Origin of the sequence: Eubacterium sp. LMAG:50 (genome assembly GCF_008680265.1) — a bacterium.
In the GTDB taxonomy this organism is placed as follows: Bacteria; Bacillota; Clostridia; order Lachnospirales; family Lachnospiraceae; genus Eubacterium_U; species Eubacterium_U album.
Genome location: NZ_NALP01000007.1, coordinates 490,001 through 605,343, shown reverse-complemented (window position 1 = coordinate 605,343; position 115,343 = coordinate 490,001). Strand labels below are relative to the sequence as shown.

Annotated in this window: 97 protein-coding genes, 6 tRNA genes, 1 rRNA gene, 3 pseudogenes, 1 riboswitch and 1 other annotated feature (2 of these 109 running past the window's edge); of the genes and pseudogenes, 2 read left to right on the top strand and 105 right to left on the bottom strand. The window is 32.8% G+C overall.

What is annotated here, in order from left to right; genetic code table 11:
* From CCC31_RS07960 to manA, 72 genes and pseudogenes are all read right to left on the bottom strand, one after another.
* Window positions 1-944, bottom strand: the 5' portion of a protein-coding gene (locus tag CCC31_RS07960) for a GH-E family nuclease (protein ID WP_290850782.1). It extends 292 nt beyond the left edge of the window; only the first 944 of its 1,236 coding nucleotides appear in the window; its start codon is at window positions 942-944; its stop codon lies beyond the left edge, outside the window.
* Window positions 945-1,315: 371 nt separating this feature from the next.
* Window positions 1,316-1,663, bottom strand: a complete 348-nt coding sequence (locus CCC31_RS07955) for a hypothetical protein (RefSeq protein ID WP_290850780.1) — start codon at window positions 1,661-1,663, stop codon at window positions 1,316-1,318.
* 20 nt (window positions 1,664-1,683) lie between these two features.
* Complete coding sequence (locus CCC31_RS07950; protein ID WP_290850778.1) at window positions 1,684-3,513, bottom strand: RHS repeat-associated core domain-containing protein; 1,830 nt, start codon at window positions 3,511-3,513, stop codon at window positions 1,684-1,686.
* Between the two features lie 90 nt (window positions 3,514-3,603).
* A pseudogene (locus CCC31_RS12705) lies at window positions 3,604-3,702 on the bottom strand (hypothetical protein); the annotation flags it as partial.
* A gap of 359 nt (window positions 3,703-4,061) precedes the next feature.
* Window positions 4,062-4,187, bottom strand: a pseudogene (locus tag CCC31_RS12700) (IS200/IS605 family transposase); the annotation flags it as partial.
* Window positions 4,169-4,381, bottom strand: a complete 213-nt coding sequence (locus CCC31_RS07940; RefSeq protein ID WP_290850776.1) for a hypothetical protein — start codon at window positions 4,379-4,381, stop codon at window positions 4,169-4,171. The pseudogene CCC31_RS12700 and the gene CCC31_RS07940, both read right to left, overlap by 19 nt.
* Window positions 4,363-4,596 (bottom strand): hypothetical protein, encoded by a 234-nt coding sequence (locus CCC31_RS07935; protein WP_290850774.1) that lies wholly within the window; start codon window positions 4,594-4,596, stop codon window positions 4,363-4,365. Before CCC31_RS07935 ends, CCC31_RS07940 begins: the two co-directional genes overlap by 19 nt.
* Before the next feature lie 541 nt (window positions 4,597-5,137).
* Window positions 5,138-5,395 (bottom strand): hypothetical protein, encoded by a 258-nt coding sequence (locus CCC31_RS07930; protein ID WP_290850772.1) that lies wholly within the window; start codon window positions 5,393-5,395, stop codon window positions 5,138-5,140.
* Complete coding sequence (locus CCC31_RS07925; protein WP_290850769.1) at window positions 5,386-5,703, bottom strand: hypothetical protein; 318 nt, start codon at window positions 5,701-5,703, stop codon at window positions 5,386-5,388. The genes CCC31_RS07930 and CCC31_RS07925 overlap by 10 nt, the downstream gene beginning before the upstream one ends.
* A gap of 140 nt (window positions 5,704-5,843) precedes the next feature.
* A complete protein-coding gene (locus tag CCC31_RS07920; protein WP_290850767.1) occupies window positions 5,844-6,293 on the bottom strand; it encodes a hypothetical protein in 450 nt (149 codons plus the stop codon).
* Window positions 6,294-6,305: 12 nt separating this feature from the next.
* A complete protein-coding gene (locus tag CCC31_RS07915) occupies window positions 6,306-7,214 on the bottom strand; it encodes a hypothetical protein (protein ID WP_290850765.1) in 909 nt (302 codons plus the stop codon).
* A gap of 144 nt (window positions 7,215-7,358) precedes the next feature.
* Complete coding sequence (locus CCC31_RS07910) at window positions 7,359-7,580, bottom strand: hypothetical protein (protein ID WP_022089438.1); 222 nt, start codon at window positions 7,578-7,580, stop codon at window positions 7,359-7,361.
* 11 nt (window positions 7,581-7,591) lie between these two features.
* Complete coding sequence (locus tag CCC31_RS07905; protein ID WP_290851725.1) at window positions 7,592-8,722, bottom strand: RHS repeat-associated core domain-containing protein; 1,131 nt, start codon at window positions 8,720-8,722, stop codon at window positions 7,592-7,594.
* A 379-nt stretch (window positions 8,723-9,101) separates the two neighbouring features.
* On the bottom strand, window positions 9,102-9,446 hold the full coding sequence (locus CCC31_RS07900; protein WP_290850762.1) for a hypothetical protein: 345 nt from the start codon (window positions 9,444-9,446) through the stop codon (window positions 9,102-9,104).
* Window positions 9,436-10,602 carry an RHS repeat-associated core domain-containing protein gene (locus CCC31_RS07895; RefSeq protein WP_290851723.1) on the bottom strand — a complete coding sequence of 389 codons (1,167 nt, stop codon included), beginning with the start codon at window positions 10,600-10,602 and terminating at the stop codon, window positions 9,436-9,438. The genes CCC31_RS07900 and CCC31_RS07895 overlap by 11 nt, the downstream gene beginning before the upstream one ends.
* A 141-nt stretch (window positions 10,603-10,743) precedes the next feature.
* On the bottom strand, window positions 10,744-10,944 hold the full coding sequence (locus CCC31_RS07890) for a hypothetical protein (RefSeq protein WP_118565963.1): 201 nt from the start codon (window positions 10,942-10,944) through the stop codon (window positions 10,744-10,746).
* Between the two features lies 1 nt (window position 10,945).
* The gene (locus CCC31_RS07885; RefSeq protein WP_290850759.1) at window positions 10,946-11,719 is read right to left on the bottom strand and encodes a hypothetical protein; all 774 of its coding nucleotides are present in this window, start codon (window positions 11,717-11,719) and stop codon (window positions 10,946-10,948) included.
* Between the two features lie 450 nt (window positions 11,720-12,169).
* Window positions 12,170-12,736 carry a DUF1629 domain-containing protein gene (locus tag CCC31_RS07880; RefSeq protein ID WP_117910814.1) on the bottom strand — a complete coding sequence of 189 codons (567 nt, stop codon included), beginning with the start codon at window positions 12,734-12,736 and terminating at the stop codon, window positions 12,170-12,172.
* Between the two features lie 14 nt (window positions 12,737-12,750).
* Window positions 12,751-13,623 carry an AHH domain-containing protein gene (locus tag CCC31_RS07875; protein WP_290850757.1) on the bottom strand — a complete coding sequence of 291 codons (873 nt, stop codon included), beginning with the start codon at window positions 13,621-13,623 and terminating at the stop codon, window positions 12,751-12,753.
* A gap of 147 nt (window positions 13,624-13,770) precedes the next feature.
* On the bottom strand, window positions 13,771-14,058 hold the full coding sequence (locus CCC31_RS07870) for a hypothetical protein (RefSeq protein ID WP_290850755.1): 288 nt from the start codon (window positions 14,056-14,058) through the stop codon (window positions 13,771-13,773).
* 174 nt (window positions 14,059-14,232) lie between these two features.
* Window positions 14,233-14,631 carry a hypothetical protein gene (locus CCC31_RS07865; protein WP_290850754.1) on the bottom strand — a complete coding sequence of 133 codons (399 nt, stop codon included), beginning with the start codon at window positions 14,629-14,631 and terminating at the stop codon, window positions 14,233-14,235.
* 14 nt (window positions 14,632-14,645) lie between these two features.
* Window positions 14,646-15,257 carry a hypothetical protein gene (locus CCC31_RS07860; RefSeq protein ID WP_290850753.1) on the bottom strand — a complete coding sequence of 204 codons (612 nt, stop codon included), beginning with the start codon at window positions 15,255-15,257 and terminating at the stop codon, window positions 14,646-14,648.
* A gap of 315 nt (window positions 15,258-15,572) precedes the next feature.
* On the bottom strand, window positions 15,573-16,277 hold the full coding sequence (locus tag CCC31_RS07855; protein WP_117910808.1) for a hypothetical protein: 705 nt from the start codon (window positions 16,275-16,277) through the stop codon (window positions 15,573-15,575).
* On the bottom strand, window positions 16,265-17,626 hold the full coding sequence (locus CCC31_RS07850; protein WP_290850752.1) for an RHS repeat-associated core domain-containing protein: 1,362 nt from the start codon (window positions 17,624-17,626) through the stop codon (window positions 16,265-16,267). Before CCC31_RS07850 ends, CCC31_RS07855 begins: the two co-directional genes overlap by 13 nt.
* Before the next feature lie 367 nt (window positions 17,627-17,993).
* The gene (locus tag CCC31_RS07845; protein ID WP_022089443.1) at window positions 17,994-18,449 is read right to left on the bottom strand and encodes a hypothetical protein; all 456 of its coding nucleotides are present in this window, start codon (window positions 18,447-18,449) and stop codon (window positions 17,994-17,996) included.
* A gap of 15 nt (window positions 18,450-18,464) precedes the next feature.
* On the bottom strand, window positions 18,465-18,671 hold the full coding sequence (locus CCC31_RS07840) for an HNH/endonuclease VII fold putative polymorphic toxin (protein ID WP_022089442.1): 207 nt from the start codon (window positions 18,669-18,671) through the stop codon (window positions 18,465-18,467).
* 492 nt (window positions 18,672-19,163) lie between these two features.
* Window positions 19,164-19,424 carry a hypothetical protein gene (locus tag CCC31_RS07835; RefSeq protein WP_178514749.1) on the bottom strand — a complete coding sequence of 87 codons (261 nt, stop codon included), beginning with the start codon at window positions 19,422-19,424 and terminating at the stop codon, window positions 19,164-19,166.
* A gap of 457 nt (window positions 19,425-19,881) precedes the next feature.
* Window positions 19,882-20,169, bottom strand: a complete 288-nt coding sequence (locus tag CCC31_RS07830; RefSeq protein ID WP_022089440.1) for a hypothetical protein — start codon at window positions 20,167-20,169, stop codon at window positions 19,882-19,884.
* A gap of 12 nt (window positions 20,170-20,181) precedes the next feature.
* Entirely contained in the window at window positions 20,182-21,465 is a 1,284-nt protein-coding gene (locus tag CCC31_RS07825; RefSeq protein WP_290850751.1) for an RHS repeat-associated core domain-containing protein, read from the bottom strand.
* Between the two features lie 97 nt (window positions 21,466-21,562).
* Window positions 21,563-22,129, bottom strand: coding sequence for a DUF1629 domain-containing protein (locus CCC31_RS07820; RefSeq protein WP_290850750.1), 567 nt, complete (start codon window positions 22,127-22,129; stop codon window positions 21,563-21,565).
* Window positions 22,130-22,140: 11 nt separating this feature from the next.
* Window positions 22,141-22,314 carry an AHH domain-containing protein gene (locus tag CCC31_RS12695; RefSeq protein ID WP_363348525.1) on the bottom strand — a complete coding sequence of 58 codons (174 nt, stop codon included), beginning with the start codon at window positions 22,312-22,314 and terminating at the stop codon, window positions 22,141-22,143.
* Window positions 22,315-22,449: 135 nt separating this feature from the next.
* Window positions 22,450-22,794, bottom strand: a complete 345-nt coding sequence (locus CCC31_RS07815; RefSeq protein ID WP_290850749.1) for a hypothetical protein — start codon at window positions 22,792-22,794, stop codon at window positions 22,450-22,452.
* A 2-nt stretch (window positions 22,795-22,796) separates the two neighbouring features.
* Window positions 22,797-23,042 carry a hypothetical protein gene (locus CCC31_RS07810; protein ID WP_290850747.1) on the bottom strand — a complete coding sequence of 82 codons (246 nt, stop codon included), beginning with the start codon at window positions 23,040-23,042 and terminating at the stop codon, window positions 22,797-22,799.
* 148 nt (window positions 23,043-23,190) lie between these two features.
* Complete coding sequence (locus tag CCC31_RS07805; RefSeq protein WP_290850745.1) at window positions 23,191-23,508, bottom strand: hypothetical protein; 318 nt, start codon at window positions 23,506-23,508, stop codon at window positions 23,191-23,193.
* A 15-nt stretch (window positions 23,509-23,523) separates the two neighbouring features.
* Complete coding sequence (locus tag CCC31_RS07800) at window positions 23,524-24,906, bottom strand: RHS repeat-associated core domain-containing protein (protein ID WP_290850743.1); 1,383 nt, start codon at window positions 24,904-24,906, stop codon at window positions 23,524-23,526.
* A gap of 257 nt (window positions 24,907-25,163) precedes the next feature.
* Window positions 25,164-25,562, bottom strand: a complete 399-nt coding sequence (locus tag CCC31_RS07795; RefSeq protein WP_117910818.1) for a hypothetical protein — start codon at window positions 25,560-25,562, stop codon at window positions 25,164-25,166.
* Window positions 25,563-25,573: 11 nt separating this feature from the next.
* Window positions 25,574-34,477, bottom strand: coding sequence for a PKD domain-containing protein (locus CCC31_RS07790; RefSeq protein ID WP_290850740.1), 8,904 nt, complete (start codon window positions 34,475-34,477; stop codon window positions 25,574-25,576).
* Between the two features lie 238 nt (window positions 34,478-34,715).
* A complete protein-coding gene (locus CCC31_RS07785; RefSeq protein ID WP_290850738.1) occupies window positions 34,716-35,525 on the bottom strand; it encodes an LPXTG cell wall anchor domain-containing protein in 810 nt (269 codons plus the stop codon).
* Window positions 35,482-36,345 carry a class C sortase gene (locus tag CCC31_RS07780; protein WP_290850736.1) on the bottom strand — a complete coding sequence of 288 codons (864 nt, stop codon included), beginning with the start codon at window positions 36,343-36,345 and terminating at the stop codon, window positions 35,482-35,484. Before CCC31_RS07780 ends, CCC31_RS07785 begins: the two co-directional genes overlap by 44 nt.
* 246 nt (window positions 36,346-36,591) lie before the next feature.
* Window positions 36,592-38,148, bottom strand: a complete 1,557-nt coding sequence (locus tag CCC31_RS07775; RefSeq protein ID WP_290850734.1) for a SpaA isopeptide-forming pilin-related protein — start codon at window positions 38,146-38,148, stop codon at window positions 36,592-36,594.
* A 127-nt stretch (window positions 38,149-38,275) separates the two neighbouring features.
* The gene (locus CCC31_RS07770; RefSeq protein WP_290850732.1) at window positions 38,276-39,982 is read right to left on the bottom strand and encodes a Cna B-type domain-containing protein; all 1,707 of its coding nucleotides are present in this window, start codon (window positions 39,980-39,982) and stop codon (window positions 38,276-38,278) included.
* Between the two features lie 215 nt (window positions 39,983-40,197).
* Window positions 40,198-40,836 (bottom strand): sortase, encoded by a 639-nt coding sequence (locus tag CCC31_RS07765; RefSeq protein ID WP_290850730.1) that lies wholly within the window; start codon window positions 40,834-40,836, stop codon window positions 40,198-40,200.
* A gap of 37 nt (window positions 40,837-40,873) precedes the next feature.
* Entirely contained in the window at window positions 40,874-41,611 is a 738-nt protein-coding gene (locus tag CCC31_RS07760; protein WP_290850728.1) for an N-acetylmuramoyl-L-alanine amidase, read from the bottom strand.
* Window positions 41,612-41,726: 115 nt separating this feature from the next.
* Entirely contained in the window at window positions 41,727-44,378 is a 2,652-nt protein-coding gene (locus tag CCC31_RS07755) for a TetM/TetW/TetO/TetS family tetracycline resistance ribosomal protection protein (RefSeq protein ID WP_290850726.1), read from the bottom strand.
* Between the two features lie 77 nt (window positions 44,379-44,455).
* The gene (gene rsmA, locus CCC31_RS07750) at window positions 44,456-45,319 is read right to left on the bottom strand and encodes a 16S rRNA (adenine(1518)-N(6)/adenine(1519)-N(6))-dimethyltransferase RsmA (RefSeq protein WP_290850724.1); all 864 of its coding nucleotides are present in this window, start codon (window positions 45,317-45,319) and stop codon (window positions 44,456-44,458) included.
* 16 nt (window positions 45,320-45,335) lie between these two features.
* Window positions 45,336-46,124, bottom strand: a complete 789-nt coding sequence (locus CCC31_RS07745) for a TatD family hydrolase (protein ID WP_290850722.1) — start codon at window positions 46,122-46,124, stop codon at window positions 45,336-45,338.
* Between the two features lie 447 nt (window positions 46,125-46,571).
* Window positions 46,572-46,991: a hypothetical protein gene (locus CCC31_RS07740; RefSeq protein WP_260979094.1), complete on the bottom strand. Its 420-nt coding sequence runs from the start codon at window positions 46,989-46,991 to the stop codon at window positions 46,572-46,574.
* Window positions 46,992-47,117: 126 nt separating this feature from the next.
* Complete coding sequence (gene metG, locus CCC31_RS07735) at window positions 47,118-49,070, bottom strand: methionine--tRNA ligase (protein WP_260979095.1); 1,953 nt, start codon at window positions 49,068-49,070, stop codon at window positions 47,118-47,120.
* Window positions 49,071-49,208: 138 nt separating this feature from the next.
* Window positions 49,209-49,484 (bottom strand) — a binding site (T-box leader).
* A gap of 64 nt (window positions 49,485-49,548) precedes the next feature.
* Window positions 49,549-49,947 carry a hypothetical protein gene (locus CCC31_RS07730; RefSeq protein ID WP_022089422.1) on the bottom strand — a complete coding sequence of 133 codons (399 nt, stop codon included), beginning with the start codon at window positions 49,945-49,947 and terminating at the stop codon, window positions 49,549-49,551.
* A 147-nt stretch (window positions 49,948-50,094) separates the two neighbouring features.
* Entirely contained in the window at window positions 50,095-50,991 is an 897-nt protein-coding gene (locus CCC31_RS07725; RefSeq protein WP_022089421.1) for a hypothetical protein, read from the bottom strand.
* Between the two features lie 221 nt (window positions 50,992-51,212).
* Entirely contained in the window at window positions 51,213-57,398 is a 6,186-nt protein-coding gene (locus CCC31_RS07720; protein WP_022089420.1) for an RHS repeat-associated core domain-containing protein, read from the bottom strand.
* 198 nt (window positions 57,399-57,596) lie between these two features.
* A complete protein-coding gene (locus tag CCC31_RS07715) occupies window positions 57,597-58,031 on the bottom strand; it encodes a hypothetical protein (RefSeq protein ID WP_117910736.1) in 435 nt (144 codons plus the stop codon).
* 22 nt (window positions 58,032-58,053) lie between these two features.
* Window positions 58,054-58,818 (bottom strand): DUF4367 domain-containing protein, encoded by a 765-nt coding sequence (locus CCC31_RS07710; RefSeq protein ID WP_117910735.1) that lies wholly within the window; start codon window positions 58,816-58,818, stop codon window positions 58,054-58,056.
* A complete protein-coding gene (locus CCC31_RS07705; RefSeq protein ID WP_158562719.1) occupies window positions 58,818-59,372 on the bottom strand; it encodes a sigma-70 family RNA polymerase sigma factor in 555 nt (184 codons plus the stop codon). The genes CCC31_RS07710 and CCC31_RS07705 overlap by 1 nt, the downstream gene beginning before the upstream one ends.
* A gap of 130 nt (window positions 59,373-59,502) precedes the next feature.
* Window positions 59,503-60,477 (bottom strand): hypothetical protein, encoded by a 975-nt coding sequence (locus CCC31_RS07700; protein WP_290850713.1) that lies wholly within the window; start codon window positions 60,475-60,477, stop codon window positions 59,503-59,505.
* A 102-nt stretch (window positions 60,478-60,579) separates the two neighbouring features.
* The gene (locus CCC31_RS07695) at window positions 60,580-61,986 is read right to left on the bottom strand and encodes a leucine-rich repeat domain-containing protein (RefSeq protein ID WP_290850711.1); all 1,407 of its coding nucleotides are present in this window, start codon (window positions 61,984-61,986) and stop codon (window positions 60,580-60,582) included.
* 44 nt (window positions 61,987-62,030) lie between these two features.
* The gene (locus CCC31_RS07690; RefSeq protein WP_290850709.1) at window positions 62,031-63,419 is read right to left on the bottom strand and encodes a leucine-rich repeat domain-containing protein; all 1,389 of its coding nucleotides are present in this window, start codon (window positions 63,417-63,419) and stop codon (window positions 62,031-62,033) included.
* 685 nt (window positions 63,420-64,104) lie between these two features.
* On the bottom strand, window positions 64,105-64,872 hold the full coding sequence (locus tag CCC31_RS07685; protein ID WP_117910793.1) for a hypothetical protein: 768 nt from the start codon (window positions 64,870-64,872) through the stop codon (window positions 64,105-64,107).
* A gap of 36 nt (window positions 64,873-64,908) precedes the next feature.
* Window positions 64,909-65,559 carry a matrixin family metalloprotease gene (locus CCC31_RS07680; RefSeq protein WP_118565957.1) on the bottom strand — a complete coding sequence of 217 codons (651 nt, stop codon included), beginning with the start codon at window positions 65,557-65,559 and terminating at the stop codon, window positions 64,909-64,911.
* A 2-nt stretch (window positions 65,560-65,561) separates the two neighbouring features.
* On the bottom strand, window positions 65,562-66,545 hold the full coding sequence (locus CCC31_RS07675; RefSeq protein ID WP_290850705.1) for a hypothetical protein: 984 nt from the start codon (window positions 66,543-66,545) through the stop codon (window positions 65,562-65,564).
* 872 nt (window positions 66,546-67,417) lie between these two features.
* Entirely contained in the window at window positions 67,418-68,095 is a 678-nt protein-coding gene (locus CCC31_RS07670; protein WP_022089167.1) for a transaldolase family protein, read from the bottom strand.
* Window positions 68,096-68,174: 79 nt separating this feature from the next.
* A complete protein-coding gene (locus CCC31_RS07665) occupies window positions 68,175-69,086 on the bottom strand; it encodes a glycyl-radical enzyme activating protein (RefSeq protein WP_117910705.1) in 912 nt (303 codons plus the stop codon).
* 149 nt (window positions 69,087-69,235) lie between these two features.
* On the bottom strand, window positions 69,236-71,590 hold the full coding sequence (locus CCC31_RS07660; RefSeq protein WP_290850700.1) for a formate C-acetyltransferase/glycerol dehydratase family glycyl radical enzyme: 2,355 nt from the start codon (window positions 71,588-71,590) through the stop codon (window positions 69,236-69,238).
* A 385-nt stretch (window positions 71,591-71,975) separates the two neighbouring features.
* On the bottom strand, window positions 71,976-72,740 hold the full coding sequence (locus CCC31_RS07655) for a DeoR/GlpR family DNA-binding transcription regulator (protein ID WP_117910703.1): 765 nt from the start codon (window positions 72,738-72,740) through the stop codon (window positions 71,976-71,978).
* A 58-nt stretch (window positions 72,741-72,798) separates the two neighbouring features.
* A complete protein-coding gene (locus CCC31_RS07650; RefSeq protein ID WP_290850698.1) occupies window positions 72,799-73,635 on the bottom strand; it encodes a Cof-type HAD-IIB family hydrolase in 837 nt (278 codons plus the stop codon).
* A 272-nt stretch (window positions 73,636-73,907) separates the two neighbouring features.
* Window positions 73,908-75,602, bottom strand: coding sequence for a phosphoenolpyruvate--protein phosphotransferase (ptsP, locus tag CCC31_RS07645; protein ID WP_290850696.1), 1,695 nt, complete (start codon window positions 75,600-75,602; stop codon window positions 73,908-73,910).
* A 22-nt stretch (window positions 75,603-75,624) separates the two neighbouring features.
* On the bottom strand, window positions 75,625-75,888 hold the full coding sequence (locus tag CCC31_RS07640) for an HPr family phosphocarrier protein (protein WP_117910700.1): 264 nt from the start codon (window positions 75,886-75,888) through the stop codon (window positions 75,625-75,627).
* Window positions 75,889-76,163: 275 nt separating this feature from the next.
* A complete protein-coding gene (locus CCC31_RS07635) occupies window positions 76,164-76,472 on the bottom strand; it encodes a PTS fructose-like transporter subunit IIB (RefSeq protein WP_117910699.1) in 309 nt (102 codons plus the stop codon).
* A gap of 90 nt (window positions 76,473-76,562) precedes the next feature.
* Window positions 76,563-77,642, bottom strand: a complete 1,080-nt coding sequence (locus CCC31_RS07630) for a fructose-specific PTS transporter subunit EIIC (protein WP_117910698.1) — start codon at window positions 77,640-77,642, stop codon at window positions 76,563-76,565.
* 29 nt (window positions 77,643-77,671) lie between these two features.
* Entirely contained in the window at window positions 77,672-78,115 is a 444-nt protein-coding gene (locus tag CCC31_RS07625) for a PTS sugar transporter subunit IIA (protein WP_243003082.1), read from the bottom strand.
* 214 nt (window positions 78,116-78,329) lie between these two features.
* On the bottom strand, window positions 78,330-80,288 hold the full coding sequence (locus tag CCC31_RS07620; protein WP_117910697.1) for a BglG family transcription antiterminator: 1,959 nt from the start codon (window positions 80,286-80,288) through the stop codon (window positions 78,330-78,332).
* Window positions 80,289-80,313: 25 nt separating this feature from the next.
* Window positions 80,314-81,240 carry a mannose-6-phosphate isomerase, class I gene (gene manA, locus CCC31_RS07615; RefSeq protein WP_290850689.1) on the bottom strand — a complete coding sequence of 309 codons (927 nt, stop codon included), beginning with the start codon at window positions 81,238-81,240 and terminating at the stop codon, window positions 80,314-80,316.
* 199 nt (window positions 81,241-81,439) lie between these two features.
* On the opposite strand from manA, the gene CCC31_RS07610 reads away from it, so the two are divergent.
* Window positions 81,440-83,242, top strand: coding sequence for a DUF885 domain-containing protein (locus tag CCC31_RS07610; RefSeq protein WP_290850687.1), 1,803 nt, complete (start codon window positions 81,440-81,442; stop codon window positions 83,240-83,242).
* A 307-nt stretch (window positions 83,243-83,549) separates the two neighbouring features.
* Here the strand turns inward: CCC31_RS07610 and pfkB are convergent, their stop codons facing one another.
* The 25 genes from pfkB to CCC31_RS07485 all read right to left on the bottom strand — a co-directional run bounded on the left by pfkB (window position 83,550) and on the right by CCC31_RS07485 (window position 112,436).
* Complete coding sequence (gene pfkB, locus CCC31_RS07605) at window positions 83,550-84,458, bottom strand: 1-phosphofructokinase (protein ID WP_290850685.1); 909 nt, start codon at window positions 84,456-84,458, stop codon at window positions 83,550-83,552.
* 147 nt (window positions 84,459-84,605) lie between these two features.
* On the bottom strand, window positions 84,606-85,127 hold the full coding sequence (locus CCC31_RS07600; protein ID WP_022089153.1) for a nucleoside recognition domain-containing protein: 522 nt from the start codon (window positions 85,125-85,127) through the stop codon (window positions 84,606-84,608).
* A 117-nt stretch (window positions 85,128-85,244) separates the two neighbouring features.
* Window positions 85,245-86,510, bottom strand: coding sequence for a cation:proton antiporter (locus tag CCC31_RS07595; protein ID WP_117910694.1), 1,266 nt, complete (start codon window positions 86,508-86,510; stop codon window positions 85,245-85,247).
* Window positions 86,511-86,689: 179 nt separating this feature from the next.
* Window positions 86,690-87,331 carry an ECF transporter S component gene (locus CCC31_RS07590; protein WP_022089151.1) on the bottom strand — a complete coding sequence of 214 codons (642 nt, stop codon included), beginning with the start codon at window positions 87,329-87,331 and terminating at the stop codon, window positions 86,690-86,692.
* Window positions 87,298-88,923 (bottom strand): ABC transporter ATP-binding protein, encoded by a 1,626-nt coding sequence (locus CCC31_RS07585; RefSeq protein WP_290850681.1) that lies wholly within the window; start codon window positions 88,921-88,923, stop codon window positions 87,298-87,300. The genes CCC31_RS07590 and CCC31_RS07585 overlap by 34 nt, the downstream gene beginning before the upstream one ends.
* Window positions 88,896-89,792, bottom strand: coding sequence for an energy-coupling factor transporter transmembrane component T (locus tag CCC31_RS07580; protein WP_290850679.1), 897 nt, complete (start codon window positions 89,790-89,792; stop codon window positions 88,896-88,898). Before CCC31_RS07580 ends, CCC31_RS07585 begins: the two co-directional genes overlap by 28 nt.
* Window positions 89,789-90,292 carry a DUF4430 domain-containing protein gene (locus tag CCC31_RS07575; protein WP_290850678.1) on the bottom strand — a complete coding sequence of 168 codons (504 nt, stop codon included), beginning with the start codon at window positions 90,290-90,292 and terminating at the stop codon, window positions 89,789-89,791. Before CCC31_RS07575 ends, CCC31_RS07580 begins: the two co-directional genes overlap by 4 nt.
* Window positions 90,279-91,787 carry a prenyltransferase/squalene oxidase repeat-containing protein gene (locus CCC31_RS07570; protein ID WP_290850676.1) on the bottom strand — a complete coding sequence of 503 codons (1,509 nt, stop codon included), beginning with the start codon at window positions 91,785-91,787 and terminating at the stop codon, window positions 90,279-90,281. Before CCC31_RS07570 ends, CCC31_RS07575 begins: the two co-directional genes overlap by 14 nt.
* A gap of 30 nt (window positions 91,788-91,817) precedes the next feature.
* Window positions 91,818-93,014, bottom strand: coding sequence for a hypothetical protein (locus tag CCC31_RS07565; protein ID WP_290850674.1), 1,197 nt, complete (start codon window positions 93,012-93,014; stop codon window positions 91,818-91,820).
* 71 nt (window positions 93,015-93,085) lie between these two features.
* Entirely contained in the window at window positions 93,086-93,730 is a 645-nt protein-coding gene (locus CCC31_RS07560; protein ID WP_290850672.1) for a nucleoside recognition domain-containing protein, read from the bottom strand.
* Between the two features lie 69 nt (window positions 93,731-93,799).
* On the bottom strand, window positions 93,800-94,261 hold the full coding sequence (ribE, locus tag CCC31_RS07555) for a 6,7-dimethyl-8-ribityllumazine synthase (RefSeq protein WP_290850670.1): 462 nt from the start codon (window positions 94,259-94,261) through the stop codon (window positions 93,800-93,802).
* Between the two features lie 288 nt (window positions 94,262-94,549).
* Window positions 94,550-95,752 (bottom strand): bifunctional 3,4-dihydroxy-2-butanone-4-phosphate synthase/GTP cyclohydrolase II, encoded by a 1,203-nt coding sequence (locus tag CCC31_RS07550; RefSeq protein WP_022089143.1) that lies wholly within the window; start codon window positions 95,750-95,752, stop codon window positions 94,550-94,552.
* An 18-nt stretch (window positions 95,753-95,770) separates the two neighbouring features.
* Entirely contained in the window at window positions 95,771-96,421 is a 651-nt protein-coding gene (gene ribE / locus CCC31_RS07545; RefSeq protein WP_290850667.1) for a riboflavin synthase, read from the bottom strand.
* A 72-nt stretch (window positions 96,422-96,493) separates the two neighbouring features.
* On the bottom strand, window positions 96,494-97,594 hold the full coding sequence (gene ribD, locus CCC31_RS07540) for a bifunctional diaminohydroxyphosphoribosylaminopyrimidine deaminase/5-amino-6-(5-phosphoribosylamino)uracil reductase RibD (RefSeq protein ID WP_363348007.1): 1,101 nt from the start codon (window positions 97,592-97,594) through the stop codon (window positions 96,494-96,496).
* Window positions 97,595-97,782: 188 nt separating this feature from the next.
* Window positions 97,783-97,939: riboswitch (FMN riboswitch) on the bottom strand.
* A 211-nt stretch (window positions 97,940-98,150) separates the two neighbouring features.
* Entirely contained in the window at window positions 98,151-99,848 is a 1,698-nt protein-coding gene (locus tag CCC31_RS07535) for a DUF4886 domain-containing protein (RefSeq protein ID WP_290850665.1), read from the bottom strand.
* A 120-nt stretch (window positions 99,849-99,968) separates the two neighbouring features.
* The gene (locus tag CCC31_RS07530; RefSeq protein WP_290850663.1) at window positions 99,969-101,390 is read right to left on the bottom strand and encodes an SLC13 family permease; all 1,422 of its coding nucleotides are present in this window, start codon (window positions 101,388-101,390) and stop codon (window positions 99,969-99,971) included.
* Between the two features lie 55 nt (window positions 101,391-101,445).
* Window positions 101,446-102,930, bottom strand: coding sequence for a class I adenylate-forming enzyme family protein (locus CCC31_RS07525; RefSeq protein ID WP_290850661.1), 1,485 nt, complete (start codon window positions 102,928-102,930; stop codon window positions 101,446-101,448).
* 137 nt (window positions 102,931-103,067) lie between these two features.
* A complete protein-coding gene (locus tag CCC31_RS07520; protein ID WP_022089137.1) occupies window positions 103,068-104,681 on the bottom strand; it encodes an MBOAT family O-acyltransferase in 1,614 nt (537 codons plus the stop codon).
* 5 nt (window positions 104,682-104,686) lie between these two features.
* Window positions 104,687-106,249 (bottom strand): hypothetical protein, encoded by a 1,563-nt coding sequence (locus CCC31_RS07515; RefSeq protein WP_022089136.1) that lies wholly within the window; start codon window positions 106,247-106,249, stop codon window positions 104,687-104,689.
* A gap of 441 nt (window positions 106,250-106,690) precedes the next feature.
* The gene (rsmI, locus tag CCC31_RS07510) at window positions 106,691-107,548 is read right to left on the bottom strand and encodes a 16S rRNA (cytidine(1402)-2'-O)-methyltransferase (protein ID WP_022089135.1); all 858 of its coding nucleotides are present in this window, start codon (window positions 107,546-107,548) and stop codon (window positions 106,691-106,693) included.
* Between the two features lie 44 nt (window positions 107,549-107,592).
* On the bottom strand, window positions 107,593-108,339 hold the full coding sequence (locus tag CCC31_RS07505; protein ID WP_022089134.1) for a tRNA1(Val) (adenine(37)-N6)-methyltransferase: 747 nt from the start codon (window positions 108,337-108,339) through the stop codon (window positions 107,593-107,595).
* Window positions 108,332-109,228: a stage 0 sporulation family protein gene (locus CCC31_RS07500; RefSeq protein ID WP_290850657.1), complete on the bottom strand. Its 897-nt coding sequence runs from the start codon at window positions 109,226-109,228 to the stop codon at window positions 108,332-108,334. The genes CCC31_RS07505 and CCC31_RS07500 overlap by 8 nt, the downstream gene beginning before the upstream one ends.
* Window positions 109,225-110,238: a DNA polymerase III subunit gene (locus tag CCC31_RS07495; protein ID WP_290850655.1), complete on the bottom strand. Its 1,014-nt coding sequence runs from the start codon at window positions 110,236-110,238 to the stop codon at window positions 109,225-109,227. The genes CCC31_RS07500 and CCC31_RS07495 overlap by 4 nt, the downstream gene beginning before the upstream one ends.
* A gap of 43 nt (window positions 110,239-110,281) precedes the next feature.
* On the bottom strand, window positions 110,282-110,872 hold the full coding sequence (locus tag CCC31_RS07490) for a hypothetical protein (protein WP_022089131.1): 591 nt from the start codon (window positions 110,870-110,872) through the stop codon (window positions 110,282-110,284).
* Window positions 110,873-111,011: 139 nt separating this feature from the next.
* A complete protein-coding gene (locus tag CCC31_RS07485) occupies window positions 111,012-112,436 on the bottom strand; it encodes an aminotransferase class V-fold PLP-dependent enzyme (protein WP_290850653.1) in 1,425 nt (474 codons plus the stop codon).
* A 362-nt stretch (window positions 112,437-112,798) separates the two neighbouring features.
* Between CCC31_RS07485 and CCC31_RS12690 the strand changes: the two genes are divergently transcribed.
* The gene (locus tag CCC31_RS12690; protein ID WP_363348522.1) at window positions 112,799-112,897 is read left to right on the top strand and encodes a hypothetical protein; all 99 of its coding nucleotides are present in this window, start codon (window positions 112,799-112,801) and stop codon (window positions 112,895-112,897) included.
* Window positions 112,898-113,002: 105 nt separating this feature from the next.
* Here the strand turns inward: CCC31_RS12690 and CCC31_RS12685 are convergent.
* The 8 genes and pseudogenes from CCC31_RS12685 to CCC31_RS07445 form a co-directional block, all read right to left on the bottom strand.
* A pseudogene (locus CCC31_RS12685) lies at window positions 113,003-113,389 on the bottom strand (restriction endonuclease); the annotation flags it as partial.
* A 293-nt stretch (window positions 113,390-113,682) separates the two neighbouring features.
* Window positions 113,683-113,755, bottom strand: a tRNA-Phe gene (locus CCC31_RS07475).
* Window positions 113,756-113,763: 8 nt separating this feature from the next.
* A tRNA-Met gene (locus tag CCC31_RS07470) sits at window positions 113,764-113,837 on the bottom strand.
* Window positions 113,838-113,856: 19 nt separating this feature from the next.
* Window positions 113,857-113,938 (bottom strand) — tRNA-Tyr (locus tag CCC31_RS07465).
* A 45-nt stretch (window positions 113,939-113,983) separates the two neighbouring features.
* Window positions 113,984-114,056, bottom strand: a tRNA-Thr gene (locus tag CCC31_RS07460).
* A 166-nt stretch (window positions 114,057-114,222) separates the two neighbouring features.
* Window positions 114,223-114,295, bottom strand: a tRNA-Val gene (locus CCC31_RS07455).
* A 76-nt stretch (window positions 114,296-114,371) separates the two neighbouring features.
* A tRNA-Asp gene (locus tag CCC31_RS07450) sits at window positions 114,372-114,445 on the bottom strand.
* Window positions 114,446-114,526: 81 nt separating this feature from the next.
* Window positions 114,527-115,343: ribosomal RNA gene (locus CCC31_RS07445) — 23S ribosomal RNA — on the bottom strand; it runs 2,071 nt beyond the window's last position.

Below are 115,343 nucleotides of genomic sequence, written 5' to 3'. Positions count from 1 at the left end.
TTTGTATATGGTTTACTTCCACTACCACCCTCATACGACACGCTTCCTGCTTCATCTGCCATAAACCCTGCAAGTTTTCCACTCTTTGCTGCGTTTCGTATTCCGGCTACTCCTACTCCGGCTCCTCCAAACATGTAGCCGTTTACTGCTCCATTTATGACCGTGTCCTTTAATTCTGACCTGCTAAAACTTTCGTTTCTAAGTGATGCAACGGTGTAAAATGCTCCGTCTGTTACAGCCGATATTCCTGCTGACGCTATTACTGCTTCCGCTATTGCGGCTGCTCCTACTCCGCTTACTCCCGCTACAACTATTCCTGTTGTTCCAACGGCTGCCTTTGCCCATGTAGGCATGTTATCTATTTCGCAGCATACCCTTGTGTAAAATCCAAGTCCGCCTGCCACTCCGCTCTTTACAACGTTGAAGGCTGTTCTTCCTGCATTTCCAAGTGTGCTTATATATGAACATCCGTCAGGATCTATGTAATACAGCGGATTGTCTCCGCAATAAATGTAACCGTTCTGGGTTAGGGTTTCATATACATTTCCTGCTTTAGGGTCCTTCTGTATAAATTCCCTGTCTGTGGAATTGTACATTCTTGCTCCCGCATTCCAGTAGCCTGTTGTTTCATCATAAACATATCCGGTATAACTTTTTGAAATGTTTATTCCGTTAAGTTTACTGCTTACCGTTTCTGTTTCCGGCTTTCCCCATGCATCATACTCTGTTTTTGCTGCAACCTCTGCATTTTCATCCAGTGCCCATCTTGTGCTTCCGAGTCTGTCCGTATAGAGACTGTAAGCCTGTGCTTTCGCATTTTCACTGTTTTTTGTTACATCCGCATATGCTCTTTCCCTGTTTCCTGCATATGTATACCTTACAATTGTACCATCTGATTCCTTTTCTTCAAGCAGTACCGGATATTTTTCCGTGTAGTCCCACACATACTCTTTTTCTGCTTTCTTATTTCTGCTTTTAATTGTTTCTTTTATTCCTCCTTTACGGATGGAGCTTATTCCCTAGAAAACTTGCATCAGAATCAAGATTTATAATTCAATGATCTCTTGAACCATCTGAGCACTTTTTCCATGTGAGATGTCAAAAAGGCTCACTTTAGACACGATATTCAAAGAGAGTAGACACATATGAGCAATCCAGAAAAGAATTTGAAGATTTTCACTGGGTAATAAAAATCGCATTGTCTTCACAGCAACAAGTGACATGAAAACAATGCGTTCTAGATCTTTGAAAAAACAATATTCTATTTTAGTATTTATTAACCTTAAATGGAGACATAATTAAAACGATATTTCATTTAATATCTTTGCTCTGAAAATTTTTCAATCCAACCATCCGATGTGTACAATTCACCAGATAACCCATCACTTATATCCGCAATGTTCTCTCCGCCAACAATAATCTGAAATTCATCATGTTCTTCAAATAGGCATAACATATTATGAATACTCAAATCAACAATTTGAGGAATAATATCACTAATTAAAGACTTTTGCTCATCATTCAATTTAGTCACTCTCTCAAATAATAACTGAGACTCTTTGCTTTTCATCAAACCTTGCGTTTTTCTATCAAATATATCAATAGTTCTATCCCTCACTTCCTTAATAAAAATCTCACCAAATTCTTCTAAATAATTGTCCATTCTTACATTCCTCCTAATATTTATTTTGAATACCAAGGTATTCTTGTAGGTGCTGTTACACCTTGTTCACTCAAATTTTTTAATGATGCATTAATTAAATCATCTATCATAGCATCACTAGCTCCACCAGTTTTTAAGGCTTCTCTTGCAATTCGTGTATGTTCTTCTAAAGTATTTAATCTTCCACTCTCATATAACTCTTTAAATAGTTCTCTCTGTTTTGAAGTCATAATATTGTGGTCTAACCCATTTTCTTTCATAAAATCCTGACTTATTGAAAAACCTTTTTTAGGGTCATAATTTATATCACCTTTAAAACCAGCTTTAGCATGAACATGATGACCACCTACATCTCCATACTCTCCTGTACCTGAGTATTTACCACTTTTCTTCCAACTTCCGCCATCAAATTTAACCGAACCAGCTTCATCTGCCATAACCCCTGCAAGTTTTCCACTCTTTGCAGCATTTCGTATTCCTGCCACTCCAAGCCCTGCTCCTGCAAACATGTAGCCGTTTGCTGCTCCGTTTATGACCGTGTCCTTTAATTCTGATTTGCTGAAACTTCCGTTGTTTAATGCATATATGCTGTAAAATGCTCCGTCTGTTGCTGCGGATATTCCTGCTGACGCTATTACTGCTTCCGCTATTGCGGCTGCTCCCACTCCACTTGCTCCTGCAATTATTATTCCTGTTGTTCCAACCGCTGCCTTTGCCCATGTCGGCATGTTATCTATTTCACAACATATCCTTGCATATAATCCAAGTCCGCTTACGGCTCCGCTCTTTACAACATTGAAAGCTGTTCTTCCTGCATTTCCAAGTGTACTTATGTATGAACATCCGTCAGGATCTATGTAATACAGCGGATTGTCTCCACAATATGTGTAACCGTTCTGGGTTAGGGTTTCATATACATTTCCTGCTTTAGGGTCCTTCTGTATAAATTCCCTGTCTGCACAATTGTACATTCTTGCTCCGGCATTCCAGTAGCCGGTTGTTTCATCATAAACATATCCGGTATAACTTTTTGAAATGTTTATTCCGTTAAGTTTACTGCTTACCGTTTCTGTTTCCGGCTTTCCCCATGCATCATACTCTGTTTTCGCTGCAACCTCTGCATTTTCATCCAGTGCCCATCTTGTGCTTCCGAGTCTGTCCGTGTACAGACTGTAAATCTGTGTTTTGGCATTGTCGCCTTTTGCCGCTACATCTGCATGTATCCTCTCCCTGTTTCCTGCATATGTGTACCTTATAATTGTACCATCTGATTCCTTTTCTTCAAGCAGTACCGGATATTTTTCTGTGTAGTCCCACACATACTCTTTTTCCTTTTTCTTCTTTTTGATTAGTCCTGTTGTAATTGTTTCTCTTGTTCTGTTTCCAAGGCCGTCATATGTGTATGCCGTCTTTTCCGAAATTCCTTTTTTTATTTCACTTACGGTTCCATCCATAAGCGAACTAATCTCATAAGTTTTTATTTCTTTTTCAGGATTTACCGTTCTTTTCGCCGTTCCGTTTTCGCTGTATTTGTTTGAACGTTTTACGCTAAATACTGAGCTTCCCTTTTTTGTAATCTGCTGATTTAAATTATTGTAAGTGTATGTTGTGGACTTCTTTCCTATTGTCTCCTTTAGAAGATTCCCCACATCATCATATGTGTATGTAACTGTCTTGTCTCCTTTTTCCGACACAAGTCTGTTAAGGCTGTCATATTCATATGTTGTGGTCTTCTTTTTGCCGTTTATTATTCCACTTTCATAATGTTTTGTTACATTTCCGTTTAAGTCATATTCATATGATTCTATTAGCTTCGAAGTTTCGTTTTCTTTTCTGCTTACCGTAAGCACGTTACCGTATATGTCATATGTGCTTTCCTGTGTAACTTTTCCTTCTGTCTTTGTTATTCTGTTGTTGTCACTGTCATATGTATACTCCGTCTTTTTGTCACCATCTGTAACTTCCGTTACATTTTTATTTTCATCATATGCGTAGCTTACATTTTTGCCGTCAGTATACGTAATCCCTGTCTTGTTTCCGTCATTGTCATAACAAGTTCTACTTCTTCTTCAATCCTTAAAGTTGCCTTGCTTACTCAAATGCACTCCTCCTTTACGGATAGAGCATATCCCCCAGAAAACTTGCATCCGAATCAAGATTTCTAATTCAATGATTTCTTGAACCATCTGAGCACTTTTTCCATGTGAGATGTCAAAAATGCTCACTTTAGGCACGATATTCAAAGAGAGTAGACACATATGAGCAATCCAGAAAAGAATTTGAAGATTTTCACTGGGCAATCAAAATAAGGGTCTGTTACCGACACTAAGTCTAAAGACTCGTCTAAATGGTTCACCAGTCGCAACATCATTTTTCTAGAAAGCCCCTTGGGCTTTTCTTACTTCTTTTTCTTTACCGGCTCACCCGTGAACGGGTCAATGTACTCTTTCAGTGTCATTTAATCATATTCTAAATCTTCTCTTAACTGATTCTGAATATATTCCTCTATTTTCTTTGTATTCTTTTTGTATCAGTTCCCGCTCCATGCTCTCCAACACTTCCAGCATTTCCTCCATCCGCTCGTCTTGCTTTGAGCTTCTTAAATCGTTCATCTACATCCCTCGCTTTCTCTAGTCGGTTCTGCAGTTCAACAATTCCTCGTTCTGTCTCTGCAATAACCGATTTTCGTTGTTCAACTTCTACGCTAATTCTTTCCATTGCTGATTTTCGTCTTTCAGCATCTGCTTTTCCTCTTTCAATATCTGAATTTCTCCGTCCTTCTTCTCCAATAATTCCAATATTTCCTCTATACTTGGCAAGATGTGAAGCTGCTCTTGTAACTCGTTGTTTAATGCCTGCAATCTTTGATTCTGCTCCTGAAACAAATTGAGTTGTCCGTCCCTCTGCTCCATCTCCTGGTACATCTCTGCCATAAGTTCTGACTGATTATCAATATTAAATTTTTCTTTTAAAAGTCCTACTTCTCTTTCTTAAATCCTAAATGTTATCTGCTTCTGACTCAAACGAACTGCTCCTTATACGAATGGAGCGTCTTCAATAGAAAAACTCTATCAGCCTCAAGATTTCTAACTCGGCGTTTTCTTGAACCAACTGAGCACTTTTCCATATGAGATGACAAAAAGACAGACTTTAGGCACGATATTCGAAGAGAGTAGACACATATGAGCAATCTGGAAAATAATTTAAAATTTGTCATAGAAAAAAACGCATTATCTCCACAGCACCAGGTGCTATGAAAACAATGCGTTCTGCATCTTTAAAAACAATATTCAGTTTTGATTTCGGATGTTCTTAAATACATCCAAAGGGGAAATTTCACCATATAATGATTTCTGAATTAGTCTTCATGGAAAAATCTCCTTTGGCGAAAGCTATTTCGATTAATTTAAAGACCGTGGTTTATTTTTTTGGTAGTTAGTGTCCCTGCGTAGAGACATAAACAAGAAAATAAGATTATAATTTTTTATACAATTCTTCCAGTTCCAACAACTCCATACCTAACTGGTCTGAATAATCCCATGAATCCACTATAATCCGAGGATAACTTAAAATAACATTTTTTTGCATATTGCTCTTTTGAAGTTCTGTCAATATAGTTTGCAACTGAACCATATTTTTCTTACTTTGTCCCATTTTAACTTTTTCAATTTCCAACTTTATTTTTTGTTGCAATTCGCTATTTCTTTTATTAAAATTCTCTTCTATTGACATCTTATTAACTCCTCCAAATTACTAATATACCATTGATTAGCACCACCAATGTATTGACTGCCAAAATTCTTCTGAGCCGCAGCATTCCCTGTAATCATAATCGTTCCACTTTTAACTTGGAACTGTTGAATTCCCGTCATACTATTCCATTCATATGGCAAAGCCAAATTCTGTCGATTTGTTAAAGGTGAAAATGTCTCGAATAAATATCTTCCATCTGCATTTGCATTTCCACCATAAAATCTCAAACCATATGTACTATCTCCAGCAGTTTGAAGTTTTATTGTTTCTACATCAAAAGACTCCAATATCTGCTTTATATATGCTCTTGGAACTCCTTGACTCTGTAGCTATTCCGATGCTTGCTGTACTCCGTCGTAATAGTATGATGTTTTTCTACCACCCTCATACGACAAGCTTCCGGCTATATCCTTATATAGATGCATAATTAATCAAAATATTTCTCAAATGTTCCCTTTTCATCAGCAGTCAACTTTTCTTTTGCATAACGAGATGAACTTCGGTACTTCTCTAACCACTTTTTATCTCCTTCTAAAACATTCTCCCATTTACTAGCTAATCCTTTTGCTACTATCATCAGACAATTTTTGATATATATCTCTGCCCCTTCTCCACTCAATAAACCTTCTCTATCTTGACTATCATATGCTTGTGCAAAAAAACTTCCACAGGGATATTTCCCAATATCCGAATTCTTTTTATACAAATAATATATTTCTATATCAAATCTGTCTATTGCAATCATAATTGCAAATCCATCTCCAATCATAGCTGTTTTTAACGGAGATATTTTTACACACACTAAATTATATTCATTGCATATTTTGTTCATGTACATTGGTATATTATCATTAATATTCGTCCATAAATTATCCACGTTTTTTCCTCCCTACTTAACCATTGTTTTAGTAACAGTATCAAAATAATATCCACACTTCTTCAAATACGTATACTCTCTACCAAAACCAGTAAGCTCTGTTTTTCCTGTAAACATATTTACACGGGTCAAATTATCCCACGTAGGTTCTGTAGCTATTTTAAATATATCAGTTCTTGCAATCGCATTATCTAGCCATGGTTTATTATATTCATTCCAAAATTGACTAGGCGAAACATACAATTCATCTGGTGTATTTAACAGATTAAATCCACCATCTCGCGGTCCAAAGTTCAACGATTTGACATTCCCCAATTCATCAAGAATTGCACCTGTATCACTTTTATATGTTCCCAACACTGTAGTAGTCTTATTTGGCGTTGTTTCTAACACTAATCCATTTGAAGTAACATAATTTAATTTAGTCTTTCTACCACCCTCATACGACACGCTTCCGGCTTCATCTGCCATAAACCCTGCAAGTTTTCCACTCTTTGCTGCGTTTCGTATTCCTGCCACTCCAAGCCCTGCTCCTGCAAACATGTAGCCGTTTGCTGCTCCGTTTATGACCGTGTCCTTTAATTCTGATTTGCTGAAACTTCCGTTGTTTAATGCATATATGCTGTAAAATGCTCCGTCTGTTGCCGCTGATATTCCTGCTGACGCTATTACTGCTTCCGCTATTGCGGCTGCTCCCACTCCACTTGCTCCTGCAATTATTATTCCTGTTGTTCCAACCGCTGCCTTTGCCCATGTCGGCATGTTATCTATTTCGCAGCATATTCTTGTGTAAAGTCCAAGTCCGCCTGCCACTCCGCTCTTTACAACATTGAAAGCTGTTCTTCCTGCATTTCCAAGTGTGCTTATGTATGAACATCCGTCTGGGTCTATGTAATAAAGTGGATTGTTTTGTTTAAACAATTCATAATATTCAGTTTTTGCTTCAAACTTCTTTTAGTGAATACACAATAACTGATTTTTACATTAACACATCAGTGTTAAGATGCTCCAAGTCGGCAAGAATGCCCCTTGCCGACTTGCTCTTCACTTCATTTTCTAATGCTATCACTCAAGAAATTTTTTATAAAACTCTTCTTCCACATATGTTTCTGCAAAGCATTGAACTACATCATACGAATAGTTTCCTCCTTTTGCATATGTAATATTCATAACATCTTCTGTAATCTTATCAAGGACATCATCGCTAACGCAAATATTTCTTTGTGATAACTCTTTTCTTACGATTTCTGTGCACATTTTATAATCATTAGCATTTGAAAAAAGCATAGTAACCTCCTTTATCGTGACAAGTCCTTAAGACTATTAAGCTTTATTTTTTGATATGTGAGTGCCTGTGTTGCACCTCCATGACCATACTTAGGAAAATCCTTAGTAATTGGTTCTAACCAACTTGCTTGTCCCCACTTTCCATTTGGCACTCTAATATCATCAATAATTTGCAATGTATCAAACGAACCACGAATAGATGCATTGTGTGGCACTTGAAGTCTGCCTGGAGTAGGTACATCAAATTTATCAAAAGTGATATATGTTCCACTAGGGTTGGCTGGTATTTCCATTGTATTTTTTAGCGAATCCATGTAACTTGCCTCCGCTGGCATATATCTATATCCAGTAGCAGGTACAATCTCTCCGTTAGGTTTAACATAAAAATCAGTCTTGACAGATGTTTTACCACCCTCATACGACACGCTTCCTGCTTCATCTGCCATAAACCCTGCAAGTTTTCCACTCTTTGCAGCATTTTGTATTCCTGCCACTCCAAGCCCTGCTCCTGCAAACATGTAGCCGTTTGTTGCTCCATTTATGACCATGTCCTTTAATTCTGACCTACTAAAACTTCCGTTTCTAAGTGATGCAACGGTGTAAAATGCTCCGTCTGTTGCCGCTGATATTCCTGCTGATGCAATTACTGTCTCTGCTATCGCGGCTGCTCCCACTCCACTTGCTCCTGCAATTATTATTCCTGTTGTTCCAATGGCTGCCTTTGCCCATGTAGGCATGTTATCTATTTCGCAGCATACCCTTGTGTAAAATCCAAGTCCACCTGCCACTCCGCTCTTTACAACATTGAAAGCTGTTCTTCCTGCATTTCCAAGTGTGCTTATGTATGAACATCCGTCAGGATCTATGTAATACAGTGGATTGTCCCCACAATAAATGTAACCGTTCTGGGTTAGGGTTTCATATACATTTCCTGCTTTAGGGTCCTTCTGTATAAATTCCCTGTCTGTGGAATTGTACATTCTTGCTCCCGCATTCCAGTAGCCTGTTGTTTCATCATAAACATATCCGGTATAACTTTTTGAAATGTTTATTCCGTTAAGTTTACTGCTTACCGTTTCTGTTTCCGGCTTTCCCCATGTATCATACTCTGTTTTCGCTGCAACCTCTGCATTTTCATCCAGTGCCCATCTTGTGCTTCCGAGTCTGTCCGTGTACAGGCTGTAAACTAAACAACTGAATGTTTACCAGAAGTTTTCAATTTTACTTTAGTTAAATCATATAGTTTATCATCAACTTAGTTCACTTTTCGTATACGCATAAAGCGCACCTCTTTAGCAACAAAAATTTATTTTAAAAGAAGTGCGTTAATGTCAGAATTTTGGAACTAAATATTCAGTTTTAAATTTAGATGTCCTCATATGCATCCTGATATCAAATTTTGCCCTAAAGACTAAAAAATAATCTGCATAGATTACATCACATCCCAAAAGAGCCATTCAGATTAATTTAAATGCCAGATATTTTGGTGATATACGTCATTGTATATTGACATAATTCAAGTTATAACCAACCGTTTGCTTTTAAATACTTGTCGGGAATACGCAATTCTAACTCTTTTTGTAATTCTGCAAATAAAATATTGAAATCCGCCTCATCCCACCATTTTTGCGAATTTTCCAATTCTATTATTCTATTACCAAAACAAATATTATAACCCATTCTTCCCATATCATAATTAAATATCACAGGGAAATAATCATACGCATTAAATTCAATCGAAAAAGATTTGTGACTTTCATCATCAAACAAATTATTAACAACAAAATCTTTTACTTTATTATGAAAATAATCACACATCTCATCGATTATATAGTCTGACATCTCATCTACATTTTTACTTTGCATACCAATAATCTCCTATCTTTTTTAGTTTAGTATAATTATGCTTTGACTGCAAATACAACCATTCATCACCAAGCGCTGTTCCTTTCCATTCCAACGGATTTTGCGAAAATCTGATAGATTTTCCTTGCCTAACAGCATCATCTAACGCTCTTGTGTTAAATAAATTAAACATTTCCTTATCTGATAATCCATATGATTTGGTTATATTATTCCACTGAGCCCCTAAACTAAAATATGTATCACCAGTTAATTCTGCTCTCGCAACATATGATCCTGATTCAATCGTTCCATCAAAATATTTACCTAATGTCATACTATCTGCATTGGGATTATGTATAGAAATTTTATGTATCTTTTCATAATTCCAAGCTCTATATCTCACACCATCGGATTCTGACATTTCGCCAAATGCAGAATATTTACCACCCTCATATGACACACTTCCAGCTTCATCTGCCATAAACCCTGCTAGTTTTCCACTCTTTGCAGCATTTCGTATTCCTGCCACTCCAAGCCCTGCTCCTGCAAACATGTAGCCGTTTGTTGCTCCGTTTATGACCGTGTCCTTTAATTCTGATTTGCTGAAACTTCCATTGTTTAATGCATATATGCTGTAGAATGCTCCGTCTGTTGCCGCTGATATTCCTGCTGACGCTATTACCGCTTGTGCTATTGCGGCTGCTCCCACTCCACTTGCTCCTGCAATTATTATTCCTGTTGTTCCAACGGCTGCCTTTGCCCATGTAGGCATGTTATCTATTTCACAGCATACCCTTGCATATAATCCAAGTCCGCTTACGGCTCCGCTCTTTACAACGTTGAAAGCTGTTCTTCCTGCATTTCCAAGTGTGCTTATGTATGAACATCCGTCAGGATCTATGTAATACAGCGGATTGTCTCCACAGTATGTGTAACCGTTCTGGGTCATCGGCTCAGTAATGCTTCCTGCTTTAGGGTCCTTCTGTATAAATTCCCTGTCTGTGGAATTGTACATTCTTGCTCCCGCATTCCAGTAGCCTGTTGTTTCATCATAAACATATCCGGTATAACTTTTTGAAATGTTTATTCCGTTAAGTTTACTGCTTACCGTTTCTGTTTCCGGCTTTCCCCATGCATCATACTCTGTTTTCGCTACAACCTCTGCATTTTCATCCAGTGCCCATCTTGTGCAAAGTTAAACCAATATTTATTAATTTAACATCATAAAATCCTTAATTGCTTTGTAACAGCCACAATTATTAAAATTAATCGATGGATAAAATAGTATAATATTGAACCTCCGAAAGTATAATTCCAATTAAAGATAATAAAAAGCTATATCCTTAATTAGCTCAAGATCTTGTTCGTCATAATCTATTTTCTTTTCTTTACTTAATTCTGATAAAATATATTTTACGCTATCTGAATCATTTTTAATCAATTCTATCAAATCGTTTCTTTCGTCTAAATATTTATTAACTAAGTATATTATGTTATTAATTAGTATTTTTTTTTCCATATTAATCTTCTATTATGTCAACACTTTTAAAACGAATTGTGCCTTTATATATAAATTGCTGACAACCTCCTTTTCCATATTCAGGATAACACCTTGTAAACGGTTCTAATCCTGGACCTTTATCACCATATGTTTTAGGTACATACATTTCATCAATAACCTGCAAAGTATCAAATTCTCCTCTTAATTTGCAATTGCTCCATTCCGATGATATTTGAAATGCATTTTGCGCAGCACTAGCTGAATTGAATTTTTTAAATCCAAAATATGAACCTGGCGCACTCATAGATTTCATAGTTTGCTCTGCATATTTACTGTCCATATATCTATATCCAGTAGCCGGTACAATCTCTCCGTTGGGTTTAACATAAAAATCTGTCTTGCCAGTTGTTCTACCGCCCTCATACGACACGCTTCCGGTTTCATCTGCCATAAACCCTGCAAGTTTTCCGCTCTTTGCGGCATTTCGTATTCCTGCCACTCCAAGCCCTGCTCCTGCAAACATGTAGCCGTTTACTGCTCCATTTATGACCGTGTCCTTTAATTCTGACCTGCTAAAACTTCCGTTTCTAAGTGATGCAACGGTGTAAAATGCTCCGTCTGTTGCCGCTGATATTCCTGCTGACGCTATTACTGCTTCCGCTATTGCGGCTGCTCCTACTCCGCTTACTCCCGCTACAACTATTCCCGTTGTTCCTACGGCCGCCTTTGCCCATGTCGGCATGTTATCTATTTCACAACATATCCTTATGTAAAATCCAAGTCCGCCTGCCACTCCGCTCTTTACAACGTTGAAAGCTGTTCTTCCTGCATTTCCAAGCGTGCTTATGTATGAACATCCGTCAGAATCTATGTAATGCAGCGGATTGTCCCCGCAATAAATGTAACCGTTCTGGGTTAGAGTTTCATATACACAAATTTAAGCAATCATTATAGATGACATATTTCTGGTAAATCTTCTGATGGTTTGGCTATAGTATCAGGCTCGTAAGTAGTAGTGACTAGTTAAAGCATCTTTTGTCTATGTAAAATGACAAAAAGGCAGATTTCGGGCACGATATTCACAAGACGTAGACCAATATCATCAGTTTTGAAAAGATTTTGAAAATTGTCATAGAAACGCATTGTCTCCACAGCGCAAGTGCTATGAAAACAATACGTTCCTATTTTTGATAAAGATATTTAATTGTGACTTCGTTTTTTTATATATGTAGACATAATCAAACTAATAAACTTCAACTTCAATAAATGCAAATCCTGTCAAAGAATTATTTTCAATAATATCCCTAATACGCTCTGAAATAAAAATCGGTATTGTATCATCTTTTAATCTAAATATATCGTGCCCCAACACCATTTCTTCTTTCAAAGCATATTTTTCTACTGAAATAATTTTTTCATTATCAAGTTCAAATAAATCATACTGAGAGTGTTCTAAGTCTAAAGCATCCACCACATCTAATAGATTTGCAATTCTATATTCCGTATTCTCCTCATTATTCTTAGTATCAATCAATTTTGTTGAAAGATACTGTATCGCATTTCCATCTACAATCTGCTCGATTAATTCTCTAAATTTTTTTGATACAACCAGCCACCTATACACATTGGCTATGTAATCTGATAGAACATCCCCCTCTTCTGAGTTATATTTAAATCTAACCTCCGACCAATCATTAATATAATTTCCACAGGATACAGAATATTCATCAATATCCCCTATAACTCCTACATTACAATTCACATAATCATCATCATTTTCATAATCATAACTTAATTTATAATACTTCATTAATAACACTCTCCTTACTGATTATTCCAATAATACTTATATAACATGTCTGGATTACTAATTATTTTTTGCTTCATTTGGTCATATAACTTCAAAAATTTAGTTTTATCACCCTTTGCTATTTTATTAAATTTTTGCATATTATCAAGAACATAATCATGATAAGCGTACGGGTGACGACCTTGATGAGGCATCAATTCTTTATTCCAATCTCCATCTAAGTCTAATCCATATTTTTGAGTTATATTTTTAAACTGACTTGTATATTTCTTACTCTTATTTGTTGCGAAATGATGTATTTGATTAGGTTTTCTACCACCCTCATACGACACGCTTCCGGCTTCATCTGCCATAAACCCTGCTAGTTTTCCACTCTTTGCAGCATTTCGTATTCCTGCCACTCCAAGCCCTGCTCCTGCAAACATGTAGCCGTTTGCTGCTCCGTTTATGACCGTGTCCTTTAATTCTGATTTGCTGAAACTTCCGTTGTTTAATGCATATATGCTGTAAAATGCTCCGTCTGTTACAGCCGATATTCCTGCTGACGCTATTACTGCTTCCGCTATTGCGGCTGCTCCTACTCCGCTTACTCCCGCTACAACTATTCCCGTTGTTCCTACGGCCGCCTTTGCCCATGTCGGCATGTTATCTATTTCACAACATATCCTTGTGTAAAATCCAAGTCCGCCTGCCACTCCACTCTTTACAACGTTGAAAGCTGTTCTTCCTGCATTTCCAAGTGTACTTATGTATGAACATCCGTCAGGATCTATGTAATACAGCGGATTGTCTCCACAATAAATGTAACCGTTCTGGGTTAGGGTTTCATATACATTTCCTACTTTAGGGTCCTTCTGTATAAATTCCCTGTCTGTGGAATTGTACATTCTTGCTCCCACATTCTAGTAGCCTGTCATAAATCATCAGAATACTTTTTCCTTTTAGGTACCCCATAAAATTTGAAACTCTTCATAGTAGCCTTTCACCAAAATAAAGAACATCTTCCTTTGGATGTCTTTAATATAGAGATATCATTAAAATGATTGATACTCCTTGCAATAATAATTGTCTGCATCTTTTACTAACTTCAAAAAAATATCATCAGCACAGAGTTCATCATAATCCGAAATACCTCTAATGAGTCCCATCAAAGCACCATTTGAATTTCTTATTGTTCTATTTTGAATAGCAATAATTAATTTATTTATATATTCCTTATATTGTTTCAAATATTCCATTGTAGCATTACTTTCTAAACACATAGTATCAATATATTCATTTATAGCTGTCAGCTTTCCTTCTAATATATCATATTTATTCATATTCCCTTCTTTCTACGGCAATGGTCTTGTATTTAAAACCCAGCCATCATCGAACTGCTCGAATAGTATCTGTAGTCCCCCACCAGGTCTTGATTCTATTCATAACTTATGGGGATTACTGAATGCCGCTTGTAACATAGGTGTTTGGAATCGTCAAGAAAAAAGTCCCAATTGTTAAATCTTTGAAATTTCTATTGTTGGTTTCCATTCGGTTGCAATATCAATATTATAATTATGAGTAATCACTATATAATGTTTTAAATTTAAAGCCTCTCCATAACCATCAGAAATCTTATTTATTTGTTTTGAAAATTCACCATCTTGTACTTCATAAATTATATTCTGAAAATCATTATCCTTATATTTCCGTATTTCATTTTCAGAATAAAGGTTACTTTGCACAATTCCTTCATCTAGCATACGTACTGCTTGAACCATACCGAAATTAATCATTACGCATGTTTGACTACTTGACAGTTTTATAGTTAGTCCTTGTTTCTCACCATTTATTAGTTGCACTTGGTAAACTGCTTTTGGAATTGTACCAACAAATACTTCTTTCCATTTTTCCATATCTTTTATCTCTCCTAATATCGAATTTTGTACACTTTCCTATTGGACACCCTTATTTCAAGAGTCGCTCCTCCTGTTGTACTCCCTGAACGAGCAACAACAGTTGTTCCATCACTCAACTTACCGACTTTTCCTAATCCATATTTTGTTTGAATCTCTTTCACGTCGATAGGATTGAGGGCATCAAAATCCCTAATTGTCTTTTCAAAATCACCTGTTGACTCAAAGTTCCTAGCAACGCCTTTTCCGTTAGTAGTTTCTGGCAAGCCGTTAATTATATCATCAATAGTCTTTCTACCACCCTCATACGACACGCTTCCTGCTTCATCTGCCATAAACCCTGCTAGTTTTCCACTCTTTGCTGCGTTTCGTATTCCGGCTACTCCTACTCCGGCTCCTCCAAACATGTAGCCGTTTGCTGCTCCGTTTATGACCGTGTCCTTTAATTCTGATTTGCTGAAACTTCCGTTGTTTAATGCATATATGCTGTAAAATGCTCCGTCTGTTGCCGCTGATATTCCTGCTGACGCTATTACTGCTTCCGCTATTGCGGCTGCTCCTACTCCGCTTACTCCCGCTACAACTATTCCCGTTGTTCCTACGGCCGCCTTTGCCCATGTCGGCATGTTATCTATTTCACAGTATACCCTTGCATATAATCCAAGTCCACTTACGGCTCCGCTCTTTACAACGTTGAAGGCTGTTCTTCCTGCATTTCCAAGTGTGCTTATGTATGAACATCCGTCAGGATCTATGTAATACAGCGGATTGTCTCCGCAATAAATGTAACCGTTCTGGGTTAGGGTTTCATATACATTTCCTGCACCTATTACCTAAAATATAATCATTAATATATGTACATATGTAAGTTCATAAACAATAAACTATCGCTGAACCATTTTATTATTTCTTATGCCTATTATCATACAAATTCATTATACTCATAAGAAATACTTTTTAAAATATTCAGATTCCGAAATACAATGTTCAAATCTTGGACAATTAATCTTTACTATTTCATCTGCAAGACCTTTAACGTTTTTTTCTCTAGCTGTTGGCAAAATAATCAATCCATTTTCTCCAGTTATCTTCTTAAAAAATCTAAATACTGAAGAATTAATCATACAATCATAAAAATATAATGAATCCATCCAGGGAAAGCAATAAATTTGTTTTCCCTGAGCATATCCTATTGCAATAGACGCTCTCCATCTCTCCCAAACATCCATATTTGATAAACAATATTTTATTCTATGACGTGACAAATGAAATTCTTCAAGAATTGTGTCAATATTTTCATACCGTTTATTTTTTTTAATAGCTAACTCTAATGCTTTTTGAACACTTAATTCTCTTTCAAATAATCCACCTGTTCTGACACCTTTTCCAACATGCCATGCCAAATCATAAATGGAATCAATTTTTATTCCATCAATAAAAATTGTTGTCTTATCATCAAATAATTTATTTGTAATAATTTGTGATAACACTTCTCCTCCAGCACCTTGTTCGCATATGATTCCATATATCTTGCCAAATTTAAAATAATATTCTCCTTTCGATATGTAATCATGTACATTTTCACCATATACATTTATATAATCCAACATATAATCTTCATTAATTGATACCTTTATTTCTTCCAAAATTGCCACCACTCTTTCTTATATCCAACCCTCTTAACATTATATACAGATATTGGAACTTTCTGTCCATCTGTCGTTTGAACAACAATATTTGCAATAGATTTTCCTTTATTCCCTGCATCTAATTCAAATGACGCATTTGTTTCAAACTGTAATACAGTATTATACCCCTTTCCAATACCTGCAATGTTCGCTTGTTTTTTTGTTGGTTGCTCTGTCCATGCAAACACCCTGTTATCCCATACATTTCCTTTTTTCCCAAGTTGTCCAGATTCAATTATACTTTTTGCTGCTTCTTCATTTGTAACATGATAAAATCTTCTAGTAGAACTTTTACCACCCTCATATGACACACTTCCAGCTTCATCTGCCATAACCCCTGCAAGTTTTCCACTCTTTGCAGCATTTCGTATTCCTGCCACTCCAAGCCCTGCTCCTGCAAACATGTAGCCGTTTGTTGCTCCGTTTATGACCGTGTCCTTTAATTCTGACCTGCTGAAACTTCCGTTGTTTAATGCATATATGCTGTAGAATGCTCCGTCTGTTGCCGCTGATATTCCTGCTGACGCTATTACTGCTTCCGCTATTGCGGCTGCTCCCACTCCACTTGCTCCTGCAATTATTATTCCTGTTGTTCCAATGGCCGCCTTTGCCCATGTCGGCATGTTATCTATTTCGCAGCATACCCTTGTGTAAAATCCAAGTCCGCCTGCCACTCCGCTCTTTACAACGTTGAAAGCTGTTCTTCCTGCATTTCCAAGCGTGCTTATGTATGAACATCCGTCAGAATCTATGTAATGCAGCGGATTGTCTCCACAATAAATGTAACCGTTCTGGGTTAGGGTTTCATATACATTTCCTGCTTTAGGGTCCTTCTGTATGAATGTCCTGTCTGTGGAATTGTACATTCTTGCTCCGGCATTCCAGTAGCCTGTTGTTTCATCATAAACATATCCGGTGTAACTTTTTGAAATGTTTATTCCGTTAAGTTTACTGCTTACCGTTTCTGTTTCCGGCTTTCCCCATGCATCATACTCTGTTTTCGCTGCAACCTCTGCATTTTCATCCAGTGCCCATCTTGTGCTTCCCTGTCTGTCCGTGTAGAGACTGTAAACCTGTGCTTTCGCATTTTCACTGTTTTTTGTTACATCCGCATATGCTCTTTCCCTGTTTCCTGCATATGTGTACCTTACAATTGTACCATCTGATTCCTTTTCTTCAAGCAGTACTGGATACTTTTCTGTGTAGTCCCACACATACTCTTTTTCCTTTTTCTTCTTTTTGATTAGTCCTGTTGTAATTGTTTCTTTTGTTCTGTTTCCAAGGCCGTCATATTCATACGCTGACATTTAATGCAAAATCGCATCATCTCCACAGCACCAAGTGCTATGAAAACAATGCATTCTAATTGTAAAGAAAAATATCTAATAATTACTTCATATATTTATTATTATACGAAGTAATTATTAAATGTAGCCTTTCATAATATTTCAAATTCCTGTTTTAATGTAACTCAGACAAATGCTCATAATAAGCATATAAATCCTAATCCCTACAACCTTACTAGAAAAATTCAATCATTCATTAATATTTTAGTATTTTCTAGTCTTGACTTTATCTTTGTGAGAGGATGTGTCAGTTCAATTACATCTCTTTTAGCATAACTCTTCTTTCACTTCAGTATCTCCAAAAAATAAGTAAAAGAATAAACTACTATTACCAACAGTAAACTCTACTATCATACTCTCCTCTCCATAAACACACACCATTTTCTAAACCACATGAACAAATGAATATGCTACATCCACCATTTAAGAGTTCCGATTTACTTATTATATATTCTATATTATTAGAAATAATATCTCCTTGTAATTTTATTGCTCCAAACTTTGTTGAGTTTTCCACAAAAAAAACATATTTCATTGATTTACATATTACTTTACTTGTATAATTCAAGAAATCTTCTATTTCATATGTTTTTTTACAAACAATATACTTTTTCTGAGTATCCAAATCATCTAACTTAGCAATTATTTTTTCTTGTAATTGTAAAGTAGTATGAATATCATAAAAATCATCAATAGCTATTTCTATTCCATTATTTCTCCATTCTTTACAGATTTGTAGTATTCCATTTCTTCTTTTGGCTTCAACCAATCTTGTTTTATCCATTTATATCTCCATTTCCTATTTAAACCCATTAAAATCCTCTGGGAAATGTCCTGGGTATTGATTATATCTACCTTTACTGAACGGATTTCCTTTTGTAGCATCTGCACCATGAAAATGATTTCCACGTCCCATCTTATCAAAAGGATGTTCTATAATATATTTCTTTTCTCCACTTACATCAAATTCATACACAATTCTGTTTTCTGATGTTCCATCAAACACAAACTTGTGAGTTTTATATTCTGCTGACTTTGGAATACCTGTTGCTTCCTTCGCCTCTCTAAATACTTGTCTTCTAGCAGAACTTTTACCCCTCTTGACATAAAGTCTTTACACTTATAACAATCCAAGTCGATGCCCCTACCTCGAAAAATGAATACACATTCCAAAGTCAACTGTGAAGTTTTCACAGCAGGAGCAGAAATTCCGTGACCAGTATGACAATCTTGATTTATCTGATGGGCATAGAAAAGTGATAAAGCATTAGATAAAACGCCTCTTCCTTACTGGCACTTCTTTTTACTCACTGCAACTCTAATTCTTTTTTTAAGTGTTCCAATTCAGAAACACTCATATCACATACACATATTTCAATAATATCATCTGTTTCTGACAATCCAAAATACACTTTATCCATTTTTATATACTTGGAACTTTTTTGTCTGATAATATTATTCTGGTACCATTAGAATACAAAATAGTTTTAAAAATAGGTCATTCAATATCATCACTATGAAAATTTATCTTTCCATTTTCAAAATTTCCCACCACTAGCTTATTCGTAGTTTCTGAATACTCCTTGCAAAGCAATAGCGTTATTCTTTTTAATAACTTACTCTTTATACCCACTGTAAATTCCAATGAAGAAGTTTTATCTTTTGAATATGAAATATATTCAACCGCTTCCTCTTCCTTATTAAATATAATCTTCAAAGCAATATATTCTTCCAATTCCATCTCTAATATATCTTTCATATTCTTCTACATCCTAATGCCATCCATTAAACTGTGCATGTTTTATTACTGGCAACTGCCCTGCTTGTCTTAGCCGAGCAAATATAACTTCCTGATTACCTTGAGTAATCTTTTCTCCATTAACCTCTATCTCAAATGATTTTGGAATATTTCAGATTAGTACGATCAAAATGATTTATAACAGTAATATGATATTTATACAAGATTGTGTAGATAGTGAAATTTACAAAAGGCTAATAGAAAATCTACCAGCCTTTTGCTTGTGATATGGCTTATTTTTTCTAACATATTTATTACAGTAACTAATTAAAATATGCTTCTAATACATTTTCTAGTTCAAGCAATTTATATTTATATTTTTTCATCTCTTTATCCTTAATTAACCGTTTAACAAAAAGCATTAATTCACCAAAATAAAGAACATCTTCCTTTGGATGTCTTTAATGTAGAGAGATCATTAAAATGATTGACACTCCTTGCAATAATAATTGTCTGCGTCTTTTACTAACTTCAAAAAAACATCATCAGCACAGAGTTCATCATAATCCGAAATACCTCTAATGAGTCCCATCAAAGCACCATTTGAATTTCTTATTGTTCTATTTTGAATAGCAATAATTAATTTATTTATATATTCCTTATATTGTTTCAAATATTCTATTGTAACATTACTTTCTAAACACATAGTATCAATATATTCATTTATAGCTTTCAACTTTCCTTCTAATATATCATATTTATTCATATTCCCTTCTTTCTATGGCAATGGTCTTGTCTCTAAAACCCAACCATCATCAAACTGCTCGAATAGTATCTGTAGTCCCCCACCAGGTCTTGATTCTATTGCTCCAACTTGTTCCCTTGCAGTTCCAATTGCGTATTTAATCTTTGTTCCTGCTGATATTTTAGCAATAGATACATTATCTCTTGCTCCCCAATTGCTCAACAACGCCATTTGATTCATATAATCATCTACTGTACTAATTCCATTTGCCTCATCAAAAGTAGTCCAATATTTCAAACTTCTTCCATTACCTACTTCATCATTCGAGTGAAATTGAACTAAATATAAATCTTTATCGATAACATTTTTTATGTTATATCCAGCATTAAAGTTAGCTAATTCACTATCAAATTGTTTAGAGTAATCCCATACTTTACCTGATGTTCTACCACCCTCATACGACACGCTTCCTGCTTCATCTGCCATAAACCCTGCAAGTTTTCCACTCTTTGCTGCGTTTCGTATTCCGGCTACTCCTACTCCGGCTCCTCCAAACATGTAGCCGTTTACTGCTCCATTTATGACCGTGTCCTTTAATTCTGACCTGCTAAAACTTTCGTTTCTAAGTGATGCAACGGTGTAAAATGCTCCGTCTGTTACAGCCGATATTCCTGCTGACGCTATTACTGCTTCCGCTATTGCGGCTGCTCCTACTCCGCTTACTCCCGCTACAACTATTCCTGTTGTTCCAACGGCTGCCTTTGCCCATGTAGGCATGTTATCTATTTCGCAGCATACCCTTGTGTAAAATCCAAGTCCGCCTGCCACTCCGCTCTTTACAACGTTGAAGGCTGTTCTTCCTGCATTTCCAAGTGTGCTTATATATGAACATCCGTCAGGATCTATGTAATACAGCGGATTGTCTCCGCAATAAATGTAACCGTTCTGGGTTAGGGTTTCATATACATTTCCTGCTTTAGGGTCCTTCTGTATAAATTCCCTGTCTGTGGAATTGTACATTCTTGCTCCCGCATTCCAGTAGCCTGTTGTTTCATCATAAACATATCCGGTATAACTTTTTGAAATGTTTATTCCGTTAAGTTTACTGCTTACCGTTTCTGTTTCCGGCTTTCCCCATGCATCATACTCTGTTTTTGCTGCAACCTCTGCATTTTCATCCAGTGCCCATCTTGTGCTTCCGAGTCTGTCCGTATAGAGACTGTAAGCCTGTGCTTTCTCATTTTCACTGTTTTTTGTTACATCCGCATATGCTCTTTCCCTGTTTCCTGCATATGTATACCTTACAATTAACATCATAGCTTATTAATTGCTTTATAACACTAATGATTGTTAATTAATAGACGGATAGGAGTTGTAGGTTGTTGGATGTCCGAAAGTATAGCCATAATAAGTACTATACTACACTAATCTTTGTTAACGAAATACCCGTAATATTTACCTTTTGAATTAAATCTTTAAACTTTTCAGATACAAATATTGGTATTTCTTGCCTATTTGACAGCTTAAAGACATCTGCGCTATCCGTTTTATCAGCATATATACCATATTTACTTACTGTATATATTGTTCCTATTCCCTCAATTTCTGTTTCAAAATACTCTGATTTATCCAAGCATAACGCATCTACAACTTTAATAATATTGGCAATATAATATTGTTTAAAATCCTCTCCATTATTTGTTTCCTTTATGCCAACTTTCAAAAATTGTATATCCGTATTGACTGACTCTAATAATGTCTTCAACCTGTTTGATACCAAGAACCATCCTTTATCATTGGCAAGATAATCAGTCCAAACATCTCCTTCTTCTTTTGTATAGAAAAACTCAAATCTATCATCCCAGTTTTCAAAAACTTTCCCAGTATTTAATGCATTTTGCTGAATTCCATAATCATTTTGAAAATGGCATATTATATCATTTTCTCTTTCCATATCCATAGATAATTTGTAATATTTCATCCATATTCTCCTTACTTCCAGTAATCCTTATACAACATGTCAGGATTTGATTTTACGTTATTCTTTAAATTCTCAAATAACTTAAGGAATATATCTTTGTCTCCTTGTGCAATGTTGTGAAATTGTTTCATACTATCAAGAACATATTCATGATAAGCATTTGGATGACGGCCCTGATGTGGCAGAAAATCTTTATTCTATGCATCATCTCCACAGCATCATGTTCTATGAAAACAATGTGTTATAAAGCTTAATCTATTCAATATTCAGTTTTCATTTAATGCTTACCTTTATAATACGTAGCCATCTAGCAATTACGATTAATTATTATTTTCTTCTACGAATTCAAGGAAAGTATCTTGTAATTCATCTTCCGTACTGATACCATTAATTCTAACTTCAAATTCAAAATCTCCACCATACAATGTACTAGACCCATCTAAAACACCTAAAACACTCGAAATTGTATCAATCATTGTTTGCTTCACGATATTCATAAACACATCTTTTTGTATATCATCAAATGAATGATACAACTCCAATGCATTCTTCCAATAGTCTACTGTCTTCTCTGATACTTTTGTATTCTCATACAAATCCTTATAAATGTCTTTTCCATCTTCGACTAATGTCTTATAAATACTCTTTACAAAACTTTCATTCATCACTATTTCCTCATTTCTGAATACATTTTCATATTCATATCTATTAATTCTCTATACGTAGAATTAGGTATATCTGGATACACTCTTTTCAATTCAAACAAATCTCTTGCCAGTAATTGTCTTGCATTATCTATCCCTTTCGTGCTTCTAGACACAATTCCATTTGGTCCAGATATTGTATTACCAACCTTAGGAACATTAATTGCAGGTGCTATTTTAGGGGCATAATTATCCACAAGATTTTTCATTACTGCCTTTTGTCTGTGGTTTGGTTAATAACTGCTATTCAACTGAATGGTGCACAATAGCTTTTCCTTCTAATTCCGGATATCCATTAAAATTATCACAGAAAAAATATTCAGTTATGATTTTTGATGTTCTTATACGAAGTCATTATTAAATATAGTCTTTCATAATGTTCCAAACCCTTTTTACTTTATCATTATATTTCTCATTTAACTGATTTCTTAATTGAACATCTACATCATAAATAATGAAATCGCTTAATCCGCCTCTCGAAGCAAACAGTTTACTATAACTTTCTATTAAATATTTCATTTTTTCACCATTGCTCTCATCCGAGTCAATACAATTAACTTGTCCCATAAGAATTCTTAATATCCCGTTATATTGTCCATATCCATATTTTTCTACCATTTTCCCAATTTCTATATACGCCTCTCGTAACTGTAAAAGCTCTTCATTTCTTATCATTCTTCTATCTCCAATCTATTGTAACGGTGTTTTCCCTACAACTTCGAAAGTCCATGGTGCATATATATATGTTTGCATAATATTATATCCTCCCACGTGTACTCCACCTTGCGGTCCGACTGGTCCTGTATAAATAATAGTACCCTTTGGTACTTTAATTGCATATACATTATCTATATAAGAGCTTGCCTCATACACACCAGTTTTTGAGTCTATCCAATGAGTCTTTACCGCTGTGTCAATTTTTACATTAGCAACAGAAGCAGGTGGCTCACTTGTAAACCATCTTCCGTACGGATTTTGAGCATTACCCGCTCGATACATTATTCTATCTTCCTGCAATACTTCCATATTGTATCTGCCTCCATAAAAATTCTTTGCAGGCTGATTAGGCATTTTTGCTAACGGTCCTGGATTTTCAATCATATTATATTGATAATTAGCTATATCATCTGACCCATATATAACAGTCTTTCTACCACCCTCATACGACACGCTTCCGGCTTCATCTGCCATAAACCCTGCTAGTTTTCCACTCTTTGCAGCATTTCGTATTCCTGCCACTCCAAGCCCTGCTCCTCCAAACATGTAGCCGTTTACTGCTCCATTTATGACCGTGTCCTTTAATTCTGACCTGCTAAAACTTCCGTTTCTAAGTGATGCAACGGTGTAAAATGCTCCGTCTGTTACAGCCGATATTCCTGCTGATGCAATTACTGCTTCCGCTATTGCGGCTGCTCCTACTCCGCTTACTCCCGCTACAACTATTCCCGTTGTTCCTACGGCCGCCTTTGCCCATGTCGGCATGTTATCTATTTCACAACATATCCTTGTGTAAAATCCAAGTCCGCCTGCCACTCCGCTCTTTACAACATCAAATGCTGTTCTTCCTGCATTTCCAAGTGTGCTTATGTATGAACATCCGTCAGGATCTATGTAATAAAGTGGATTGTCTCCACAGTATGTGTAACCGTTCTGGGTCATCGGCTCAGTAATGCTTCCTGCTTTAGGGTCCTTCTGTATAAATTCCCTGTCTGTGGAATTGTACATTCTTGCTCCCGCATTCCAGTAGCCTGTTGTTTCATCATAAACATATCCGGTGTAACTTTTTGAAATGTTTATTCCTTTAAGTTTACTGCTTACCGTTTCTGTTTCCGGCTTTCCCCATGCATCATACTCTGTTTTTGCTGCAACCTCTGCATTTTCATCCAGTGCCCATCTTGTGCTTCCGAGTCTGTCCGTGTAGAGACTGTAAACCTGTGCTTTCTCATTTTCACTGTTTTTTGTTACATCCGCATATGCTCTTTCCCTGTTTCCTGCATATGTATACCTTACAATTGTACCATCTGATTCCTTTTCTTCAAGCAGTACGGGATACTTTTCTGTGTAGTCCCACACATACTCTTTTTCTTACTGACTTCGGTGCCTGAAACCGATTTGTATTATGTTTTCGTTTCTTTATTTCACCCGTAGTTTTTATCCAGATAGGTATCTTTCGAAATATTCTATCTTGATTTTGCAATGTCCTTTCGTATACCCAACTCGGCAAAATTTCGCTAACATGTGGAGAAACCCCGCCATGTGATTCTGTCTCAATTTCAATATTGTATTTTTACTTAAAACTTTTTTATCTACTAGTTTCAATACTTCACATACTACAATAAATCAGCGTGAATTATATGATTTACTTCAATCAAATCCTTTCTTGTGAATTTAAATATAATTTCTTTTGAGCTTAATAAATTACTAATTTTTTTCTCAGGTATATAATATTTGTCTTTTCCCACTAATACTTCAACCATCTTCTTTGTTCCAACAATAATACACGAATTGACAATTTTACATAGTACCGCATTTTCTTGCATATCCGACACAACAGTACCAAATAATTTTATTTTACATTCGTATTCATTACCTTCTCTCATAAAATCAAAGTTTTCATCACTTACAAGTGATGAATCATCAAAACATATATCTACCGTCCCTGTCTCTAAGTTTTTAATTTGAATATTTTTTGTCATTTCATCTCTATCAATAGATACTACTCTATACATAAACTCCTCCTTTAATCAATTGGATAGAACGATACTACAAAACCATTTGTTCCATAAGCAACTCTATAACTATTTCCATTCCATATATAGTCAGCAAATCGTCCTTTTACGTTACTTCCTGATTTTATAGGATTTGTAGATAATACATTCTCTAACAATTTTGGAATATCACTTACACCTTGAGATGCAAAGTCATCCGCATGCCTTTCCAAAATATGTGTTAACCCTGCTTTGCTATTACCATTTTCTAACCACATTAATTTTCCTTCTGAATTTTTCATAACTCTTACTACATTATCGGGATTATACTTAACACCACTATTTTCCAATTCATTTAGTAAACGTGACTTTTTACCGCCCTCATACGCCACGCTTCCGGTTTCATCTGCCATAAACCCTGCTAGTTTTCCACTCTTTGCAGCATTTCGTATTCCTGCCACTCCAAGCCCTGCTCCTGCAAACATGTAGCCGTTTGCTGCTCCGTTTATGACCGTGTCCTTTAATTCTGATTTGCTGAAACTTCCATTGTTTAATGCATATATGCTGTAGAATGCTCCGTCTGTTGCCGCTGATATTCCTGCTGATGCAATTACTGTCTCTGCTATCGCAGCCGCTCCCACTCCACTTGCTCCTGCAATTATTATTCCTGTTGTTCCAACGGCTGCCTTTGCCCATGTAGGCATGTTATCTATTTCACAACATATCCTTGTGTAAAATCCAAGTCCGCCTGCCACTCCGCTCTTTACAACGTTGAAAGCTGTTCTTCCTGCATTTCCAAGTGTGCTTATGTATGAGCATCCGTCAGGATCTATGTAATACAGCGGATTGTCTCCGCAATAAATGTAACCGTTCTGGGTTAGGGTTTCATATACATTTCCTGCTTTAGGGTCCTTCTGTATAAATTCCCTGTCTGTGGAATTGTACATTCTTGCTCCCGCATTCCAGTAGCCTGTTGTTTCATCATAAACATATCCGGTATAACTTTTTGAAATGTTTATTCCGTTAAGTTTACTGCTTACCGTTTCTGTTTCCGGCTTTCCCCATGCATCATACTCTGTTTTTGCTGCAACCTCTGCATTTTCATCCAGTGCCCATCTTGTGCTTCCGAGTCTGTCCGTATAGAGACTGTAAGCCTGTGCTTTCGCATTTTCACTGTTTTTTGTTACATCCGCATATGCTCTTTCCCTGTTTCCTGCATATGTATACCTTACAATTGTACCATCTGATTCCTTTTCTTCAAGCAGTACCGGATATTTTTCCGTGTAGTCCCACACATACTCTTTTTCCTTTTTCTTCTTTTTGATTAGTCCTGTTGTAATTGTTTCTCTTGTTCTGTTTCCAAGGCCGTCATATGTGTATGCCGTCTTTTCCGAAATTCCTTTTTTTATTTCACTTACGGTTCCATCCATAAGCGAACTAATCTCATAAGTTTTTATTTCTTTTTCAGGATTTACCGTTCTTTTCGCCGTTCCGTTTTCGCTGTATTTGTTTGAACGTTTTATGCTAAATACTGAGCTTTTCTTTTTTGTAATCTGCTGATTTAAATTATTGTAAGTGTATGTTGTGGACTTCTTTCCATTTGTTTCCTTAATAATGTTTCCAACATCATCATATGTGTATGTTACTGTCTTGTCTCCTTTTTCCGACACAAGTCTGTTAAGGCTGTCATATTCATATGTTGTGGTCTTCTTTTTGCCGTTTATTATTCCGCTTTCATAATGTTTTATTACATTTCCGTTTAAATCATATTCATATGATTCTATTAATTTAGAATCTTCATCTTCTTTTTGACTTACCGCAAGCACATTTCCGTATATGTCATATGTGCTTTCCTGTGTCTCTTTTCCTTCTGTTTTTGTTATTCTGTTATTATCACTGTCATATGTGTATGTGGTCTTTTTGTCACCATCTGCAACTTCTGTCACATTTTTGTTTCCATCATATGTGTAGCTTACCTTTTTGCCGTCCGTATACGTAATCCCTGTCTTGTTTCCGTCATTGTCATAACTGTACTTTACTGTTTTCCCATTTTCATAAACTGTTTCTGTTATTCTGTCAAGTTCATCCCTTACATATGATATTGTTCCACTAGCCGTTGACATTGCTGTCTGATAGTCGTTTTTATTATATTCATATGTTGTGGTCTTTCCGTCTACTGTTTTTTTAGTACAGTTATTAACGGCATCATAACTGTATGATGTTACGACTTTTCCACTGTTATTTTTTACCGTTACAAGGTTTCCATTTAAGTCATATTCATAACTTTCCTTTTTGCCCAAGGCATCTGTTTTACATATAAGGTTATTATTTCCATCATATGAATATGTTGTTACTTCATCCGCCTTGCTATTTCCCTTTTTTCTGTGAAGCGTCTTTTTTGTAAGATTTCCAACTCCATCATATTCATACTCCGTACTTATTCCATTTGCATCAACAGTTTTTGTCATTCTGTCATCTTTATCATAAATATACGTCATAGTATTGCCTTTTTTATCTGTATATGATGTTTTATTTCCGTGTACATCATATTCAAATTTTTCCATACTATTATCAGAATATGTTATTGATGTAAGTCTTCCTTCTTTGTCATATGTATACTTTTCACTGCTTCCTGTCTTTATTTTTTCTGTGCAGTTTCCTTCTTTGTCATACTTATATGTTGTGACATTTCCATTTCCATCTGTCTCTGTTTGCAGATTTCCACTTTCGTCATATGAGTACTGTGTTATGACATTATTTGCCGAAACTTTCTTTGTCATACGATTCATCGAATCATATTCCATTGTAACAGTATTATTTCGACCATCTGTTATTTTTACAATGTTTCCATTGCCATCATATTCATATGCTTGTTTTACACCCTGAGGATTTTTATATTCTGTTACGTTACCATTTGCATCATAACTCCATACAGACACATTTCCATTTGCATCTGTTTTCTTTACAGGATTGTTATTTTCATCATATTCATATAATGTAATATTTCCTTTGGCATCTTTCTCGCTTATTACATTTCCATTTGCGTCATAACTGTATTCTGTTATTTCTCCTTCAGAATTTGTAATCTTAATCAGACGATTATTTAGGTCGTATGTATAATTTGTAATCTTATTATTTTCATCTGTTTTTTCTATGATGTTTCCAACACCGTCATATCTATATGATGTAATGTATCCTTCACCTGATATTGTTTCCACAATTCTTCCAAGCTTATCATATACATATTTCTTTGTTCCTATTGCATCTGTTTCTTCTGACAAAAGATTATTTTCATTATATTTCTTTGTTATGACTAAATCCTGTTTTTCGTTAACTTCAATCTGATTTCCATTTTCGTCATATTTATAAGTTGTTATGTTTCCTTCTTTATCAACATATTTACTTATTTTATTTTCTGCGTTGTATTCATACTGTTCAACGTTACCTTTTTCGTCTGTTATTTGTATAACATTGCTATTTTTGTCATACTTATAACTTATGGCTGTTCCATCAGGGTTTAGAATTTGTGTTATGTTCCCGATAGCGTCGTATGTATATTGTGTCTTTTCTTTCTGAGCATCTGTTATTAAAATAACCTGTCCATATCTATCGTATTCATATTCTGTCTTTCTGTTTTCAGGCTCTGTAATCCTTATTAAGTTGCCATCTTTATCATAATTATATGTTGTATTACCATATAATGTTTTCTTTTCAATAAGTCTGTTTTCCTTGTCATAAACATATTCTGTCGTATTTCCATTTTTATCTGTTTCTTTAATAAGGTTTAAGTTACCGTCATATTCATATCTGACACTATTTCCCAATGGGTCCGTCTGCTTTGTAACCATTCCAAGAGCATTATAAGTGTATGTTGTTTTTCCTCCATTTTCGTCTGTCTCTTCAATTACCTGTCCCTTAGAATCATACTTATATTGTTTGTTTTTCTTATATGGGTCTTTGGTTTCTACCAGATTTCCTTTGAAATCATATTTATAATTCCATGAATTTCCGGATGCATCTGTTTTTGATATTACATTTCCATATTTATCATATGTATATGTCGTCTCATATCCCAAACCGTCAGTTATCTTCGTAAGATTTCCTGCTATATCATAAGTATATTTACTCTTTACGCCTAAAGCATTTGTTTTTTCTGTCTTCTTTCCCTGCTTATTATAGGTATTTAATGTTTTGTTTCCATTTTTGTCTGTCTGTGAAATAGTATATCCATTTTTATCTACTTCATATGTTGTTTCATTACCTAATGCATCTGTTTCTTTTAAAAGCTTTCCTGCTAAAGAATAAGTAAACTTTGTTTTCTCTCCATTTCCGTTAGTTTCCTCAGTTTTTCTTCCAAGTTTGTCATACTTATACTTTATTGTATTTTTGCTTCCATCACTTACTGCTGCCCTTTGAAATGAGTCTGTGTATGAATAGCTTATTACATTTCCCTGTCCACTTTTTTCTCTTATTACATTTCCAAATGAATCGTATGTATAAGTTACACTATTCCCTAATCCATCAGTTTCCTTTATAAGATTTCCTCTGGTATTATATTCATAATTTGTTACTGAATCTATTGCATTTCTGTAAGTTATGACTTTACCTTTGGAATTATACTTATATGATTCTGATGTATTATCAGGATATACAATATTAGTAACATTTCCATAAATATCATATGAATATGTTGTTGTTCCATAACTATCTGTTTTTTCAACTAATTGTCCAAAAGCATTATATTCATATGTTGTTGTATCCTGTTCTACATCTTCTATTATGTAAAAATCCTCATTATACTTTATTGTGTGAACATTTCCACTCTCACTTTTACAACTGTTTTCTCTTTTTTCATCGTCATATGTAAATGTATATTCTCCGGAATCAGCAACCTTTTGTTTTATAACTCTTCCTATGCTGTCATATTCATTTTTTACATATTCGTTTCCTTCATAATCAGTCATTAATGTTAAGTTGTTATTCTCATTGTATTCATATGCGCAACTGTCACCATCTGCATTCGTTACCTTCACAAGATTTCCTGATTTGTATTCGTATTTAACTTCTATTCCATTTATAGATGCATTAACAATATAATTTCCTTCCCAACTGTATTTTAAAATTCCCGCATTACTTTTTATCTGAGTCAATTTATTGTTATCATAACTGAAATTAGTAACCCATCCATCTTCTTCGGTAATTTTTATTAATTTTCCTTCTTTGTCAAACTGATATTCTTTTCCTTTTTCTTTATAAAAATATATATCTTCATTTTTTATAAGTTCCTTCTGATTATCTGTCTGGCATGTATACTCACCTGTTCCATCATCCTTAAATACAATTTGTCCGCCTGTAGGTATATAAATAATTACGCAGTTATCTTCATATACTGCCCTGTAATCATATTCGTTACTCCAGCCATTTCCAAAACCTGTATTTGTATTAAAATTTCCTGAGTTATAATATCTTTTTACCGGAATGCTATACTTTGCAACACTCTCTAAATCAGTGTATGTGTAATTAAACTCTCCTGTAAGCAAATCTACAGGATCTCCATCATTTGCATTAACACCATTTGTTTTATCAACATATCCTTTTAATTGAATTGGATTTAGTTTCACATGCACTTCATATGGTATTGATGCATTACTTCCCGGCAAAGTTTTCATAATCATGCTTATAAGTTCGTAATATGCTTCATCTCCATTTTTGTCCTTAAACTGTATCTGAGTTGTATATTTTATTGTAATTTTTTCACCCGGTGCTAACTCATCTACCTTCTTATAGGTATTTTTTGCACAATCGACAAACACTCTCCCATCATTTGAATACTGCTTTTCGCTGTCAAAATATAACTGCATTCCGTTAATTGTTTTGTTAGATGTATTTGTATATGTATATGTTATTGTGTACAAATCTCCTGTATATGTATATTTATTTACATACACATCAAGCTTTAATGAGCTTCCTGCTATTACCCACAAACTTTCCCTACAGGCATAATCATATCTAAATTGATATGGTTCTACTTCTCCTTTATCATCTTTCATTTCACCTTCAACTGTTACACTTATTTTGTATTCTCCGTCTTTGTCCCCTCGTACATACCAGTTTACAGCTTTGTTTTCTCCACTTTCAATTTTTCCAATCTCTTTCTTTTCGCTATTATCTTCACCTGCAGCCATTGCTGCTAATGAAAGTCCTTCCGGTAAATTAATTTTTGCATTGCAATTATCTACATATTCACATTTAGAATTATTAACAACCAGTACCTGAACGTCAAACATATCCTTCAACCACTTAGTCGTTCCATCTACAACTAAATAATATACTGTACCATTTCCGTCTGCCTTTATTGGTTCTATATAAAAATTGTCTTCTCTTGATGAAGCAGCTTCACCTCCACCTTTATTTTCATTTTTAACAATATCTCCTTTTTCATTTACATAGAAATTAACAGGAAAAGTCATTTTGTTAAATACCAATTTAGTTGAATATTTAAATATTTTTTTGTTTTCATCACTGTCTGTATCAATTCCTGCTTCTACTATTTCACTATACGACATTTCTTTATAGCTTACATCTGCCTGTATTGTGTCTTTAGAACTTAAATACAGATTTATTTTCTTTGATGTTTCACCCATATTAAGGCTTGTCGCCCTGCTATAATATCCGTTTGCATAAGCAACAATTGAATAACTCTCATTTCCTTTTAAATAGTAATTATACTTTCCATTATTAGCTGTTTTTCCTGAACTGATTATTTCGTTTTTACTATTTACAATATAAACCTCAGCATTACCTATAGGTGCTTCTGTATTTGTATCCGTAACAGTTAATCCTAACTGATACATTCCCTCTGCCGTTCCATCCGCTGTTATTTTTAATTTTTTTGTATTAGTCTGTCCTTTTGTATCGGTTACTGTCAACAATACTATGTAATCACCTGACTGAAGATATTCATGCTTTACTGTTTTCCCCGTTTTTTGTGTTCCATCTCCAAAATCCCATGAATATTTTACAATTCCCCTATCATCCATAGACTTTTCCGCACTAAATGTATACTTTTGTGCTATATGAATCTTTTTATGTTCAAATGTAATTACTGCGGTAGGTGCTTCATCTTTATAATTAACAGAAAATTCTATCTGCTCTACGTTTTCTTCTCCCACTTCAAAATTTACTGTTTTTGAGTTATCCTGCTCATATTTGTCTGGAACTGTTTTCTGTTTTAATTTATATTTTCCTGCAACAAGATTGTCTATAACGATTTTTCCGTTTTCGTCACTTGCTTCTGTAGTTCCTAAATATTTATTACTATCATCATCTTTATATAGGGCAAGTTCCATTCCCTGTATGTTTTCTCCCTTTTCGTCTTTACATACTACTTCGTTTTTATATACTTTTGTTGCTATTCCTATTTCATTATTTATAGCTACCAACTTAGAATCAGCAACTAAGTTACTTGTGTTTTCCAGTTTTATTCCCTCATCGGAAACAAGCTTATATGCCAGACTTTCGCCCAATACATTTGTAAATTCAGCTACTTTTCTAAATTCATTTTCATTTTTTTCATCTGTTGTTATGTTTAACGCACTTTGTTTATTCATGTGATAAAGTAATTCTTTATCAATAGTTATATATTTATCCTTAATTAAATGTATATTTCCATTTATCTGAACATTTTCCTTTAATTCCAATGTACCATTTTGTAAAATGGCATTTCCCATATTTATTTTACCATTTTTATCATTTGCAACATTTCCACTAATTTCGACATCATCCATAACAACATTTCCATCATTATAGATTGCCCCACCTCTATTGGATGTATTATTTTTTATTTCACATTGCTCAATATTTACGTTAGAATTTCCCTGTACATAAATTCCTCCGCCTCTGTTTGCCTTATTGTTTTCTATTATATTTTTATTTGTTTCTATTTTTCCAAATTCAGTATTATATGTTCCGGGCTTTAAGAAACTGACATTGTTTCCGGCAATATATACATTTCCATTATTTACCGAGTTATTATTTACATTTAATCCGGCTACTGTTGTTCTTCCTCCCGTAATTGTAACCGCTCCGCTGACACTTTTGTTTACGTTTTTTACTTCCGTGTTATAAATTGCGCCTTCATTTGAATTATTCAAATAAATTGCATTTCCATTCCAATTTGCATAATTTCCGTCAAACAGACAGTCTTTCATTAATATGTTTCCACCACCTACAAGACCACAGGCAACTCCTCCTCCATACCATTTACATCCATTGTTTATGAAAGTTGTTCCTTCTATGTATGCCGTTCCTGATGCATACAGTCCTCCTCCATAATAACTTCCCCAGTTGTTTCTTACTACTCCGCCTTTTACATGTGATGATCCCTCAATGCTTATAGCACCTCCATATCCTCCCCATGTTATGTTGCTGTTTTCTGAAATTTCGGATGCATTATCCATGTTTAGCTTTGCCGAATTAAGAATTATTGTCGAGCTGTTTGAACTAAAATTTTTAATTGTTGCATTATTGAGGTTTATTTCCCCTCTTACATAAAAAGGTGTTTTACCATATTCAGCTTTTATATCTGTTCCGTCAATATCTATATTTTTTAAGTTTAACACTCCACCTTTTTTTATATCTATAAATCTAGATGTTTCCTTAACATTTATTGTTACATGTTCCTGTCCTTCAATTGTTAATTTTTGATTTTCATTTATCTGTATAAATTCATTTGCTTCAATGTCCTGTAATATAGTTACTACACCGTCACCATCATTTGTACTTAAAGCCTCATTTACAGCTTCTTTTAAAGTATCAAAATACTTATCATTGCACCTGATTACTCTTGTATCTGCGAATGCCTCTTTACTTATTCCTCCCGCAACAATTGTCATTACCAGCATTATTGCAATTAATTTTTGTGTTATTTTTTTCATGTCCTTCTCCTTTTGTTTGATTTTAAATGTAGAATGAATAAAATTTATCATATCGGTTAATCGAATAAAAAAAGCACCACTTTGTAAAAAGTGATGCTAAACCATACATTATTATTCAAATTTCCCCTAATACATTCAGTTTTTCTCACCCATTACATTTTGTTTTGAAACGATTTTATCTTATTTGTCGCAAAATGTAAAGTGAAAGTTTTCGACCTTTTTCGACCGTGCACAAATTTCACCTATTCCTTTTAATAACCACCACACCTCCTGCAATCATTACCAACCCAACTGTTGCCAATATGACTGCTATAGCTCTGTCCTGACCTGTTTGTGGAAGTTTGTTGTCATATTTAGCTGTTGTTGTTTGATTATTTTCTTTGCTTTGCTTTTCAGATGTATTTCCTTTGTTTTTTCTTTTACGCTCATCTTTTTTACTTTCCTGTTCTTTGCTTTCTATGTTTTTTGATATGCTTTTAGGTTCCACATCTATGCTTTTTTGTAATTCATTATTGTCATTTATATATGAAATTACAATTATCTGTGGAACAAATTCATACATTTTATCCTGTTCCACACAATTATCAATAAGCATTAAATACATACCCTCTTTTGCTTTTTCATATTTCATTTTTCCCTGTTCATTTGTTGTTCCTACATAATCTGCCGATATTCCATCTAAACTAATATAACCTGAAATCGTATTTGCAATTTTGCTCAGGTCGGAATTATTTTTTATGTCATTTACTTCAATCGGATATTTTGCAAATGTCCCTGAAAGAATATATTTATCATTTTCATTTTTTTCTGCAATTTTATAAATTCTAACTTCTCTATCTACAAATATGACATTTTCGTTTTTAAGAGCAATGTTTATTTCATACTGATTGTTTTCAGTCTGAGCTGCTTTTATTTTATTATTTGATATAATTCCAACCTGTATAACAGCTATAAATATCATTAATGCCATTACAATTTTCTTATATGCTTTAGATTTTAAATTTTTATACGCACAAATTATTGTGTTTTTTATTGCTTTCTCTCTCATATTCATACACCCTCTTTCCTTTATTTACGCACACTGCAAATGTTATTACAAATAATGTCATTATAATCAACACCAAAGCCAGTGCTATTATTACTACTTTCCACGGATTTACTTTTTGTTCATTGTCTGATTTTTCTGCTTTATCTTCGTCTATTCGTATCCCTTTTACCAATAGTCTGTGTGTATTAACAGCATATGGCGTACATGTAACCAGAGTCACATAATCTTTATCTTTTTCAATACTTAATTTTGAAATGTCTTCAGGTTTTACTACTGAAATTTCTTCCACCTGATAAAATAATTTTTTATTTAATACTGTAATTTGAAATTTGTCACCAATTTCCATTTTATCCAAATCAGTAAATAATTTTGCATTTGGCAACCCTCTGTGAGCTACAAGTACGGCGTGTGTACTTTCTCCTCCTACAGGTAAAGATGAACTTTCCAAATGCCCTACATATTTACTTAGCACTTCATCTGTAGTCCCATGCTTTATTGGAATTTTCACCTTAATCTTTGGTATGGAAATATAACCCATGCTTCCTGAATCGTCTACATTTAAAATGTCGGCATATTTATTTTCTTCTTGGTTTTTATATTCCACATTATCTTTTGTCAGATTTTCATTATATAAATTAGCCTCATTTAATATACTTTCTGACTTTTTATTCTCCATTTTTTTCATTAGCTCATCATATTGTTCAGTCGCTTTTGTTGCGTCCATTTGGTTTACATAACTACTAACTACCGGATATAGTAACACGGAGAAACCCATCAAAAAAATTATAACCAATATTATTGTTGTCGTTTTTCTTTTCATAACTATCTCCCTATTGCCATTTTCAGTTTATTTTGAAGTCAAAAGTTAAAGGCTTTAATCTTTATATGCAAGATTAGCTTTATAGTTAAACTTATAGAGGATTCGAACCGATACAAACTTATAATCTTTATATGAAAGATTACCTTTAACCTTTGCCCCAATATTTGTCTTATGTTTATTTTTAATATTCTATAGTTCAAAATTTTTCATATGAAATTTAAAAAATATATTTTGGGAAACAGTTTATCATCTTTCTTTAACTGTTTTTCTTCTAATTACATAAACACCTGTCGCAGCGCCTAACATAATTATTAATCCGCCTGCTACAAATAATGCTGTTCCCATTCCACCTGCAGTTGGAAGTGTTGCTCCTTTTTTATTTTCAACTGTAACCTTTTTGTATCCGTTTTCTTTTTCTATATCTGTTGTAATTTCTGTTTTGTCGGCTGTGATTGTGTATATTCCACTGGCTGCATTTACAACAATTTCAATTGGCTCTAATAATTTTTTGTAACCTGACGGAGCCATAGTTTCTACCAAATAATATTTTCCGGCTTTTAATCCTTCAAATGAAGCAATTCCATTTTCATTAGTTACAACCTCTTTGATTGCATCACCTTTGCATTCCTTATTATCGTATAACTTAAACTTTGCATTCTTAAGTTTTACAGCATTGTTATCTTTATCTATTTTTTCAATGGCTACGCCAAATGTATAAACAATTTCTTTGTCATCGTCATTTCCAAATCCCGGAGTGTTTTGTGTTGGTCTGTCAGTATTTTCAGAATTATATGTTGTTCCATCAAATGGTGAGTTTTTGTAAACGTAATTTACAATATTTTCATTTCCAACTGCTGTTCCGACTTTAGCTTTTTCATTTAATGTTGCCTTGTATTCTACCGTCACGGTTGTATATGTTTTAATTTTTCCGTAATTAAAATCTACATAAAATTTCTGTCCTTCATGTTTTACTGTGTACTCATTTCCATTTATTAAACCTTTTGAATTTTCTCCATTTTCACCTTTAACTACAATAGAATTTATATCTATTGTTAGTCCCTCTGAAAGTTCATCTCCTATATATAATGTAGTATCTGTTGCACCTTTCGGATAAACAGGAACTGCTGCACTTAATTTATATGTGATAACATCCCCTACACTTGCTGTCTGTCTGTTTCCATCAGTCGCAGTGCCATTTATAATATTTTTTTCTACAGTAGGCTTACTTACCTTCATTTTTACCGAATACTGTTCATATATTTTATATTCATCATTTTCAACAAATGGCTCAACCTCTGCTGTAACAGCCTGATAAATGTATGCCCCGTTTGTGTTTCCACTTCCAACAATAATGTACTGTCCCATTGCTACAGCTTCAAATTCAGCTTTTTCTTCGTTTGAAATGTTTGTAGATACATATTCAGGGTTAACACTATTTGTTCTTACATAAGAAGCAAATTTTCCTAACACTTCTTTTAATTTTGTTTCGTTTAGTTTAACGTAATCATCTACTGTCATTGTCTTGTACTCTGTCTTTGCAGCCTTAAACTGTTCAAATGTCGCCGTAAAATTTCGGTTTATTGTATTTGTATCTTTGTCATAAATGGTTTCAACTACTTTATATGCATTTAACACATCATTTTCATTTCCTGTTAAAACATTTATCTTTACTGTTTCTCCTCCATTTACAACATTAGCTTTTGTACCGTCTGTCTTTGTTGTTGTGGCAAATACAGCTACATTTAATGCAACCATAATAGAAAATGCCATTACAACTGCTAAAAGTTTTAATACTTTTTTCATTTAATGCTCCTTTTTTATTTATTTGTAATCACATTTGTTTTTATAAATTCAAATGTGGTACATGCTTTTTGCTTTAGAAAGTTTTCATATATTCTATTCTTACTTTCCATCATTCTATTAGAAAATTTTATTTTATTTTCTGCAAACAACCAACTAAAACACTTACGGCACACAACATAATTATTAGGCCGATTTTTACAAACGGTTCACTTCCTGCGCCTCCGGCATCCGGCAATTCATATATTTTTGTGTTTGTTATTGTATAAGTTGTGCTTGCATTTTTTGTTGCAGTAGCCTGATTTGTTTTTGATGTAAATTCTGAAGCAAATCCCGCAACACTAATTTCTTTTACACTATAGGTAAACTGATTTCCTATTGTATCTCTTGTAAGCAGCCCTTCTACGGATTCTTTCCATCCGTTTTCTTTTTTAACTGTAACTGTGTTAAAATATTCTGTTTTTTCTTCTGTGGAATCTTTATATTTGATTGTTCGATAGATTTCTACTTCTATGGAATCCGGAATCTGCTCCGTTCCTTTCCATTTTTTATATATATTTAAATCTATTAAGGGTCTGTCAATTTTACTTCCAAGAGGTGTCGTGCTAAATGATGCCCACACCTGATTTGTTCTTGGAACTCCTCCGTTATCCGGATACCTCATAAAATTTCCCAATGTAAAACTGAAAGCGTTAGACGTTGACTGTGGCATAATTGTAACTGAATTTTGAAGCCAGTTATCAGGCACTCCAAATGTGCTGTCATAAATATCTCCGCTCCACGGATTTGTTCCGCCGTTATAACCATACTGTGTTCCAAATCTGTTTCCGCTGTCTTTATACATTCCTACAATATTACTGCTCCATGGAATGGTATTTGAAAATTTTCCTGAATAAACATATGCTTTTACATTCTGCGGATTTTGTGGCACTACATATTCCGGTCCATAGTATGCTGCCGGATTTTCCCCTTCCTGAACATCCGCCGGGTTAAGAGAATTTATTGTGTAATAATCAGCAACCGGACTGTCAACTGTTCCTATGTCATTTAGAACAATTTTTTCTCCAAATGTTCCATCTGTGTTTAAATAATAAAATTCCAAATCAACATGAAATTCTTTCACATTTTGCCATACCCAGCCACTATACAGAGATTTGCTTATTTGAATTGTCGGATAATATGAATATGGTCCATAATTATTTTTACCCCAATTCCATCCTTCTCCTACATTTCCTGTAGTTGTTGCATTTTTTGACGTTCTGTTTTTAAATGGTGTAACTTTTATATTTGCATAAGCTCCTACCGGCTTTCCATCGTATGTTCCAACTTCAAAATATTTGACTTTAAAATTCATTGTAGTTGTTTCTACATCCAAATCTTTATTTTTCCACCCGGCGTTCGTATCTGTCTTATAATTGTTTGCATTAGGATTAGAACCTTTACATTGAATCGCTATCCCATTGTATTTATTACTAAATGAAGCGTATATTCCTTTTATCGCTCCATTCCATGTCCCATTCCATACATCGCCTTTCATACTTTCGCGACTTACATCCTGATAAGCTCTGACTCCTTCTCCTGCCTCAACAATTTTTGCATTTCCATCTATATCTTTGACCTGAAGTCGATTGTACGGAAATACTTTGTCAGTTGATACTATCGTAGCGTCCGGCACAGGAATATCATTTGCCGCAAAATTTACTATAGACTCGGTTTTCTGACTGTTATTCACATCTGCATTTAGCATAACTGCTTCGCCTGCAAATGTCGTAGCACATATTAAACACATGCTTACTACTGCTATTATTTTTTTACTTTTTTGGATTATTTTTTTCATGATCATATCTCTCCCACTTTTATATTTGGCAATTGTATTTTCAATTAGATTTTGTCTTGTTTTTCTCTGCTTGTTATCATATGAAGCATTATTGCCAAATATTCCAAATTTAATTCCATAAAGTGGGATTTTTGCGAATGGGGATTATGAGATGGAATGCCTAGCACGGAACAATCCGTAGGCATCAAAGTCGTGGGGCTTTTGAATCCGACATCTTATTTTATAATATTTACATCTTTACATCTCACAACAACTCTTGCCTGTCCATTAAATGTACATGTAAACAAGGTCAAATCATATTCTGTACTTATTACTTTTTCGACCTGTGTGGGCAATAAATTTTCCACACTTTCTACTTTATAGGAAAACGTGGAGTCGTTTGCGGATTTATATATAATTTCATCGCCTTTTCGCAAATATTTTATTTTTCCAAAATGCGTTGAATAATTGTGTGCAGCTAAAACAAATCCTGCGTTGCCCACACTTCCACTATATACGCACGGAGTTTTCTTTAACTGTTCATATGACCATTTTTCATTTATTGGGAGTTTGATTTTTAGAGACGGAATAATTAATATTCCTACATATTTTTCACCTGAAAATTCTATGAATTTATCAGATTCAGAGTAACTATCTGTCAGATTAGATTTATTATCGCAATATCCAGATTTATTATTTTTGTTTTCCATATAGTTGATTATTTTTTCAGAAGATATACCTGCATTTCGATTTTCTATAGTATTTTTAATTGTCAGGGTGCCTGCTGTTCCAAGCAAAATGCACCCTATGACAATTGTAATTTTTGCTATAAATGTTTTTGGCTTTTTTAAATTTTTTCCTTTTTTTAATTTCATTTTATTTTTGCCTGCAACTTTTTTAACATTTTTCAATTTATTTCTTCAAATATTCTTCGATTCCTTTACATATCAGACCTGCCATTCTTTTTTGATAATCGTCTGACGACAAATTATTTGCATCGTCCCAATTGCTTAAGAATCCACATTCCACGATTATTGTAGGGCATTTTGTATGTAACAGCATATAATAACTTGTGTTTTCCTTAATTTCTTTTTTATTGTTTATATTTATATTATCGTTTAATATTGTCTGCATTATTTTCGCCAGTTCCGTACCACCTGCAGAATTTCGATAATAAAATACCTGCGCTCCTTTTACATTTTCCGAAGTAAAACTATTTTGATGAACGCTTACAACTATTGTTTTTTCATTTTTCAAATACTCTTTATTTATTATTTCACAGCGTTTTTCCATATCGGCCCTTTTTTTATTTCCATCCGATTCCTGATAAAGTCCGGTATCACTTTCCCTTGTAAGCACAACCTTTGCTCCTGTGTTTTTTAAAATTTCTTCTATGTACAGGCTTATGGATAGGTTAATATTTTTTTCAAGTGCATCATTTATACCTATTTTCCCGGGGTCAATTCCTCCATGCCCCGGGTCAATAACTATTGTGTAACCACTAAATGGTTTATGCTCTTGTTTCTTAGTTTCTTTATTATCGCTTTCCACGATTTTTTCCATATTACAGGCAATCATAGTAATCGACATCAGCAAAAGAAATGCCATAACCGCTTCAATTTTTATATTTCTTTTTAGTATTTCGTACATATTTGTAAAACTCGTTTTCATCCAATTAATTATATTCGTCATTTACTCTTTTCCGAATTATTCAATTCGATATTTGACTTTATACAAATATATGCAGTTAGCGATTAAAATATGATTATTTATTAATCAATTCATCCAAATAATTCTTTTCTATCTTCTGAGATGATTTGTATTGTCTTAAGCCTGCTTCATGCACAGCCATAACATCCTGAAGTAATTCATTTGATGACATACGAACTGCTCCCCTGCTCAACACAATCATTTGCTCAAGTCTGTCTGATGTTGCAACCGTAACCTGATATTTTTTCCCGATTTCATTAGTTACTTTTTCAATATATGTGTCTGCCGTTTCCGCTTCTTTTGTATAGACAACATTTATATTGTTGTATTTTGAAACCTCTCCTATATTTCCCTTAACTTTGTATGCATCAAATACAAGTATTAACTCGCATTGCTTGTATCCCTGATAATTACTCATAATATCCATAAGTTTAAGTCTTGCCCCATCCAGATTGACCTGTGCAAGTTCATTTAATTCATTCCATGCAAATATTACATTGTAACCATCCACAAGCAAATATTTTTTCTCATTTTTCTTATTTTTGTTTTCCTTATAAACATATTCCTTCTGTGTTCTCTTTCCACTTCCCTGATTATCCGTATAACCAAATCCTGATTCATTTGCCAAACGTCTTTTAACCGGACCAAACTGTTTTTCAAATATCGCCTGCAATTCCTTGTCTTCTGCATAACTTGCACCCATTTGCCACTTTTTGCCTTGTTCAGGCTGATGCACCGGCACAATTTTCTCTGGTTCTTCATAATCATTATCCTTTAAGTTATCAGTTGTTACATGCGCATAATCCTTTACTTTATGCCATTCAACATTAAATCCTGCACCATGAGCACAAAATACTGAACCTGTTGGATTTTCCACATCTCGCTCACTGTCGTAATTAATATCCATAATGACTTCCGACGCATTGTGACAAGGCATATAACCCGCCAATTTGCAATATAGTCTTCCTCGTCCTCTTGTGTAAGTATTTACCGTTGTAATGTAACCACTCATAGTTGATACAGGTGCATACCCTGTAATTTCCGTAACCTCGCCATTAGTCTTCGGTGTTTCAAATTCCCCTTTCATCTGGCTTATATCATTCATCGCCCTACCCACATTTTCCGTAGGTACTTCCAATGTAAATTCATAATATGGCTCAAGCAAAATACTTTCTGCCTGTTTCAATCCATTTCGTACCGCCCTATAAGTTGCCTGTCTGAAATCTCCACCTTCAGTATGTTTTGCATGTGCTCTGCCACCAATAAGTGTTATTTTCATATCGGTAATGTGCGAGCCTGTAAGCACACCCACATGCTGCTTTTCGTACAAATGAGTAAGTATTAATCTTTGCCAGTTTTTGTCCAAATCATCTTCCTTGCATGCAGTTTCAAATACCATTCCACTTCCCGGTTCTCCCGGCTCAAGAAGCAAATGTACTTCCGCATAATGTCTAAGCGGTTCAAAATGTCCTATTCCTTCCACCTTATTTTTGATGGTTTCCTTATACACAATGCTACCCTGTCCAAATGTCACATCTATATCAAATCTTTCCTTTATAAGACTCTGTAAAATTTCAATCTGAACATCTCCCATAAGTCTTGCATGAATTTCTTTCAAATTTTCATTCCACACAATATCAAGCTGCGGGTCTTCCTCTTCTAACTGCTTTAATTTGTTAAATGTATTATGAGCATCGCATCCTTCAGGCAAAATAATCTGGTAAGTCAAAACAGGTTCTAATACAGGAATACTCTCACCTTCCTGATCTCCGATTCCCTGTCCCGGTCTTGTATTTTCGAGTCCTGTTACAGCACACACTTCGCCTGCTTTTACGCTGTCTTTTGTCTCAAATTTGTTTCCTGAATAAATTCTAATCTGATTAACCTTTTCATCATTGATTACATCTTTAACTTTAAGTACTCCGCCTGTAACCTTCATATGTGTAAGTCTGTTTCCCTGACTGTCTCTTGATATTTTATATACCCTTGCTCCAAATTCATCCGGATAACTTTTATTCTGAGTAAGATTAGCCATTGCATTTAATAAAAGTTCAATGCCATCAAGCTTTAAAGCTGAACCAAAAAAGCATGGAAATACCTTTCTTTCTGCAATAAGATTAGTTATTTCCTCATTTGATATTTCACCTGTATCCATATAATTTTCAAGGGCATTTTCATCACATGTTGCAACATTTTCAAGAAAATTATCATCTGACTTCTCATAATCAGAAAAATCTACGCAATTTGTATCTAGTCTTGATTTCAAATTCTCCATTATATGATTTTTATCACTACCAGCTAAATCCATTTTATTAACAAATATAAATGTAGGGATGTTGTATCTTTTTAAAAGTTTCCACAAAGTTTCTGTATGCCCCTGAACTCCATCACTTCCGCTGACAACTAAGATTCCATAATCAAGAACCTGTAGTGTTCTTTCCATTTCCGCAGAAAAATCCACATGCCCCGGAGTATCAAGCAAAGTCATGTTTATTTCTTCATTTTCATTTTTCCACTTTAACTGTGCCTGCTTTGAGAATATTGTAATTCCACGCTCACGCTCAAGGGAATATGTATCCAAAAATGCATCTTTATGGTCAACTCTTCCTAATTTCCTTATGTTTCCTGTTGTATATAACAAAGCCTCTGATAATGTAGTTTTTCCTGCATCTACATGTGCCAAAATTCCTAATATCAATTGTTTCATACGCCTGTTCTCCTCTATATATCAAAATAAGTCAAGAACTCTGTTCTTCACATCATTCCTGACTTGATTTTTCATTATTATTTACTGTTTAGTATATCTGTTAATTTTGCAAATTCTTCCAGCGTAAACGCTTCACCTCTTACGCTTTCTGATTTGCCCATTGAAACAAGTGCCTCTGTAACCTGTTCTCTTGTAAAATTTAATTCCGGTGAGTTTTTCAATCCGTTAGCCAATGTTTTACGTCTCTGATTAAATGAAGCACGTATAATCTTAAACATTAGTTTCTCATTGCTTACTTTTACCTGAGTATCTTTGTGTCTTGTAAGTTTTATAACTGCAGAATCTACATTTGGCTTTGGCATAAAACATGATGCCGGAACCTTTAATACTATATCTGCTGTTGCATAATACTGAACGGCTAATGATAAAGCTCCATAGTCCTTTGAACCGGGACCTGTTTTCATTCTATCCGCGACTTCCTTTTGAACCATAATTGTAATGCTGTCAATTGGCACTCCACTTTCAAACAATCCCATTATGATAGGAGTTGTTATATAATAAGGCAAATTTGCAACAACCTTAATTGGATTTCCGTCATTTCTTTCTTCTGCTAATTTCTTAATATCCACTTTTAAGACGTCTTCATTAATCACTTCAACGTTATCATATTCGCTTAAAGTATCCTGAAGTATCGGAATAAGTGACTTATCAATTTCCACTGCAACTACTTCTCTTGCATTTTCGCACAAATACTGTGTCATTGTTCCTATTCCCGGACCAATTTCTAATACAAAATCTTCTTTTGTAATATTTGCAGCACTTACAATATTTTCTAATATATTAGAATCAATTAAAAAATTTTGTCCGAATCTCTTTTGAAATGCAAATCCATATTTATTTATTACTTCTAATGTTGCTTTCGGGCTTCCTAAATATGCCATTATTTTTCCTCATTTTCTATATTAATCTGTCTACATCATCTAATCCGATGCCATATATTTTCTTTGCATTATTGCTTGTAATCTCTACAACTTCGTCAGGAGTTATTCCCTTTATTTCAGAAATTGCACTAACAATATACGGAATATTCAATGATGAATTTCTCTTTCCTCTGTTCGGTTCAGGTGATAAATATGGGCAGTCTGTTTCTAATACTAAATTTTCCATTGGGGCATATTCAACTACTTCACGTAATTTTCTCGCATTCTTAAATGTTATTACGCCTCCGATTCCTAAATAGAATCCCATATCAATGTATTCACGTGCCATTTCTTTTTCATATGAAAAGCAATGAACGATTCCTCCGATTTCTTCTGCCTTTGAAGCCTTCATAACATCTAAAGTATCTTTAGCTGCCTCTCTGCTATGAACAATTATTGGAAGTTCTGCTTCTCTTGCAAGTTCCATCTGCTTTTCAAACCAGACAATCTGTTCATCTCTGTTATCATTCCAATGATAATCAAGTCCTATTTCTCCCACTGCAACAATCTTAGGCTTATAAATTGCGTGTTTCAACCAGTCAAAATCCTCATCTGTAAGACTTGCAACTTCGTCAGGATGAACTCCAAGCGCCCCATATACATTAGGGAATCTTCTTGTAAGACCAACTGTTGTTTTGCATGATGCAATGCTTGCTCCCACATTTACAATATATTCAATTCCTCTGTTTTGCATAGAATCTAAGAGCTTCTCTCTATCTTTATCAAATGCTTCGTCATCATAATGTGCGTGTGTATCAATTATCATGATTCTTCCTCCACTCGTTGATTATCTTCAATTTATAATCTTAATTTTGCAATCATCTTTTGCAGTGTCACTCTAAAAAATCTGTAGGCATCAAAGTCAGGTGCTTTTGACCCCAACATCATATTATAAAATCCATTTTTTCCCGTAACATATCCTCACTCATTATACTCGAATAAAGAGTTGCTTGCAACACTTCGAATGCGTTTCAATGCACGAAAAAACAAGACCTTTGACATATTTTTACCAAATTTCAAACCAAACTGTCCGTTGATTTTTTTAATTTAATAATTTCCGTCAAAGGTCCCTTTTAATTTACTTTATTATTCATCATCGCCAGGTCTTTGTGTCCACCAGCAGGCTACTCCTGCTGCAACACATACAACAGCTAAAATAATAGCTACTATATTCATTGCCATAACACACACCTCCTATTACAAAAGATTTTATCTATGTAATAGTCAGTACTCTCTTTTTGCCATCCTGGTTGTGTATATAAACTATATTGTAATTCTTCCGTTTATTAAAAGTATATAAACCTGAAACACTCTTTACACTAACTCCTCCCGGAAATAAATTGTGTGAAAATATTGCTCCATAAATAAACGGTTGCTGATGTCTGTTTCTTGATTTTGCTTCTTTTGAAGTTCCATCTACAGTTCTTTTAATCTGTATTTGTGCATTTTTTTCAGAACACAGACATTCACTTTTAACTCTTTTTGCTTCCTGCTTAATACTTTCTGTATGAGCATAATCATTCTGATTTGCAAATACTGTGACAGCATAAGAAGAATAGCCTGAGCTAAAAATAATTGACAATAAAATGGCAATTGCAAATATTCTGTTTTTAATCCATTTATTTACTGTCATAACCTGCTCCCTTAAATACATCTTAAATAAACTTTCCAACAAATATTATTTTGTCGTTAAATACAATCTGACAAACAACTTGAATAATTTTCTTTAACTCAACCAGTAAACTTATTCTATTATATTTTAACAGATTTCACTTCCTGCAGGCATATCTTTGTCTAATGTCATTACTGAAAGGTTTCCATCATCATCTGCTGCTGCAAGAATCATTCCCTGTGATTCTACGCCACAAAGTTTACAAGGTTTTAAGTTTGTGATAACTGCAACTTTCTTTCCAACCATTTCTTCCGGTTTGTAATATTTTGCAATACCTGATACAATCTGTCGTACTTCATTTCCAATACGAATCTGTGAAACTAAAAGTTTCTTTGCCTTTGGAACCGGCTCGCATTTTAATACTTCACCAACACGAATCTGTACTTTATCAAAATCATCAATTGTGATTTCTTCTTTTGGTTCAACTTCCGGATATTTTTCTTCCGGTGCTGCTTCTGCTTTCTGTTTTGCCTGAATTTCTTCTACCTTTGGCATTACATCTTTAATGTCTAATCTTGCAAATAAGATTTCCGGTTTTTCTGTAACCTTATTTCCTGATGGATATTTTCCAAATTCAGTCATATCATCAAATGCTCTTGCCTGTGTGTTTAACTGTTCAAGAATCTTCTTTGATGTTTCAGGCATGAATGGCTCTAAAAGACTTGCTCCTATTGTAATACTTTCAATTAAATTGTAAAGAACTGTTTCAAGTCTTGCCTTCTTTTCTTCATCCTTTGCTAATGCCCAAGGCATTGTTTCATCAATGTATTTATTGCATCTCTTAAACATTGTGAAGATTTCAGTAATTGCATCCGCAACCCTTAAATCGTCCATTTTATTAGATGCCTTAACCTGAGTTTCAAGAACAACTTTCTTTAAGTCTTCATCAACTTCTTCTGCAACACCTGCGTTATTTACAACACCGCCAAAGTATTTATTTGACATTGAAATTGTTCTGTTTACAAGATTTCCAAGTGTGTTTGCAAGGTCAGAATTCATTCTTTCAACCATTAATTCCCAAGTAATTGTTCCATCGTTTTCAAATGGCATTTCATGAAGAACGAAGTATCTTACTGCATCTACTCCAAATAAGCTTGCAAGGTCATCAGCATAAATGATGTTTCCTTTTGACTTGCTCATTTTTTCTCCACCCTGAAGTAACCATGGATGTCCAAATATCTGCTTTGGAAGTGGAACGTCTAATGCCATTAACATAATTGGCCAGTAAATTGTATGGAATCTTAAGATATCTTTTCCAATCAAATGAAGGTCTGCCGGCCAATACTTCTTATATAATTCACCGTGATTTCCATCTACATCGTATCCAAGTCCTGTAATATAGTTTGATAACGCATCAATCCATACATAAATAACATGCTTTGGATCAAAGTCTACAGGAACACCCCATTTAAATGATGTTCTTGATACGCATAAATCCTGAAGACCCGGAAGAAGGAAATTGTTCATCATTTCATTCTTTCTTGATTCCGGCTGAATAAATTCAGGATGTGTATTGATGTGTTCAATCAATCTGTCTGCATATTTGCTCATTCTAAAGAAATATGCTTCCTCTTTTGCAGGTGTACATTCTCTTCCACAGTCAGGACATTTGCCATCTACTAACTGTGATGTTGTAAAGAATGATTCACATGGTGTACAATACATTCCTTCGTATTCACCTTTGTAAATATCACCCTGATCATATAATTTTTTGAAAATCTTCTGAACCTGTTTTTCGTGGTCTTCATCTGTTGTTCTGATAAATTTATCATAAGATGTTCCTACCAAATCCCAAATTCGTCTGATTTCTCCTGATACTTCATCTACAAATTCCTTTGGTGTTACACCTTTTTCTGCTGCCTTTAATTCAACTTTCTGTCCATGTTCATCTGTTCCTGTCTGGAATCTTACATCATAACCCTGCTGTCTTTTGTAACGTACAATACTGTCTGCAAGGATTGCTTCGTATGTGTTTCCAATATGTGGCTTACCTGATGTGTAAGCAATGGCTGTTGTCAAATAATATGGTTTCTTTTCCATTTCAAATAAACTCCTTTTTTATTTATTCTAAAAACTCCCGAATATAGTTTCATAGGAATTGACAAAATCAACGAAAGTACAATTACGTTGCCTGTCGCCCGTAGTGGTACTAAATTAAAATAAGCACTCTCTTCTTTATGCAAAGACGAGAGTGCTTTAACTTCGTGGTACCACTTTACTTTATTCAGATATTAGTATCATTAATTACTGTATTCAAATACTATTCTTAATCCACTAACAAAACTATATCCAAATCTCATTTCACTTTAACGGGTGTGTCCGTCACAGGTTTACTTTATGCTCGCCCATGCCGCTCCAAGTCCATCTTCCATAGTTCAACCTGTTGTCTGCTTTCACCTAATCAGACTCTCTGTAAACTGTATTCCCATGTACTCTTCTCTTCATTGCGTTTAATTATGCTAATTACTATGAGTGTATTATTTTTATGATTATTTGTCAATATTGAAAGCTGAATTGTCTATATTTCCAACCACTCTTTCAACCTCTGCCTCGTCAATCCCTTTGCATCACCCATTACAATCAAAGAAATGTTTTGATTTCTGAATATAACATTTGATACTTCTCTCAAACGATAATAATCTATTTTTTTATTTTCCTTAATTTTTTCTTTGATTGTTAATAATTCTTTTTTCTTTATGAAATCATATCCCATCTGAAAGTTTAATTCATTGGAGTCTTCTAGCCAAAACCATAGGTTGTCCGTGAAAAAAGTCATATTCATATCTATATCCCTTTGCGATATATTTTCTCTTAGATTTTTTATAATCCACATAATTTTTTGCAAACCTGCTTGTAAGTTCTTTTTTTCGATAGAAAAAAAGATTGATAAAACTGCTGCATCATTATAAATTTCCACATACGAATATATATCTTTTCTCCCTTACTAAACTAAGTTATATAAAACAGTATATATGTTTATTTTGGTAAATTCTGTTTTTTCATGCATCAATATTTCTTCTCATCATATATGTCTAGAAATATACAATTATATTTTTATTCTGTATTAGTTAGTCAGCTCATTTAAACTTTTAAATAAGTATTTTTCTTTATTGCCTTCACTCATTATTATATTTGTTCCTAATGTATTGTTAATTACAGATGTAGAAACATAATATTTATATTTACTTCCGTCCTTTGTCGTTACAATAATATTAATATCTACACTTTTATCTTCTCTTTCAAAATACTTGTACTCAATATTTGTAGTCTTTTTTCCATATCTTTTTTTAATTTGTTTTTTTATTAAATTTTTTACATCATCAGCTTTAGAAATTTTGCTAAATTTTTCTTCCGATAATGTCTTAACATCATAGTCCTGACACATTTCTTTCTTGCCATTCCATTTAATATGATACTTTTGCTGAGACAAACTCATCCATTCATTAAATTCCGGCTGTAGCACAGAATATGAATAATCATATGCATATAATTCTTCGTTTTCTAAAAATAAATTTATCTTATTTTGTTTAAAAACCTTTACTGCCTTATTTTCTTTTACTTTATATATTTCTGTATACATGCTGTCATTCTGCCTTAATTGTGCAACATTAAAAATAATATAGTTTTTATTTTTTATAAACAACTCAATTGTTGTATCTTCTGTTGCAACAAATTCATCCGACAATTTTTGACTATTTTTCCCACCTAAAAACCATAATTCAAATTTATTTTCTTTATCCTCCTCTTTATTAACTAAAATAAAAGCTTCTTTTTCGCCGTCGTTATCATAATCCTCAACAATCATTTTATATATATCTTTATCAGTCATTTTCTTAATCTCATCTTTATAATAATCTGTTGACGTTTTTATTTTTTCTTTTTTAGTTGTGATATTTTCTGATGTGTCGCAACCAACTAAGACTATTATCGATATAGTCATTATAGTTAATATTTTCTTCATATTAGTCTCCGTTTCTTTCTATAAACATGTTAATTATGTATGCATTATGCATTTTCAATTGTAATCACAACCACCGGCATAGCCGGTGGTTTATTTGTTTATTAAAGCCTCGTTTTTTCTTTACAAAAACCTCGCCTTTATAAACATGGCCTTGCCCTATACAATTAAAATTCTCAATAACTAATTATTTTTTTATGTTAAAATTAGCATATTTATAACTATCATCTCCATACTCCCCTGTTTTTTATATAATTAATCATATTCATTATAGTATTTGTGTACGATTCCGGTGATGATGAAACACAATATGTCCCTGCAAATTTTCCAATATATCCCACTGCATCTTTCTTATTTTTTTTCAAATATTTTCTTGCTTTTTTATAGCCTCTTTGTTTTCCATTATTTAATTGCCATGCATATGCTTCTATCGAATCTTTAATAGAGTCATACTTTTTGCCAACAAACCCAAATAAATTATTATTATTTACTGCCAAATTGCTAGTTCCATATCCACTTTCCCAAGCACTTTGTGCAACCAATACTTGTCTTGCAACTTTTATCTTAAATAATTTGTATTTGTCTTTAAATTTATTTTTATTTGAAATTCTATATAAAGCTTTAACAAACTTAGTCTTTTCTTTATCTGTTTTAGTAGTCTTTACTTCTAATACAACTCCATATATCTTTTCTTTTTTATGTCCACTCGGATCTACATAACTAATAGGATTTCCTCCACAATATGCGTACAAATTCCATGTTTCATAGTCATCTGCCTCTCCTCTGTAACTGTCTTGCGTAATAAATGTAGCTGTATCAGGGTTATAATATCTTGAATTAAAATAATAAAGTCCTGTTAATTCATCATATACTCCTGATGTGTAGCATATTTCATTATAGAAATTTAAATTTCCGACCTTTGTTGTTTTTCCATAATCTCCATATTTGTAACTTGCTATCGCTTGTCCGCTTTCATCTATTATATTGGATACACTTGTACGTATATCTTTGTTATAAAAATATGAATGCTCACCCTCATTTTCATAACGTATTGTCGCAATAATATTATTCTGAGGTCCTATAATATTATGACTTGTAACATTTCCACTTTCATCTGTTGTATATAATACAACTTCTCCCTGATAAAAATAGTTAGTTACTGCACCATTATCATTTTTAGAAATTCTTTTTCCGTCATAATTATATGTATTTTCCTGTGTATACTTTATTTTTCCACTTGTATTTCCATTTCTGCATGTAACCTTTGTTAACTGATTGTTTGCATCATATTCTTTCTGTACAATCTCTGTTATTGTTGATGTTGCATCTTTTGTCTGTTCTAATATTTGATTTCCATTTGCATCATATGTATATACTGTATATGAATCTCTAACATTATTTTTTATAACTTCACTCTGTACTAATTGATTTAATCCATTGTAAGTATTATTAGTTATTATTCCATTTTCATCAACCTTAGTACAATTTCCACCTTTATCATATGTATATGTTGTATTAATTTCCGTTTGTCTTAAATTATCTGTTTTCTTAGATGCAATCATTCGATTCAAATTATCATATGTATATGTTCTGGTTTCATTAACTTTTTCATTTTCATCTGTAGGATAATCGTTAATAATATTCTCTGTGGTTATATTGCTGTTCTTATCATATCCATATGTATATTGCTCTAATATTTTGTTTAAATTTATACTATCGACATACGTCATCGTTGTTACTCTGTCAAATATGTCATATTCGTATGATTTTTGAACATATCCGTCAGATAGGTTTAAAAAGTCTCTATAATCTTTGATAATTTTTATTTTACTATCATTATAGTATTCGTAGTTTCTGATATCCTGTAATCTTTCTTCTCCATTTTCACTAATTATTCCCTTTATTTTTACTAGCCATTTATAATTGTTATATTCAAATTTTATACCTTTAAGCTTGTCTTTCACAATATTCGGGTATCTTATTTCTATTAGCTTGTCTTCTATGTCATATTTGTAAACAAGTTTGTTGGCATTGACTTCCTCTTCCGTAGGCTGGCTTTTTCCATTAATTTCTGAGTACCCTACCATTCTTCCTAAACCGTCGTACTCATATTTTGTATATCGGTAAGTCTTTGGAGTGTTATTTGTTACATTATAATCCTGCACTACTGTTAGTTTATCATCTTCATTGTATTCATAATGCGACAATTTAGTCCATACATTTTTTGAATTATATTCATATTTCAACAACAGTAAATTTTTCTTGTCATATGTGTATTTTATATAACTTCCATCTGAAAATGTTTCCTTTATTTTATTTCCACTATTATCATAATCATATGATGTTTTTATACTGTTTGTTGTATTTTTGTCTTCTACAGATAACAACTGACCTGCACCATTATATATTGATTCTGAAATATTTCCCAATGCGTTTGTTGTAGTATCTTTTGTTGTAATAATATTTCCTAATGCATCTTTATTTTGTATATCATATGCATAAAAAGTCTCATTTGCCGGTTCTGTTCCATCTGACAATTTTACTTTTATGAGTTTCCCTTCCTCATTATATTCATATATTGTTTTATTTCCTTTACCATCTGTTTCCTCTATTAAATTTCCATTTTCATTATACTTATTTGTTTTAACAATTGATTGCGTTGCATCTACTGTAAATGCACCATTTCTGTAAATTGGATTTTCAATAGTATTAGTTAACCTTCCATATTTGTCATATACAGTAACTGTTAACTTAGGTGCTATAGGATTCGTACCACTAACTCCTCTTGTATACGTTGTAAATACATTTCCCTGCCTATCATATGTATAATCTTTACATATGCCATTGCTTTCCTCTCGTACTTTTTGTCCATAGGCATCCGTATATACACTTGAAACAACTTCATTATTTGTATTCTTTTCTGTTACAACATACACTGTTGGAATTCTTTTATTTGTTCCATTTCCCACAATAATATAGAAGTTATCCATGTACCCATAAGTTGTCGTAGTTGTACGTTGTTCATTTCCATAAATTATCGTTTTTGAAGTAACGCGTCCCATTTTATCATATGTATATTTCATTTTTCTGCCGGACTTATCTGTTTCTTCAATAATTCTCCCATTTGCATCATAAACTGTAGTTGTTGTTTCTGTTCCTTTTCCCGGAATTGTTGCAATTGTGTTATTATTTCGTCCAAACTCATCATAGCCATAAGAAGTTACTACATTTTTTTCATCTGTTGTCGTCTTTATTCTTCCTAACGCATCATATGTATTTTGTTCAGTCAACTTCATAGTTCCGGATACAGTATTTGCAGTTGTCACGTTACCATCTCTATTATATGTTGCTGTATCTTGTGAATTTTCCAATCCCTTTGATATATCTGCACTACTTACATTATTGAAATTAGCATTTTTATCAATTAAAACTTCAACATTTTCTATTTCATTGCCATCACTATCATAAGCATATGTTGTTACGGTTTTTTCAATATAATCTGTTTCCTTAACAAGATTTCCTTCACTGTCATACTCAAATGCAATTTCATCAATAACTTTTCCTGTTGCCGTTGTTGTCTTTATTTTAGTTTCATAATTAGGATTTTGTATATCTCCATATGTATATTCAGTTACATTTCCTTCTTCGTCTGTTTCTTTTATTATGTTTCCTTCCTCATTATATTCCTTTTTTTCTTCTAACTGTTTATCCCCATTTTTCCCTGTTGGTGTAATTGTTTTCACTATGTTATCAATTAATTCATGATATTGAACTTCTTCTGTTGTATTTGTTAACAAACTTCCATTATATGCATATGTAGTTACATTCCCTACATCATTCGTACACTTTAGTACTTTTCCACTTTCATCAAACTCATACTGCTCATAATGTAATATCATATTATTCGCATTCTTGGTATATACCCTTGTTTTTAATGGTTCATAATTCGTATACACATCAATTCTCGAATTGTCCGGATAAATTGCACTACTCACACTTTTTCCGTCATATTCTAATTGATAGATATTTCCAACCGCGTCAAATAACTTGCTCATTTGTCCATTTGCATTGTACTCGTAATTATATGTTATTTCATTTCCCTCATTTCCTTTATGAACAACTCTTGTAAGTCTCTTGTTCGTATAAGTATAGTTAAATGATGAACCATCCTCTAAAATTGTTTTACTAATATAATATTGTCCATCAGAATATGAATATTCAAAATCTATGCTCCGTCCCTTATCAGAATAAACAGATTGTATTAATCCTACCGTTGAATGATATTTTATATATATATAAGTTCCATTTGACTCTTCTATTAATATTAATTTACCGTCTTCATCAAAATATCTTTTTGTCTTATTTTTATCTGTAAGGACATATTTTGCAACGAAACTTATTGTACTTGATGGTTTTGTGTCTGTAGCTGAAATAGTTCTTGTTATCACTTTGTTATCTTCTTCTAACAATATATCAGGATTTTCATCACAAATATAAGATGTTTCACTTTTATTTTTCATATCATATATTGCTCCTGAACCATCAACATATGTTGTGGATCTTAAATCCTTTTTTATATGTGCATCATATTCACAAGTCCATCCTATGCCAAAGTTTGATTGTTCCGTATTTCGCGAATTATATGTTCTGCTTATTTCTAATCCCAATTGTGGTGTAGGTAATGAAAAATCATTCTGCTTATACATAAAATTTCCTTGAGACAATTCAATTTTTCCACTTCCATTTGGTGTGTCAAATTTTTCATAAGCATAATTATCTTTTTCACCAATATGTGGATTTTCATATGTTATTGCAAGTCTCATATAGTTTAAATTTTGTAAAGATGATGTATAAAAATTAGCTCCGGTTCCCTCTTCTACACATCTTAATGCCAATCCGTTATTACCTATACTTCTATCTGCAACTGCCTGAGCCCAATCCTTTAAATCAACATTATGTACTGTATTTGAAATCCCGGTACATTTAAACTGCGACCACACTCTATCTTCTACGGGTGGGTGATTATTCCAAGTAATAGTATTTGGATTCCATGTACTATTTGGATTTCTTACTTCAACATTTCCTGAAACAAATGTACCACTTCCACTCTTTCCAATTGTATATATGTTATCTTTTTCTGTTATTCTCAAATAAGCACTTTTCACATCCGAGCCATAAAACATAGATGATGAACCTGCCATTCCAGTATTGTAATCAATTCCACTTGTATCTATATAACACATATCTTCAGCATATATATGTTGTCCGTATTTTGCTTTGTTATATATTTGAATTACACTTGTATGTTTTAAATTAAAACTTTTTGAATATTCAAAGTTTGTTACACTTGCACTTTGAAGGCTATCATTAAACCAACTTACTGTTGGATCTATTGTTATAGGATATTTAATATCCTTTGAATTTAAATATTCGTTTTCAACTACAACTTTTAAAATATACTCATCTTTTTTAAGACTTTCCATTTCATAATGAATTGAATCATATACTAATTCATTATTCGCATCCTTTATATTTGGTTGACTTATATATGCAATTAATTTTCCTGACTTTTTATCAAAAAATCTAATTTCTTTTTGTTCCTCATACTCTTCTGCTTTCATATCCTTAAGCTGTAATTTAAATTCAAATACATTTGTTTCAGGAATTTCTGATAATATTATTTCTTCCTTAATCCCACTATTTAATGATGTATATTTATACGATATCTGCTTTCCGGCATTATATACCAAGCTAGTATTCTTTACACTCTCTTTATTTAGTTTTAATGGCAACACAGTACTGTCTATACTTTCTAACACAGTCTTCTTTTGCAAATTAATTTGCTCAATATTTATAGGTGAAAATAATATTCTATGTTTGCCTTTCATCAAAGCTACAGGATTTTCTTCCTCTAATTTATTAGGAAAATAGTGCTTTGCATCTCCTGCGATATTTACATATTCATAATCTGCTTTAATATCTTTTTCTTGAATTTCTTTTTTTATTACCTCTTTTTCACTGTCCGTAACCTTTTTTAATTCAGGATTATATTTTACATACTTTCCATTTTCTTTATAACGAATATCCTCACTATATATTTCTAACCTTCTATCACCATTACTTAATAAATATGTTGTTGAATTTGCTGTATTTAATTCTTTTAATTCCTTTACTACTTGTGGATTTTTATTTTTTTCTTTACTTTCCTTTGTAGATTTTAATTGATTATTAACTCTGTTATCTTGTTCTTTTGCTTCTTCTTTTTGACTTGCTGTAACGTTAATTTCATTTTGCACAATTTTATCTTGATTAGCATTTGCTACACACGATACATAATTGATGTTTAATCCTGAAATTAAAATCGCATTTGCCACAACAACTGCACATACCTTTTTAATTAGCTTTCTCATCTTTGACCTCCTTAAAACATTATCACATTTACCTAAAAAAATCCTTAAGCATTAACCTTTCCGGTAAGTGAGATTCTATATGACACACCTGGTTATGCTTAAGGATTATGTTTTAATGTTATTCACAATACAATCTTTAGTATTTAATTTTCAACTTATTAATGTAACGTTACAGTATATTTGCCACACCTATATGTATTAATGCCAAACTTCACTGCTATACTTTGCTCCTGCTTCTACTAATTTAGAACCTGAATAAATTTTAACAACGACCTGTACTCTGTAATAATATCCCGAATCAACACTTACTGTTTTTGATAGTGTTTTCTTTCCTGTTCCTGAATAAGTCTGTGTCCATGTTTTATATGGTGTATATGCCTTATCACTCTTTGTACATCTTTGTAATGTCATTGTTATTTCGCAGGTTTTGTTGGCTGTCATTTTACATATACCCTCACATGCAGCCTTGTTTCCACTAATTGCTAATGTTGAAGTAATCTGGCTCATATTGGTATATCTTGGTGTTACACCCTCTATATCCGCATTTTGTAATTCCTGTGCTGCTACATTTGTATATGACATCATTACTACAACTCCCAAAAACATACATAAAAATTTTCTAAATCTCTTCATTAAAATTTCCTCCTCTAAAATTTTAGTTCTTTTTCACACTCTCCGCTACCTTAACCAATTCTTCTTTGGTCACTCCGATTCCTTCTACTTCTATAAAATAATCATTCTCTTTCCATAACAACTTATTTGTATTTCCAATTTCCTCATACTCTTTTTCAACATACATAGCTCTTTTTCCGTTGATATCCAAATATTCAACTTTTGCATTTTCCGTATCTATTGAATATGTTGTACTATCAATGTCCTGTTCAAATGTAATGCTATTGTCATTTACATCTGCATATTCTATGCATCTTGATAATGTGCTACACGATGACGTTAATGTACTAAATCCTTCCGGCAAATATGTTACATTGTATTCTTCTGTCCATTCAATATCAAACCTGCCCTCGCTTACCCTTGAACTATTTTCTTTATTAACATCATTAGACTGAATCTGTGTAGCTACTTTAGACTCCTTAACAAGAAATCCCAAAGTTGCGCTTCTCATGGCCGGTACTGATACAACAGATATATTAAACACAATCATAACTACCGCAACAGCCACCGATGCCTTGTAAAACAGGGGAATTCCGTTCTTTTTTTCTTTACTTTTGTTGAATTGCACTTTTTGATTATCAGTAAACAAATCATCCATAAACTTTGTATAATTTTCAGGTAGCGGCTCCCCACTCTGTTTATTTAATTGATTTGCTTCCTCAATGATTTTTTTTCCTTCGTATTCAACATATGTTGATGATGCTTTTTTTAATAATTGCTCAAGCCCTCTTTCATTTCTTATCTTCATTACTCTATCTCCATCTCTTTTTTAATAATATTGAAAAGACGCTTCTTCGCTCTTCCCACATATACATGAACCTGTTCCTGCTTTATGTGAAACATCTCACTTATTTCCTTTTCGCTCATATTCCACAAGTACTTATACACAATCAACTCTGCATCCTTTTGCGACAATTTATCCATATAATTTTTCAAATTGTCCTGCAATTCTTTTCTAGCACAAATTATTTCCGGATATTTGCTTTCATCGTCATCAGGTATCTTTTCAATTTCATTATCTTCAAATCCAAAGTTTACATGTGTATTTTCGCGTTTTCGCTTTCTTGTATAATCAATTGAAATATTCCTGATTATACTAATCAAATAAAACGCAACCTGAGGTTCCTCTAGTTTTCGTATCTTTTCATAATTATTAAACACTTTTATAAATGCTTCGCTTACCATATCATCGGCTATGTGATAATCTCCCACTATCTCATGGGCCCTAGCCCTCATAATACGGTAATACTTTTCATACCAACCGGTTATCTCCCTTTTCTTTTTTTCATTGTTAATCTTCAATTGCGCAATTCCTTTTTCACTAGTAAAATTTCTCCCCTATATTATAAACGATATTAGAGCATAAAACCGAACACATTTTAATGAAAAATTTTATAAATTTCACTAAAATATGTTCGGTTCTCATTTTTCTTTATTTATTACATCTAATCAACTTAGACCATTCTCCAAAGTTCTTTTTCCCATCAATTATCTTATAAGCCCTAACTTTTAAGTAATAGGTTTTATTGGCATTCACTTTTCTTATGACACCTTTATTTTTCTTTACATTAACTGTTTTCTTACTTTTCGTTAATTTTTTATTTTCTCCAACTTTTATCACATAGCCATCCGCATTTTTAACTTTTTTCCATGTAATCTTTAATTTTTTATTTTTTAACGTAGCTTTAACATTTCTAGTTTTATTAATCTTTACACTTATAGGTTTAGTCAATTTTATCATTACAGATGAATCTGAAAATTCTGCTGTAAAATAACTTTCTCCCTTTGGTAAAGTCTTAACATATTCTTCTTTTAATGTTATCTTCATAACATCCGATATAGTTGATACTGTATAATTAGATTCATCAACTTTTATTCCTTTGTATGTCAATTGATTAAATAAATCTGCATAAAATGTGTGTGAAAATGTATTTGATTCCAATAATGCTTCGGCATTTCCACTTCCGTTCCATTTTGAAAAAGAAAAGCTTGCATCCTTAAAGTCAATTTTATGTGTCACAACATAAAGTCTAATAGGAATAATCGCCTTAGCAAATACAGCTTTAAATGAGTACATTCCATCCTGCAAACTTTTTAGATAACTTTCATTTAAACTAATAACAACATTTCCATTCTGTTCTGCTACAGAAAAATGACTATTTGAAACTGTATTCTTATTACATTCCAAATATTCAAATTCATTATATTTAGCAACATCCGAACCTTTTGTCAAATAATCGTTGCCTATTGTTACAGTTGCATTTCCATTTCCGTTCCATGTTCCAAACATTAAATATCCATCTTGATATGTAACCTTTGTAGTATTTCCATATACATTAAGACACATCATTGTCAAAACAGATACCATTAATAATATTAAAGCCTTACCTCTTACCTTCTTTGACATAATTATTGTCTCCTCTCTCTATTATTATTTCACATTATTTAGTTACTCAAAAATATCATATAAATCTTTTATAGTTTTACTTATTCCTGGTTATGCTATATTTTATTTTATCATCATATTAATTTCATTAACCATTTCTCCAAGCCCATTGTTGTTTTGTTCTTTTGTTAGTTCTTTAATATAATTCTGTGGATTAATTGTTTTTCCATTGTATGATACTTCACATATTTTGAAATTTCTCAAATCCATACCAAGCATATATTTCTCATAATCCAATTCTTCTTTATCGCTATAGTAGTTTTTCTTTTCCAACTTATCATAAAATTCATCATGTACAAATTCGATGTTTTTTACTGTTGATGAAAGTTCTATCTTTTGCAACTCACTACAATTAATATTCCACACTTTTGTTCCCACTTCATACATTCCATAAAGAAATGCTGATGACTCTACTGTTTCACATCCCTGCTCAACTTTAACTTCTTTTCGTCTTGATGGAATTCTTATAAGCTTCTTTCCATCTTTTGAATAAATTACACCATTTATTGATTTGTAATTAGGGTCATTTTCCATTACTTCGAAATTGTTTGTCGGAATTGAAGTTATTACATCTATATTTAATGGAGTATTAAATTTTACTGTTTCGATTTTTCTATTATGCTCAATTCTTGTTAACTCTCTATTCGTATAATATTTTGCAACATCACTTCCTAAGCATTCAAAGTTTCCCGGCATAGTAACTTCAGTAAGATTTACACATCCCCTTACTATATTTGCCGCAATCTTTTCTACACTTGCCGGAATTACTATTTTTTCTATTCCGGTTGCTGCAAATGCATATTTCCCTATTTCTTTAACCGTACCTGGAATATTTATTTCTTTTAAATTTTCGCTTCCACTGAATGCCGCTTGTGGAATCTGTTCAATTCCTTCTTCAATATTTACTTTGCTTAAACTATCAATTTCTGAAAAATTAGGAATTTTTCCCTGTCCCTTTATATTCATTACTCCATTTTTTAATGTAATCTTTCCGCCTTTAATTGGCATATTTATGTATTTTGTTTTTGTAAAATTAATTGCATCTTCTTCTAACTCTACAACTGATTTAAATTTAACATTTTTAACTTCAGATTCATTAAATGCATGGCATCCGATTTTATTTAATGTCTTTGGAAATTCTATTTTTTTGATTCCTTTAACAAATCTAAATGCATCATCACAGACAGATTTTACACCTTCTTTGATAATTACTTTCTTTATCTTTCCACTATATTTTCCTGCATCAAATGTCATACTTTCCGGCATTTTTCCCTTACCATATATAGCGAGAACACCTTTTTTAAGTTTCCATTTAACTTTATTCTTTTTATTATTTTGCTTAATATTTTTTGTAGCAGTAGCTCGTTTTGCAGCATATACATTTGTTGGTGCATTATAGATACTTAAACATGATAGCATCATAGCTGCCACTAACATTATTGCGATAAATTTCGATATTCTTTTGCTCATAGAATTACCTCCCACAAGATTGTAATTTCATAATTAACAACTTTTTACTGATTTGACTTAATAGTGTTGTTTAATTCATCAGTCAAATCAAGCACACCATTATTTCTTGTTTTACCAAAAATCTGTTTAATAAACGTTTGTGGTTTTACCGTTCTTCCTTTATAAGTTATTTCCTGCAAATTAAAATCTCTCATACTTAAAGTTTCTATTGTTTCCAGATAATCTCCCATTTTGTTACACTGCTTTTTTTCTGTCCTATCATAATAATTATCTGTTTCAAGACAAATCTGTTTAACTGAATTTGCAAGTTCTATTTTTGTCAAATTACTACATCTTAAAAACCACTCATCGCCATCGCTTTCATACAATCCATAAAGAAACGCTGATGATGCTACATATTCACATCCATCTTCAACTTTTAGTTCTGTTCTCTTTGATGGCACTCTTACTAAATTTCTTCCGTCTTTTGAATATATTACTCCATTTATCACTTTATAATTCGGGTCATTTTTTACTACAACGAAATTATTTGTGTCAATACCTGATATAACATCTAAATTCAATGGTGTATTAAATTTTACAACATCCACATTTGTATCTCTCTTATCAATTACATTTCTCATTGGAGTTGATTCTTCACCATCCCTGGCTATAAACTCAAATTCACCCGGCATTGTTACTTTTGTTAATTTACTGCATTCGCTAAATATATTTGGTCCGATTCTTTTTACACCAGATGGTATATTAATTTCCTTCAATCCTGTTTTTGAAAATGCATTTGCATTTATTTCTTCAACTGTATTTGAAATCTTTAATTTTTTCAAATTAGCACTTCCGGAAAATGCCCACATTGGCAAGGTTGTTATTCCTTTTCCGATATTTATTTCTTTTACATATGCATTTCCCACTCTAACAGGTATTTTCCCTTTACCGGTTATGTTCATCACACCATTTTTTAATAATATTTTTCCACCTTTAATAGGTATGTTTATGTATTTTGCATGATAAAGTTCTAATCCGTTTTCTTTGATTTTAACTTTTGACTTTAATTCAACCTTTTTTAGTTTATTATACTCAAATGCATTTTCCCCTATTTCTTTTAATGACTTTGGAAATTGCACTTCTTTTATGCTTTTTATAAAATAAAATGCATTATCACAAACAGACTCTACTCCCTCTTTAATAATAACCTTCTTTATTTTTCCTTTATATTTTTCATACTCAAAGGTCATATTATTTGGCATTTTTCCCTTCCCATATATTGTAAGTACACCTTTTTTAAGTTTCCACTTAACATTCTGCTTCGTATTTTTTGTAGCAGTAGCATGTTTCGCTGCGTATACGTTTGTTGTTATTCCACACTCGCTCCAACAGGATAACACCATAACTGCCACCAACATGATTGTAATAAATTTATATATTCTTTTACTCATAGAACTACCTCCTGCTAATGCATTTATTTTAATGTTCTTACTTTAACAAACGTATTTGTCGTATATAATATTGCATTTTTTAACTATTATTAATTCCAATTATTATAAGTATTTATTCTACTTCTGATTATTATTTATACTATTACATCACCTCCAGCTACTCTTTCTGTAAAATCCAACAATACACATTTAATATCCATCAAATTTACTTCTTATTATTTGTCATAATCACATCGTCTATGCAGCATATATGCTACACCAATTTACTGTTAATTTTTTTGTTATCTTATTTATAGTTGGAATTAATAAAATTATTTAGTTACTTAAAAATATCATATAAATCTTTTATAGTTTTATTAGGATTTTTGTTAAGAATTGTGTTAGATATGTCTAATCCCCCATATAAAACTAGCCTCTACGTGTCTTTATTGAATATATACTAGTTATATACTCATTGTATAAGTTTAAAATCTATGCGTCAATACGTTTTTATTTTGTCACAATTTGTTTTTTACTATTAACCAACACTAATCTGTCTTTACTTTTATTTAACAATTATATTTATTTTTTATTCAAATCAAAATTAATCCCTTATATTATAAATGATATTAGAACATAAAACCGAACACATTTTAATGAAAAATTTTATAAATTTCACTAAAATATGTTCGGTTTGCATTTTTCTTTATTTATTCATGGTTATGCAATACTTTTCTAATTCCGCACTACTTAAACTTACATTATTTTTAATCACATTTTGAGTTGAATATTTAGCTATTTTTTCATCTTCCGGAAAATTTCTTATATAATCTTTTCCTTCTGATTTAAAAATACATTCATAATCATTTACCGGATCATATGCATTTTCAACCAAATTGCTGTCCATTAAAAATAATATATACTTGTCACCAACATTAGGATATTCTGAATCTGTTGTTTTCTTTTCTATTAATGTATTTTTTCTTTCTTCTACACTTAATTCTTTAAACTTTTCATCTCCTACATTTTCAACTAACTGTTCTACTGTCATATAACCTCCATACAACAAAACCGTTATTTTATCATTCGTATTTACACTTCCTTTAAACTTTTCATTGACTTTTAGTTCCATAACAGTATATGGCTCTCCATATAATACTGTAAAAAACGTATTTTCAACTTCTCCTTCAACGATATACTCAGAATTATTATATAATCCTTCTATCTCTTTACATGATTTTGCAAATGACATTGATGATTTAACAGAAGCCGCCTCTTCCTTCTGTTTTTCCGTAAATTTCATTTTTTTTATGTTTACAGTTTTATCAACTACATTTGTTTTATTATCATTTGTAACCTCAGTTACTTCTTTTTTAGTATTTCGATATGTCAACTCATTTGTATTATTTTGACATCCACTTAGCATCAAAACTATTGATATTATTAAACACGTATAAATTAATTTACTATTCATTTTTCCACCTTCCTCGTCTTTTATTTGCGAAACATTCTACTTATATATATGATTTATATTATTGCAGTCAACTTTTGCCGGCTTATTTCTTTCAATCGCTGTATTTCCATTATCTGACAATATATATCTATCATCATAATTATACATAATAGAACTATTTTGTTTATTTGGCTGGTGGCTCAATCCCATTGCATGACCTATTTCATGCCCAACTAATCCTGTCTTTTTTCGTTGTCCATAGTCTTTGGTTTTATCAGTATCTATATATATAATGTTCCATGTCCAATCTTGTATTGACTGATCATCAACTAACGTACTATATGAATAATAATCTGTCTTTCCAGTTGTATCTCCACCTAAAGTAGTTGTATGTAATTCTATTGTTGCATCACTTTTATTTGAAGATTCTCTAAAAGAAATCGATGTTGTAACACCTGGATCTGATGATGTATTTATCCAATACGAAAATGCATTTCTAATTCTACTAGAGTAATTACTTGAAAAATTCGAATTAATCCAATAATACCTCTTATTATTTCCATAATTTCCTACACCACTTAATATTTTTTTATCATTGAATGTCTTTTTCCCATGTGTACATGATTCTGTGACTGCCATTATTGGAGCCGTTGTACATAAGGATGTAATTCCAACCACTAACATAATAACTATATTTCTTTTTTTCATAGTTAATCCTCCATTTTATTACATCTAATCAACTTAGACCATTCTCCAAAGTTCTTTTTCCCATCAATTATCTTATAAGCCCTAACTTTTAAGTAATAAGTTTTATTGGCATTCACTTTTCTTATGACACCTTTATTTTTCTTTACATTAACTGTTTTCTTACTTTTCGTTAATTTTTTATTTTCTCCAACTTTTATCACATAGCCATCTGCATTTTTAACTTTTTTCCATGTAATATTTAATTTTTTATTTTTTAACGTAGCTTTAACATTTCTAGTTTTATTAATCTTTACACTTATAGGTTTAGTCAATTTTATCATTACAGATGAATCTGAAAATTCTGCTGTAAAATAACTTTCTCCCTCTGGTAAAGTCTTAACATATTCTTCTTTTAATGTTATCTTCATAACATCCGATATAGTTGATACTGTATAATTAGATTCATCAACTTTTATTCCTTTGTATGTCAATTGATTAAATAAATCTGCATAAAATGTGTGTGAAAATGTATTTGATTCCAATAATGCTTCGGCATTTCCACTTCCGTTCCATTTTGAAAAAGAAAAGCTTGCATCCTTAAAGTCAATTTTATGTGTCACAACATAAAGTCTAATAGGAATAATCGCCTTAGCAAATACAGCTTTAAATGAGTACATTCCATCCTGCAGACTTTTTAGATAACTTTCATTTAAACTAATAACAACATTTCCTTTCTGTTCTGCTACAGAAAATTGACTATTTGAAACTGTATTCTTATTACATTCCAAATATTCAAATTCATTATATTTAGCAACATCCGAACCTTTTGTCAAATAATCGTTACCTATTGTGACAGATGCATTTCCATTTCCGTTCCATGTCCCAAACATTAAATATCCATCTTGATATGTAACCTTTGTAGTATTTCCATATACATTAAGACACATCATTGTCAAAACAGATACCATTAATAATATTAAAGCCTTACCTCTTACCTTCTTTGACATAATTATTGTCTCCTCTCTCTATTATTATTTCACATTATTAATTCCAATTATTATAAGTATTTATTCTACTTCTGATTATTATTTATACTATTACATCACCTCCAGCTACTCTTTCTGTAAAATCCAACAATACACATTTAATATCCATCAAATTTACTTCTTATTATTTGTCATCGTCTATTTAGCATATATACTACACCAATTTACTGTTAATTTTTTCTGTTATCTTATTTATAGTTGGAATTAATAAAATTATTTAGTTACTTAAAAATATCATATAAATCTTTTATAGTTTTATTAGGATTTTTGTTAAGAATTGTGTTAGATATGTCTAATCCCCCATATAAAACTAGCCGCAAAGTATCTTTATTGTATATACACTAGTTATATAATCATTATATTGTTTTATAAAGTATGTGTCAACATCTTTTCTATTTTATTACGCATCAATTTATTTTACCATTATTAACCAACACCAATCTATCATTACTTTGAAAAAACAATTATATTTATTTGTTTTTTCACTAGTAAAATTTCTCCCCTATATTATAAACGATATTAGAACACAAAACCGAACACATTTTAATGAAAATTTTTATAATATTTAGAGCTTTTTTTCTTGTAATTTCTATATTACGGATTATAATTCATATTTCTAAAATATCCGTATTCGCATAATTCTAAATAACTAAATATAATATACCCATTCGCATAACTATAAATAGCCTAATATAACATACTGCCATTTATTCTAAAAAAGCCTAATATAGCATCCCCATCCGCATGATTTTAATAAATCCAAATAAAAAAGCGGAGGCACATATGCTTTCGCATATATGCCTCCTAATAGTGATGTATATTATTATGAAATTCTAGCAATCCATCATTGTTTTTCCTTCGCCAACTAATCCGGCAAAGTCATCTACGAATGCGTCAATTGCTGATGTAATTGCTGCATTCTTAATTAATCCTTCAATAACTGCTGTTCCAACTGTTGCAGCACCGATTCCGTATTTTGTAAGTTCAAGAACCTGCTGTGAATTCTTAAAGCTTGCTGCTAATACTTCTGTGTTTAAACCATTGTTTTCAAAAATATCATGGATATCCATAGCTGTCTTAATTCCATCATATCCCATGTTATCAATTCTGTTTACATAAGGTGCAGCGTATTTTGCTCCTGCCTTTGCAGCTAAAAATCCCTGCATTGGTGTGTAAATTGCTGTTGCTGTAATATTTACACCCTGAGCGCTTAATATCTTCATTGCCTTAAGTCCCTGTGGAGTTGTAGGAATCTTAACAAATGTATTTTCTCCAAGTCTTTCTCTTATTACAGCTGCTTCCTTAACCATGCCTTCAGCATCCTTAGAAACAACCTGAACATGAAGTTCACCGTCTTTTCCAACGATTTCTCTAAGTTCAGTTAATACTTCGTATGGATTTCTTCCACTCTTAGCTAAAATTGATGGGTTTGTTGTTACACCATCACATGGATATAAATCCCAAATCTCTCTTACTTTTTCAATGTCTGCATCGTCAATAATAAATTTCATCTTAATTTCCTCCTAGAATATTGGATTGTATAATTTAGGGTATTTGCTTTCGCAAATATCATAGTTGCCTTAGTTTTATTTAAATCTCCAGAATCAGATTTTTGATTCCATTATCAGTCGCTATCTTTCCAAATGCTCTCATTTCGCTGTCTTTATACATTGGTGGATTATCTTCATAGCAAAACTTCATGTCTACCATGTCATATTTTGCTTCCGCTAATGGATTATAATTCAGCAATTCATAATGCACATCCGGATAAATACCACTAATAAACTTTGCAATTTGGGCAATATTTTCTTCATTAGTGGTAATTCCCGGAATTAATGGAGTTCTGATAACTACTTCATCTCTTAAATCAGAGGTAAGCAGAATTTCAAGATTTTTCTTAATTAATTCATTGCTTACTCCTGTATATTTTTTATGTTGTTCTTCGTCAATAATTTTGCAATCTGCAAATACATGGTCTAAATACTTTATTGCTTCTCTTACAACTTCCGACTTTACATTTAACGCTGTCTCAATTGATGTTGCAATTTTCTTTTCCTTTAACCCTTTAAGTATTCCTATTGCAAATTCATGTTGGAATAATGGTTCTCCGCCTGACAGCGTAACTCCACCTCCGTATTTGAAAAAAGGTTCATCTTTACTTGCTTCCTCAATTACCTCTTCAACTGTCATCTCTCTCGAGTCCATTGTTAATGCAACTGCCGGGCATGCATCTATGATTTCTTCCCAATTTTCATCTTTAGAAATATCCAATTTAATATTTCCGTCATGTTCGTATACACCACCATTCTTTGCTGTGTGTACACATGTGTTGCAATGAATACATTTATTAGGGAAATACAAAGGTCTCTGCTTTATTGAAATTCCCTCAGGATTCTGACACCATACGCATTTTAAAGTACATCCTTTTAAAAATATGGTTGTTCGAATTCCTTTTCCATCGTGTGTCGAGAATCTTTTAAAATCAAATACATATCCTTTCATAGATTCCACCTTTTTTCATTTGTCCTAAGAATACATGATGAATTTTTAGGATATCAAATTATATTCTAACAGGCGGTCTAACCTGTCTGCTTTACGTTTTCCTGATATTTATATTTTACCTTTTTATTGTTTATTTTTAAACATCTATTTTAAATATCATTGTAACTTGTTCTTGCAATTATTTCATTCTGAAGTTCGTCAGCCAATTCTACAAAATATGCTGTATAACCTGCTACACGAACTGTTAATCCTCTGTATGCTTCAGGATTTTTCTGAGCTGCCTGTAAATCTTCTTTTCTAACTACATTAAACTGAATATGTGGTATTTCCAAATCAACAAATGTACGAAGCATTTTTGCAAATTTGTCTATTCCATTCTCTGTCTTAAAGAATTCAGGAAGGAATTTCATATTTAATAATCCACCATTTGTTGTCCAGCTCTTATCTAATCTTGAAACTGATTTCAATACTGCTGTAGGTCCGTTTGTATCACGTCCGTATACAGGTGACATTCCTCCATCTGCTAAAGGTGTTCCTGCATATCTTCCATCAGGTGATGCACCTACATTTTCTCCCATTGGTACATGAGCTGAAACTGTATACATACCTGTGTGATATAAACCACCACGGTAGTTTTTGTAATTTTTTAATCTTTCTCTAAAGTATCCTGCCCATTTAGCACCTAATTCATCTACCCACTCAACATCATTTCCGTATTTAGGAACTTTGTTGAGTAACATTGTTCTTAAAATTTCATCTTCTTCAAAGTTAGTTTCAAGTGCTTTAAGTAATCTTTCTTTTGATACTTTCTTTTCATCAAATACTAACTGTTTTACTGCTGCCAAACTGTCAGCTAAGTTAGCAACCTGAATCATCTGAATTCCTGAAAGGTTGTAATGCGCACCACCTCTTGTTACATCCATTCCTTTATCCATACAGTCATTAATTACTGCTGAAAGGAAAGGTGTTGGAAGTAAATCCATATGAGCTTTTTCAACCTGTTCGCATGCAAGAATCATCTTGTCCATATAGTAATCAACATGTGCCTTGAATGCATTTTCTAAATCTTCAAATGTTTCATATTCTGTAAGTTTTCCTCTATCAGGTGCAATCTGTTTTCCTGTAAGTAAATCAACACCACCTGTTAATGTTACTTCAAGAACTTTATTTAAGTTAAACATTGCTGCATCTGACCATCCAAGGTTATCTCCCTGTGTTGTAAGTTCAACACAACCTACGATTGCGTAATTTCTTGCATCTTTAGGTTCAACCTTCAAATCTTCAATCATTGCCGGAACAACTGCTTTATCATTAAAGAACTGTGGCATACCACTTCCAAGTGATACAACTTTGATTGCTGCCTTCAATAATTTATCACTAGTCTTTTCACACAATCTTACTGAAAGATTTGGCTGTGGAAGACCAATGTGTTCCTGCGCTTTTAAGTAAATATATGAAAGTTCATTTTCAAATGGTTCTCCATTCTCATCCTGTCCACCAACTGCAATATTAAATCCAATCGGGAAACCTGCGAAGAACTTAGCACTATTTGAATTTCTCATATATACTATTTCATTAAATTTTAACCATAAGCATTCTGTTATTTCTAATGCATCCTGTTCTGTCATAACACCGTCGTCGATATCTTTCTTAAAATATGGATACATAAATGTGTCCATTCTTCCCGGTGAAAATGATGATGCATTTGATTCCATCTGAAGAATTACAAATAAGAACCAGATTGCCTGATTTGCTTCATGGAAATTTTGTGCCGGTCTTTCTGCAATATTCTTACAGTTTTCTGCAACCTTTTTCATGTTGTCAACATATTCAGGATATTCGTTTGCTTTCTCAAGGCATAAATCATGATATCTCATTATGAAATTAATAACACCTTCCATAACTGTGCTTACGCTCTTGTAAAATAATTTCTTCTCTTCATCCGTTTCTTTATTGTAATGATCATCAGCTTCTGCCTTTAATCCTGCCGGTCCTTTTTCAAGCCATCCTTTGCAGTCAGGATTGATGTGACCCTGTGCATGGTCTTTCTGATTTATCTTTACAATCTTAGCAATTTCATCTATTTCTTTTCCATATCTTGCTCTTAAAACATCTTCGAGTGATTTTCCCTGCCAGTATGGATATATAACGTCTCTAAAATATGAGATGTCTTCTTCATGTACATTAAATTTGTCCTGTGGACGTGTAGGTAATGTTTCAAATTCCTTGTTTACCCATGTACTTCCGCTTTCCGGGAAAACTACTCCGTAACGAACTCCTGCTGTTCTGTTACCTACAATCATTTCTTCAGGTTCAACACTAATATTGATTTTCTCTAAACAATTCTTTAAAGAATAAGCTCTCTGCATGATTCTTGGTTCATCCTCATGCTGCTTATATGTGTCAGTAATTATCTTAGCCTGCTCAATTGACGCATATCTCTTTTCAGAAAGCATCTTATCTTTTAAAACTGAAATTCTTTCTTTCATAACCAACTCGCTCATAATTACTCCTTTCAAATATATGTTTTTCATTTATTATTTTTTCCCAGTTATTATTGTTTGTTATATTCTGTATTTCTTCCAGGATTATTCGTTATTCACTGTAATTTTATTCTATAATAACCCTTCTCGTATGTCAATGTATTTATTATTGTTTGTTATTACTTTTTATTGTTTGTTATTGTTTTTTAATCCCTAATTTGCACTATCGATGATGAAATTTCTTCTGTACAAACTGCGATTTTATTATGAAACGTTTTTACATATTTTTTAATATAAAAAAACAGATAAAATCCATTATGATACTAAATTTTAACTAAAACATATTTTTATTAATACGTCTAAAAATTTTTATCAATTATAGATTTTATCTGTTTCAATTTTTTGTTTATGCAAACCACTGTATTCCATATCTCTCTATATTTTCTTTTATTTCTTTTTCAGGTTTGCTGTCTAAAATGAATCCTTCAAATTCACCAACTGTTGAATATCTGTAATTTCCATCTATGGAAAATTTTCTGTTCTCAAGCATCACATAACTTTTGTTACTTGCTTCCATGATTGCTTTTTTTGTCATTGCATCATCAACAGCATATGTATAAACACAATCTTTTTCCAAATCTACTCCTGCTGAACCCATAAACGCTTTATCAAATCTGAATTCTTTAATTTGATTATTTGTCAGTGTTCCAACAAAACCATCTCTACCTCTGCTTAATGTTCCTCCCAAAAATACAAGTTTAGTATCAACCGGAGATGTGAATGTAAGCATTACATCAATCATATTTGTAACTATTGTTATCTTAAGATTTGCCTGAACTATTAACTTAACTAATTCAATATTGGCTGTAGATATATCAAGAAATATTACATCTCCTTCTTCAATCAAACTTAATGCTTTTTCGGCAATTCTATTTTTTTCTTTTGTAAATTTTCCAATACGTTGCGAAACATACAAATCATGAATGTTGGTTCTTACCTTAACAGCACCACCATAAGTCTTTTTGAGAAGTCCTTTTCGCTCTAATATTGTCAAATCTTTTCTTATACTATCTTGTGTTACATCAAACTTTTTACTTAAGTCTTTTACTAACACTGAGCCTTCTCTATTTAAAATTTCAACAATCTTTTCATGTCTTTCGGATGCTAACATATGTACCTCCTGTCATATGACCCTAAATCATTTTCCTTTTATTATACAATATTGTTGATTATTTTACATTTTTTGTCAAGTTTTCAAAAATTATCTCTCCAACTCCACCCGCATTATTGTCCGATTTTGTTATATGCTTTGCAGCTGATTTTGCTTTTTCATTTCCGTTTACAAGTGCATATGACTCTCCTGCCCACTTAAGCATTGTCACATCATTTCCTGAATCTCCAAATGCCATTACTTCCTCTGCTTTTATTCCTAATTTGTCAGAAAGCCATGCAAGTCCGTTTCCTTTATCGGCACCCGTCCCTGTTATTTCGATGTTTCCTACAAATCCTGCAGTATATACAAGATTAGGTATTTTACTTAAGGCATCCATTATTTCCTGAACTACCTTTGTATCAACATAATCTACATTAAACTTTTCAATTGGAACATTATCAACTACTTCCTGTAAATCTTTTGTTAATTTCATTCTTTTTCTATATTCAACCAAAAATACTTCCGGTAATCCTTCAGTATTGAGGAAATTGTCATATGAATATTTATTAACATAAGCTTCCTGTCCTGCATAAATTTGAAATACTGCATTGTGATCAACTAATATTTTTAATATTTTCTTTCCCGCTTCTTTGCTAATATAATTTCCTTTAATAACTTCGTTTGTTGTACCATCAACTACAATTGCACCATTTGATAACACCATATAGTCAACGCATCCAACATCATCTATTTCTTTTTGTGAAATTGATTGTGTTCTACCTGTCGACATAACAACTTTTATTTCCTGTTCATGTGCCATTTTCATAGCTTCGATATTTTTTTCATTAATCGTTAAATGATCATCTCCTACAAAAGTTCCATCAACATCAAATGCAATTAATTTAATACTCATTTCTTTCTCCTCTTGATTGATTTGTCCATTTTAATTAGAGACATACACTCGTCTCCAAATCCTGTATGCATCTTTTCCGACACATACAACCACATAATACTATATAAACTTATTATTTTCTACAATTAAATTTATGGTTATAACCGGCATTTAATTGTATACACTACCAATTTATCTTTTATTCTCTGTTATAAAAAACTCTCGAATGAATAATCAAACGAGAGTTTTTATAATTAATTCCGGCTATTTATTCATAGCCTTTTATTAAAATTTTACTTTAATAATTCTAATACTTCTTCTTCTGTTACACATTTCATTACTTTTTCAGCTAATGCTTTACATTCATCTATGTTGCAATCTGAGATTGTCTTTCTTGTTTTTAATACGCTTGTAGCACTTACACTGAATTCATCTAAGCCAAATGCTAACAACAATGGTATAAGTTTCGGATCAGCTGCTGCTTCACCACACATTCCAACCATAATTCCTTCTGCTTTACCACATTCAATAATTCTCTTGATTGCACGAAGAACTGCCGGATTATATGTTGAGTAAAGGTATGCAACTTTCGCATTTCCTCTATCAACAGCCATTGTATAACCTGTCAAATCATTAGTTCCAATACTAAAGAAATCTGCTTCCTTAGCAAGTGCATCTGCCATCATACATGCTGCAGGTGTTTCCATCATTACACCGACTTTAACATCTTTATTGTAAGCAATTCCATCTTTATCTAACTGACGCTTAATATCTTCAAGAATCACCTTAACTGCACGAAGTTCATCTACTCCTGTTACAAGTGGAACCATTATCTTGATATCTCCAAATGCACTTGCTCTAAGAAGTGCTCTCAACTGTACTTCGTAGATATCTCTTCTCTTTAAGCAGAAACGAATTGCTCTAAATCCTAAGAATGGATTTTCTTCTGTTTCTAATCCTAAGTAAGGGATTGCCTTATCTCCACCTATATCAAGCGTTCTAATAATTACAGGTTTTCCTTTCATTGTCTCAGCAACTTTCTTGTATGCTTCAAACTGTTCTTCTTCTGTTGGAACACTATCTCTATCCATAAATAAAAATTCTGTTCTGAAAAGACCAATTCCTTCGCCGTCGCATTCAACAACTTTATCTGCATCTTCAGGCTTACCAATATTTGAAACTAATTCAACCTTAACGCCGTCTTTTGTTTGAGATGGTTTACCCTTGTATGCTTTTAACAATTCTTTTTCTGCTGCATAATCAGCAAATTTCTTTTCAAATTCTTTAACTGTTGCTTCATCAGGATTAACAATTGCTTCTCCCTTGCTTCCATCAAGAACTACTGTATCTCCATTTTTAACAATTCCACAAATTCCTTCAATACTTAATACCGCAGGTATTTCCATTGCTCTTGCAAGAATTGCTGAGTGAGATGTTCTTCCACCTACTTCTGTTAAAATTCCTGCAATGTTAGCCGGATTAATTCCTGCTGTCATAGATGGTGTTAAATCTCTTGCAACTAATACAGTATTTTCAGGTACCTGTGAAATATCAACTTCTTCAATACCCATCAAAATCTTAAGCATACGTGACTTAATATCCATTAAATCTGTTGCTCTCTGCTGAATTAATTCATCAGGAACTGCTGCAAACATTTCTGCTGTCTGGTCAAGTACCTGTTCTAATGCCATTTCTGCTGAAATCTTCTCGCTTATCATCAATGCTGAAATCTGTTCTTCAATCATTGGATCCTGAAGCATAATAATATGACCTCTTAAAATATCAGCATCCTGTTCTCCAACAGTCTTTGCCATCTTGTCTGCCATTTCATTTGTTATTGAAACAAATTTTTCAATAGCATCCTGTAATCTTTTTAATTCTGCATCTGTATCTGTAACGCTTTTCTTTTCAACTGTTAAATCATGTTCTTCAATTAACACTACTTTTCCGATTCCGATTCCTTCAGAACCTGCAATACCTTTATACATAAGCATTCCTCACAATCTAATCTTATTCACCAAAGTTCTGTGATTCTAATTCTTCAATCTTAGCCATAGCTGCTGCTTCGTCTTCTCCATCACATTCAAATGTAACTTCTGAACCACATTTAATACATGCTGAAATAATGTTAATTAAGCTCTTAGCATTAATTCTCTTATCTCCAAATACGATTGTTACGTCACATACAAATTTGCCCATTTCCTTTGCTACAACTCCTGCCGGTCTCATGTGTAATCCTTCTGCGTTTTCAATTTTAACTGTTCTACTTACCATTTCTTTTTCCTCCTTAATTTCTAAATAAATCTTAATATATACATCAATACAATCTTTTGTATTATTTCCAAATCCACATTGTTCTATTTAAATTTTATATTTTTCTTTCACAAATACTAATACTACTACTATTTTCAGTTTAAAACGGGCAGGCATTTTGCATGTCTGCCCATTTTGATTCTACGCTTACTGTGTACCCTTCAAATCTTCAATCCCCTATGGTAATAATTTATAAGGTTTTATTTTGACTAAATAATCCGTTCTTTTTCGGGAATTTATTTAAGCATTGATATCATTTTTTCTACAATTGCGTCTGCCTGCTTAATAGCCGGGCCAACACCGATTTTAACTTTTTTAAGATTGTCAAAACGTTCTACGTTCTTAATTGGCATATCTGTTGTAAGAATAACTGCGTCTGCTGTTGCAATATCAGCTGCTGTTATTTCATTTTCAATACCAATTGAGCCCTGTGTTTCAACTTTACATTCAACACCTGCTTTTTCACAAGCCTGCTGAATAGCTTCTGCTGCCATATAAGTATGTGCAACCCCTGAAGGGCATGCTGTAACTGCTAAAAATTTCATATCACTCACTCACTTTCTTAGATTTTATTTTATAGAAGCCACAACCAATTATCTTTGTGGCTTCTTATCATTCACTAATTAATTATTATATTATTCGAATGAAATATCGATATCTTCGACAACTTCTTCTTTTTCTACATAATCTTTCTTGAATATTGCACAAAGTGCTACATAAATCGCTACACCAATTACTGTACATAAAAAATATGTTGCTATTGATGTTACTGGAAGAACTACAAGTCCGCCCCAAGCTGCATTGTCATATACTCCAAGAGCACCTGCGATTGCACCTGCGATTGCACATGAAACCATATTAATAGGAATCATTCTAACCGGGTCAGCTGTTGTGTAAGAAATAGCACCTTCTGTAATACCACAACATCCCATTGCGATTGCACCAATACCTGCATCTCTTTCTGCCTGTGAGAATTTCTTCTTTAATACTAATGATGCAACACCTGCTCCAATTGGAGGAATACAAATTGCAAGACCGATAGGTCCCATAAATGAACAATTATCTCCAGCTGCTACTGTTGTACCTACTAAAGCTGCACCTGTTGAATAAGCAACCTTATTAAGTGGTCCACCAAGGTCAAATGCAATCATTGCACCTGTAATTGCACCTACTAAGATAGCTGCACTACCTGTCATATCTCCTAACCATCCTTCTAAGAACTTAAGAAGTGCTGCACAAGGGTTTCCTACTAATACTACAATAACAAATCCTGTAATCAATGTTGCAAGTAATGGAACAATAAAGATTGCCTTTAATGACTGGATTGATTTTGGAAGTGGAATTTTCTTTAAGTAATGTGCTGCAATACCTGCAACTAAACCTGTAATAATACCACCGATAAATCCTGCTCCAACATTTACTGCTAACTGTCCACCAATAATACCAGGTGCAATACCAGGTCTATCTGCAATAGATGCTGCAATATAAGCTGAAAGTACAGGAACCATAAGTCCTAAACCAACACCACCAACGTTGCTTAAGAAACCAGCTAAACCTGCTGATGAAACTGAAGCACTTGTCTGTACTGAATTCATAGATAACATTGCTGCAATAGCAAATAAAATACCACCGGAAACTACAACCGGAATCATGTGTGAAACACCATTCATAAGATGCTGTCTCGTGTTTTTCAAAATATCAACTAAATCTTTCATAATATTGTCCTTTCTTATTATGTTTTCTCTTAAACTGCACCGATTAATTCAATTACTTCATCTGCAGTTTTTGCACTAAATAATTTTTCTCTGAAATCGTCATGCATTACTTTTCTAAATAAGCCTGCAAGAATTTCAAGATGTCTGTCTCCCTGTCCCGGAGACGGAACACCAATCTGGAACACTAACTCAACTTCTTCTGAGTCGTCCCATTTCATTGGATGACTAAGTCTTACAAATGCCAATGAAGGTTCTTTTACATGTACTGATTTAGAATGAGGTGTTGCAACAGAAAATCCAACTGCTGTACTTGAACCTGCTTCTCTTTTCATTACGTCTGCAACATATCCTTCCTTGTCAATAAGTCTTCCGTCCTTGTCCATTGCATCAGCGATTAAATTAATTACTTCGTCTCTGTCTTTCGCGTCTACGTCGAACATTACAATCTCTTTGCTCATTAAGTCTTTAGCCAACTTCTTGTACCTCCTTAAATAAAATTATTACCTTTCTTACAACATTAATTTTACTAATTTCGTTTCTTGTTTTCAACGCCCCACAAAACAGAAAATTGCACTATTCCTAGTGCAATTTTTCTGTATCTCTTATGTGAAACGTTTTTCTTGTAGCCCTTTATTTATAGGCATTACAACAATTTTACTTTTTGTGATTCTCTAGTCATTTTTTGCCCTAACTCCAGTGCAAATCTGACATAATGCTCTTCTCAATTTCCATTTCATTATTGCTTTTTCTGATTCTCTGAATTTTACTTTCAGAGTTCAAAAATCTTGACAGATCTGCAAAGAACATTTTTGTTGTATTAATATTGTCGAAATTAAGTGCCAAAAGGAAAATAATATCTACATTATCTTCTCCCCAGTCAATCTCATAATTAACCTTAATAATATATACTATTGGTTTTAATACATTTTTAGATTTTCCATGCGGGATTGCTGTTTTGTTTCCAATGGCAGTAGAACTGATTTCTTCTCTCTGCATTACATCTGAATAAAAGTCCTCAGTAACATATCCATCTTCTACCAACTTGTCGCTTGCAGCTTTCAAAATTTCTGCCTTTGTCATTTTTTTACTTACAACACTTATATATTTTCTATCTATTACTGAATATAATTCATAATTGTCTGCAATTGAATTTGTCATATATTCAAAGCAGGCATCCTTGATTTTCTTTATATCATTATTACTTACAAGAGGTGATATATTTACAACCTTATCTTCATATTCAAATCCCGGAAGCATTGACAAAACAATGTCAAATTCGTATTCATCAATTTCTGCTATCTTTTCTGATGATAAAATCGAAACAATCTTTACTTCTTCTATTTTATCTTCTATTTTACCGGCAACAATGCTTGCAGCTGCCACGCCACTTGTTCCTATTAAGATAGCCTTTACATTTTTTTGATTTCTATGCATTGCTCCACCAAAATACAAAGCTAAGAATGACATTTCATGCTCCGTTGGTGATGCGTGACAATATTTTTCATAAAATTTAGATAATGTAAATGTTGTTGCAAATATTCCTGAATACATTTCTTTTACATCATATAAAAATGGATTTGCTATCTCTATTCCATATTTTGTTCTAATGAATGAAGCTGGAAGAAATGCCTTCAGGCTATTAACAAGCAAATCATTTTCCATAAAATCAATATTTAAAATTTCAGACATATATTCAAGCATTTCATCGCATACTTTATCGCTTAAATCATAAAAACCTTCATTATGAAACTGCTCAAATTCTACTTCTGCTCTTTGCATTGCTGCAGAAGCAAATATAATATCCACATAATGCTTTTCAACATCATTTAATTCGATTTTGCCTATTTTCTCTAATTCTTCAACAGCTTTATTTGTGATTTCTTCATTAATATATTCTTCACATTCAGCTATATTTTCCTTTAGCAGATGTCCCATTCTTACTCTTAAAAGCTGAATGCATAAATATTTCACACACGCTTTAAATGAGTAATCCGTATAAACAATATTATATTCTTTTTCTATTGCCTCTACAGTTTGTATCGCTCTTTCAAAATTGTCTCGTCCAAAATTATTTACACAAATACTTTCATCAAGTACTGACAACCTGTAATCAATTGGTTTTGTAATTTTATGATTTCCAATAGGAAATACGCAATATTTTTTTAATGCTTTTCTTATTGAAAATTCATCTCCCGTAACAAATACACCATGCCCTGCTACTCTGTTTACAGTTATGTTATGTTTCTGTAAACGTTCCGCAACACAGTCAATATCATCACTTATAACTTTTTTGCTTACGTTTAGCTCATCTGAAAAAAGTGCTAATGTATAAGTATCCCATCCGCTTAAAAGAATAAACATTATATAGCTCATTCTCTGATTCTTCGACAAGACTGTTCTCTTGTCCTTTTTCATATCTTCAATCTGAGCTATCTGTTCGTCTGTGAAATTTGCAACAAATCCTATTCCCGGTTTTCGTTCAAGTTTCATTCCATTTTCATCACAAAAATCTGAAACTTCTTTTATATAAGTTTTTACACTTCTCTCAGACACACCTAGACCTAATGCTAAAACTTTTGATGTTACCGGCTTTGCATTGTTTTCAACTAGTTTTTCAACTATTTGCATTCCTCTTTCTGATAACATAATTACCCTCTCCTACATGGCAACATTACAAATATGAAGCCATTACTGTTAAGTCTCCTGATATTTTGCATTCGCCTATTCCTGAAGGAATAATAAAATGGTCACCTTTTGTAATTTTGCTTCCGTTTATTTCACCTTCACCGTTAATAACGCTGACATTCATAAACGGTTTGTCCATCGTAAATTTATATTTACCTGCAACATCCCACTTTTCAAGAGTATAGAAATCACATTTAACAAGAGTTGTCTTTGTCAAATCTCCTTCATTTTCAACTGTAATTTTCCCATCATAATCATGATGTGGTGCCTCAATACAGTCAATACTCTGCTGTACGTGTAATTCTCTAGGCTTTCCATTACTTAATCTGTCATAATCGTAAACTCTGTAAGTAATATCACTGCTTTGCTGTGTTTCAATTAAAAGTGTTCCACCTTTAATAGCATGAAGACAACCTGGATTAATCTGGAAGAAATCCCCTTTCTTAATAGGTATTGTTCTAATTAATTCATTCCATCTGCCCTCGTGAATCATGTCTGCAAGTTCTTTTTTGTCTTTTGCATGATGTCCGATAACGATATTTGCATCTTCTTTACAGTCTAAAATATACCAGCACTCTGTTTTTCCAAGTGAGCCATTTTCATGAACCGCTGCATATTCATCATTTGGATGAACCTGAATGCTTAAATCGTCTTCTGCACCTATTATTTTTACTAATAATGGAAATATGTTATCCTGAATGTTTCCAAATAATTCTCTGTGATTTTCATAAACCCATGATAAAGTTTTGCCTTCAAACTCACCATTTGCAATAGTACAATCACCTGACTTGTGTGCGCTAATTCCCCAACACTCACCCGTCTTATCTGTCGCCTGTTCGTAACCAAATTCTTTTAATAATTTGCCACCCCATATAGCTTCTTTGAATACTGGATTTAAAAATAATATTTCCATATTATGCTCCTTTCAATTTCCTATTTATGTATACATACACTAATTAAGTGTTTATTTTATTAAGCCAGACATATAATTTTAACTAAATTTATTAAAATAATTTGTCCCACTATTGAACTATTTTATCATATTTATATTTTTTATCATACCTATTAAATAAAAAATATATTCTATAATAATAGCCATATAAGGATTTTCTATGATTTTAAAATTTTTTTCAGGTAAAAAACAACTCATAAAAGTTATTTTGCCAATTATCTTTTTTTTATTTTTATTTTTAAAAACAGTATATTTTAAATCTCCTAACGTATTAAGTAATCCTTCTGTTCAAACCGAATTTGATAATTACACAGCCTCTCTTGTTACCTCATCACTATCCAATGACACTCTAAGTATGCATTTTTATATTGCCAACGCAAATGATTTTTTTCAAACTGATTTTCCTCAGTCATTGGGAAATTTTTCTTTAAAAGATATGAAGGAAAGCCAGACTGATTGCATTAAACAGATTAACACATTAAAAAAATTTGATTATAAATCTCTTTCTAAGTCCCGGCAAATTACATATGACATCTTACTTTCTCATTTTCAAACCGAGTTAGATTTTGGTGATTTATGCGAATATTATGATTGTCTTAGTCCTACAACCGGAATTCAGGCTCAACTTCCTATTTTATTATCTGAATACGAATTTTATTCCGAAAAAGACATAAAAAACTATTTTTTGCTATTAAAAACTGTTCCCGATTTTTTTGATAGCATTATAAATTTTGAATCTGAAAAAATTGATAATAAAACATTTATGTCTAAATCAAATTGTGAGTCAATTATTGCTCAATGTCTTTCCTTAATTAACGACAGTTCCCAAAAAAATAATTTATTAATAGAAACATTTAATTCCAGATTAAAAAAATGCAAATTCCTGTCAGACAAAACAGTTACTGCTTACTTAAATTTAAACGAAGATTATGTAAATAATTATGTTTTATCTTCCTATAAAAAACTTGCTGACAAATTATCCCTTTTTAATTCTTCTTATTATATAAACAAAGACTTAGAATACTATACTCTTGCAGATTCTAAACAAGGTAAAGCTTATTATGAATATCTTGTTTCCTCTAAAACCGGAAGTACCAAAACGGTTTCTGAATTAAAAGCACGTATTCAAAGTCAGATTGCCGCCGATATGACTCAGGTTTCTTCTTTATTTACTTCTAATCCTGAACTTGAATCACAATTTTATAATTCAACTTCAACTACTATTACAGAACCTACAGATATACTTAAGGATTTAAAAGAGAAAATAAATAATCCTGACAGTTCATTTTATGAAATCTGCAAATTAGATTCCATTAAATATGATTTAAAATATGTTGAACCTTCTCTTCAGGACTATTTAAGTCCGGCATTTTATCTTTCTCCACCGATTGATATGCCTGACAAAAACACTATTTATGTCAACAAAAGTGACAAATTTAAGAATCAGGATTTATATACAACTTTAGCCCATGAAGGATTTCCCGGACATTTGTACCAAAACCATGTTTTTTCCACAACAAATCCTTCTGCCATACGTTATCTCTTAAACTTTGGTGGATATACAGAGGGTTGGGCAACCTATGCAGAATTTCTTTCTTACAGCTATGAAGTTTCTAATCCTTCTCTTGCAAAAGCCTTAAGCTGTAGTGCTTCATTTTCTCTCGGACTGTATTCACTTGTAGATATAGGTGTTAATTATGAGGGCTGGACCCCTGAAGACACCAAAGTATTTTTAAAACACTATGGCTTTTCCCAGCTAGAAATACAGAATGAAATTTATAACTCTGTTACTGAATCCCCGGCAAATTATCTGCAGTATTATGTTGGTTATTTGGAAATAACAGAACTCAAAAATTTGTACCTGCAAAACCATTCCCAAAAAAATGCTTTGCGCGACTTCCATAGCTTTCTTCTGAAGTTTGGTCCTGCACCATTTGATGTAATTAAAAAATGGATGTTATAAAATAATTGTTGATGCTACCAGCGACAAAATAACAATTCATATATTCTTAATTGTAGTGTATATTTTCATTTGCTTTAGTTTTTATTGATAAGAAATAAATATACGCCAAAAAATTCCGGCAGATTTTATGTTGCAAACGATAGGCAGATTTTTGAAATTTTGCGAGCATAGCTTAAATTAAAAAGTTATGTATGAGCCAAAAAGCGAGTTTAACTTTTTAATTTATAATAAGCGGCGTAGCAAAATAAAAAAATCAACGTGTTTGCGGCATAAAATCTGCCGGACTGTTTTGTAGGTTTATTTTAATTTAAAGTTGGAATGTCTTTCCTAATTTTTCTACTTCTTGTTTTGTTGCAAGATTATCAGAAAATGCACTTGCGCTTCCTGTTAACAATCCCTTTCTAAGAGCCTCTTTGTATTCGCCACTTTCTAAATAGCCTGCGATAAATCCCGCTACCATTGAATCACCGGCTCCTACAGAATTCTTAACTTTTCCCTTTGGGCATTCACTCTTGTAAACCTGTCCATCTTCTGAAACTAATACTGCACCTTCGCCTGCCATTGAAATTAAAACATTTCTTGCTCCGGCTTCCTGCATTTTCTTTGCATAAGGCACAACTTCATCTCTTGTATTTAATGTAACTCCATATATTTCACCTAATTCATGATTGTTTGGCTTAATAAGAAATGGTTTGTATTTTAAAACATTAACAAGTAAATCTTTTGTTGCATCAACAACTATCTTAATATCTTTTCCCTGTAAGTGTTCCATAATATCACTGTACATTGTTTCAGGCATTACTGATGGTATACTTCCTGCTAAAACTAAAATATCCCCATCCTGAATTTTGTCTAATTTCTCATATAACGCATCAATATCGTCCTGTTTTATTCCAGGGCCCATACCATTTATTTCACTTTCTTTCTGAGCTCTGATTTTAACATTTATTCTTGTTATACCTTCATTAACTTTTATGAAGTCAGCATTTACACCATTTGCTGTAAGCATTCCCTGAACACTGTCGCCTGTAAATCCTGCCAAAAATCCTAAAGCTGTATTTTCAAATCCAAGATTACTAAGTACCATTGAAACATTAATTCCTTTTCCACCAGGGAACATTAACTCCTCAGATGTTCTGTTTACAAATCCCTCTTTGAAATCTTCTACTGTTACTATGTAATCAATAGAAGGATTAAATGTAACCGTATAAATCATAGATGCACCTCCGAATTTATTACTATATTTCATATACACAGACTATTCGTCCTACCACTATTTATTACATTATAATTTTATATTTTTTTCATTTCAACTTGTCTCTAATATTAATTTTGCACTAAGTTTAGTTAAATTATTTATCAGCTACATTAATTTAGCTACCATTACACTTGCAATTGTTCCGGCAAGAGTGGCAAATAATGCTCCCGGAAGAGTCCATCTTGTCTTTGTTACCTTTGCAGTCATAAAATAAACCGACATCGTGTAAAAAACCGTTTCTGTACTACTCAATATGATTGAAGCTACATTTGCAATATATGAATCTACTCCATATTTTTTATAAACATCAAGAAGCATTCCTGTTGCTGCCGAAGACGAAAATATTTTTACTATATTTAACGGCACTAACTCTCCCGGAAATCCAATATATTTTGTTACTTTTCCAATCTGTTTGCCACAAAAGTCCATTGCTCCTGACTCTCTAAGCATTCCTACCGCCACCATTAACCCTATTAAAGTCGGCATAACTTTTATTACTGTCGCAAATCCATCTTTTGCCCCATCTACAAAATCAATGTACACTTTCGTTTTTTTCTTTAATCCATATAAAACTATTATTAATATTAAAATGGGAATTATGTAATTAGACAATGTTGCAATATTCACTTAGCACCTGCCATTTTATTTTTATAAATAATATGAATTTTACATAAAAAAAATGCCATAGCCTAACCATTTGATTAAGCTATGACATTTCATGTATTAAAATCCATTATGTCAATTTTAATTATCCTGTTTTTCACCTGTTCTGTATTCATCAATCTTCTTGTAATTATCTGCAAGTGATACTTCTCCTTCAATAGGGATAATTTCCTTATTGAATACAGGTTTTAATAAAATAGGTGTAATGATTGTTGTAATAACAACGACTATAATAATTGGTCCCATAATATTGTTACTCATAAGACCTACTGCTGCACCTTTGCTGGCTACGATTAAGGCAACTTCACCTCTTGAAATCATACCAACACCAATTCTAAGTGCCTGATAATTCTTGTATCCGCAAACCTTTGCGCCAAGTCCACAACCGATAATCTTTGTTAACAATGCAACTATTGTTATTACTGCTGCAAATGCAATGATTGCAGGTCCCATCTTTGGAAGTTCAACCTTAAGACCGATACTTGCAAAGAAAATTGGGCTTAAAAGCAAATATGATAATACATCAAATTTTGATGCGATGAACTGATCTTTCTGAGTCATTGATATAATTAAGCCTGCGAAGAATGCACCTGTAATATCTGCAACTCCAAAGAAATGTTCTGCACAAAATGCCATTACAAGGCAGATAACGAATGCAATAATTGCATGTCTGTGCATTCCTTTACCACTAATTTCACACCATTTCTTAAATGCATAATAAACAATAACTCCGACAACTCCGCAAAATACGAAGAATAATACTATCTTAAATAAAACAACTGCAATATTTACTGATGTGTCAGCTAAGCTTGTTACAATTGTAAGAGCTATGATACCTAAAATATCATCGATAATGGCAGCTCCAAGAATTGCATTTCCTGATTTAGTTTTTAATTTACCTAATTCTTTTAAAGTTTCAACTGTAATACTTACAGAAGTTGCTGTTAAAATTACACCAATAAATACTGACTGTAAAAATACTGAACTTGTAACATCTGATGTATCAATATATCCATTATTAATGAATAAATATGCAACACCACCACCAACAACTAAAGGAACTATAACACCTAAAAGTGCTATTACAAATGAAGCTTTTCCACTTCGTTTAAGTTCTTCAATGTCAGTTTCCATACCTGCACAGAACATAAGAACAATTACACCTAATTCTGCCATATTCTGTATCATGTCTGTTTCTGTTAACACTCCTACACATGCAGGTCCTAAAATAACACCGGCCAAAAGAGCACCAACAACCTGTGGCATATTAACTTTCTTTGTGAAGAGACCAAGAATCTTTGTACTAGCTAGAATAATAGCTATGTCTAAAAGAAATTTGTAATCCATTTTTCCTACCTCTTTTCTCATTAGTTTCTTATATACGAAACAAAAATATAGTGCGAAGTATCACTATGTACATCTTCGCACCACGTTTATTTTAACACTTTGTTTACAAATGTCAATCATATTTATTTTACTTGTTTTTGTGTTATTTTTGCTCGTTTTTTGTAAATACTTTTTGCTACTTATTTTACATACATTCCGTATTTAATATTAACTCTATCAATCTTTTTTAGCATCGGAATTAACATAAACCATAAAAATATAAAAGTTGATATACCATGTATTACATTCATAATAAATCCTGCAGTATAAGCTGTTATAAAAGCCTGAACACTTGGACTGTCTGTAGACATAAGCACTGTTGCCGTATCCATAATAACACCATAAACAACTATTGTTGCAAGCATCCCCATAAAACAAATAAAATTTTTTTGCTTCTTAGGAATATAACTTCCCACATTCCTTTTACTGTATGCAATTCCAAAAATATATCCTAAAAGTCCAAAGGCTACCATTTGCCATGGTGTCCAGGGACCCTGACCCATAAAAAAATTTGACACAAATGCCGTCATGGCTCCTGTTAAAAATCCTGCCTTCTTACCTAATGCAATTCCCGTAATAATTATAATTGCAGCGCAAGGTTTTACCTGTGGAGTCATGTAAAAAATAACTCTCCCGATAACTGCAAAACTAATCATGCACACAAGCATTACTATTTCTCTTGCCCTCGGTTTTCTTTTTTCAAATCCTAACGCAAATACAACAAATGAAATAAGTATAATTAATAAACCTACTCCGTAATAGAACCGGCTGTCATTGACCATACTACTTCCTCCTTTGTAATTGCTTTTTCAATTAATTCTCCTGCCATTTTATGAGAAACTGTTGTGTAAAATCTGTTTGTGCAAATCATTTCTCTTATACTGCTTTCTGAAATAATTTTTCCTTGGAAAAACATAGCACATCTGTCTCCATATTCTGCACAAAATTCCACGTCATGACTTACTATTACAATCGTCTTTCCCTGTTTTTTTAAATCAAGAATTATTTTTCCCATTTCTTTTTTATAAATTACATCAATTTCTTTTGTTGGTTCATCTAAAAGTAAAATATCAGGATTACACAACAACACCTTTGCCATTGCAAGCTTTTGCTGCTCGCCTCCACTCAAATCATATGGATGTGTTTTTTCATATTTATCCAGATTTAGTTTTGTTAAAATATCTTTATTTCCATCAACCTCATCTATAACCGTGTCATGCAGGAACATTGTCTGGACATTCTGTGGCATGTACACAATTTTGCCATTTATTTTTACTTTTCCTCTATATTGCTTCAATATTCCACACAATATTTTGATTAATGTTGATTTTCCTGCACCGTTTCCTCCTAATATGCAGTAAATCTGCTCATTTTCTATATTAACACTAATCCCCTTAATTATATCTGCTCCATCACGTTCATATCTGAACCATATGTTTTTTCCACTGATTGCAATGTCTTTCGCTGATTTATTTTTATCTTTATTCTCATACTCTAAGTTGATTAATCTATTTTGTTTTGCTATATTTTCTTTTATTATCTGATTTTGGTTTACATAATTCTCAATCCATTTTCTTCCCTGACCTACTGTAAGTGGAATATTTTCAGATAATTCTCCACTCTCTTTATAAATTTGAGCCGGTATAGGCATAAATTGAAATTCTTCTGTATTATAAAGTTTATCTGCGACTTTATAACTATTGTCATCAGCTAAAATTTCTCCATTTTTCATAACTACGGCTTTACTGCAAACAGGTAACAACTGGTCTAATCTATGTTCAGAAATAATAACCGTAGTTCCAAGTTCATCATTTATTTTATGTAACATCTGAATAAATTTTTCTGCCGCTATAGGGTCTAACTGAGCTGTAGGTTCGTCTAAAATTATTACTTTAGGCTGCATTGTCATAACTGCCGCCAGATTAAGTAACTGTTTTTGTCCGCCTGAAAGGCTGTTTGTCGTCCTTTCATATAATTTTGCTATTCCAAAATATTCTGCTGTCTCGCCAATTCTTGCCCCTATTTCTTCTCTTGCCATTCCCATGTTTTCCAAACCAAATGCAAGCTCATGCCATACTTTGTCCGTTACAATCTGCTGTTGAGGATTCTGCATTACAAATCCAATTTTCATTGCCTGAGTTCTTTCATCAACTTCTTCAATTTTTTTATTTTCAAATAAGACTTCCCCAGCTTTGTCTCCATTTGGAGTAAGTACACTTTTTAAACATCTAAGCAATGTCGTCTTTCCACAGCCTGATTTTCCACATACAACAACAAAATCACCATTTTCTATATTTAATGAAACATTTTTTAAACATGAAGAATCTGCCATAGCATATTTAAATGTTAAATTTTTGATTTCAATCTGAGCCATCTTATCTCCTCCATAATATTTATTAAAATTGGTGTTGCGCAAAGTGCTGAATATGTTATGTAAACCAACGTTGCATACTTATTTTCTTCTATATAAAGCATCGGATAGTAGTGTGTTTTGACACATCCAAATATACACCCTAAAACTACAATTCCGCCCAAAAATATAATCCATATCAAGGCGATTATGTCCCTTAATGTTAATTTATAATTATTAAAATTTGTCCTTCTCTTTACTCCGTAGCCTCTTGATGCCATCGAATCAGCCGTATCCACTGAATTTTCCAATGCCCATGTTGCTGTAATTGAGAAATTTTTCACCTGCATTTTTACTTTTCGAATAAAATTCATTTTGTTAATATCACTTCCATTTGCAATTGCCATAACTCTATTTACATCCGAAGTTTCTTTTGCATGAGCCACAAATGCCGGTACAAATTTTAATACCATTGAAAAAATTAAAGCAAGCGTAGGTACTATCTTCCCAAAAATAGCCATAATTTTATCTTCCGTTACTATTTTTTGAAATGTAAAAATCCAAATCATTACCGTAACTAAAATTCCTGCTGCAAACATTCCATATATAATAGATTCCAAAGTGACTGCATTTCCTGTTGGCAAAAAGAATAGCACCGTCATTCCTCTATGAGAAAAAAGAGGGTTTATCAGCCCTGCAAAAATAAACAAGCCTAATAACCCTGTTAACTTTTTTATTTTTTTGTTTTTGTATACAATTACAAAATAAACCGTGGCAAATAAAAAAGAAATGAATATCATAATCGGATGATTCACAAACATAGTAATTCCCAATATAAATGCGTAAAATAATATATTTACTACCGGGTGAAATCTTCCGAATTCTTCTCTCATTTCTTTTCTATATCCTCTCCTAAATTACATGTATATTGAAATTTTATTTCATCATTTTCTTTAATCTTGTACTCACTGCAACTTACATTTGGTACATCTCCATTTACAGTATACATCCAACCTGACTGTTTTCCACAGTCAAATTCGTATAAATTGTTAATTCCTTCTATATATACACTTTTTGTTGCCGGCGTTATGCTACTTTCAATCAGTATTCCTTCATTTTTTAATTCTCTCTCTAAAATATCAAAGCAGGATTCCCCTTCTGTAAATTTAACTTCCTTTGTCTCATATATCACGCCATCTTTTGGTTGTGCTTTTCGTATATTATCCTGTAATTTGTCACTATTTATTGCATTTATACAAGTCACATACAAAGTACATTTTTGTGTTGCCTTTTCAGATTTTACACTTTTACTATTTCCACAGCCCCACAAGGAAAATGTCATAAGTATTGTAATTATACATATGCTTAATTTTCTCAAATTAGTTTTGTTCATCTTTATTTGTCACTCTTTTCTTCTTATATTTATAAACATCAAATCCAAATTTCCCGGCTATACCACAACATATTCCAAAAATCAGTATAATATAAGGTCTTCTATTTTTGTGTTTTGTTTCTTTAGTAACATTTTCTTTATTATTAACTGAATTTTTATTTTCTGTTTGTTCTATATTATTGTCTGTAGCTATCTTATTTTCTTCATCATTATTTTCTAAAACATCTGTAGCATTTTCTAAGTTATCTGTAGTATTAGTATTTTCTTCCGTTTCTACATTATTATCTTTTCTATTCTTAAATTCATTATTTTCTCTATTGTCGTTATCATCGCTATTATTTAACGTATTTCCATTTGATTTACTATTATTTTTTGAATTTGATGATGCATTCCTTTTTGTGTTTTTACTCGTGGAATTGTTTTTATCGTTGTTATTTGCATCATTCTTATTTTTATCAGACGCACTACTTTTTGTTTCTTCTTTATTATCTGCCTTAGTTGTTTCTACCTTTGTATTTTCTATTTTAATAATTCCATCACTCATATCATAGAGTCTGTTCATTCCTGATATACTTCTGTAATAAGCTGTTATTGCATACATTGCCTGGTCTGTAGACATTTGATTTGCGCCTTTTCCCTTCGTATGGCAAAAAGCACCATTATCTTTATAAAATGTCATTAAACCATCATATACGGTTTTGCCGTTTTTCACAAATCTGCTATCATCAATTTTTATTCTCATTTCAGATAATGCAGTTAAAACCTGTGCTGTACTTTCACAGTTTGAGTCACTTGTATTTCCATATGCACCATCAGATTTCTGTAAAGTGCTAAGAATTGCAAGTCCTTTATCAATGCTTTCTTTTACATTTTGTTTTTCATTATAGTATGGAGCAAGTGCCTGAATAACCATGGCAGTCACATCAACATCTGCTTCTGTCCCCATATAATTCCATCCGCCATTGTTCAGTTGTTGTTTTACTAAGAAATCAATTAACTTATTTCTTGTTGTCTGTTTTCCTGTCGTTGCGTCCGGAATTTCATAATTGCCACAATCAAAAGCCATAAGTGTGTAAGCAGCTCCATTTACACCTTGTATCATTATATTTTCAAATGTTGCAAGAGGCTGTAATAAATTGTATCCCGAAAAATTCTGAGGATTTTTTTGAATAGCAGTTAATGTAATAATTGTTCTTGCATATTCGGTATATTTTCTTGTTGATAAAATTCCTTTGTTATCTGCAACTGTTTTTGATACATTGCCTACATATTTTTCTATATATTCATCTTTAATATTTCCACATCTGGCAAGTCCAAACACCGTCCATTCTCCGCCTACGCTTCCATATGCTGGATTTTTTACCGTATTCATCTGATAATATGAAATTTTATTTATTGTGTTTTCTATATCATCCTTTGACGGTGTCTGACTTCCCATAACTGAAGTTGAGACACACATAAAGAATATTGCAATTGTTGCTAATAATTTTTTCATGTGTTTCCTCTTGTTTAATATAAATATTTATTACTTAATTTTTACTGATTTAACTTTGCTCCATTTTCCATAAACTCTTACTTTATTTACTGTTTTATAAGCTCTTACTTTAACGTAGCATTTCTGATTTTTCTTAAATTTCTTTGTTATTAAAACATTCTTTTTAGTAGTCTTTACAATTACTGTTCCTTTTTTGAAATTCTTTGTTGAAGAGTATTTGTACTGATATCCTTCTGCACCTGCAATTTTCTTAATTGAAATTTTTGCTTTTCCTGCTTTTACTTTCTTTACTGAGTTTACAGTTGCTTTTCCTAATGTCTGTATTTCTGTTGTTGTAGCCTGCACTGTTGTTTCTGCTGTTGTCGGCTGAATTGTTGTCGTAGGTTTCACTGTTGTTGCATCCTGTGCTGTAGTTGTTTCGTTTTCAGCTTTCTTTAATTCTGCAATCACCTCATCAACTTCATCCTGAGTTGCCATCAATTTTGTTGCAACTTTAATTGCATTTTTATACGCAATTTTAACATTTTCATTATTCATCCATAATGCTTTATTTCCATTAATTTTTGCTAATTCTTTTGTCAAAGTTGTTTTATCAGCAACCTTTAATGGTTCCATTCCTGCATAATTGCTTAATCCAACATCTGCTCCCCATCCATATACTGAAAACTGATATCTGATTACATCACCATCTTTTACAATATCTGACGGTGTAAGATTTCCATTATCATTATCTCCGTTTACAGAAATCATCCATCCAGCCATACTATTATATGAATATTCTCCTAAACCATTGTTTGGCTGTGTATTACCATCATTTTTTTCATTTGACGGAGCTGAATATGATGTTGTATAAGTTTCTCCTTCATACTCATATGAACTTTCATAAGAAGGCATTTTTGCTATTTCTTCCGGTATGTCAATAATTCCTGTATCAGCATTCTCTATGCTTTGCAAATATAAATATCCATAGTCTTTTGAACCTGTATATTTAATCTCTTTTTCATTCATTACTTTCTCAAATACATCAGATATTGTCATATCGTCACTAACTTCAACGCTTACAGGCTCAACTACATAACCCTGTCCAATTGTAAACTTTTCTACTGAAAAAGTTACTGTTTTATTTGTTTCCTGTGCCTGAATCTTGTTATAACCTACTGTTGCAATACTTGTTGTCATTGAGACTGCAATTGCTATCGCCATTGCTTTTTTTACTGTATTTCTCATTGTCATTTCCTCCATGTATAATTAATCAACTAATTTTATAATAATCAATTAGTTATGTCAAACGATTGACATTACTCTCTACTCATTATTTTACACCACAATATCCCTGCTCCTGTGCTGAAACTTGTTGCAATAATTGCCGGAAGCACAACTGCTGACGGATTTACTGCACCATATTGGCTTCTATACGCAATAATGTTTACAGGAATAATTTGAAGTGAAGAAATATTTAATACTAAAAAAGTGCACATTTCATCAGTTGCAATATGCTTTGGAAATGTACACTTTCTTTTTCTTTGCCTCTTTATCTCTGATTTATTTTCACTTAATACGTATCCACTCTGTTCTAATGGATTTTCTGCCAATGCCTCCATTGCTTTTAGTCCTGCCGGTGTTGCCGCCCATCCCAAACCTAATATATTTGCAATTATATTGGTTACTATCGGTTCTCTTGCATTATGGTTATGAGGTAAACCCGGAAATAGCCACATAATAATCGGTTCAAGTATTTTTTCCAGTTTTTTTATTATTCCACTTTTTGATGCCACGTTCATAAATCCCATCCACATGCTCATAATTCCAAGCATTGTAATGCACATACTAACTGCTTCTTTTGTGGATTCTATTGCTCCATTTCCTACCTGTTCCATCCTGCCTGTTGCCATTCCATAAAGCACTGACATTATAATCATGCCTGCCCAAATATAATTTAGCACTTAATTTTTCCTTTTATTATTAAATGAATTATTATATTTTACGCAAGCCTACCATAATAATTACATAATTTACAGCATGCGATTTAAATTCGCCATTTCAATTGCAGAGCATGCAACATCAAATCCTTTATTTCCTGCTTTTGTTCCTGCCCTTTCTATTGCCTGCTCAATATTGTCTGTTGTTAATACACCAAACATTGTAGGTACTCCGGTTTCCATTCCAACCATTGCAATTCCTTTACTTACCTCTGCGCATACATAATCATAATGATCTGTTGAGCCTTTAATTACTGCTCCTAAGCATAAAATTGCATCATATTTTCCTGACTGAGCCATTTTCTTTGCTATTACAGGTATTTCAAAAGCTCCCGGAACCCACGCTAATGTAATATCGTCATCATTAACTCCATGTCGCACGCATGCATCTTCTGCACCGCTTACAAGTTTATTTACAATAAACTCATTAAATCTTGCTGCTACAATACCAATTTTTAATCCTTCTGCTACTAATTTTCCTTCTAAAGTTCTCATTTTAAATCTCCTCTTGTATAATATATTTTGATGTCAGTTTTTTAAAGTATGGTTTAAATTATAAGTTCTGACATTATTACACTTAACATTAAATTGCTTATACCAGATTTCTTAAATTTAAAAGAAATAGCATTTGTCGCCGTCGGTTCAAAGCTTTGGTGCATAGCCTGACTTGAAACTGTAAGTTACAAAGTCAGGCTGTGTGCTAAAACTTTAGAACCGCTACGAGCGGCAAGCAGCGCGAGCGTTATTTCGTTAAATTTAAGAAATCGGGTTCAGCAAATAATCTTAGTAAGTTGTCATATGTGCCATTCTTAACTGCTTTGTTCTCAAATAATATTCATCATATTTTTGTGCTTCTATCTGTATCGGAACTCTTTCAACTATTTCTATTCCATATCCTGACAAGCCTGTAATTTTTGCCGGATTATTTGTCATAATTCTTAGTTTTTTTGCTCCAAGGTCTGCCAAAATCTGTGCTCCCATTCCATAGCTTCTCATATCTGCCGGAAATCCTAGTTTTAGATTTGCATCTACTGTATCTAATCCCTGTTCCTGAAGCTCATATGCTTTAAGTTTATTTATTAATCCAATTCCTCTTCCTTCCTGTCTTAAGTAAAGTATTATTCCTCTTCCCTCTTTTGCAACCATCTCCATTGCTTTCTCAAGCTGTTGTCCACAATCGCATCTTTTAGAACCGAATACATCTCCTGTAAGACATTCCGAATGTACTCTGCAAAGAACAGGCTCTCCATTTCCTACATCTCCCATAGTTAATGCAACATGATGTTCCCCTGTTGTTTTATTTTGATAACCCACGATATTAAAGTTTCCATATTTCGTTGGCATCTTTGCAACCGCTTCTCTTTTTACTGAACTGTCTCTTTCCATTCTGTATTTAACCAAATCAGCAATTGTAATTACCGTAAGATTATGTTCCTGTGCAAATTCAAGAAGTTCTGTTGTTCTCATCATTGTTCCATCTTCTCTCATTATTTCACAGCATAATCCGCAAGGTTTAAGTCCTGCTAATTTTACAATGTCAACTGTAGCTTCTGTATGACCTGTTCTTTCTAATACTCCTGCTTTTTTTGCTTTAAGTGGAAACATATGGCCCGGTCTTCTAAAATCTTCCGGCTTTGCATCTTTGCCTACAATTGCTCTCGCCGTAATTCCTCTTTCGACCGCTGATATTCCTGTTGTAGTTGATACATGATCAATTGAAACTGTAAACGCTGTGCAGTGGTTATCAGTATTAACTTTTACCATTTGCTCCAAGTCAAGTTTTTCACACAGTTCTTCTTCCATAGGCATGCAAATTAGTCCTTTTGCATAACTTGCCATAAAATTTACATTTTCAGTTGTTGCAAATTCTGCTGCACATACCAAATCCCCCTCATTTTCTCTATCAGGGTCATCTATTACTAAAATAACTTTTCCTTCTTTTATATCCTTAATTGCTTCTTCTATTGTTCCTATTGTTTTGCTCATTTTATATTCCTTCTTTCTTTAAAATCCATTTTCTATTAAATAGCTTTCTGTAATTTTTGATTCTTTCTTTTCATTACATTCTGAATAGCCTAATAGCTTTTCTACATATTTTCCTATGATGTCGCACTCGAGATTTACCGTATCCCCAACATTTTTATCCTTTAGATTTGTACTTTCTCTTGTGTGTGGTATTGTAGATACTTTAAATCCTTTTTCATCAACATACGCTACTGTAAGACTTATTCCATCAATTGTAATGGACCCTTTTTCAACCACATATTTTATGGTCTTTTTATCTGCAAATATCTCATACCATACTGCATTTCTTTCCTCTCGTATGTTTTTTATCAGTCCGGTTCCATCTATATGCCCACTAACAATATGTCCTCCAAATCGTCCATCAGCTGCCATGGCCCTCTCAAGATTTACACACGTACCTTTTTTACTTTCTTTTAGCCCTGTTCTCTTCAATGTTTCTGACATCACATCCGCTTCAAATCCATTTTTCCACATTTTTGTGACTGTAAGGCAAATGCCGTTAACTGCTATGCTGTCTCCAACTACTGTTTTTTCTAAAACCTTTTCACATTTAATTCCAATCTGATATTTCTCACTATTGCTGTTAACATATTCTATCTGACCTGTTTCCTCTATAATTCCTGTAAACATTTACTATTTTTATGTATTTTATAAAATACGTATATCTCCTTTCCTCTGATATTTCTTTTAGACTTATTTCCTTTATTTTAAATATCCGGTTAACATAATATCATTTCCTATTTTTTGTATTTCTAAATTTCTTAAGTTATATGCTTCCATCATTTTTTCGACACCTTTTCCTTCAATTGGAGATTTTGCATTTGCACCTCCTACAATCTTTGGTGCTATAAAGCAACAGATTTTATTTACAATGTTTTCTTTTAGTGCCTGTGCATTAAGTGTTCCGCCACCTTCAAGCAATATGCTGTCAATTCCTTTCTCCCCTAATATTTTCATAAGATCGGATAAAACAACTCTTCCTTTTACTTTTTGTCTTATTACTTCTATCCCCTTGTTCTCTAACCACCTTTGCTTATCCTTATCAGCTTTATTTGTACAAACAACTATTGTTTGTATCTTATTTGCCGTATTAACAATATTACTTTCAAATGGTATTTTTAAATTTGAATCACATATAATTCTTATTGGATTAACATTTTCTTCTATTCTGCAATTTAACATTGGATTATCTTCTAATACAGTATTAATTCCAACCATTATTCCCATATACTTTTTTCGCATATTTTGAACGGTTTCTCTTGCCTTTTCACCTGTAACCCATTTTGAATCACCATTTTCACACGCTATTTTTCCATCCATCGTCATCGCATATTTCATTACAACATAAGGTGTTTTATTTGTAATATAATGAAAAAATACTTCGTTTAATTTGTCACATTCATCTTTTAATACTCCGCACTCAACTTCAATTCCATTTTCTTCTAAAATTTTTACTCCCTTTCCTGCTACAAGTTTATTAGGATCCATACTCCCCACATAAACTTTTTTTATGTTTTTTTCTATGATAATTTCAGTACATGGTGGCGTCTTTCCATAATGACAACACGGTTCAAGCGTTACATAAAGCTCTGCTCCTGTTGTATCCTCCTTACAATTTGTTAATGCATTTCTCTCAGCATGAAATCCGCCTATCTTTTCATGATAGCCTTCCGAAATAATTTCATCATTTTTTACCACAACACATCCTACAATAGGATTTGGATTTGTATAACCTATGCCTTTTTTTGCTAATTCAATAGCTCTTTTCATGTATTTTGGGTTCAAAAAAAAGCCTCCTTTCATTCAAAGGGGCTTTCGCACAAATACAAATGTATATTATTCTGTTCATTACATATTCCTAATTGCGTATGGTTATTAGTAATTTATTATCAAAATCTTAATCCGATTAATTGTTATGTAAACTACATATCATTTAAATACATTTCTAAAAATCAGATTAATTTTATTCCTGATAAAGAACAATTACATCATCTATTCTTCTCCCATCCAGACTATACTGTCGGTTTTGGATTCTCACCAAATCAGCTGCTTTCGCAGGTCACGGACTCGTGCATCTTTACGCTCTGTACACTTACCGTCGGTTGGGAATTTATGCTTTATGCATATCACCCTGCCCCGAAGAATTTTTATTTAATTTCTGCTTAAAGTATAGTCACCTTGTTTTTGTTTGTCAACAAAATTTCCAATAAACTATTTTTGTTAAACATTTTTTAATATATATATGTTAATTTTTTTAACGTAAAAAACCTCTAAAATAACAGATTTTTGTATATAATCTACACATTTTAGAGGTCTTTATAATTAATTTTTATAATTTGCTAATATTCTTAAAACTTTATTATTTAACTTTTATGTTATACTCTGCTGTTTTATCACTGTTAAGTTTGCTATTTGAATATATCGCCTGTATTTTGTAAGAATAAGTTTTATTTTTCTTAATATTTTTATCTATGTATTTTGCCTGAGTAGTTGTTGCGACTCTTTTAAATACCTTTTTGCCTTCCATTTTACGGAATACATAATATTTAGTAGCCCTTGTATTTTTACTCCATTTTACATTTACACGATATATTTTCTTTTTCTTAACTTTTTTTACCTTTTTTGTCAGCTTAACATTACCTGGTGTCTTTAACTTTACACGCACATAACGTTCTGACTTAATTCCGCTTGTAGTTACAGCAGTTATTTTTGCTATGCCTACTTTTTTGGCCTGTATATTTCCCTGTGCATCAACAGAAACTATATCCGGATAATTACTCTTCCATGTAATTGTATCTGTTGTATCATCAGGTGCTATCGTAGTAGTATATTTTCCTACATATCCCCTTACAACTTTTAAAATCTTGCTTTCATTAATGTTAAAAGCTGTTGATGGCTGTTTTACATCAATTGTTGAATAGCATATTAAACCGCTGTCTGTTGTTGACATTACCTGATATTTTCCGGCCTTTAATGCAGTAAATTCACCTGTAATTCTGTTGATTGAAATACTGTTTGCATCAACAGCATCCCACATTATTTTATTTGTATATGTTGGTGTAGTATCTTTCTTATCAGTAACTGTTGTCTCTTTTTCATCTGAGGTTTTTGTTACATCTTCTGTTTTTTTAGTAGTATCTTCTGTAGTATCTGATTCATCTGTCTGAGTTGATGTAAATGTTGCTGTTAATTTAGAATTTTGTCCCTTACTTACTGTTGTATAATAACTATCTACTTTTAATCTGCTGTCTGCAATTTTCTGCATTATAAGGGCATTTTCCATTGAAACTTTTGATATTAAATTATCTTTATCATATTCACTATTTGGTAAATATTTATTTCCATATGGACTTCTGTCAAATATTGTATTGTAAATAGTACATGCTGCCAAATAACTTCCTGTTACTGATGGATGAAGATTATCTGTTTTATACATTGTAATTTTAGGATAATCCTGCATTACTCTCATGAAGTTAGTTCCTGATGCTGCAACAAGTCCATCATATTCATCAGCTATTTTAAAGTTATTTCTTGTTAAAATCTGTTCAATCTGAAAGTCGCTCAAAAATAATGACATTGAATTAACTTTAAAAGTACTTCCAATATTATTTGGCTGTGTTGCATATATAACCATTTTTGCTCCGGCATTATGTATTAAAGTATATAGAGTATTAACTGCTGCTTCTGCCTCTTCTTCTTTTTCTACTAAAACTGCCCTGTTTTCCTGTAATACTACATAATCCCATGTATTATTTGTTAATGCCTGATAAACCTGACTTCCATACATGTTAGTCTTATCTGCAAACTGGCTAAGTTTGTATCCTGGTGATGTAATAGATGTAACTTCACAGTTTATTTTATCTGCATCAGCAAGTCCTTTAAACATTTTTGGCATATCATTGTAATATGTATGACTGTTTCCTACAAACAATATTTTATATGTTTTCTGTGTAAATTGAACATCATCGGCGTATACGTTATTACTTACTGCCACAAAATATAACATCATAATTACACCGAACAATATTTTACTATATTTTCTAAATCTGGTTTTCATTTCGTTGCTCCTCGTCTAACATGTATTGCCTCTCTATCTAGTCGGCGACTAGTTATTGGAAACATTATTAAATATAAACTTCATTAATTTAGTTTCCATCTTAAGTTAATCTGTAAATATTTACGTTGTACTAAATGCCGGCCAATATTTTAACAATAATGAGCATACTATTGTCATTGCTATTATAATGATTACTGTCATTTTCCAACCCTCTTTAAGCATATACTTTGGCTGTAAACCATATCCAACAGGTATTGCTCTGATTGATGTTGGTAACATATAAGATAAATTTACTCCTACTGATGCAATGTAAACGTAAGGTATTGGATTTAAATTCATTCCCTTTACTATAGATATAACTATAGGTATTGCAACTGCTGCAGTTGCTGTATTTGATGTTACATCAGACATAAGTAAAGTTACTGTTATAATTACAAATACTGTTGTAACTCCACCTGTAAGTCCCATTCCTGAAACCAATTCACCAATTCTTTCTGCTGCACCTGATTCATTTATTAATGTTCCTACTGCAAGACCACCTGCAAAAATGTAAATCATTTCCCAAATAATTTTTGTCTGAACTGATTTCCAGAGCATAAGTCTTTCTCCATCAGAACGTGTTATTAAGAATGATAAAATTGCACAAATAATAAATACATATGCCGGTTTTAATCCTGGTAATAATGTCTGATAGAACTGTCTTGTGAATGCAAGTATTGTTGCTACTGCAAATAATCCAAGAGAAATCTTCTCTTCTATGCTCATTGGTGGGAATTTTTTATATTCATTTCTAAAATATTCTTTTGATCCACCAAGGCTTTCTGATTTTTTAACATCCCTAATCATGAAAACAATGTTAATAACAAGTAATGTAATCATAATTGGTAAGAAACGGATTACCCATGAAATATACATGTATTCTTTTCCTGTAAGCTGCTGTAAATAATCAACAGTTACAAGATTCATTGCTCCACCAAGTGGTGATGTCAATCCTCCAAGTCCTGCACCGTAAGCTATGTATAATAATAATTTTGAACCAATTCTACTATGTTCAATATCACCCTCACCTATGTACTTTAACATCGAAACTGCAATAGGTGTAATTGTTGCACATACTACTGCATTTGGTAAAATTGCAGATAATACTGTAGATAACAAAAACCAGAAAATTAACTGAATTCTTAAGTTATCACCAATTAATCCAAGTAATGATGCTGCAATTCTTTTATCAAGTCCTGTTTCTTCCCAAGATACAGTCAATATTGATGCTCCAAGTAATAATAAAATTGTCTCAGATGCATAATTTGATATTACTGCAGACATATCGCACATAGTGACAATAGCGTTAATTGCTATTGGTAAAAATGCTGTTACTGCATAATCGATAGGCGCTGTTACCCACCAAAATGCCATCCATGCAACCGTTCCTATTGCTGCTCTTTCAGCTAAAGCCGGAAATGCGCTCTCCGGTATTGCTAAACAACATAAAACAAATAATAACGGTCCTATTAATAAATAAATACGCTGTTTTGTCTTTGTCATTTTAATTCCTCATCTCAAAATACTCTTAAAATCACTCTGATTTTCTATTTACAAGTTACATTTCTTTTAATTTACGTTTAATTACTTTTCCATTAAAAGTTCTTGGAAGTTCATCTATTACCTGAACAACTTTTGGAACTCTTATCGCTTCTAATTTATCAGTCATAAATTTATGTAATGCTTTTTCATCATATTCATATCCTTCATTTATAACTATAAATAATTTAGGTGCTTCTCCTGTAATTTCATCAGGTATAGGAATACATGCACATTCTTTTATCATTTCGTTCTGTGCAACAACTTCTTCTATTTCTGAAGGTGCAATCTTAATTCCACCCATATTTATTACATCGCCTTTTCTTCCAAGTAAATATACAAATCCGTCTTCTCCCATATAGCCTAAGTCGTTTGTATATAAAGTGCCTTCATCGTCTAAAACCTCTTTAGTAATTTCAGGTTCTTTTAAATAACCAGGCATGTTCATTGCGCCCTTAAATGCAAGATTTCCCGGATTTTCTGCTGATGCATTAACTATATTTCTATTGTCATCTACAAAAATTATATTTGCATTTACGTTTGGAATTCCAATACTTCCTTTTTTATCTCCGTATTTGCTAAATTCAAGACTAACAGTACAACCAGATTCTGTTGCGCCGTAAATATTAAATAATTTTGTATTTGGGAACATTTCTTTTAATGTTTCTTTTGCTTTTTCAGATAAAGGTGCTGAACCTAACTGTATATAATGAATCTGTTCGCTATATGTTCCAAATCTATCCTTTGCAAATTTCAATAACTGTTCAAGAATTGCAGGAGCAAATGTGAGTCCTGTTACATGGTATAAGTCCAATAATTTGAAGAAATCCTCAACAAATTTTACTCCGTCAGTCATTATAACTGTTCCACCTTTATAAAAAACGGAATATGTTCTTCTAAGTCCCATAGAATGATTTAACGGTGCTGTAACCATTTCAACATCATCTGAAGTTATTCCTATAGCTTCACTTACATTCTGCGCTATTGCTATATTGTTTTTGCAGATTATCTTAATTCCTTTTGACTTACCTGTAGTACCTGTAGTAAACAAAATTTCTGATAAATCATCTGATTTAGGCAATTCATACTTGTTTACATCACATTCAGTTTCATCATTCATTGCCTCTTTAAACATTTCCTTTAAACTAATGCATTCTGCAGAAGTATCCTTTAATCTCTTAGTATCAAGAAAATACTTTGTTTCTACAAAATTCATAATTTCAAGAATTCTGTCCTCTTTTACAGCTTTTTCTAATGGACATGCAATCGCTCCAAGAAGCTGAATTGAAAATATCGAAAATAAATATTCAACCTTTTGTGCGCCTCTTAAAACTACAACGTCACCTTTTTTTACACCATTCTTTTCCAAATAAGCAGCTCCCTTATTTATCATTTTCCAAAACTGCCCGTATGTTGCCTTATTCTTTTTGTCTCCCACACATAATTTGCCGGGATTAATTTCTGAATTAGTTTTTATCGCTTCCAAAATTGAATTGTAACTCATGAAATCCTCCTAAAACTATCTCTTCAACATATGTTACTAAATTTATAGATGCCGGAGTTATAAGACTAAAATTATTCTGTATTTATACAAAATAATTATCATACCGTCTTTACTCCGGACATCATTGTATTTTCAGATTAGAATTTACCATAGAAGAATGCGCCGGCATCATATCCTGAACCGTACATTCCAAAAATAAGAATTCCCGCAATAAGTCCTAAATATAAAACCCATCTGAAAACAATATTCTGTTCTGCAATTACATCTCTGACTGTCTTATTATCTTTATCGAATTTTTCCTGTAACATACTTACACACCATACTAATACAACTAAAAGCATAGCTAATGTAAATCCATGTCTGTCTAATCCGTATGAGAATAAACTTTCATCCCAAAGAGTGTGAAGTCCAAACTGTCTAAAGTCAAACATTCTCTTTGTAAATTCAATCATTGTTGTAAATCCTGCTGAAACTGCAAAGAAAATTCTACCTATTGTCGAAAGCATAAATGTTCTAATCATTCTAAATAAATTAAAACTAAAGCATTCTGTATCAATATGAAGGAATTTACACAGTTTCTGTATTGGAATTTCAAATAACGAACTTGTTATAATTAAAATTCCATGGTATACGCCCCAAAGCACAAAGCAACTTGCGGCACCATGCCAAACACCTGTAACAATCCATACAACTGCTGCCGGTATAACTGCTGAAAATGCTCTTGAAGCCTGGTTTCCCCATTTTCTTCTTGTGAATTTATTAATTTTCTTACATAATCCTGACATTGAAACCTGATACAATAAATAATCTTTGAACCATGCACCAAGTGAAATATGCCATCTTCTCCAGAACTCAGGCATATTCTTTGAGAAGAACGGATGCCAGAAGTTTCTATCAAGATTAATTCCAAATATTTCAGAAACACCATGGGCAATATCCATACATCCCATCCAGTCTAAATATAACTGAATTGAGAATAATGATATTCCAAGTAAAAGTGGAAAACCTGTAAGCTGCTGCCAATTTGCTAATATTCCATTTGTAAATGCCTGTATTCTGTCAGATATTACCATTTTTTCAAAGTAACCCCATAAGATTAATTGAAATCCTTTAGTTACTCTGTTGTAATCAAATGGATGATCTGCAAAAAACTGTGGTGCTAACCTGTTATATCTTCCAATTGGTCCCTGCACAATATGAGGGAAATACATTGAGAATAAGGCAAGTTTAAAATAATTTGTTTCTGCTCTATATCTCTTCCAATAAACATCAAGTATATATCCAACAAGCATAAATGTATAAAAAGATATTCCAAGTGGAAGTATGAAATTAAACTCTTTACTCCAATCCATTCCAAATTTTGAAAGGATTGTGGATACACCTGATAAAATAAAATCTGTATATTTAATTACACATAACAATCCTAAATTAATAATAAAATCAACTACGAGGACTCTTCTTCTTTGTTTTGTACGTCTTTTCTTAAAAGCCTTCTTTGCATCTTTTGAAGAGAATTCACGTTCCTTTAAAATTTTATCCTCAGCATCATGCATTTTCTGAATTTTTCTTGCGAAAAAATATGTGCTTAGCGATGAAATAATTATAAAAACAATATATTTAGGTCCTGCAAATAAATAAAATGCAATACTTGCAATTAATAAAAATATCCACTGACATTTTCTAAAAACTGTAAAATACAATAAAATTACTATTAATAGAAATGGGATAAAAGATAGTGTATTAAAGCCCATTTTAGCTACTCTCCTCTGTTCAATGTAGTTTCACCATTATTTGAATACAAATAAACTGTGCTTACAACTCTTTTTAGTTGCTTATCGTATACTATAATATTAAAACCATAAGATGTTAAACTTGTACATTCATTGTCATTTAACTTTAGTGTGCTTCCTGTTGCATCAGCTTTCACAAGATAGTCTGTTCCATCACTAAATGTTCCACCTAATGAAACACTTACTGCACTGTCTTCACTCTGCTTAGCCACTTCATTGTATGTCTTACCATCATTTGTAACACTTACTATATTTGTACCAAATTCGCTATCTTCAAATATCTTTTTACTAACACCCATATTTATAAGAGTGTTCTTCTGTTCATCAGTAAATTTAATATTATTAACATTTGAACCTGCTGCTAAAATGACTTCATAATTTCCATTACTCTTATCCTGTACTTCTTTTAAATATTCATCTAAAGTTGTCGGGAAACTTAATTCACCTTCTTTTATAGATGCTTCATAATATTTTTTATATTTTTCAAAACTCTTCTTAACGCTATTATTTCCTTCTCTGTAATCAGTAAGATCATAATTTTCAGTTAAATATTTTCCCAAAAATTCTGAAGTCTTTTTTGCTCCCTTTATATTTAAATGAATTGCATCAGCTAAATCTGTTTTATAATTAAAATCAAGTTCTTTTCTAACGCTCTTAAGATTCATATCTATAAACGGAATATCATTTTCATCCGCAATTTTTTGAATATAATTATGCTGTTTTTCTTTCCAGCCTGTGTCAGGACTCTTTACGAATAATAACTTAACATTTCTTTCTTTAGCTAATTCAATTATTCTTCTCACATACTTAGCATTAACTTCATTTGGACTTTCAATTTTATCTGACTCTACTTCAAATCCATCATATAAGCCTTTTTGTGCATCCTCTTCAATATAAGTATTCATATCCTTAAATTGTGTTGATAATACTGAAAAGCCTCTAGTATAACTTTTGTTATTTCCTAAGAAGAAATCATAATCATCATAATTTAATTCTGACCATCTTGAATGATATAAAGATAATGGGAATAAATATGAAAATAAATCCGGTTTTACTTCATCTTCGTCTCTTTGAACACTATTGTATTCAATTGCATATTGAAGTTTGTTTTTTCCAATTCTCATATAATCATATGATTTTCTTGCTTTTTCCTCTGCCTTTTCAGATGATTTTCCGGCAGATTTAATTTCGACAACTGCTACTTTAATATCCTGTGTGTCTAATGCCTCTTTGAACCAAAAAAATGTTCCTATCATCGGCTGTGACATAACACCTAAATTATATGAAGAAATACCGTAATCTTCATATAACTGATACGGATCTGCTGTTGCAGCAATAACGCTTGCTCCAAAGAATAAAACTTCTGTACTGTTTTTTTCCAATTCATAAAAGCTCTTATTTGTTTTTGATGATGCCCAACGATTTTCTAACCACTTTGGTTTAAATAATCCTTCTAAAGCATTTACCATTAATACTGCCACTAGACAAAAACAAATAATTTTTACTATTCTTCCTATTTTCTGTTTCATTTTTTTCTCCATTAGTAAATAATTTTTGTATTTTAAAATAAACTTATATAACATTTAATAAAATTATAAGAATTTTAAGTCTCAAAAAAATAATAGTTTCCAAACTTGATATGCTCTTGTCCAAAAACTACTACCTATTTCTGCATAAACTTCTGTCTAACTGTATGTCATCATAAAGCACATTTTCACTAAATTAATATGTTTACTTTTTCATTAAACTCTCTAAGAATTGACACTATAATTCATTAAACCATAAAATTATAACAAAATCATTTAATCATTACAACATAATTGTTATAATTTTTTGGTTACAATTATTTCTAAATTCTTTTACCTTTATTTTTATTACTATTAAATATCTCTTTTTAATTAATTCAAATAGTTTTATTAATTAGCATATTTTTATTTATTTCGTAATAATTTTTTATAAAAATAGACATCTTATTCTTTTATTAATGTATTATAAATGTCTCTTTTTGAAACTCCTCTGTCTTTTGCTACCAATTTCATAGCAGCTTTTTTATCATTGCCTTGGTTTACATAATATTCCATATGTTCTTCAATACTCATATCTTCCCACTGTTTTCTTTTTTCTTCCTTAATCTCCTCCTGAGATTTTCCTTCTATTACAAGAACAAATTCTCCTTTTGGTTCTTTTTCATTATATTTTTCTATTGCACCATCAATTGTTGTTTTATCAGCTTCTTCATATTTCTTAGTAAGTTCGCGGCATAATGTAATACTTCTATTTCCTAACGCATCTCTTAATTCCTTTAGTGTTCTTACCAAGCGGTGTGGTGCTTCATAAATTACTATTGTCCTTGTTTCATTTTTCAACTCTTCTAACACAGTTGATTTTTCTTTTTTATCACTAGGTAAAAATGCCTCAAAACAAAATCTTCTTGTTTTTTGTCCCGACATTGTAAGTGCCGTCACGCAAGCTGCTGCTCCCGGAAGAGATGAAACTTCTATTCCCGCTTCATAGCACTGTCTCACCACCTCTTCTCCGGGGTCTGATATTCCAGGCGTTCCGGCATCCGTAATAATTGCTACGTTTTTCCCGTTTAGCATCATTTGAACCAACTGTTTTGCCTTATCATATTTATTAAATTCATGATAACTTGTCATTGGAGTCTTTATTTCAAAATGATTTAATAATTTTACACTATTTCTTGTATCTTCGGCACCAATTATATCAACTTCTTTCAAAATTCTTACAACTCTGTACGTTATATCCTCCAAATTTCCAATTGGTGTTGCACATAAATACAATTTTCCCTGCTTAATTTCTTCACTCATAGACTTTCTCCATGTTTATTTTCTATTCACAACTTAAACATTAATCATTTTTCTTTATTATAACCATATATATCATATATCTCATCTGTATATACGCCCTGTTCTTTATATACAATCAATGGTTTTTCCACCTTAACCATGGACTTACCTCCACGGCATCCTTCAATAAGAACCATATTTGCTTCCTTATCTGCAAATGGATGAACCATTCTTATTCTTTTAGGCTCAATTCTATACTGTCGCATTAGTGATATTATGTCAACTAGCCTGTGTGGTCTATGCACCATATAAAATCTTCCTTTCGGCTTTAACATCTTTGCCGATTCTCTTATTACATCTTCCAAATTGCACAAAACTTCATGTCTTGCAATCGCCTTAGGCATTTCAGGATTTTTCAATCCATGATTTTCATTCATATATGGCGGATTTGTAGTAATAACGTGAAAAGTGGCTCCGCCGAAAATTCCCGAAGCCTCTTTTATATCACCTGTCACAATATTAATTTTATCCTGCAGTTCATTCATTTCTACACTTCTTGTAGCCATCTCAGCACTTTCATGCTGAATCTCAAGTCCTGTAAAATGCTCTCCGTTGGTCTTTGCTTCCATTAAAATAGGAATTATTCCTGTTCCTGTTCCTAAGTCTAGTACATTTTCCCCTGATTTAGCGTCTGCAAATCCTGACAATAATACTGCATCCATTCCAAAACAAAACTTGTCCTTACTCTGAATTATTTTATATCCATTCCGATTAAGGTCATCAATTCGTTCTCCCTGTTTTAAATTAATCATCTAATTTTGATTCCTCTTTATCTTCAAGCCCTTTTAGCGCCTTTATTTCATCTGCTGCCAAATTGATTTTCTTTTTCTTAGGCTTGAATTTTAATTCTTTAATATTATATTCTCTGATTTCCTTTTCGTCATTTACTTCTACAATTACTTTTACTTTCTGTCTAAGAACATTTACACTGTATACTTCTCCTCGTAATCCGTCAAATGTTTTTACATTTTCACCTACACTTGGAAGATTCGCATTTAAGTATTCATATGTTTCCTGCTCATTTTTTAAGCAACACATTAAACGTCCACATACACCTGATATCTTCGTTGGATTTAATGAAAGACTTTGTTCTTTTGCCATTTTAATTGAAACCGGTGCAAATTCCGGTAAAAATGTATTACAACATAAGGGTCTTCCACACACTCCTATTCCACCAAGCATTTTAGTTTCATCTCTAACTCCAACCTGTCTTAATTCAATTCTTGTTTTAAAAACAGATGCCAAATCTTTAACTAACTCTCTAAAATCAATTCTTCCATCTGCTGTAAAATAGAATAAAACTTTATTATTATCAAATGTATATTCTGTATTAATAAGTTTCATTTCCAATCCATGTTTCTTTATTTTTTCGAGACAGATTTTATATGCCTTTTTTTCTTTCTTTTTATTTTCTAACTCTTTCTCATCATCTTCTGGAGTAGCCACTCTTATAATTGGCTTAAGTGGTGCTGAAAGTTCTTCTTCATTAATTTTCTTTATCTTTCCAACAACTTCACCATATTCTATTCCTCTTGCAGTCTCTACTATTACATGCTGGCCATTTTCAACTTCTATATCACCTACTGCAAAATTATAGATTCTTCCTGCCTGTCTAAATCTTACTCCGATTACTTTTGTCATTTTTGAATCCTTTCTCTAATAATCAAAAACAATACTTCTAAAGTTGCATCAAAATTTACATTTGACCCAATTCTTTTCTCCGCATTATCTATTTCTTCTAAAATAATATTTATATCTCTAAAGCTTAGTTTTTCACTTTGATTAACTATAGCCATATAATCATCCTGAAATATCAGCTTTTCTGAATCTTTACATGCCTTATACACAAGCATATCTCTATACCACACATACATAAGATCAAAAAATTCATCTATATTCTTTTTTAGTTCTCCCGCTGTCTTTACTGCCTGAGTTATTACATTTATTCCCCCATGTTCCATTGCAATCAATGTCTGAACCAGAGAATTTTTTAGTTCTTTAAACTCTTCTGATGTTGCAAGTTTAACAGCTTTTCCCGGATTTCCTTCAGCAAATGCCGCAGCAACACTTGCATCATAAGAACCTATGCCAAACTCACTCATTAAATAATTCTTTATTGTGCTTTCTTTTACACTTCTTATATTTAATACAACACATCTTGATAAAATTGTCTGCAAAAATTTATCTGCATTTGTAGTAAGTAAAATAATTATTCCATATTCCGGCGGTTCTTCTATAGTTTTTAATAGTGCATTTTGAGCTGCCTCTGTCATTTTTTCACAATCCGGAACTATATAAATTTTATGTTTACTGCTATACGGTTTAATCACAATATGATTGTTAATCTGTTCTCTTATCTCATCAACACCAATACCACTTTTCTCGTATGTCACAATTCTTATATCCGGTTGGTTTCCGGTATCTGTCTGATGACATGATTTACATTTTCCGCAAGCAACTCCTGTCGGAGTTTTTCCTACAGTGTTATTATCCTCACACTGTAAAGCTTTCGCAAATTGAAGCGCTAACTCCATTTTACCTGACTCAGCTTCTCCATTGATTATATATGCATGAGAAATCTTTCCCATCTTTATTGCATTTTCAAAATGTTGAGTTATGTGATTTTGACCTAAAACTTTTCCATTTGCCATACAACAAACCTCATAATCTATTTACACTAACTAATTAAATATATCATAAATACTTCTTTATGTCATTTTCAATATTATTTACACATTCAAATAATTTGTCATTTTCATATATTTTATCAATTCCAACTTCTAATATTTTTTCTCTTGAAAAATCTTCTTCATCGGCAATAAATCTACGACACAACTCTGTATATTTTGGATTTTCCTGACGTCTTTCCCTTTCTACCGCCCTAGAAAGTCTTTCACCTGGTTCAACATATATGTAAAACGGAATAACATTTTCTTCTCCATAATACTTTCTCATTCCTTTATAAGCCTCTAAAGTTCCAATATAAAGGTAATTATTGTCACTATCCAAATCTATTTGTCCATCATCTGCTGTAAAATAATTCCATAATCCGTGTACAGTATTATAGCCTCTGCACTCAATTATTTTTCCCTTATCTTTCATTTCTTCTAATTTTTGAGGAGAAACAAAATAATATTCTACTCCATTTTTTTCGCCCACTCTCATAGGTCTTGTTGTATATCCTACAACTGTCTTTAAATTCAATTGTCTATTATTTTTAATTTGCTGAAAAATTGTATCCTTACCGGAGCTGCTTTTTCCTAATATATAAAATATTTTTCCCATTTTCTTTCCTTTTCTTTAATCAACTTAAATAGTTCATACCTATTTTTTATTATATTATTAGTCATTATTAAATTAATTTAAATGTTATGAATTTAAATATTAATAATTTAATTGTTTTTATATTAATTACATAATTAGATTAATCAACAATTTTAAATTTATCATACCTAACTATTTCATAATTTCTATTTTTGTATTCCTTTATTTGTTCAACAAGCTTTACATTAACAACTTCGCCTGGAACAATTAATGGAATTCCCGGCGGATACAAATAAAGATACTCCGCAGATACTTTATTTATTGCATTTTCAATATCTACCAACTTCGTATTACTATTAACTGCATTAGAAATACTCATCTCCTGAATATTTCTTACTAATTCAAAATTTGTATTCTTAATTTTCTTTATTTCTGATTTGTTTGTATTTTTTTTGAGTTGTGCATCAATATAATCTAATGCTTTATATAATCTATCAAATCCCTCTTTATTATCACAAAAGGTAGTTATAGCCAACACATATTTTGCAGCTTCCATTTCCATTTCCAAATGAAATTTTTTACGTAAAATATCATTCATAGGTTTTCCACCCATATTTGAGTTAATTATTAATTTACTTAAATCAACATCAAAAACATCATTCGTCCCAATAAGTTCTTTTCCCGGAATATGTATGTTATGTAATTTATCACATTTTTTTCTAAATTCTTCTATGTCATTGCTAAATTTTTCATATATTTCATTTCCATTTTTATCTAAAAATGATATGCATTTATCCATATTTGCCATAAAAACATATGAAGGACTGCTTGTCTGAAAAATTGACCAAAAATGTTTTATTTTTTTCTCATCAACTCTTTTTTTTCCTTCTTTAGCTAAATGTAACAATGCAGTCTGCGTAAAAGTCGGCAAAGTTTTATGCATACTCTCAATTACTAAGTCTGCTCCCATATCATATGCTGGTTTTGGGAATTTATCTGATATTCCAAAATGCGCTCCATGAGCTTCATCAACAATAAGCACTGCTCCATTTTTATGCGTAATATCTGCCAAAGTTTTTATATCTGACACAATTCCATCATATGTAGGCGACGTTATGACAACTGCTTTTATATTACTATTTTTTTCAAATAAATTTTCTAATTCTTTTGCACTATATCCCCCATTTATCCCATATTTAGGTATATACTTTGGATACAAATATGTATTATTTAACTTAAGCAATTCACTTGCATTATATACTGCTTTGTGACAGTTTCTTCCTATTATTATTCTATCCCCCTGTGTAAGACATGAATGCATTGCTGTTAAAATGCCAACTGTACTTCCATTTACTAAAAAATATGTTTTTTCCGTCCCCCAAAATTTTTTTGCCCGTTCCATCGCATCCTTAAGCACGTCATCTGCTTCGTAGAGCATATCAAATCCATCTATTTCTGTTATATCGATATCCATTCCATACTGCTCTTTTATTAAATTTACATTTCTTTTATGCCCCGGCATATGAAATGGGTAAAAATCAGACTTACTATATTCTTTTAATTTATCATATAAATCCTTTGACATTACTATTCTTCTTCTAACTCCTCATTATCAAACATATTTTCAAATGAAATCTGCTTGTAATTGTATTGATTTTTCTCAAATCCCTCTAAAAATACTTCCATAGACGCATACTCTTTTCTGCCTTTTTTAATCAAATAAGGTACATCTATATTAAATATTACATTTTCTTTTGTCGGATTATCTTCTCGCTTCATCAATTTTTCTACAATAGCCAATGGTATAGAAAATTCAGCTACACTTTCCATAAATGTTAATTCAAATTTGGCTTCAAACAAATTTTCCGTTCTATAAACTTGTTCTATATAAACTCTTCCTACTTCTGATTTTTCAGCCTCTTCAATAACTGGAATAGACCATCCTTCATTTCCACAAATTATAATCGGATATACGTTATTGACTATTCCAACCATTGCATCAGGCAATACATGTGTTTCATCTACTGCATTTTCGTATCCAACTAATAATTCTTCTTTGGAAATCGTATTTATTACATTTTCATTTAATCCATTAACAAATTCATTTATGTTTTCTAATATAGGTTTAAAAACATCTATTTTTTCAAATGAAATAAGAAATATATTATGTGCCCATGCATATTCCTGAGCAGCACGACTAAATCCTGTCGCACTAAAATAACATCCTACATTATTGTATATATTTTCATTTTTATCCACGCCTAAATATCTATTTTCATTAATATCTGTAATAATTCCATAAAAATCTCTTATATGAGACAATTCAACTCTATTTTTTGCATAAAATTTATATTGGCAAATCATTCTTATTGGAGTTGTAAATGCTGAAGGCATATTTAAAATACCATAACTATATATTCCATGTTGTGAACTATTTCCATTTATTTCTTTTTCTTTTATAGTTACATATCCACTATCTTCTAATAATTTATTTACTTTTTTCTCAAATATATACTCTCTTGCCTGATGTTCTTTCATATATACCACCTACTCATTTGTTTATTTGCGTGCATCCTTTTATATTTTACTATTTTTTCAAGACTATATCAAATCTTATTATTTCCTATAATTATTATTTTTTTAATTTAATTTCTATATTTATTCAAACCAACTTAACTCTAAATATGTATAAAAATTATATACTTATATAATAAAAAAAGAAGCATTCCTGCTTCCCATCACTTCATTACTTATTAACGTTCCCTTATCCGACCCGTTTTTCTTGTTCTTCCCTGTTCTTCTCTTACCAAATGACATTCGGACATAGTTAGTGCCCAGTTCCGGAATCGAACCAGAGACACGAGGATTTTCAGTCCTCTGCTCTACCAACTGAGCTAACTGGGCATAAAAAATTGCGGGGACAGGATTTGAACCTGCGACCTCCGGGTTATGAGCCCGACGAGCTTCCAGACTGCTCTACCCCGCGCTGTTTCTTCTTTTTTTAATGGGCAGAGAAGGATTCGAACCTTCGAAGGCGTTGCCAGCAGATTTACAGTCTGTCCCCTTTGGCCACTCGGGAATCTGCCCATTCTTTTAAGGTAAGCCTGACTTCATTTATCATTGCTTACTTAAAGCCGATGAACGGACTCGAACCGTTAACCTGCTGATTACAAATCAGCTGCTCTGCCAATTGAGCCACATCGGCATATTAAATTTTTGTAACAAACCACTTTGCCCAATTGGCAGAGCCAAGCTTCGCTTGATTACTCTCCTCTTATCGACTTGCGTCAATAAGCCTAAATTGAGCCACATCGGCTTATTCTGTTTTATTAACAAGCTTTCCTGCTTATTTTCTTTTTACCTCTCGGTAGTGGGACCTACAGGGCTCGAACCTGTGACCCCCTGCTTGTAAGGCAGGTGCTCTCCCAGCTGAGCTAAGATCCCATGTTTCATTATACAAAAATAGAGGTCGAGAAAGCCGGCTTTTGCTTTCAACCTCCTCTTTCTCTTCTTTTATTGACGACCCGGATGGGGTTCGAACCCACGACCTCCGCCGTGACAGGGCGGCGCTCTAACCAGCTGAGCCACCGGGCCATTGTACATTCAAAACTGCACACCAACTAATCTTCCAATCTCTTTCCTTCCTTGGATAACTTTTCCTCAAATTCCTTCCTTATGGTTAAGCCCTCGACCTATTAGTATCAGTCAGCTGCACGTGTTACCACGCTTCCACCTCTGACCTATCAACCTTGTAGTCTTCAAGGGGTCTTACTACTTTCGTATGGGATATCTCATCTTGAGGGGGGCTTCACGCTTAGATGCCTTCAGCGTTTATCCCTTCCAAACTTGGCTACTCTGCCATGCATTTGGTAATGCAACAGATACACCAGAGGTTCGTCCATCCCGGTCCTCTCGTACTAAGGACAGCTCCTCTCAAATATCCTACGCCCACGCCGGATAGGGACCGAACTGTCTCACGACGTTCTGAACCCAGCTCGCGTACCGCTTTAATGGGCGAACAGCCCAACCCTTGGGACCTACTACAGCCCCAGGATGCGATGAGCCGACATCGAGGTGCCAAACCACTCCGTCGATGTGAACTCTTGGGAGTGATAAGCCTGTTATCCCCAGGGTAGCTTTTATCCGTTGAGCGATGGCAATCCCACTTTATACCACCGGATCACTAAGTCCTACTTTCGTACCTGCTCCACCCGTCGGTGTCGCAGTCAAGCTCCCTTATGCCTTTGCACTCTGCGAATGGTTTCCGACCATTCTGAGGGAACCTTTGAGCGCCTCCGATACCCTTTCGGAGGCGACCGCCCCAGTCAAACTCCCCACCTGACATTGTCCACCAGCCGGTTCACGGCTGCATGTTAGAAACCCAATACTGCAAGGGTGGTATCCCAAGGGCGACTCCTCGCAAACTGGCGTTCACGTCTCCTAGTCTCCCACCTATCCTGTACATGCAATATCGAATCCCAGTATCAAGCTA

Excerpts from the sequence above, each read along its gene's own strand:
- CCC31_RS07955 (WP_290850780.1), bottom strand. The coding sequence starts at position 1,663 with ATGGACAATTATTTAGAAGAATTTGGTGAGATTTTTATTAAGGAAGTG.
- CCC31_RS07940 (WP_290850776.1), bottom strand. The coding sequence starts at position 4,381 with ATGGAAAGAATTAGCGTAGAAGTTGAACAACGAAAATCGGTTATTGCA.
- CCC31_RS07935 (WP_290850774.1), bottom strand. The coding sequence starts at position 4,596 with ATGGCAGAGATGTACCAGGAGATGGAGCAGAGGGACGGACAACTCAAT.
- CCC31_RS07930 (WP_290850772.1), bottom strand. The coding sequence starts at position 5,395 with ATGTCAATAGAAGAGAATTTTAATAAAAGAAATAGCGAATTGCAACAA.
- CCC31_RS07910 (WP_022089438.1), bottom strand. The coding sequence starts at position 7,580 with ATGCTTTTTTCAAATGCTAATGATTATAAAATGTGCACAGAAATCGTA.
- CCC31_RS07900 (WP_290850762.1), bottom strand. The coding sequence starts at position 9,446 with ATGCAAAGTAAAAATGTAGATGAGATGTCAGACTATATAATCGATGAG.
- CCC31_RS07890 (WP_118565963.1), bottom strand. The coding sequence starts at position 10,944 with ATGGAAAAAAAAATACTAATTAATAACATAATATACTTAGTTAATAAA.
- CCC31_RS07880 (WP_117910814.1), bottom strand. The coding sequence starts at position 12,736 with ATGAAGTATTATAAATTAAGTTATGATTATGAAAATGATGATGATTAT.
- CCC31_RS07875 (WP_290850757.1), bottom strand. The coding sequence starts at position 13,623 with ATGTACAATTCCACAGACAGGGAATTTATACAGAAGGACCCTAAAGTA.
- CCC31_RS07870 (WP_290850755.1), bottom strand. The coding sequence starts at position 14,058 with ATGAATAAATATGATATATTAGAAGGAAAGCTGACAGCTATAAATGAA.
- CCC31_RS07865 (WP_290850754.1), bottom strand. The coding sequence starts at position 14,631 with ATGGAAAAATGGAAAGAAGTATTTGTTGGTACAATTCCAAAAGCAGTT.
- CCC31_RS07860 (WP_290850753.1), bottom strand. The coding sequence starts at position 15,257 with ATGCCGACATGGGCAAAGGCGGCCGTAGGAACAACGGGAATAGTTGTA.
- CCC31_RS07850 (WP_290850752.1), bottom strand. The coding sequence starts at position 17,626 with ATGTCAGCGTATGAATATGACGGCCTTGGAAACAGAACAAAAGAAACA.
- CCC31_RS07845 (WP_022089443.1), bottom strand. The coding sequence starts at position 18,449 with ATGGATAAAACAAGATTGGTTGAAGCCAAAAGAAGAAATGGAATACTA.
- CCC31_RS07835 (WP_178514749.1), bottom strand. The coding sequence starts at position 19,424 with ATGAAAGATATATTAGAGATGGAATTGGAAGAATATATTGCTTTGAAG.
- CCC31_RS07830 (WP_022089440.1), bottom strand. The coding sequence starts at position 20,169 with ATGAATAAATATGATATATTAGAAGGAAAGTTGAAAGCTATAAATGAA.
- CCC31_RS07825 (WP_290850751.1), bottom strand. The coding sequence starts at position 21,465 with ATGATGTTAATTGTAAGGTATACATATGCAGGAAACAGGGAAAGAGCA.
- CCC31_RS07820 (WP_290850750.1), bottom strand. The coding sequence starts at position 22,129 with ATGAAATATTACAAATTATCTATGGATATGGAAAGAGAAAATGATATA.
- CCC31_RS07815 (WP_290850749.1), bottom strand. The coding sequence starts at position 22,794 with ATGAATGAAAGTTTTGTAAAGAGTATTTATAAGACATTAGTCGAAGAT.
- CCC31_RS07810 (WP_290850747.1), bottom strand. The coding sequence starts at position 23,042 with ATGAAAAATCTTGTGGATAATTATGCCCCTAAAATAGCACCTGCAATT.
- CCC31_RS07805 (WP_290850745.1), bottom strand. The coding sequence starts at position 23,508 with ATGATAAGAAATGAAGAGCTTTTACAGTTACGAGAGGCGTATATAGAA.
- CCC31_RS07795 (WP_117910818.1), bottom strand. The coding sequence starts at position 25,562 with ATGTATAGAGTAGTATCTATTGATAGAGATGAAATGACAAAAAATATT.
- CCC31_RS07790 (WP_290850740.1), bottom strand. The coding sequence starts at position 34,477 with ATGAAAAAAATAACACAAAAATTAATTGCAATAATGCTGGTAATGACA.
- CCC31_RS07785 (WP_290850738.1), bottom strand. The coding sequence starts at position 35,525 with ATGAGAGAGAAAGCAATAAAAAACACAATAATTTGTGCGTATAAAAAT.
- CCC31_RS07780 (WP_290850736.1), bottom strand. The coding sequence starts at position 36,345 with ATGAAAAGAAAAACGACAACAATAATATTGGTTATAATTTTTTTGATG.
- CCC31_RS07775 (WP_290850734.1), bottom strand. The coding sequence starts at position 38,148 with ATGAAAAAAGTATTAAAACTTTTAGCAGTTGTAATGGCATTTTCTATT.
- CCC31_RS07770 (WP_290850732.1), bottom strand. The coding sequence starts at position 39,982 with ATGAAAAAAATAATCCAAAAAAGTAAAAAAATAATAGCAGTAGTAAGC.
- CCC31_RS07765 (WP_290850730.1), bottom strand. The coding sequence starts at position 40,836 with ATGAAATTAAAAAAAGGAAAAAATTTAAAAAAGCCAAAAACATTTATA.
- CCC31_RS07760 (WP_290850728.1), bottom strand. The coding sequence starts at position 41,611 with ATGTACGAAATACTAAAAAGAAATATAAAAATTGAAGCGGTTATGGCA.
- CCC31_RS07755 (WP_290850726.1), bottom strand. The coding sequence starts at position 44,378 with ATGAAACAATTGATATTAGGAATTTTGGCACATGTAGATGCAGGAAAA.
- rsmA (WP_290850724.1), bottom strand. The coding sequence starts at position 45,319 with ATGGCATATTTAGGAAGCCCGAAAGCAACATTAGAAGTAATAAATAAA.
- CCC31_RS07745 (WP_290850722.1), bottom strand. The coding sequence starts at position 46,124 with ATGATAATTGATACACACGCACATTATGATGACGAAGCATTTGATAAA.
- CCC31_RS07740 (WP_260979094.1), bottom strand. The coding sequence starts at position 46,991 with ATGACAGTAAATAAATGGATTAAAAACAGAATATTTGCAATTGCCATT.
- metG (WP_260979095.1), bottom strand. The coding sequence starts at position 49,070 with ATGGAAAAGAAACCATATTATTTGACAACAGCCATTGCTTACACATCA.
- CCC31_RS07725 (WP_022089421.1), bottom strand. The coding sequence starts at position 50,991 with ATGAAGAAAATATTAACTATAATGACTATATCGATAATAGTCTTAGTT.
- CCC31_RS07720 (WP_022089420.1), bottom strand. The coding sequence starts at position 57,398 with ATGAGAAAGCTAATTAAAAAGGTATGTGCAGTTGTTGTGGCAAATGCG.
- CCC31_RS07715 (WP_117910736.1), bottom strand. The coding sequence starts at position 58,031 with ATGAAGAGATTTAGAAAATTTTTATGTATGTTTTTGGGAGTTGTAGTA.
- CCC31_RS07710 (WP_117910735.1), bottom strand. The coding sequence starts at position 58,818 with ATGAAGATAAGAAATGAAAGAGGGCTTGAGCAATTATTAAAAAAAGCA.
- CCC31_RS07700 (WP_290850713.1), bottom strand. The coding sequence starts at position 60,477 with ATGTCAAAGAAGGTAAGAGGTAAGGCTTTAATATTATTAATGGTATCT.
- CCC31_RS07695 (WP_290850711.1), bottom strand. The coding sequence starts at position 61,986 with ATGAGCAAAAGAATATCGAAATTTATCGCAATAATGTTAGTGGCAGCT.
- CCC31_RS07690 (WP_290850709.1), bottom strand. The coding sequence starts at position 63,419 with ATGAGTAAAAGAATATATAAATTTATTACAATCATGTTGGTGGCAGTT.
- CCC31_RS07685 (WP_117910793.1), bottom strand. The coding sequence starts at position 64,872 with ATGAATAGTAAATTAATTTATACGTGTTTAATAATATCAATAGTTTTG.
- CCC31_RS07680 (WP_118565957.1), bottom strand. The coding sequence starts at position 65,559 with ATGAAAAAAAGAAATATAGTTATTATGTTAGTGGTTGGAATTACATCC.
- CCC31_RS07675 (WP_290850705.1), bottom strand. The coding sequence starts at position 66,545 with ATGTCAAAGAAGGTAAGAGGTAAGGCTTTAATATTATTAATGGTATCT.
- CCC31_RS07670 (WP_022089167.1), bottom strand. The coding sequence starts at position 68,095 with ATGAAATTTATTATTGACGATGCAGACATTGAAAAAGTAAGAGAGATT.
- CCC31_RS07665 (WP_117910705.1), bottom strand. The coding sequence starts at position 69,086 with ATGAAAGGATATGTATTTGATTTTAAAAGATTCTCGACACACGATGGA.
- CCC31_RS07660 (WP_290850700.1), bottom strand. The coding sequence starts at position 71,590 with ATGAGCGAGTTGGTTATGAAAGAAAGAATTTCAGTTTTAAAAGATAAG.
- CCC31_RS07655 (WP_117910703.1), bottom strand. The coding sequence starts at position 72,740 with ATGTTAGCATCCGAAAGACATGAAAAGATTGTTGAAATTTTAAATAGA.
- CCC31_RS07650 (WP_290850698.1), bottom strand. The coding sequence starts at position 73,635 with ATGAGTATTAAATTAATTGCATTTGATGTTGATGGAACTTTTGTAGGA.
- ptsP (WP_290850696.1), bottom strand. The coding sequence starts at position 75,602 with ATGTATAAAGGTATTGCAGGTTCTGAAGGAATCGGAATCGGAAAAGTA.
- CCC31_RS07640 (WP_117910700.1), bottom strand. The coding sequence starts at position 75,888 with ATGGTAAGTAGAACAGTTAAAATTGAAAACGCAGAAGGATTACACATG.
- CCC31_RS07635 (WP_117910699.1), bottom strand. The coding sequence starts at position 76,472 with ATGAAATTTTTAGCAGTTACAGCATGCCCTTCAGGGGTTGCACATACT.
- CCC31_RS07630 (WP_117910698.1), bottom strand. The coding sequence starts at position 77,642 with ATGAAAGATTTAGTTGATATTTTGAAAAACACGAGACAGCATCTTATG.
- CCC31_RS07620 (WP_117910697.1), bottom strand. The coding sequence starts at position 80,288 with ATGTTATCAGAAAGAGGAATGCAAATAGTTGAAAAACTAGTTGAAAAC.
- manA (WP_290850689.1), bottom strand. The coding sequence starts at position 81,240 with ATGGAAATATTATTTTTAAATCCAGTATTCAAAGAAGCTATATGGGGT.
- CCC31_RS07610 (WP_290850687.1), top strand. The coding sequence starts at position 81,440 with ATGATTTTAAAATTTTTTTCAGGTAAAAAACAACTCATAAAAGTTATT.
- pfkB (WP_290850685.1), bottom strand. The coding sequence starts at position 84,458 with ATGATTTATACGGTTACATTTAATCCTTCTATTGATTACATAGTAACA.
- CCC31_RS07595 (WP_117910694.1), bottom strand. The coding sequence starts at position 86,510 with ATGGATTACAAATTTCTTTTAGACATAGCTATTATTCTAGCTAGTACA.
- CCC31_RS07590 (WP_022089151.1), bottom strand. The coding sequence starts at position 87,331 with ATGGTCAATGACAGCCGGTTCTATTACGGAGTAGGTTTATTAATTATA.
- CCC31_RS07585 (WP_290850681.1), bottom strand. The coding sequence starts at position 88,923 with ATGGCTCAGATTGAAATCAAAAATTTAACATTTAAATATGCTATGGCA.
- CCC31_RS07580 (WP_290850679.1), bottom strand. The coding sequence starts at position 89,792 with ATGAGAGAAGAATTCGGAAGATTTCACCCGGTAGTAAATATATTATTT.
- CCC31_RS07575 (WP_290850678.1), bottom strand. The coding sequence starts at position 90,292 with ATGAACAAAACTAATTTGAGAAAATTAAGCATATGTATAATTACAATA.
- CCC31_RS07570 (WP_290850676.1), bottom strand. The coding sequence starts at position 91,787 with ATGAAAAAATTATTAGCAACAATTGCAATATTCTTTATGTGTGTCTCA.
- CCC31_RS07565 (WP_290850674.1), bottom strand. The coding sequence starts at position 93,014 with ATGAGAAATACAGTAAAAAAAGCAATGGCGATAGCAATTGCAGTCTCA.
- ribE (WP_290850670.1), bottom strand. The coding sequence starts at position 94,261 with ATGAGAACTTTAGAAGGAAAATTAGTAGCAGAAGGATTAAAAATTGGT.
- CCC31_RS07550 (WP_022089143.1), bottom strand. The coding sequence starts at position 95,752 with ATGAGCAAAACAATAGGAACAATAGAAGAAGCAATTAAGGATATAAAA.
- ribE (WP_290850667.1), bottom strand. The coding sequence starts at position 96,421 with ATGTTTACAGGAATTATAGAGGAAACAGGTCAGATAGAATATGTTAAC.
- ribD (WP_363348007.1), bottom strand. The coding sequence starts at position 97,594 with ATGAAAGGAGGCTTTTTTTTGAACCCAAAATACATGAAAAGAGCTATT.
- CCC31_RS07535 (WP_290850665.1), bottom strand. The coding sequence starts at position 99,848 with ATGAAAACCAGATTTAGAAAATATAGTAAAATATTGTTCGGTGTAATT.
- CCC31_RS07530 (WP_290850663.1), bottom strand. The coding sequence starts at position 101,390 with ATGACAAAGACAAAACAGCGTATTTATTTATTAATAGGACCGTTATTA.
- CCC31_RS07525 (WP_290850661.1), bottom strand. The coding sequence starts at position 102,930 with ATGAGTTACAATTCAATTTTGGAAGCGATAAAAACTAATTCAGAAATT.
- CCC31_RS07520 (WP_022089137.1), bottom strand. The coding sequence starts at position 104,681 with ATGGGCTTTAATACACTATCTTTTATCCCATTTCTATTAATAGTAATT.
- CCC31_RS07515 (WP_022089136.1), bottom strand. The coding sequence starts at position 106,249 with ATGAAACAGAAAATAGGAAGAATAGTAAAAATTATTTGTTTTTGTCTA.
- rsmI (WP_022089135.1), bottom strand. The coding sequence starts at position 107,548 with ATGAGTGAAGAAATTAAGCAGGGAAAATTGTATTTATGTGCAACACCA.
- CCC31_RS07505 (WP_022089134.1), bottom strand. The coding sequence starts at position 108,339 with ATGATTAATTTAAAACAGGGAGAACGAATTGATGACCTTAATCGGAAT.
- CCC31_RS07500 (WP_290850657.1), bottom strand. The coding sequence starts at position 109,228 with ATGACAAAAGTAATCGGAGTAAGATTTAGACAGGCAGGAAGAATCTAT.
- CCC31_RS07495 (WP_290850655.1), bottom strand. The coding sequence starts at position 110,238 with ATGGCAAATGGAAAAGTTTTAGGTCAAAATCACATAACTCAACATTTT.
- CCC31_RS07490 (WP_022089131.1), bottom strand. The coding sequence starts at position 110,872 with ATGGGAAAAATATTTTATATATTAGGAAAAAGCAGCTCCGGTAAGGAT.
- CCC31_RS07485 (WP_290850653.1), bottom strand. The coding sequence starts at position 112,436 with ATGTCAAAGGATTTATATGATAAATTAAAAGAATATAGTAAGTCTGAT.